Annotated in this window: 105 protein-coding genes (1 of these 105 running past the window's edge); 36 read left to right on the top strand and 69 right to left on the bottom strand. The window is 55.7% G+C overall.

Annotation, left to right across the window (positions count from 1 at the left end):
- The 9 genes from F3J28_RS17845 to fkpA form a co-directional block, all read right to left on the bottom strand.
- A partial coding sequence (locus F3J28_RS17845) for a GTP-binding protein (RefSeq protein WP_021242225.1) occupies window positions 1–208 on the bottom strand: 208 nt, incomplete at its 3' end.
- Between the two features lie 71 nt (window positions 209–279).
- Window positions 280–2,394, bottom strand: coding sequence for an elongation factor G (fusA, locus tag F3J28_RS17850; protein WP_008457107.1), 2,115 nt, complete (start codon window positions 2,392–2,394; stop codon window positions 280–282).
- 93 nt (window positions 2,395–2,487) lie between these two features.
- Entirely contained in the window at window positions 2,488–2,958 is a 471-nt protein-coding gene (rpsG, locus tag F3J28_RS17855; protein WP_008457106.1) for a 30S ribosomal protein S7, read from the bottom strand.
- Between the two features lie 95 nt (window positions 2,959–3,053).
- Entirely contained in the window at window positions 3,054–3,428 is a 375-nt protein-coding gene (gene rpsL / locus F3J28_RS17860) for a 30S ribosomal protein S12 (RefSeq protein ID WP_008457105.1), read from the bottom strand.
- A 124-nt stretch (window positions 3,429–3,552) separates the two neighbouring features.
- Window positions 3,553–3,840, bottom strand: a complete 288-nt coding sequence (gene tusB, locus F3J28_RS17865; protein WP_166878376.1) for a sulfurtransferase complex subunit TusB — start codon at window positions 3,838–3,840, stop codon at window positions 3,553–3,555.
- 7 nt (window positions 3,841–3,847) lie between these two features.
- A complete protein-coding gene (tusC, locus tag F3J28_RS17870) occupies window positions 3,848–4,207 on the bottom strand; it encodes a sulfurtransferase complex subunit TusC (RefSeq protein WP_166878378.1) in 360 nt (119 codons plus the stop codon).
- Window positions 4,207–4,593, bottom strand: coding sequence for a sulfurtransferase complex subunit TusD (gene tusD, locus F3J28_RS17875; RefSeq protein ID WP_166878380.1), 387 nt, complete (start codon window positions 4,591–4,593; stop codon window positions 4,207–4,209). The genes tusC and tusD overlap by 1 nt, the downstream gene beginning before the upstream one ends.
- Window positions 4,593–5,321, bottom strand: a complete 729-nt coding sequence (locus F3J28_RS17880) for a helix-turn-helix transcriptional regulator (protein WP_008457101.1) — start codon at window positions 5,319–5,321, stop codon at window positions 4,593–4,595. Before F3J28_RS17880 ends, tusD begins: the two co-directional genes overlap by 1 nt.
- Before the next feature lie 339 nt (window positions 5,322–5,660).
- Complete coding sequence (gene fkpA, locus F3J28_RS17885; RefSeq protein ID WP_166878382.1) at window positions 5,661–6,488, bottom strand: FKBP-type peptidyl-prolyl cis-trans isomerase; 828 nt, start codon at window positions 6,486–6,488, stop codon at window positions 5,661–5,663.
- A 230-nt stretch (window positions 6,489–6,718) separates the two neighbouring features.
- On the opposite strand from fkpA, the gene F3J28_RS17890 reads away from it, so the two are divergent.
- Entirely contained in the window at window positions 6,719–6,937 is a 219-nt protein-coding gene (locus F3J28_RS17890) for a protein SlyX (protein ID WP_008457099.1), read from the top strand.
- A gap of 51 nt (window positions 6,938–6,988) precedes the next feature.
- Here F3J28_RS17890 and slyD read toward each other — a convergent pair whose 3' ends face one another.
- The 4 genes from slyD to kefG form a co-directional block, all read right to left on the bottom strand.
- A complete protein-coding gene (gene slyD / locus F3J28_RS17895; RefSeq protein ID WP_039288330.1) occupies window positions 6,989–7,573 on the bottom strand; it encodes a peptidylprolyl isomerase in 585 nt (194 codons plus the stop codon).
- A gap of 98 nt (window positions 7,574–7,671) precedes the next feature.
- Window positions 7,672–7,872: a YheV family putative zinc ribbon protein gene (locus tag F3J28_RS17900; RefSeq protein ID WP_016538480.1), complete on the bottom strand. Its 201-nt coding sequence runs from the start codon at window positions 7,870–7,872 to the stop codon at window positions 7,672–7,674.
- An 11-nt stretch (window positions 7,873–7,883) separates the two neighbouring features.
- The gene (gene kefB / locus F3J28_RS17905; RefSeq protein ID WP_008457096.1) at window positions 7,884–9,689 is read right to left on the bottom strand and encodes a glutathione-regulated potassium-efflux system protein KefB; all 1,806 of its coding nucleotides are present in this window, start codon (window positions 9,687–9,689) and stop codon (window positions 7,884–7,886) included.
- Window positions 9,689–10,240, bottom strand: coding sequence for a glutathione-regulated potassium-efflux system ancillary protein KefG (kefG, locus tag F3J28_RS17910; RefSeq protein WP_205247250.1), 552 nt, complete (start codon window positions 10,238–10,240; stop codon window positions 9,689–9,691). Before kefG ends, kefB begins: the two co-directional genes overlap by 1 nt.
- 124 nt (window positions 10,241–10,364) lie before the next feature.
- On the opposite strand from kefG, the gene F3J28_RS17915 reads away from it, so the two are divergent.
- Entirely contained in the window at window positions 10,365–12,269 is a 1,905-nt protein-coding gene (locus F3J28_RS17915; RefSeq protein ID WP_166878386.1) for an ABC transporter ATP-binding protein, read from the top strand.
- A 41-nt stretch (window positions 12,270–12,310) separates the two neighbouring features.
- Here F3J28_RS17915 and F3J28_RS17920 read toward each other — a convergent pair whose 3' ends face one another.
- Entirely contained in the window at window positions 12,311–12,913 is a 603-nt protein-coding gene (locus tag F3J28_RS17920; protein WP_166878388.1) for a LysE family translocator, read from the bottom strand.
- Window positions 12,914–12,973: 60 nt separating this feature from the next.
- Between F3J28_RS17920 and F3J28_RS17925 the strand changes: the two genes are divergently transcribed.
- The 3 genes from F3J28_RS17925 (at window position 12,974) to F3J28_RS17935 (ending at window position 15,170) form a co-directional block, all read left to right on the top strand.
- Complete coding sequence (locus F3J28_RS17925) at window positions 12,974–13,990, top strand: hydrolase (RefSeq protein WP_008457087.1); 1,017 nt, start codon at window positions 12,974–12,976, stop codon at window positions 13,988–13,990.
- 1 nt (window position 13,991) lies between these two features.
- Entirely contained in the window at window positions 13,992–14,210 is a 219-nt protein-coding gene (locus F3J28_RS17930) for a YheU family protein (protein ID WP_008457083.1), read from the top strand.
- 90 nt (window positions 14,211–14,300) lie between these two features.
- Window positions 14,301–15,170 (top strand): phosphoribulokinase, encoded by an 870-nt coding sequence (locus F3J28_RS17935; protein ID WP_008457077.1) that lies wholly within the window; start codon window positions 14,301–14,303, stop codon window positions 15,168–15,170.
- A 36-nt stretch (window positions 15,171–15,206) separates the two neighbouring features.
- Here F3J28_RS17935 and F3J28_RS17940 read toward each other — a convergent pair whose 3' ends face one another.
- Entirely contained in the window at window positions 15,207–15,611 is a 405-nt protein-coding gene (locus tag F3J28_RS17940; RefSeq protein WP_166868079.1) for an OsmC family protein, read from the bottom strand.
- Window positions 15,612–15,923: 312 nt separating this feature from the next.
- Between F3J28_RS17940 and crp the strand changes: the two genes are divergently transcribed.
- Window positions 15,924–16,556 (top strand): cAMP-activated global transcriptional regulator CRP, encoded by a 633-nt coding sequence (gene crp, locus F3J28_RS17945; protein ID WP_003852956.1) that lies wholly within the window; start codon window positions 15,924–15,926, stop codon window positions 16,554–16,556.
- Between the two features lie 62 nt (window positions 16,557–16,618).
- Window positions 16,619–18,703: a YccS/YhfK family putative transporter gene (locus F3J28_RS17950; protein ID WP_166878390.1), complete on the top strand. Its 2,085-nt coding sequence runs from the start codon at window positions 16,619–16,621 to the stop codon at window positions 18,701–18,703.
- 2 nt (window positions 18,704–18,705) lie between these two features.
- Here the strand turns inward: F3J28_RS17950 and argD are convergent, their stop codons facing one another.
- From argD to ppiA, 3 genes are all read right to left on the bottom strand, one after another.
- Window positions 18,706–19,926: a bifunctional acetylornithine/succinyldiaminopimelate transaminase gene (argD, locus tag F3J28_RS17955; RefSeq protein ID WP_166878393.1), complete on the bottom strand. Its 1,221-nt coding sequence runs from the start codon at window positions 19,924–19,926 to the stop codon at window positions 18,706–18,708.
- A gap of 89 nt (window positions 19,927–20,015) precedes the next feature.
- Window positions 20,016–20,579 (bottom strand): aminodeoxychorismate synthase component 2, encoded by a 564-nt coding sequence (gene pabA / locus F3J28_RS17960; RefSeq protein WP_166878396.1) that lies wholly within the window; start codon window positions 20,577–20,579, stop codon window positions 20,016–20,018.
- Window positions 20,580–20,704: 125 nt separating this feature from the next.
- Window positions 20,705–21,277, bottom strand: coding sequence for a peptidylprolyl isomerase A (ppiA, locus tag F3J28_RS17965; protein WP_008457067.1), 573 nt, complete (start codon window positions 21,275–21,277; stop codon window positions 20,705–20,707).
- Window positions 21,278–21,557: 280 nt separating this feature from the next.
- Here ppiA and tsgA point away from each other — a divergent pair, with 280 nt between their 5' ends.
- The 8 genes from tsgA (at window position 21,558) to cysG (ending at window position 31,988) form a co-directional block, all read left to right on the top strand.
- Complete coding sequence (tsgA, locus tag F3J28_RS17970) at window positions 21,558–22,742, top strand: MFS transporter TsgA (RefSeq protein WP_166868074.1); 1,185 nt, start codon at window positions 21,558–21,560, stop codon at window positions 22,740–22,742.
- A 175-nt stretch (window positions 22,743–22,917) separates the two neighbouring features.
- Window positions 22,918–23,535, top strand: a complete 618-nt coding sequence (locus F3J28_RS17975; RefSeq protein ID WP_166868072.1) for a glutathione S-transferase family protein — start codon at window positions 22,918–22,920, stop codon at window positions 23,533–23,535.
- Between the two features lie 27 nt (window positions 23,536–23,562).
- Window positions 23,563–25,629: a 2Fe-2S iron-sulfur cluster-binding protein gene (locus tag F3J28_RS17980; RefSeq protein ID WP_166878399.1), complete on the top strand. Its 2,067-nt coding sequence runs from the start codon at window positions 23,563–23,565 to the stop codon at window positions 25,627–25,629.
- 71 nt (window positions 25,630–25,700) lie between these two features.
- Window positions 25,701–26,591 carry a LysR family transcriptional regulator gene (locus F3J28_RS17985; protein ID WP_166878402.1) on the top strand — a complete coding sequence of 297 codons (891 nt, stop codon included), beginning with the start codon at window positions 25,701–25,703 and terminating at the stop codon, window positions 26,589–26,591.
- Between the two features lie 177 nt (window positions 26,592–26,768).
- Window positions 26,769–29,318 (top strand): nitrite reductase large subunit NirB, encoded by a 2,550-nt coding sequence (gene nirB / locus F3J28_RS17990; RefSeq protein WP_166878404.1) that lies wholly within the window; start codon window positions 26,769–26,771, stop codon window positions 29,316–29,318.
- A complete protein-coding gene (gene nirD, locus F3J28_RS17995; protein ID WP_008457053.1) occupies window positions 29,315–29,641 on the top strand; it encodes a nitrite reductase small subunit NirD in 327 nt (108 codons plus the stop codon). Before nirB ends, nirD begins: the two co-directional genes overlap by 4 nt.
- 153 nt (window positions 29,642–29,794) lie before the next feature.
- On the top strand, window positions 29,795–30,601 hold the full coding sequence (gene nirC, locus F3J28_RS18000; protein WP_166878407.1) for a nitrite transporter NirC: 807 nt from the start codon (window positions 29,795–29,797) through the stop codon (window positions 30,599–30,601).
- 13 nt (window positions 30,602–30,614) lie between these two features.
- The gene (gene cysG, locus F3J28_RS18005) at window positions 30,615–31,988 is read left to right on the top strand and encodes a siroheme synthase CysG (RefSeq protein ID WP_085540146.1); all 1,374 of its coding nucleotides are present in this window, start codon (window positions 30,615–30,617) and stop codon (window positions 31,986–31,988) included.
- Window positions 31,989–32,015: 27 nt separating this feature from the next.
- Here cysG and F3J28_RS18010 read toward each other — a convergent pair whose 3' ends face one another.
- From F3J28_RS18010 to F3J28_RS18105, 20 genes are all read right to left on the bottom strand, one after another.
- Window positions 32,016–33,107 (bottom strand): PLP-dependent transferase, encoded by a 1,092-nt coding sequence (locus F3J28_RS18010; protein WP_166878410.1) that lies wholly within the window; start codon window positions 33,105–33,107, stop codon window positions 32,016–32,018.
- Window positions 33,108–33,116: 9 nt separating this feature from the next.
- Window positions 33,117–34,421 carry a YhfT family protein gene (locus F3J28_RS18015; RefSeq protein ID WP_166868062.1) on the bottom strand — a complete coding sequence of 435 codons (1,305 nt, stop codon included), beginning with the start codon at window positions 34,419–34,421 and terminating at the stop codon, window positions 33,117–33,119.
- A gap of 10 nt (window positions 34,422–34,431) precedes the next feature.
- Window positions 34,432–34,785, bottom strand: coding sequence for a DUF2620 domain-containing protein (locus F3J28_RS18020; RefSeq protein ID WP_038478118.1), 354 nt, complete (start codon window positions 34,783–34,785; stop codon window positions 34,432–34,434).
- A 9-nt stretch (window positions 34,786–34,794) separates the two neighbouring features.
- Window positions 34,795–35,685 carry a phosphotriesterase-related protein gene (locus F3J28_RS18025; protein WP_166878413.1) on the bottom strand — a complete coding sequence of 297 codons (891 nt, stop codon included), beginning with the start codon at window positions 35,683–35,685 and terminating at the stop codon, window positions 34,795–34,797.
- A complete protein-coding gene (locus tag F3J28_RS18030) occupies window positions 35,672–36,916 on the bottom strand; it encodes a phosphopentomutase (protein WP_166878416.1) in 1,245 nt (414 codons plus the stop codon). Before F3J28_RS18030 ends, F3J28_RS18025 begins: the two co-directional genes overlap by 14 nt.
- Window positions 36,909–38,081 carry a YhfX family PLP-dependent enzyme gene (locus F3J28_RS18035; protein WP_166878419.1) on the bottom strand — a complete coding sequence of 391 codons (1,173 nt, stop codon included), beginning with the start codon at window positions 38,079–38,081 and terminating at the stop codon, window positions 36,909–36,911. The genes F3J28_RS18030 and F3J28_RS18035 overlap by 8 nt, the downstream gene beginning before the upstream one ends.
- An 88-nt stretch (window positions 38,082–38,169) precedes the next feature.
- On the bottom strand, window positions 38,170–38,526 hold the full coding sequence (locus tag F3J28_RS18040) for a hypothetical protein (RefSeq protein WP_039298371.1): 357 nt from the start codon (window positions 38,524–38,526) through the stop codon (window positions 38,170–38,172).
- A gap of 14 nt (window positions 38,527–38,540) precedes the next feature.
- On the bottom strand, window positions 38,541–39,446 hold the full coding sequence (gene yhfZ, locus F3J28_RS18045) for a GntR family transcriptional regulator YhfZ (RefSeq protein ID WP_166878422.1): 906 nt from the start codon (window positions 39,444–39,446) through the stop codon (window positions 38,541–38,543).
- 136 nt (window positions 39,447–39,582) lie between these two features.
- Window positions 39,583–40,587 carry a tryptophan--tRNA ligase gene (gene trpS / locus F3J28_RS18050; protein ID WP_008457824.1) on the bottom strand — a complete coding sequence of 335 codons (1,005 nt, stop codon included), beginning with the start codon at window positions 40,585–40,587 and terminating at the stop codon, window positions 39,583–39,585.
- Complete coding sequence (locus F3J28_RS18055) at window positions 40,580–41,293, bottom strand: phosphoglycolate phosphatase (RefSeq protein ID WP_008457827.1); 714 nt, start codon at window positions 41,291–41,293, stop codon at window positions 40,580–40,582. The genes trpS and F3J28_RS18055 overlap by 8 nt, the downstream gene beginning before the upstream one ends.
- A complete protein-coding gene (rpe, locus tag F3J28_RS18060; protein ID WP_039288419.1) occupies window positions 41,286–41,963 on the bottom strand; it encodes a ribulose-phosphate 3-epimerase in 678 nt (225 codons plus the stop codon). Before rpe ends, F3J28_RS18055 begins: the two co-directional genes overlap by 8 nt.
- A 46-nt stretch (window positions 41,964–42,009) precedes the next feature.
- On the bottom strand, window positions 42,010–42,834 hold the full coding sequence (gene dam, locus F3J28_RS18065; RefSeq protein ID WP_166878425.1) for an adenine-specific DNA-methyltransferase: 825 nt from the start codon (window positions 42,832–42,834) through the stop codon (window positions 42,010–42,012).
- Window positions 42,835–42,897: 63 nt separating this feature from the next.
- Window positions 42,898–44,175 (bottom strand): cell division protein DamX, encoded by a 1,278-nt coding sequence (gene damX / locus F3J28_RS18070; RefSeq protein ID WP_166878428.1) that lies wholly within the window; start codon window positions 44,173–44,175, stop codon window positions 42,898–42,900.
- A gap of 74 nt (window positions 44,176–44,249) precedes the next feature.
- Window positions 44,250–45,338 (bottom strand): 3-dehydroquinate synthase, encoded by a 1,089-nt coding sequence (gene aroB / locus F3J28_RS18075; protein ID WP_166878431.1) that lies wholly within the window; start codon window positions 45,336–45,338, stop codon window positions 44,250–44,252.
- Between the two features lie 58 nt (window positions 45,339–45,396).
- Complete coding sequence (gene aroK / locus F3J28_RS18080; RefSeq protein ID WP_008457837.1) at window positions 45,397–45,918, bottom strand: shikimate kinase AroK; 522 nt, start codon at window positions 45,916–45,918, stop codon at window positions 45,397–45,399.
- A gap of 319 nt (window positions 45,919–46,237) precedes the next feature.
- The gene (gene pilQ, locus F3J28_RS18085; protein WP_166878434.1) at window positions 46,238–47,485 is read right to left on the bottom strand and encodes a type IV pilus secretin PilQ; all 1,248 of its coding nucleotides are present in this window, start codon (window positions 47,483–47,485) and stop codon (window positions 46,238–46,240) included.
- The gene (locus F3J28_RS18090; RefSeq protein ID WP_166878437.1) at window positions 47,424–47,816 is read right to left on the bottom strand and encodes a HofP DNA utilization family protein; all 393 of its coding nucleotides are present in this window, start codon (window positions 47,814–47,816) and stop codon (window positions 47,424–47,426) included. Before F3J28_RS18090 ends, pilQ begins: the two co-directional genes overlap by 62 nt.
- Complete coding sequence (locus F3J28_RS18095) at window positions 47,803–48,273, bottom strand: HofO family protein (protein ID WP_166878440.1); 471 nt, start codon at window positions 48,271–48,273, stop codon at window positions 47,803–47,805. Before F3J28_RS18095 ends, F3J28_RS18090 begins: the two co-directional genes overlap by 14 nt.
- The gene (locus F3J28_RS18100) at window positions 48,263–48,703 is read right to left on the bottom strand and encodes a PilN domain-containing protein (RefSeq protein WP_166878443.1); all 441 of its coding nucleotides are present in this window, start codon (window positions 48,701–48,703) and stop codon (window positions 48,263–48,265) included. Before F3J28_RS18100 ends, F3J28_RS18095 begins: the two co-directional genes overlap by 11 nt.
- 107 nt (window positions 48,704–48,810) lie before the next feature.
- Window positions 48,811–49,626, bottom strand: coding sequence for a type IV pilus biogenesis protein PilM (locus tag F3J28_RS18105; protein ID WP_166878446.1), 816 nt, complete (start codon window positions 49,624–49,626; stop codon window positions 48,811–48,813).
- Window positions 49,627–49,765: 139 nt separating this feature from the next.
- Here F3J28_RS18105 and mrcA point away from each other — a divergent pair, with 139 nt between their 5' ends.
- Window positions 49,766–52,318 (top strand): peptidoglycan glycosyltransferase/peptidoglycan DD-transpeptidase MrcA, encoded by a 2,553-nt coding sequence (gene mrcA / locus F3J28_RS18110; RefSeq protein ID WP_166878449.1) that lies wholly within the window; start codon window positions 49,766–49,768, stop codon window positions 52,316–52,318.
- A gap of 54 nt (window positions 52,319–52,372) precedes the next feature.
- On the opposite strand, the gene nudE is transcribed toward mrcA, so the two are convergent.
- Complete coding sequence (gene nudE / locus F3J28_RS18115; RefSeq protein WP_166878454.1) at window positions 52,373–52,939, bottom strand: ADP compounds hydrolase NudE; 567 nt, start codon at window positions 52,937–52,939, stop codon at window positions 52,373–52,375.
- A 335-nt stretch (window positions 52,940–53,274) separates the two neighbouring features.
- On the opposite strand from nudE, the gene F3J28_RS18120 reads away from it, so the two are divergent.
- From F3J28_RS18120 to hslO, 4 genes are all read left to right on the top strand, one after another.
- Complete coding sequence (locus F3J28_RS18120; RefSeq protein WP_166878457.1) at window positions 53,275–55,410, top strand: intracellular growth attenuator family protein; 2,136 nt, start codon at window positions 53,275–53,277, stop codon at window positions 55,408–55,410.
- A gap of 74 nt (window positions 55,411–55,484) precedes the next feature.
- Entirely contained in the window at window positions 55,485–56,156 is a 672-nt protein-coding gene (yrfG, locus tag F3J28_RS18125) for a GMP/IMP nucleotidase (protein ID WP_166878460.1), read from the top strand.
- A gap of 9 nt (window positions 56,157–56,165) precedes the next feature.
- The gene (gene hslR / locus F3J28_RS18130) at window positions 56,166–56,567 is read left to right on the top strand and encodes a ribosome-associated heat shock protein Hsp15 (protein ID WP_039298413.1); all 402 of its coding nucleotides are present in this window, start codon (window positions 56,166–56,168) and stop codon (window positions 56,565–56,567) included.
- A gap of 27 nt (window positions 56,568–56,594) precedes the next feature.
- A complete protein-coding gene (gene hslO / locus F3J28_RS18135) occupies window positions 56,595–57,473 on the top strand; it encodes an Hsp33 family molecular chaperone HslO (protein WP_008457859.1) in 879 nt (292 codons plus the stop codon).
- Window positions 57,474–57,508: 35 nt separating this feature from the next.
- Here hslO and F3J28_RS18140 read toward each other — a convergent pair whose 3' ends face one another.
- On the bottom strand, window positions 57,509–59,257 hold the full coding sequence (locus F3J28_RS18140; RefSeq protein WP_166878463.1) for a DUF4153 domain-containing protein: 1,749 nt from the start codon (window positions 59,255–59,257) through the stop codon (window positions 57,509–57,511).
- Window positions 59,258–59,582: 325 nt separating this feature from the next.
- Between F3J28_RS18140 and pckA the strand changes: the two genes are divergently transcribed.
- Window positions 59,583–61,202 (top strand): phosphoenolpyruvate carboxykinase (ATP), encoded by a 1,620-nt coding sequence (pckA, locus tag F3J28_RS18145; protein ID WP_008457863.1) that lies wholly within the window; start codon window positions 59,583–59,585, stop codon window positions 61,200–61,202.
- Between the two features lie 66 nt (window positions 61,203–61,268).
- Here the strand turns inward: pckA and envZ are convergent, their stop codons facing one another.
- Together envZ and ompR are read right to left on the bottom strand one after the other, a co-directional pair.
- Window positions 61,269–62,618, bottom strand: a complete 1,350-nt coding sequence (gene envZ, locus F3J28_RS18150) for a two-component system sensor histidine kinase EnvZ (RefSeq protein WP_008457865.1) — start codon at window positions 62,616–62,618, stop codon at window positions 61,269–61,271.
- Window positions 62,615–63,334 (bottom strand): osmolarity response regulator transcription factor OmpR, encoded by a 720-nt coding sequence (gene ompR / locus F3J28_RS18155; protein WP_006177890.1) that lies wholly within the window; start codon window positions 63,332–63,334, stop codon window positions 62,615–62,617. The genes envZ and ompR overlap by 4 nt, the downstream gene beginning before the upstream one ends.
- A 238-nt stretch (window positions 63,335–63,572) precedes the next feature.
- On the opposite strand from ompR, the gene greB reads away from it, so the two are divergent.
- The 5 genes from greB to feoC all read left to right on the top strand — a co-directional run bounded on the left by greB (window position 63,573) and on the right by feoC (window position 69,794).
- Window positions 63,573–64,052 carry a transcription elongation factor GreB gene (greB, locus tag F3J28_RS18160; protein ID WP_166878466.1) on the top strand — a complete coding sequence of 160 codons (480 nt, stop codon included), beginning with the start codon at window positions 63,573–63,575 and terminating at the stop codon, window positions 64,050–64,052.
- A 111-nt stretch (window positions 64,053–64,163) separates the two neighbouring features.
- Window positions 64,164–66,500, top strand: a complete 2,337-nt coding sequence (locus tag F3J28_RS18165) for a Tex family protein (protein WP_166878468.1) — start codon at window positions 64,164–64,166, stop codon at window positions 66,498–66,500.
- Window positions 66,501–66,951: 451 nt separating this feature from the next.
- Complete coding sequence (feoA, locus tag F3J28_RS18170; protein WP_008457875.1) at window positions 66,952–67,176, top strand: ferrous iron transporter A; 225 nt, start codon at window positions 66,952–66,954, stop codon at window positions 67,174–67,176.
- Window positions 67,177–67,229: 53 nt separating this feature from the next.
- Window positions 67,230–69,548 (top strand): Fe(2+) transporter permease subunit FeoB, encoded by a 2,319-nt coding sequence (gene feoB / locus F3J28_RS18175; protein ID WP_008457876.1) that lies wholly within the window; start codon window positions 67,230–67,232, stop codon window positions 69,546–69,548.
- A 9-nt stretch (window positions 69,549–69,557) separates the two neighbouring features.
- Window positions 69,558–69,794, top strand: a complete 237-nt coding sequence (gene feoC, locus F3J28_RS18180) for a [Fe-S]-dependent transcriptional repressor FeoC (protein WP_166878984.1) — start codon at window positions 69,558–69,560, stop codon at window positions 69,792–69,794.
- 44 nt (window positions 69,795–69,838) lie between these two features.
- On the opposite strand, the gene bioH is transcribed toward feoC, so the two are convergent.
- Entirely contained in the window at window positions 69,839–70,615 is a 777-nt protein-coding gene (bioH, locus tag F3J28_RS18185) for a pimeloyl-ACP methyl ester esterase BioH (RefSeq protein WP_166878471.1), read from the bottom strand.
- 38 nt (window positions 70,616–70,653) lie between these two features.
- On the opposite strand from bioH, the gene gntX reads away from it, so the two are divergent.
- The gene (gene gntX / locus F3J28_RS18190; protein WP_166878474.1) at window positions 70,654–71,337 is read left to right on the top strand and encodes a DNA utilization protein GntX; all 684 of its coding nucleotides are present in this window, start codon (window positions 70,654–70,656) and stop codon (window positions 71,335–71,337) included.
- Window positions 71,338–71,395: 58 nt separating this feature from the next.
- On the top strand, window positions 71,396–71,971 hold the full coding sequence (gene nfuA, locus F3J28_RS18195; protein WP_008457887.1) for a Fe-S biogenesis protein NfuA: 576 nt from the start codon (window positions 71,396–71,398) through the stop codon (window positions 71,969–71,971).
- A gap of 178 nt (window positions 71,972–72,149) precedes the next feature.
- Here nfuA and malQ read toward each other — a convergent pair whose 3' ends face one another.
- Both malQ and malP read right to left on the bottom strand, forming a co-directional pair.
- Window positions 72,150–74,228, bottom strand: coding sequence for a 4-alpha-glucanotransferase (malQ, locus tag F3J28_RS18200; RefSeq protein WP_166878477.1), 2,079 nt, complete (start codon window positions 74,226–74,228; stop codon window positions 72,150–72,152).
- A gap of 9 nt (window positions 74,229–74,237) precedes the next feature.
- Window positions 74,238–76,640, bottom strand: a complete 2,403-nt coding sequence (gene malP, locus F3J28_RS18205; RefSeq protein ID WP_166878480.1) for a maltodextrin phosphorylase — start codon at window positions 76,638–76,640, stop codon at window positions 74,238–74,240.
- A gap of 421 nt (window positions 76,641–77,061) precedes the next feature.
- Between malP and malT the strand changes: the two genes are divergently transcribed.
- Window positions 77,062–79,767 carry an HTH-type transcriptional regulator MalT gene (gene malT, locus F3J28_RS18210; RefSeq protein WP_166878483.1) on the top strand — a complete coding sequence of 902 codons (2,706 nt, stop codon included), beginning with the start codon at window positions 77,062–77,064 and terminating at the stop codon, window positions 79,765–79,767.
- 128 nt (window positions 79,768–79,895) lie between these two features.
- Here malT and glpD read toward each other — a convergent pair whose 3' ends face one another.
- Complete coding sequence (glpD, locus tag F3J28_RS18215; RefSeq protein WP_166878486.1) at window positions 79,896–81,404, bottom strand: glycerol-3-phosphate dehydrogenase; 1,509 nt, start codon at window positions 81,402–81,404, stop codon at window positions 79,896–79,898.
- A 195-nt stretch (window positions 81,405–81,599) separates the two neighbouring features.
- Here glpD and glpE point away from each other — a divergent pair, with 195 nt between their 5' ends.
- From glpE to F3J28_RS18230, 3 genes are all read left to right on the top strand, one after another.
- Window positions 81,600–81,926: a thiosulfate sulfurtransferase GlpE gene (gene glpE, locus F3J28_RS18220; RefSeq protein ID WP_008457894.1), complete on the top strand. Its 327-nt coding sequence runs from the start codon at window positions 81,600–81,602 to the stop codon at window positions 81,924–81,926.
- Window positions 81,927–82,128: 202 nt separating this feature from the next.
- Window positions 82,129–82,950: a rhomboid family intramembrane serine protease GlpG gene (gene glpG / locus F3J28_RS18225; protein ID WP_166878489.1), complete on the top strand. Its 822-nt coding sequence runs from the start codon at window positions 82,129–82,131 to the stop codon at window positions 82,948–82,950.
- 17 nt (window positions 82,951–82,967) lie between these two features.
- Entirely contained in the window at window positions 82,968–83,726 is a 759-nt protein-coding gene (locus F3J28_RS18230; RefSeq protein ID WP_008457897.1) for a DeoR/GlpR family transcriptional regulator, read from the top strand.
- Between the two features lie 153 nt (window positions 83,727–83,879).
- Here the strand turns inward: F3J28_RS18230 and glgP are convergent, their stop codons facing one another.
- The 6 genes from glgP to asd form a co-directional block, all read right to left on the bottom strand.
- Window positions 83,880–86,327: a glycogen phosphorylase gene (gene glgP / locus F3J28_RS18235; RefSeq protein ID WP_008457899.1), complete on the bottom strand. Its 2,448-nt coding sequence runs from the start codon at window positions 86,325–86,327 to the stop codon at window positions 83,880–83,882.
- A gap of 26 nt (window positions 86,328–86,353) precedes the next feature.
- On the bottom strand, window positions 86,354–87,787 hold the full coding sequence (glgA, locus tag F3J28_RS18240) for a glycogen synthase GlgA (RefSeq protein WP_166878493.1): 1,434 nt from the start codon (window positions 87,785–87,787) through the stop codon (window positions 86,354–86,356).
- Between the two features lie 111 nt (window positions 87,788–87,898).
- Entirely contained in the window at window positions 87,899–89,182 is a 1,284-nt protein-coding gene (gene glgC, locus F3J28_RS18245; RefSeq protein WP_166878495.1) for a glucose-1-phosphate adenylyltransferase, read from the bottom strand.
- 14 nt (window positions 89,183–89,196) lie between these two features.
- Entirely contained in the window at window positions 89,197–91,179 is a 1,983-nt protein-coding gene (glgX, locus tag F3J28_RS18250; RefSeq protein WP_166878498.1) for a glycogen debranching protein GlgX, read from the bottom strand.
- Window positions 91,176–93,365 (bottom strand): 1,4-alpha-glucan branching enzyme, encoded by a 2,190-nt coding sequence (glgB, locus tag F3J28_RS18255; RefSeq protein WP_166878501.1) that lies wholly within the window; start codon window positions 93,363–93,365, stop codon window positions 91,176–91,178. Before glgB ends, glgX begins: the two co-directional genes overlap by 4 nt.
- Window positions 93,366–93,626: 261 nt before the next feature.
- A complete protein-coding gene (gene asd, locus F3J28_RS18260; protein ID WP_166878504.1) occupies window positions 93,627–94,733 on the bottom strand; it encodes an aspartate-semialdehyde dehydrogenase in 1,107 nt (368 codons plus the stop codon).
- Between the two features lie 174 nt (window positions 94,734–94,907).
- Here asd and F3J28_RS18265 point away from each other — a divergent pair, with 174 nt between their 5' ends.
- On the top strand, window positions 94,908–95,501 hold the full coding sequence (locus F3J28_RS18265; RefSeq protein WP_008457909.1) for a YhgN family NAAT transporter: 594 nt from the start codon (window positions 94,908–94,910) through the stop codon (window positions 95,499–95,501).
- A gap of 89 nt (window positions 95,502–95,590) precedes the next feature.
- Here F3J28_RS18265 and gntU read toward each other — a convergent pair whose 3' ends face one another.
- The 5 genes from gntU to F3J28_RS18290 form a co-directional block, all read right to left on the bottom strand.
- Complete coding sequence (gene gntU, locus F3J28_RS18270) at window positions 95,591–96,931, bottom strand: gluconate transporter (protein WP_008457911.1); 1,341 nt, start codon at window positions 96,929–96,931, stop codon at window positions 95,591–95,593.
- Window positions 96,928–97,461 carry a gluconokinase gene (gntK, locus tag F3J28_RS18275; protein WP_008457913.1) on the bottom strand — a complete coding sequence of 178 codons (534 nt, stop codon included), beginning with the start codon at window positions 97,459–97,461 and terminating at the stop codon, window positions 96,928–96,930. Before gntK ends, gntU begins: the two co-directional genes overlap by 4 nt.
- A 150-nt stretch (window positions 97,462–97,611) precedes the next feature.
- Window positions 97,612–98,607 carry a gluconate operon transcriptional repressor GntR gene (gene gntR, locus F3J28_RS18280; RefSeq protein WP_008457915.1) on the bottom strand — a complete coding sequence of 332 codons (996 nt, stop codon included), beginning with the start codon at window positions 98,605–98,607 and terminating at the stop codon, window positions 97,612–97,614.
- Between the two features lie 94 nt (window positions 98,608–98,701).
- Window positions 98,702–99,397, bottom strand: a complete 696-nt coding sequence (locus F3J28_RS18285; RefSeq protein ID WP_166867980.1) for a pirin family protein — start codon at window positions 99,395–99,397, stop codon at window positions 98,702–98,704.
- Between the two features lie 123 nt (window positions 99,398–99,520).
- Entirely contained in the window at window positions 99,521–100,558 is a 1,038-nt protein-coding gene (locus F3J28_RS18290) for an oxidoreductase (protein ID WP_166878507.1), read from the bottom strand.
- Between the two features lie 557 nt (window positions 100,559–101,115).
- Between F3J28_RS18290 and F3J28_RS18295 the strand changes: the two genes are divergently transcribed.
- Complete coding sequence (locus tag F3J28_RS18295; protein ID WP_166878509.1) at window positions 101,116–101,613, top strand: GNAT family N-acetyltransferase; 498 nt, start codon at window positions 101,116–101,118, stop codon at window positions 101,611–101,613.
- A gap of 85 nt (window positions 101,614–101,698) precedes the next feature.
- Here the strand turns inward: F3J28_RS18295 and ggt are convergent, their stop codons facing one another.
- Complete coding sequence (gene ggt / locus F3J28_RS18300) at window positions 101,699–103,441, bottom strand: gamma-glutamyltransferase (protein WP_166878512.1); 1,743 nt, start codon at window positions 103,439–103,441, stop codon at window positions 101,699–101,701.
- Window positions 103,442–103,562: 121 nt separating this feature from the next.
- Between ggt and F3J28_RS18305 the strand changes: the two genes are divergently transcribed.
- A complete protein-coding gene (locus tag F3J28_RS18305; protein WP_008457926.1) occupies window positions 103,563–103,922 on the top strand; it encodes a DUF2756 family protein in 360 nt (119 codons plus the stop codon).
- 4 nt (window positions 103,923–103,926) lie between these two features.
- Here F3J28_RS18305 and ugpQ read toward each other — a convergent pair whose 3' ends face one another.
- From ugpQ to livK, 10 genes are all read right to left on the bottom strand, one after another.
- Complete coding sequence (gene ugpQ, locus F3J28_RS18310) at window positions 103,927–104,667, bottom strand: glycerophosphodiester phosphodiesterase (protein WP_166878514.1); 741 nt, start codon at window positions 104,665–104,667, stop codon at window positions 103,927–103,929.
- Window positions 104,664–105,734 carry a sn-glycerol-3-phosphate import ATP-binding protein UgpC gene (locus F3J28_RS18315; protein WP_008457931.1) on the bottom strand — a complete coding sequence of 357 codons (1,071 nt, stop codon included), beginning with the start codon at window positions 105,732–105,734 and terminating at the stop codon, window positions 104,664–104,666. Before F3J28_RS18315 ends, ugpQ begins: the two co-directional genes overlap by 4 nt.
- Before the next feature lie 9 nt (window positions 105,735–105,743).
- Window positions 105,744–106,589 (bottom strand): sn-glycerol-3-phosphate ABC transporter permease UgpE, encoded by an 846-nt coding sequence (gene ugpE / locus F3J28_RS18320; protein WP_008457932.1) that lies wholly within the window; start codon window positions 106,587–106,589, stop codon window positions 105,744–105,746.
- The gene (gene ugpA / locus F3J28_RS18325; RefSeq protein WP_008457934.1) at window positions 106,586–107,473 is read right to left on the bottom strand and encodes a sn-glycerol-3-phosphate ABC transporter permease UgpA; all 888 of its coding nucleotides are present in this window, start codon (window positions 107,471–107,473) and stop codon (window positions 106,586–106,588) included. The genes ugpE and ugpA overlap by 4 nt, the downstream gene beginning before the upstream one ends.
- Window positions 107,474–107,589: 116 nt before the next feature.
- Window positions 107,590–108,906 carry a sn-glycerol-3-phosphate ABC transporter substrate-binding protein UgpB gene (gene ugpB / locus F3J28_RS18330; RefSeq protein ID WP_008457936.1) on the bottom strand — a complete coding sequence of 439 codons (1,317 nt, stop codon included), beginning with the start codon at window positions 108,904–108,906 and terminating at the stop codon, window positions 107,590–107,592.
- 284 nt (window positions 108,907–109,190) lie between these two features.
- Window positions 109,191–109,904, bottom strand: a complete 714-nt coding sequence (gene livF / locus F3J28_RS18335; protein WP_085938903.1) for a high-affinity branched-chain amino acid ABC transporter ATP-binding protein LivF — start codon at window positions 109,902–109,904, stop codon at window positions 109,191–109,193.
- A gap of 1 nt (window position 109,905) precedes the next feature.
- Window positions 109,906–110,673, bottom strand: a complete 768-nt coding sequence (gene livG / locus F3J28_RS18340; protein WP_008457941.1) for a high-affinity branched-chain amino acid ABC transporter ATP-binding protein LivG — start codon at window positions 110,671–110,673, stop codon at window positions 109,906–109,908.
- Window positions 110,670–111,947: a high-affinity branched-chain amino acid ABC transporter permease LivM gene (locus tag F3J28_RS18345; protein ID WP_166878517.1), complete on the bottom strand. Its 1,278-nt coding sequence runs from the start codon at window positions 111,945–111,947 to the stop codon at window positions 110,670–110,672. The genes livG and F3J28_RS18345 overlap by 4 nt, the downstream gene beginning before the upstream one ends.
- Window positions 111,944–112,870, bottom strand: coding sequence for a high-affinity branched-chain amino acid ABC transporter permease LivH (gene livH, locus F3J28_RS18350; protein WP_008457946.1), 927 nt, complete (start codon window positions 112,868–112,870; stop codon window positions 111,944–111,946). Before livH ends, F3J28_RS18345 begins: the two co-directional genes overlap by 4 nt.
- Window positions 112,871–112,932: 62 nt before the next feature.
- Entirely contained in the window at window positions 112,933–114,042 is a 1,110-nt protein-coding gene (gene livK / locus F3J28_RS18355; RefSeq protein WP_166878519.1) for a high-affinity branched-chain amino acid ABC transporter substrate-binding protein LivK, read from the bottom strand.
- Between the two features lie 398 nt (window positions 114,043–114,440).
- On the opposite strand from livK, the gene panM reads away from it, so the two are divergent.
- Window positions 114,441–114,821, top strand: coding sequence for an aspartate 1-decarboxylase autocleavage activator PanM (gene panM / locus F3J28_RS18360; RefSeq protein WP_166878522.1), 381 nt, complete (start codon window positions 114,441–114,443; stop codon window positions 114,819–114,821).
- Between the two features lie 306 nt (window positions 114,822–115,127).
- Here panM and F3J28_RS18365 read toward each other — a convergent pair whose 3' ends face one another.
- Window positions 115,128–115,343 carry the 3' end of a branched-chain amino acid ABC transporter substrate-binding protein gene (locus tag F3J28_RS18365; protein WP_166878525.1) on the bottom strand. 888 nt of this gene lie beyond the right edge of the window, so only the last 216 of its 1,104 coding nucleotides appear in the window; its start codon lies off the right edge, out of view — the gene reads right to left on this strand; it ends in the stop codon at window positions 115,128–115,130.

Consider the following 115,343-nt stretch of genomic DNA (forward strand, 5'->3'; position numbering starts at 1 on the left):
ACTCAACGTGGGAGGTGTTGATGGTGATACCACGAGCTTTTTCTTCTGGTGCGTTATCGATCTGGTCGAATGCACGAGCAGAACCACCGTAGGTTTTAGCCAGAACGGTAGTGATTGCAGCGGTCAGAGTGGTTTTACCGTGGTCAACGTGGCCGATAGTACCAACGTTAACGTGCGGTTTTGTACGTTCAAATTTTTCTTTAGACACGGCTATATTCCTTACTATTGTGCCCTCCCCTTGTGGAGAGAGCACGGGATCATTGTGTTAAAAGCGTTGGCTTATTTGCCACGAGCTTCGATTACGGCCTGAGCAACGTTGTTAGGTGCGTCATCATACTTCAGGAATTCCATGGAGTAAGATGCACGACCTTTGGTCAGAGAACGCAGCTGAGTTGCGTACCCGAACATTTCAGACAACGGAACTTCAGCATGAATCTGTACGCCAGTAGCGTTAGATTCCTGGCCTTTCAGCTGACCACGACGACGGCTAAGGTCACCGATAACGTCACCGGTGTTCTCTTCCGGAGTTTCAACTTCAACCTTCATGATAGGCTCAAGCAGAACTGGTTTAGCTTTCTTAAAGCCATCTTTGAAGGCAATAGAAGCGGCCAGTTTAAACGCCAGTTCGGAGGAGTCAACGTCATGGTAAGAACCGAAGTGCAGACGCACGCCGAGATCTACAACCGGGTAACCCGCCAGTGGACCAGATTTCAGCTGCTCCTGGATGCCTTTATCAACGGCAGGGACGTATTCGCCAGGAATTACGCCGCCTTTGATGTCGTTGATGAACTCGTAACCTTTAGGGTTAGAGCCCGGCTCCAGTGGGTACATGTCGATAACAACATGACCGTACTGACCACGACCACCAGACTGCTTGGCGTGTTTACCTTCGATATCGGTAACTTTAGCGCGAATCGCTTCGCGGTAAGCAACCTGAGGTTTACCGACGTTCGCTTCAACGTTGAATTCACGCTTCATACGGTCAACGATGATGTCGAGGTGCAGTTCACCCATACCGGCGATGATGGTCTGGTTAGATTCTTCATCAGTCCATACGCGGAATGATGGGTCTTCTTTAGCCAGACGGCCCAGAGCCAGACCCATTTTTTCCTGGTCAGCTTTGGTTTTTGGTTCAACGGCGATGGAGATTACCGGCTCTGGGAATTCCATACGCTCCAGAATGATAGGCGAATCTGGATCACACAGGGTGTCACCAGTAGTTACGTCTTTCAGACCGATAGCAGCCGCGATGTCGCCCGCGCGAACTTCTTTGATCTCTTCACGTTTGTTAGCGTGCATCTGAACGATACGGCCAAAGCGCTCACGAGCAGCTTTAACGGAGTTCAGCACGGTATCACCGGAGTTAACAACGCCGGAGTAAACGCGGAAGAAGGTCAGGTTACCAACGAACGGGTCAGTTGCGATTTTGAATGCCAGAGCAGCAAACGGCTCGTCGTCAGTTGCGTGACGCTCAGCCGGCGTGTCTTTACCGTCATCCAGAATACCGTTGATTGCCGGTACGTCGGTTGGTGCTGGCAGGTAATCGATTACCGCATCCAGCATCGCCTGAACACCTTTGTTCTTAAATGCAGAACCACAGGTAACCAGGATGATTTCGTTGTTCAGAACGCGCTGACGCAGAGCTTTCTTGATTTCTTCCTCGGACAGCTCTTCGCCGCCCAGGTATTTTTCCATCAGCTCTTCAGAGGCTTCTGCAGCGGACTCGATCAGGTTCTGGTGCCATTCGTCAGCCAGGTCCTGCATGTCAGCTGGGATATCTTCGTATTCGAAGGTAACGCCCTGATCTGCATCGTTCCAGTTGATGGCTTTCATTTTCACCAGGTCAATAACGCCGGTGAAACCTTCTTCAGCACCAATCGCCAGCTGAAGCGGAACAGGGTTCGCGCCCAGACGGGATTTGATCTGGCCTACAACTTTCAGGAAGTTTGCACCCATACGGTCCATTTTGTTAACGAACGCGATGCGTGGAACTTTGTATTTGTTAGCCTGACGCCATACGGTTTCAGACTGTGGCTGAACACCACCAACTGCGCAGTAAACCATTACTGCACCGTCAAGAACACGCATGGAACGTTCTACTTCGATGGTGAAGTCAACGTGCCCTGGGGTGTCGATGATGTTTACGCGGTGCGGTTCATACTGCTTAGCCATACCAGACCAGAATGCAGTAGTTGCAGCGGAGGTAATGGTGATACCACGCTCCTGCTCCTGCTCCATCCAGTCCATGGTTGCAGCGCCGTCATGAACTTCACCGATTTTGTGGTTTACACCGGTGTAGAACAGAATACGTTCGGTAGTCGTGGTTTTACCGGCGTCGATGTGTGCACTGATACCGATGTTACGGTAGCGTGCAATGGGTGTTGTACGAGCCATTTGATTCCTCTATATCCTGGGACGTTCAAGTTAAGTAACCCAAAGCGGGCAGCTTCATGAAGCGCCCGCTTGGGTAACACTACGAAGGATTTATTACCAACGGTAGTGAGCGAACGCCTTGTTGGCTTCAGCCATACGGTGAACGTCTTCACGTTTCTTCACTGCAGTGCCTTTGTTTTCTGCAGCATCAGACAGTTCATTCGCCAGGCGAAGAGCCATGGATTTATCACCGCGTTTACGAGCAGCTTCAACGATCCAACGCATTGCCAGAGCATTACGACGAACCGGACGAACTTCAACTGGAACCTGATAAGTAGAACCACCTACACGGCGGGACTTAACTTCGACGGTCGGACGGACGTTGTCCAGAGCGACTTCGAAAGCTTCCAGCTCGTTTTTACCAGAACGCTGAGCCAGGGTTTCCAGCGCGGTATAAACGATAGATTCTGCAGTAGATTTTTTACCATCTACCATCAGGATATTTACAAATTTAGCCAGCAGCTCTGATCCGAACTTAGGATCCGGCAGAATTTTACGCTGACCAATCACGCGACGACGTGGCATAGGAATACTCCGTTGTTAATTCAGGATTGTCCAAAACTCAAAGAGTTTATTTTGACATTAATTTAAAACGTTTGGCCTTACTTAACGGAGAACCATTAAGCCTTAGGACGCTTCACGCCATACTTGGAGCGAGATTGCTTACGGTCTTTAACGCCGGAGCAGTCAAGCGCACCACGAACGGTGTGGTAGCGAACACCTGGCAGGTCTTTAACACGACCACCACGGATCAGGATCACGGAGTGTTCCTGCAGGTTGTGACCTTCACCGCCGATGTAGGAGGTGACTTCAAAACCGTTAGTCAAACGCACACGGCAAACTTTACGCAGTGCGGAGTTTGGTTTTTTAGGAGTGGTGGTATATACACGGGTACATACACCACGTTTTTGCGGGCAAGCTTCCAGCGCAGGCACGTTGCTTTTTGCAACTTTGCGTACGCGTGGTTTGCGAACCAGCTGGTTAACTGTTGCCATTAAATAGCTCCTGGTTTTAGCTTTTGCTTCGTAAACACGTAATAAAACGGCCTCATATAATATGAGGACGCAGAATTTTAGGGCTGAGCCGAAAAGGTGTCAAGAAATATACAGCGATCCGCCCTCACCAGGCGAACTGCTGGCTATGTTTTATCGTTAATCTGACGAAGTCAGTATAGCCGACACGCTCAATTTTGGACGAAATTTGAGCAGAGAGGCCACGAGCCTCAACATCTTCTTGCAGAGCGCTAACAGTAATGGGGGCGGAAAGCAGTAATTCAAGCGCCCGGCTGCCATTCAGCGCGGCAATCACGCCGTCTTCAATCAGCAGTAAATCGTCACCAGGCTCGGCATAACGCAGAATCTCGGTGATATCACACTGGAAGGGCGACTGACGTAAGGTATGCAGCATAGGAGCCTCAGAAGGTAAGTACCACATCGTACTGATTCAGTTTTTCCCGAAGCGCATCAGGCTCAAGCGCTTTCGCATCAATAACCCAGGATGCCTGACCCGAAAGCCCTCTTTCCCTTACTGAGGCAGCGCAAAGGAAACACTGCTCAATATCGTACAGCGGCAAAATGCGGAAAGTGGCAATGTAGTCCCTGCCCAACACTTTGGCAGGCTGCTGCCCCGGCAGCAGCTGTAGAACGCCATCGCCAACAAAGAACACGCCGATATCTTCTGACAGGGCCGACGTCGCCAATAATGCATCCAGCCCTTCCCGGCCAGCCGTGCAGCCGTGCGGCGCCGATCGAAAAACAAAAGCGACACGTTTCATTAGAACTGCACCATTCTTTCGCAGGTAAGCGCGGATTCTGCCAGCGCCCCGAGGCCACTAAGCGTAAAGCCTGGCTGGAGATTACTCACCTTGAGCCCCAAAGATTTGGCCTGCTCTTCATCGGTCACACCGCGACGCAATGCCGCAGCCACGCAAATATGCAGTGCCACACCGTGCTGCACGCTCAGGCTCTGCCACTCGCGGACAAGATCAACTTCGTCGCTTGCCGGGGCGGTCAGCTGATTGGCGTTATAAATCCCTTCACGGTAGAAAAAAACGCTCTCCAGCGAATGTCCTTCCGCCAGCAACGCCCGGGCAAACAGCAATGCACTGCTTGCCTGCTGCGTCCCATAAGCCGGGCCAGTAACCATCAAGGCAAAACGCATTACTTATCCTGACCGAGGAAGTCGCCGTTTTTGAACTGGCGAATGTAGAGATAAACGGTATGTTTGGAAATGTTCAGCCGATCGGCAACCTGGTTGATGGCATCTTTGATGTCGAAGATCCCTTTTTCATAGAGGTTGAGCACTATCTGGCGGTTCTTGGCGTTATTTGAGACGTTACGGTCGGCATTCACTTCTTCAATCGTGAATTCCAGCGTTTGCATCACCAGATCCTCCACGGAGGACGCAAAGTTTACCGAAGACGGCACTTCCTGATCCTGAGTTTCCGGTGGAATAAAGGTCGACATGATCTGGGAGAACGGCACGTCGAGGTTCATGTTAATGCAAAGCAAACCAATCACACGCTGGTCGCGGTTGCGAATCGCGATTGTCACCGACTTCATCAGAACACCGCTTTTTGCGCGAGTGAAGTAGCATTTAGAGACGCTGCTGTCAGCACCGGTCATATCGTGCAGCATGCGCAAGGCCAGATCGGTAATTGGCGAGCCTATTTTTCGCCCGGTATGCTCACCATTAGCGATACGAATAGCTGAACATTTCAGGTCCTGCAGGGAGTGCAGAACGATTTCGCAATGGGAGCCAATCAGCATCGCTAACCCGTCCACGACCGCTTCATAGGATTTTAATATTTCGAAGTCGGTTTGTTCAAAAGGACGCTGGTCCAGCAAATCAAGTTCACTGGTTTCGTTGGTTAAAAGCGAATTGGACATGAAAAAATACCACCCTCTCAGATTGATGACAAACGTCCGGACAACGGGGTTCTCGGGCGTTTGGGGTAAATCAGCAGACTTCGTCCATTATTTTTATTGCTGCAAATTGAGCGTGTTATGGATAAAAGACGTTGCCAGCAATTTACTCTAAAGAGAGCCTGTCGCGCTTTGATGGTGTCAGGGCAGACTCATACTCGGTTGAAACGCTGCCCGCTAAGGTAATACAACGTAAGATGTGCTTTCCAGTCTTTATTCTCCTCATTACGCGTGGGGGGAATAAACGCTGGTGCCAAAAACAAAACCGCCGCCCGGTGGGCGGCGGCTCAAACGACCTGCTAATTACTTGCTTTTGGCTGCGTCAGCGGCTTTAGCATCTGCAGCAGCGGCTGGCTTAGCGTCAGCTTTTGGCGCTTGTTTAATGTCCAGCAGCTCAACTTCAAACACCAGCGTAGAGTTAGCAGGGATCCCCGGCACGCCGGTTTTGCCATAAGCCAGCTCTGGTGGAATAACCAGCTTGATCTTGCCGCCTTTCTTGATGTTTTTCAGGCCTTCGGTCCAGCCTGGGATCACGCCATCAAGGCGGAAGGACAGTGGCTCACCGCGGGTATAGGAGTTATCAAACTCTTTACCGTCGATCAGCGTACCTTTGTAGTTAACCACAACGGTATCGGTATCCTTCGGCGCATCACCGGTACCGTCTTTCTCAACTTTATACATCAGGCCGGTAGAAGACGTTTTAACGCCTTTCTCTTTGGCGAAAGCATCACGGAAGGCTTTGCCTTTGTCCGCGTTCTCTTTAGCGTCTTTCTCCATTTTCTCCTGAGCGGAGGCTTTTACGCGAGTCTCGAACGCCTGCAGAGTTTGTTCGATTTCCTGGTCAGACAGTTTGCTCTTATCCGCAAACGCATCCTGTACGCCCGCGATCAGTTGAGCCTTGTCCAGGGTGATCCCCAGTTTCTCTTGCTCTTTCAGGGAGTTTTCCATGTAACGCCCGAGCGATGCGCCTAGTGCATAGGCAGCTTTCTGGTCGTCGTTCTTAAAGACCGCTTTGCTGTCAGCCTGAGCCGCAGGTGCATCTTTCGCTGCAGCAGGCGCCGCAAAAGCAGGGGCATTAAGGGCAACGGCCATTGTGGTCGCCAGAAGCGTTACTTTAAATAATGATTTCATCCATTTCTCCAAGGGCCGGGGCCTCTCACCCCAGGGTTTCAAATAAGCTAAGTGACGTACTATAACGTCGTGAAAGAAATCTACACAATCTCTCAGCGAGTTATCGAGTCAAATTGAGATTCTTTTTGTTTAAAGAAGTTTCCTTCAACGTGCTTCTGCGCTGTAAAGCTGGGTCATTTTCAGTAAAATCACCGCATATTGTCCATCGCGCAGGCAAAAGAGGAACCGCCATGCACACTAAATCCACCGAACAACGGCTGGAAGATCTCGAGAGTCGTCTCGCCTTTCAGGAGATTACGATTGAAGAGCTGAACCAGACCGTGACGGCGCACGAGCTTGAGATGGTCAAACTTCGCGAGCATTTCCGCCTGCTGGTTGAAAAGCTCAAGGCCAGCCAGCCGTCGATGATCGCTTCAGAGTCCGAAGAGACGCCACCGCCGCATTACTGAATAACAGACGTAAAAAAGGCCGCTAATGCGGCCTTTTCTCTTTCACAGCGATCAGTGGCAACCACAGCCGCCGTTACCGCAACCACCTTTACCATGCTCGTGACCATGGTCGTGATCGTGGCCGTGACCACCGCAGCAACCATCGTGATCGTGGTCGTGATGATGGTCGTGCTCACCGTGAACGTGGCCATGGGCCAGCTCTTCAGCGGTCGCTTCGCGGATAGCAACAACTTCCACGTTGAATTTCAGGTTCTGGCCGGCCAGCATGTGGTTACCGTCAACCACAACGTGCTCGTCTTCCACTTCGGTAATTTCGACCGGCACTGGACCCTGATCGGTTTCCGCCATAAAGCGCATACCAACCTGCAGCTCGTCAACGCCCATGAAGACGTCTTTCGGTACGCGCTGCACCAGGTTTTCGTCGTACTGACCGTAAGCGTCGTTCGCGCCCACTTCAACGTCAAACTTGTCGCCAACTTCGTGACCATCCAGCGCCGTTTCCAGGCCAGAAATCAGGGAGCCGTGACCGTGCAGGTAGTCCAGCGGCGCGCTCACCGGAGACTCATCGACCAACACACCGTCTTCTGTACGTACCTGATAGGCCAGGCTGACCACCAGGTCTTTTGCTACTTTCATGATATCTCCTGAACGAGCGTAGGGAAAAAACTGGCGCCGATTGTAGCGGAAATCTGCGCCGCTGTACCCTCTAGCTTAAAAAAAGCTGCTCCATCTCGCTAGTCGGGATGAAAAATCCCTATCACTTGCTCCTGCTCGCGAACGTGCTCGCGAACCTGCTTGTCGGCCTCTCGCATCTGATGGCCACACTTTACGCACTCAACGATATCAACGTTGTTCTCGCGCCACAGCGCGAGAGAATCCTTAGCCTGGCATTTGGGACAAACGGCCCCGGCAATAAAACGCTTACGCACTGACATTGGCTTCACCCTTATTCAAATTCGTCCCAGCCGTCCAGCTGCCGACGCTCTTGCTGCATTTCACGTTCAAAAATATCTTCCAGCTCACGCCGGGCTTCCCGCACCCTGGAAATCTGCGCACTGTCCGTGTGAATTGGCATCAGTTCACGCAGCATACGCATATCCAGTCGGCGGAAATGTAATTGAGCCCGGTGCGCCTGATGAGGATGCATACCCAGCGTGAGCAAGGCCTTACGCCCAAGTTCAAGGGCGCTGGAGAAGGTTTCACGCGAAAAGAGTTTAACCCCGGCCTGCAACAATTCATGTGCCTCAACGCGGCCGCGAGCACGCGCCAGTATGGCAAGATGTGGAAAGTGTTGTTGACAGAGGTGAACTATCCGCATCGTATCTTCCGGCTCATTGCAGGTGATAACAATGGATTTGGCCTCTTCCGCCCCCGCCGAACGCAACAGTTCCACTTCCGTCGCATCGCCGTAATACACTTTATAACCGTATTTTCTCATCAGGCTTACGGCGCTGATATCCCGTTCAAGAACGGTGATACGCATCTTATTCGCCATCAACAGGCGGCCTATCACCTGACCAAAACGCCCAAATCCGACGATGATAACCTGCGGATGATCGTCCTCAACGTAAGGCGTCTCCTCTGTTTCCTCGCCCGGATTAAAGCGCCGGGCAAGAATCGCATCCACACCTTTCATCAGCAGCGGCGTGGTCATCATCGACAGCGTAACCGTCACCAGCAGCAGCGGCATTTGATCGCCCTGGAACAGCTTCTGTGAGGCCGCCGCGGAAAACAGCACGAAGGCAAACTCGCCGCCCTGGCTTAGCACGCCGGCAAACTGCAGCCGCTCAGAGCTGCGCAAACCATACACCCGCGACAGGCCATACAAAATGGTGGCTTTCACCGCCACCAGCGCAACCACGCTCACTGCAATCCACAGCAAATGGGTGAACAAAACGCCCAGGTTCAGTGCCATGCCAACAGAGATAAAGAACAGCCCCAGCAGCAGGCCTTTGAACGGATCGATAGCAATCTCAAGCTCGTGGCGATATTCACTTTCCGCCAGCAGCACGCCAGCCAGGAACGTCCCCAGGGCCATAGAAAACCCAAGCGCATCCATAAACAGCGCCGAGCCAAGGACCAGCAACAACGAAGCCGCGGTAAAGACTTCACGCACCCCGGACCCGGCAATAAAGCGGAAAACCGGGCGAAGCAGATAGCGCCCGCCCAATAGCATGCCGATAAACGCCAGCGCCTTCAGGCCGACTTTAATCCAGTCGGTATGATCGTCGCCGTTCCCGGCCAGCAGCGGCACCAGCGCCAGCGCCGGGATCACCGCCAGATCCTGGAACAGAAGGACCGAGAAGCCTAGCTGACCGGATTCGCTGCGGTTCATGCTTTTATCGCGCATCAGCTGCAGCGCCATCGCCGTGGAGGACATTGCAAGGCCGATGCCGCCCACCACTGCCGCCTGCCAGGAAAAATTCGTCAGCATCAGCAGGCCCGCAAGCACCACCGCGCTGAGAATCACCTGCGCCGCCCCAACGCCAAAGATAGAGCGCCTCAGTTGCCACAGCTTCGATGGATTCAGCTCCAGGCCGATGATAAACATCAGGAACACCACGCCCAGTTCGGAGAAATGCAGGATTTCATCAACATCGCTGATAAACCCTAAGCCCCAGGGGCCAATGGCGATACCTGCCAGCAAATAGCCCAGCACGGCGCCAATACCTAAACGTGCGGCAACCGGGACAGCAACAACCGCCGCGAAGAGAAACAACACCCCCGCCAACAGTAAATCAGAACCTTCCATCAGCGGCCTCCCATCGACAGCGGATTCGCCAGCCACTCACCATAGGCTTTCGCATGGCTTTGCAGCTCCAGCTTAGACTGGCGGCGAGCCCAGTAAACGATAATCGGCATCAGCCAGTGCATCTTGCACATCGCCGCAGTGAGCTCAAAAGGTCGTAAAATTTCGGTTAAGGGGAAGCGGTTATAGCCGTCATAGCGATAGGCCCCTTCCGGCTCGCCGGTGGTGATCACGCTGCGCCAGTACTTTCCCGCCAGCGCGTTGCCTCCGATGCCGCTGGCAAAGTCCCGGCTAAGGACGCGATCCATCCACTCTTTCAGCAACGCAGGGCAGCTGTAGGTATAGAGAGGGTGTTGAAAAACAATGACATCGTGCTCCAGCAGCAATGACTGTTCGTGATAAATATCGATAAAGAAATCGGGATAGTGCGCGTAGAGATCGTGCACGGTCACATTTTCAAGCTGCAGAGCCGGCTGAAGCAAAACCCGGTTAGCCACCGAGTCCTGGGATTCCGGATGGGCATACAGCAGCAAAACTTTCGGCGGCTGCGACATCATTACCCTCCAGGGCGTCGTCATAGTCATTATTTTGGGCTACCATGCAGCCCGACCTGTTGCCCAGGCGACATGTTAACGAATTACAATGACAATTTAACATACTCTGAACATACGGCGCTTTATGATTGTTTTCTCCTCGTTACAAATTCGTCGCGGCACTCGCGTTCTGCTGGATAACGCCGCCGCCACCATCAACCCCGGGCAAAAAGTCGGCCTGGTGGGTAAAAACGGCTGTGGAAAATCCACGCTGCTGGCGTTGCTTAAAAACGAGATAAGCGCCGACGGCGGGAGCGCAAACTTTCCCGGCAACTGGCAGCTTGCCTGGGTGAATCAGGAAACGCCCGCCCTTGCGATGCCGGCGATAGAGTATGTGATCGACGGCGACCGTGAATTCCGCAAGCTGGAAGCCGAGCTAAACGTCGCCAACGAACGCAACGACGGTCACGCCATTGCGCTGGTTCACGGCAAGCTGGACGCGGTAGATGCGTGGACCATTCGCTCACGCGCCTCCAGCCTGCTGCACGGTCTGGGCTTCAGCAATGAACAGCTGGAACGCCCGGTAAGCGATTTCTCGGGCGGCTGGCGCATGCGTCTTAACCTTGCCCAGGCGCTGATTTGCCGTTCCGACCTGCTGCTGCTCGATGAACCAACCAACCACCTCGATCTGGACGCGGTCATCTGGCTGGAGCGCTGGCTGAAAAGCTACCAGGGTACCCTGATTCTTATCTCTCACGACCGGGACTTCCTCGATCCGGTGGTCGATAAAATTATCCACATCGAACAGGAAAATATGTTCGAGTACACCGGCAACTATTCGTCGTTTGAGATCCAGCGCGCAACTCGCCTGTCTCAACAGCAGTCGATGTACGAAAGCCAGCAGCAAAAAGTGGCCCACCTGCAAAGCTTTATCGATCGCTTTAAAGCTAAAGCGTCCAAAGCTAAACAGGCGCAGAGCCGCGTGAAAATGTTGGAGCGCATGGAGCTGATTGCCCCGGCTCACGTCGATAACCCGTTTCACTTTAGCTTCCGTGCGCCAGAAAACCTTCCCAACCCGTTGCTGAGGATGGAAAAGGTCAGCGCAGGCTACGGCGAGCGAGTGATCCTCAACTCCATCAAGCTGAACCTTGTTCCTGGCTCGCGTATTGGCCTGCTGGGCCGAAACGGGGCGGGTAAATCCACGTTAATCAAACTGCTGGCCGGTGAATTACTGCCGCTGCAGGGCGATATTGGCCTCGCCAAAGGCATCAAGCTCGGCTACTTCGCCCAGCATCAGTTGGAATACCTGCGCGCCGATGAATCGCCGCTTCAGCATCTGGCTCGTATTGCCCCACGCGAGCTGGAACAGCAATTGCGTGACTATCTGGGCGGCTTTGGTTTCCAGGGCGATAAAGTCACGGAACAAACGGCGCGTTTCTCCGGCGGTGAAAAAGCCCGGCTGGTGCTGGCGCTGATTGTCTGGCAGCGCCCTAACCTGCTGCTGCTCGATGAGCCGACGAACCATCTCGATCTCGACATGCGCCAGGCGCTGACCGAAGCGCTAATCGACTTTGAGGGCGCGCTGGTTGTGGTTTCGCACGACCGCCACCTGCTGCGCTCCACCACGGACGATCTCTACCTGGTGCACGACGGCAAAGTGGAAGCTTTCGATGGCGACCTCGAGGATTACCAACAGTGGCTGAGCGACCTGCAAAAACAGGAGAATCAGCCCGCTGAATCAGCGAAGGATAACGCCAACAGCGCCCAGGCCCGCAAGGACCAGAAACGCCGTGAGGCCGAACTTCGTACCCAAACTCAGCCGCTGCGCAAGCAAATTACCCAGCTTGAAAAGCAGATGGAAAAGCTGAACGCTCAGCTTGCAGAAGTAGAAGAGAAGCTGGCAGACAGCGCTATCTACGACCAGAGCCGTAAAGCCGAGATGAACGAATGCCTGCAAACGCAGGTAAAAGTGAAGTCGGCGCTGGAAGAGTGCGAGATGGAATGGCTGGATATTCAGGAACAGCTTGAACAGATGCTGCAGGGCGACTAAACGCTAACGCTTCCCTCTCCTCGCGGGGAGAGGGTTTGCCCTCAACGCCAGATAAGCAGCACGCAGGCGGCGGTTAACACGCCCATGCTGACGTTGAAAATAGCCCAGGAGCGACGGCTGCGCAGGAACAGGCCAATCAGGCTGCCAAAGGCTATCCAGATAACCCCGGCCACAATGTTCACCAGCGCAATCCCTACGCTAATCATCGCCACGGAATGCAGGTAGGCTGCGCCCGCCAGGCTGAAACTGGCTACCGCGCCCAGCGCCATCAGCCACGCTTTAGGGTTAATCACCTGCAGCAGGCCACCTTGCCAGAAAGGTACCGGAGACGGCGGGGCCGCATCCGTTTCCAGGCGCTCGTATTTCGCGGTGCCAATTTTCCAGGCCAGCCACAAAAGGTAAACGCTCCCGGCAATCTTCAGGATAAGGTGCAGAGCGGGGTAAAGCAGGATTAAGCTGCCTACGCCGAAGGCAACAAGCACTAAAATGCACTGCATCCCGAGCATGATGCCAATCATCAGCGGCAGGCTGCGGAAGAAACCGTAATTCGCCCCGGATGCGGTAAGTAGCGTATTATTAGGGCCAGGTGTGATGGCGGCGACCCAGAGAAAGCCCAGCATCGAAAGAAAAGGCGTTAAGTCCATGAATTGGGTGCTCCACACCCGAAGAATAATTAGCGAACTAAACGAAACTAACAGTGTGATATGGCCAGTACAAGTCCTTTAGAATTGAATATTCATCATGATGAAGGTGACGATTTCCGCCCGATGCGCGGACTCAGTAACCCGCATCTGCAAACCATGATCCCACGTTTGATTCGTCGTCGAATCAATTTCAAACCCCACTGGCAGCGGCTGGATATGCCGGACGGGGATTTTGTCGATCTTGCGTGGAGCGAAGATCCGCAAACCGCTATGCACAAACCTCGCCTGGTCGTGTTTCACGGACTCGAAGGCAGCCTCCACAGCCCGTATGCTCACGGCATGATAGAAGCGGCGAAAAAACGCGGCTGGCTGGGCGTGGTGATGCATTTTCGCGGCTGCAGCGGTGTGCCGAACCGTAAAGAACGCATTTATCACTCCGGCGAAACCGAAGACGGCACTTACTTCCTCGAATGGTTAAATCAGCGCTACGGTGAAGTTCCCACCGCCGCAGTTGGTTTTTCTCTGGGTGGTAACATGCTCGCCTGCCTGATGGCAAAACAGGGCGCTGCCTGCACGCTGAAAGCCGGCGTGATTGTTTCCGCCCCGCTGATGCTTGAGCAGTGTTGTTACCACATGGAGCAGGGCTTCTCGCGCGTCTATCAGCATTACCTGCTGAATCTGCTGAAGAAAAATGCCGCCCGTAAGCTGAAGAGCTACCCTGGCTCGCTGCCAATCGACCTCCGCAAGCTGAAAAGCCTGCGCCGCATTCGCGAGTTCGATGACTTAATTACCTCGAAGATCCATGGCTTTGCCGACGCGCTGGACTACTATCGCCAGTGCAGCGCCATGCCGCTTTTACCGGAAATTGCCGCTCCGACGCTGATTATTCACGCCAAAGACGACCCGTTTATGGATCACCACGTCATCCCGGATCGCGAAACGCTGCCGCCCAATATCCACTACCAGCTCACGACTTACGGCGGCCACGTTGGCTTTGTCGGCGGGACTCTGCTGCGCCCACAGATGTGGCTTGAGCAGCGCATTCCCGACTGGCTAACCCGCTTCCTGGACCACTGAAATGATCATTCCCTGGCAAGATCTCGACCCTGAAACGCTCGACAATTTGATTGAATCTTTTGTATTACGGGAAGGCACCGATTATGGTGAGCAGGAGCGCTCGCTGACGCAAAAAGTCGCCGACGTGAAGCGCCAGTTACAAAGCGGCGAGGCCGTGCTGGTTTGGTCTGAACTCCATGAAACGGTGAACATTATGCCGCGCGGGCAGTTTCGCGGCTGACCGCTGACTGGCAGGGTGATCTATACTGGCTGAAAAGTATAACAAGCAGATACAGATCTCTTTTCCGATCCCTCACGGAGTTTTCACCCTATGTCAGCCAAACACCCGGTTATTGCGGTTACAGGTTCCAGCGGCGCCGGCACCACGACCACCAGCCTCGCTTTCCGCAAGATTTTCCAGCAGCTCAACCTGCGCGCCGCTGAAGTTGAAGGCGACAGTTTCCACCGCTATACCCGCCCGGAAATGGACATGGCTATCCGCAAAGCACGCGATGCTGGCCGCCATATTAGTTACTTTGGGCCGGACGCCAACGACTTCGGGTTACTGGAACGAACCTTTATCGAATACGGCCAGACCGGCAAAGGGCAAGCACGTAAATACCTGCATACCTACGATGAAGCGGTGCCGTGGAACCAGGTGCCGGGCACTTTTACGCCCTGGCAGCCGCTCCCGGAGCCCACTGACGTCCTGTTTTACGAAGGCCTGCACGGCGGTGTAGTCACCCCTCAACATAACGTCGCCGACTGCGTCGATTTACTGGTAGGCGTGGTGCCCATCGTTAACCTGGAATGGATTCAGAAACTGGTGCGCGATACCAGCGAACGCGGCCATTCACGGGAAGCGGTAATGGATTCCGTAGTGCGCTCCATGGACGATTACATCAACTTCATTACGCCGCAGTTCTCACGTACCCATATCAACTTCCAGCGCGTTCCGACGGTAGACACCTCTAACCCGTTTGCCGCGCGAGCCATTCCGTCGCTGGACGAAAGCTTCGTGGTGATTCACTTCCGTGGGCTGGACGACATCGACTTCCCTTATCTGCTGGCGATGTTGCAGGGGTCGTTTATCTCCCACATCAATACATTGGTGGTACCGGGCGGGAAAATGGGGCTGGCGATGGAGCTGATCATGGCCCCGCTGGTGCAGCGGCTGGCGGAAGGCAGGAAAATTGCCTGATGGCGTAAAGGCGGTCTGTATACCGCCCTTTTCTACCTAGGCTTCAATAATTTCGTAGCTGTGGCTAATCTCTGCGGCTTTCTCCAGCATCAATGTCACCGAGCAATATTTCTCTGCGGTCAGCTCAACGGCGCGGGCAACCGCACTTTCTTTCAGCTCTTTCCCGGTCACAACAAAATGCAGATGGATACGGGTAAACAGACGAGGTGCTTCTTCACGACGTTCGGAAGTCAGTTTCACCTCACAATCCGTCACATCATGGCGGCCTTTTTGCAGAATCGACACCACGTCAATTGAGCTACAACCGCCCGCGGCCATCAGCAGCATTTCCATCGGGCTTGGTGCTTTATCCCCGGAGTTACCGTCCATCAGAACTTGGTGGCCAGAAGCGGATTCGCCGAGGAAGGTCATGCCTTCCACCCATTTAACACGTGCCTGCATTTTACCTACTCCCGTAATAAAAATTTCTTTCAGATTACGCGTCTACGTGAAAACTGGCAACGTAAGGCGATCCAGGTCATGCTGAAACGAGACAATACAAGACACTAACCAAAAGCTATGCTAAAACAATCCGGATGCTGCTGCGATACAGAGACGTTTATGCCGTAAGCAGAGGAAACGACTAATTACAGGCCGCAGGGTTAACCTGCCCGCCAGCTCCCAGGGCTTGGGAAAATTTCACGATTGCAACGCCAGACAAGAGGTTCCGCGTCTTGTCTTTGGTAGCCAGTTTATAACAGAGGATAACCGCGCATGGTGCTTGGCAAACCGCAAACAGACCCGACTCTCGAATGGTTCTTGTCTCATTGCCACATTCATAAGTATCCGTCGAAGAGCACGCTGATTCACCAGGGTGAAAAGGCGGAGACGCTGTACTACATCGTCAAAGGCTCCGTAGCTGTTCTGATTAAAGATGAAGAAGGCAAGGAGATGATCCTTTCTTATCTGAATCAGGGTGATTTCATTGGTGAATTAGGTTTGTTCGAAGAAGGCCAGGAGCGTAGCGCCTGGGTTCGCGCCAAGTCAGCCTGTGAAGTAGCTGAAATTTCCTATAAAAAATTCCGTCAGCTGATTCAGGTCAACCCGGACATCCTGATGCGCCTTTCTTCCCAGATGGCGCGCCGCCTGCAGGTAACTTCTGAGAAAGTTGGCAACCTCGCCTTCCTCGACGTGACCGGCCGCATTGCTCAGACGCTGTTAAACCTGGCTAAACAGCCGGATGCCATGACCCACCCGGACGGGATGCAAATCAAAATCACCCGCCAGGAAATCGGTCAGATCGTGGGCTGCTCCCGCGAAACCGTTGGCCGTATTCTGAAAATGCTGGAAGATCAGAACCTCATTTCCGCCCACGGTAAAACGATTGTCGTTTACGGCACCCGTTAATTAGCCCTTATAAAGGCGTGTCGCTTCGGTAACACGCCTTTTTTGTCTCTACAATTCAGGCTATGTGGAAGAGATTAATTTACCACCCGGAAGTTAACTACGCGCTGCGGCAAACGCTGGTGCTGTGTCTTCCCGTGGCTATCGGCCTGCTGCTTGGCAGCCTGCAAAACGGTCTGCTCTTCTCGTTGGTTCCCGCCTGCTGCAACATTGCCGGGCTGGACACGCCGCACAAACGCTTCTTCAAACGATTGATCATCGGCGGCAGCCTGTTCGCTCTCAGCAGCCTTATCCTGCAGCTTCTGCTGCTTTACACCCACATCCCGCTCCCGGCGATATTGATCGTCATGGCTCTGCTGCTCGGCGTGACGGCAGAAATCAGCTCACTTCACGCCCGCCTGCTGCCCGCATCGCTGATCGCCGCTATTTTTACGCTCAGCATGGCCGGGAATATGCCGATCTGGAAACCCATGGTGCTCTATATCTTCGGCACCATCTGGTACGGCGCCTTCAACTGGTTCTGGTTCCGGCTATGGCGTGAACAACCGCTCAGGGAGTCGCTCAGCCTGCTGTACCGCCAGTTGGCAGATTACTGCGAAGCAAAGTACAGCCTGCTGACCCAGCATACCGACCCGGAAAAAGCGCTGCCGCCGCTGCTGGCCCGCCAGCAAAAAGCCGTCGACCTGATCACTACCTGCTACCAGCAGCTGCATATGCTATCGGCCAATCAGCAAAACGGCTACAAGCGTCTGTTACGCGCTTTCCAGGTTGCGCTGGATCTGCAGGAACACATTTCGGTAAGCCTGCACCAGCCTGAAGAGGTGCAAAAACTGGTCGAGCAAAGCCATGCGGAAGCCGTGATCCGCTGGAATGCCCAAACCATCGCCGCGCGCCTGCGCGCGCTGGCAGACGATATTCTTTACCACCGCTATCCAACGCGCTTTACCATGGATAAGCAAATCGACGCGCTGGAAAAAATCGCCCGCCAGAATCCGGACAATCCAGTGGGGCAGTTCTGCCATTACCACTTCAGCCGCATTGCCCGGGTACTGAAAACCCAGCGGCCGCTGTACGTGAGGGATTTAATGGAGGACAGGGAACGCCGTTTACCGTTTTTCCCGGCCCTGAAAAGCTATCTCTCGTTTAAATCCTCCGCTTTGCGCAGCTCCGCGCGCTTAGGTGTGATGCTGACCATTGCCAGCCTGCTGGGCTCCTTCTTACACCTGCCAAAGCCGTATTGGATCCTGATGACGGTGATGTTCGTGACGCAAAACGGCTACGGTGCAACGCGGGTGCGCATTGTTCACAGGGCGGCAGGTACCATGGCAGGGCTGTGTATCGCGGGTATCACCCTGCACTTCCACGTCCCGGACAGCTACACCCTGCTGGCGATGTTAATGATTACGCTGGTGAGTTACCTGTTCATCCGTAAAAGCTACGGCTGGGCCACTATTGGTTTTACCGTCACGGCGGTATATACCCTGCAGCTCATAACCCTCAGCGCCGAGAGTTACATTATTCCCCGGCTAATAGACACTCTGCTCGGCTGCCTGATCGCCTTTGGCGGCATGATCTGGCTGTGGCCACAGTGGCAAACCGGCCTGCTGCGTCAGAACGCCCACGACGCGCTGGAGGCGGACCAGGACGCTATTCGGCTGATATTGAGCAACGATCCAGAGCCCACGCCGCTGGCCTGGCAGCGTATGCGGGTCAACCAGGCGCACAATGCGCTGTTCAACTCGCTCAATCAGGCAATGCAGGAGCCAGGCTTTAACTCCCACTACCTGGCAGACATGAAACTTTGGGTGACGCACAGCCAGTTCATCGTCGAGCATATCAACGCCATGACCACGCTGGCGCGCGAACACAACATGCTGACGCCGGACCTGGCGCAGAAGTATCTACAGTCTTGTGAGATTGGGTTACAGCGATGCCAGCAAAGGCTGGAGTATGACGGGCCTGGCGGGTCGAACGACACGAATATCCTGGAATCGGACACGCTGCCCACGGGGCCGTTAAGCACCATGGAGCAGCATTTACAGCGGATTATTGGCCACCTGAACACCATGCATACCATCTCCTCGGTTGCCTGGCGCCAGCGGCCTCATCATGGGATCTGGCTCAACCGCCGTCTGCGACGCTCGGGTTAGCCTTAGCTGGCTACCACGCTGGCAACCGCTTTGGCGAAGCGCTGCATCCCTTCCAGGATATCCGCGTCCTCGACAATAAGCGAAGGCGCGAAGCGCATAACGTCCGGCCCGGCGTTCAATACCATCACACCTTCTGCCGCGCCAGCGTAGAGAAACTCGCGGGCACGCCCTTTGTACTTCTCGTTAAGCTCTGCGCCAATCAACAGCCCCATGCCACGAATGTCGCTGAACAGATCGAACTGTGCGTTTATCTTTTGCAGTTGTTCAACGAAAAGCTGACGTTTGTCCGCCACACCTTTGAGGACTTCCGGCGTGTTGATGATATCGAAAGCCGCCCCGGCCACCGCACAGGCCAATGGGTTGCCGCCGTAGGTAGAACCGTGGCTGCCGACGTGGAACGCGGAGGCAATTTCATGGGTGGTCAGCATAGCGCTTACCGGGAAACCACCGCCAAGCGCTTTGGCGCTGGTCAGAATATCTGGCGTGACGCCGTAGTTGATGTAAGCGAAAAGCTCGCCCGTGCGGCCCATGCCGGACTGCACTTCATCAAAGACCAGCAGCGCCTGGTGCTCATCACACAAATCGCGCAGCCCCTGCAGGAATTCCGGCGTCGCGGCGGTCACGCCACCCTCGCCCTGAATCGGCTCCACTACCACCGCGCAGGTATGGTCGTCCATCACCGCTTTCACCGCCGCGAGGTCGTTATACGGCACATGAATAATATCGGCAGGTTTCGGGCCGAAGCCGTCGGAGTATTTAGCCTGTCCCCCCACGGAAACGGTGAACAGCGAACGCCCGTGAAACGCATTGTAGAAGGCGATGATTTTGCTTTTGTACGGGCTATGGCGGGTCGAAGCATAGTAGCGAGCCAGCTTGAAAGCCGTCTCGTTCGCTTCCGTACCGGAGTTCATGAAGACGACGCGCTCGGCGAAGGTGGCATCAATCAGCTTACGGGCAAGTTTCAGGGCGGGCTCATTAGTAAAAACGTTGCTGGTGTGCCACAGGGTTTCACCCTGGGTTTTCAGCGCCTCCACCAGCGCAGGGTGGCAATGCCCCAGTGCGGTCACGGCGATGCCTCCGGCAAAATCCACGTACTCCTTCCCGGCGGTGTCCCACACGCGGCTGCCTTTCCCTTTCACTGGAATAAATTCTGCTGGTGCATAAATCGGCAGAATCACTTCATCGAAGGTTGCCCGCGTAACCGCTGATTGTTCAGTTGTCATTTATTCCCCACCCGTTTTTATGCGTTAGACACCAATGAAAATATAATCACGAAATATGCATAAAAAACCAAAAACAGGCAAGTGACAATTCATCTCTGGAGGAAATTCGCCAGCAGCGCATGTCCCTGCTCGCTGAGAATACTTTCCGGGTGGAACTGCACGCCCTCAAGATCCAGCGAGCGGTGACGGATGCCCATAATTTCCTGCTTATCCGTCCACGCCGTAACCTCGAAACAGTCAGGCAGGGTATCGGGATCAATGAGTAGCGAATGATAGCGCGTCACGGTCAGCGGATTATTCAGCCCACGGAATACGCCGCCGCCGTTATGGCTGATGGCAGAGGTTTTGCCATGCATCACCTGTTCGGCCCGTACGATAGTCGCCCCAAACACCTGCGCAATAGCCTGATGTCCGAGACAAACGCCAAGAATAGGTAGCTGCCCGGCAAAGTGATGAATGGCGGCAAGTGAGATACCCGCCTCGGTCGGGGTACAAGGGCCTGGAGAGATCACCAACTTGTCCGGGGTCAGGCGCTCAATATCGTCCAGCCCAATTTCATCGTTACGCTTAACCAACACCTCCTCACCCAGTTCGCAAAAATACTGGTAGAGGTTCCAGGTGAAGGAATCATAGTTGTCGATAAGCAGTAACATGGCAGCTCCAGGGCAAAAAAGAACGCGCTATTCTAGTCGCTTTCCAACGCCAGGCTCACCACTTATTGAAATTCTCTGCTTCAGGGAAGGTGAAGCGCGGGCGATTGAGGCCCGCGCAGAAATACTTAAGGCAGGACCTTCGCGGAAAGAATCACGATAGGTTTAGTCGGCACATTCTGGTACGGGCCGACGTCATGGCTTGGCGCCTGGGAAATTTTATCGGCAACGTCCAGACCTTTGACCACTTTACCGAATACGGCGTAGCCAAAGTCACGCTGGCCGTGGTCCAGGAAGGCATTATCGGCCACATTGATAAAGAACTGGCTGGTGGCGCTGTCTTTGTCTGCGGTACGCGCCATAGAAATGGTGCCGCGGGTGTTACGCAAGCCATTGTCCGCTTCGTTTTTGATAGGCGGGTTAGGCTGCTTCTGATTCATATCTTCGGTGAAACCGCCGCCCTGAATCATAAAGCCCGGGATTACGCGGTGGAATGTGGTGTTGTTATAAAAACCGCTGTTAACGTAATCCACGAAGTTTTTGACCGAAACCGGCGCTTTTTGGCTATTTAACTCAAGCTCAATATTGCCAGCCGAGGTGGTCAACAGGACGTGCGGATCGCCTTTTGCAGCCAGCGCCGCAGGTGAAAGCGCAGAGAGGGCGAATACAGCTGCAACAGCCGCCAGTGTCGATTTGAGCATGAACAATTCCTTACGAAGGCAGTGAGTGAAGCAAGTGGCTTGATTGTAAAGAGGCACCGCAGCCGACGCCAGCCATTTACGGTTTTTTACTTACACGCAAATCAACGAGTTGCCGCGCCAACACGCTGAAATAGATTGAAATATGTGACACACCTCATGATTCAATCAGTTTATTTCAGCAATAAATTCATAATTCATTTAAATAGATCACGCAAATGACTAAAATCTGCCCGTCCGCCGCGCTGTCAATGCGCTTTACATTTCCTTGCACAGGCTCGTTATGACTAACAGCAACCGAACCAAGCTCTTATGGATTAGCTTCTTCTCCTACGCCCTGACTGGCGCGTTGGTGATCGTCACCGGGATGGTGATGGGAAACATCGCAGAGTACTTTAATCTGCCGGTGTCCAGTATGAGTAATACCTTTACGTTCCTTAATGCCGGTATTTTAATCTCTATCTTCCTGAACGCCTGGCTGATGGAAATCGTGCCGCTGAAAACCCAGCTGCGCTTTGGTTTCCTGCTGATGGTGCTGGCCGTCGCTGGCCTGATCTTCGGTCATAACCTGGCTATCTTCTCCGCATCCATGTTCGTACTGGGCCTTGTGAGCGGGATAACCATGTCGATTGGTACCTTCCTGATCACCCATATGTATGAAGGGCGTCAGCGCGGTTCCCGCCTGCTGTTTACCGACTCCTTCTTCAGCATGGCCGGGATGATTTTCCCGATGGTCGCCGCTATTCTGCTGGCTCGCAGCATCAACTGGTACTGGGTCTACGTATGTATCGGCCTGGTCTATGTCGCTATCTTCCTGCTGACCCTGGGCTGTGAATTCCCGGCGCTGGGCAAACATGCGAAGAAAGACGACCAGCCCGTCACCAAAGAAAAATGGGGCATCGGCGTGCTGTTCCTGTCCATCGCGGCGCTATGCTACATCCTCGGCCAGCTGGGCTTTATTTCCTGGGTTCCGGAATATGCCAAAGGCCTGGGCATGAGCATCAACGATGCCGGTAAGCTGGTGAGTGACTTCTGGATGTCTTACATGTTCGGCATGTGGGCGTTCAGCTTCATCCTGCGTTTCTTCGACCTGCAGCGCATTCTGACCGTGCTCGCCGGGGCAGCCACCGTGCTGATGTACCTGTTCAACCACGGTGACCCGGCTCACCTGGCGTGGTTTATTCTGTCGCTTGGTTTCTTCTCCAGCGCCATTTACACCACGATCATCACCCTGGGTTCACAGCAGACCAAAGTCTCTTCCCCGAAACTGGTTAACTTCGTGCTGACCTGCGGCACCGTGGGCACCATGCTGACCTTCATCGTCACTGGCCCAATCGTGGCGCAGAGCGGCCCTCTGGCTGCTCTGCACACCGCCAATGGCCTGTACGCTGTGGTGTTCGTTATGTGCCTGCTGTTAGGTTTCGTGACCAAACACCGCCGCCATGGCACAGAGGCTGCCGCGCACTAATTGCCCTGCAATTTATCCTCTCCCAAACGGGAGAGGATACCTTCACCCTCCCGCAACTATTACGTTTTCCGCAATAATGAATTGCCGATAAGGCTTATTCCTGCCAATTATTGTCTGTGGCAACCTGTTTGCATCGTTCGGGGATCTTCCCGCTCAGCCAATCAGGACTCTAAGCATGAAACTCTATAGCTTCCCTCTCTCAGGCCATGCCCACCGCGCACGCTTATTCATTTCCCTGCTCGGTCTCCCCCATGAAGTTGTTGAACTGGATCTGAAAGCGGGTGCCAACAAACAGCCGGAATACCTGGCGCTTAACCCGTTTGGACAGGTGCCACTGCTGGATGACGAAGGCACGCTGATCCCTGACTCCAATGCCATTCTTGTCTACCTGGCGAAAAAAAGCGGCCAAAGTGCATGGTTACCGGAAGACCCGCAGGGTGCGGCAGCCGTTCAACGCTGGCTTTCCGTCGCCGCCGGAGACCTCGCCTTTGGTCCGGCAGCTGCGCGTCTGGTGACGGTTTTCGGCGCAAAATTTAACCCCGATGAGGTGATTGCCCGGGCACACGTAGTCCTGGGGCGGCTTGAGCAACATCTTGCCGGCCGTGAATGGCTGGTCGGCGACCACCCCACCATCGCCGACGTTGCCATTTACAGCTACACCTCCAGCGCACCTGAGGGGAATGTTGATCTTTCTGCTTACCCGGCCGTTAACGCCTTCCTGCGCCGTATCGAAGCACTGCCGGGATTTGTGCCTTTCGTGAAAACGGCCGCCGGTCTGAACGCCGTCGCCTGATCTCGAGCTTCCGGGGAGAGCAAATAAATGAGCGATAAGCTGGCGAAGAAGTCCGTCTGGCATGAAGGTGAAATATTCCTTCAGGACAAGGTCGGCGTAACCGAACGCATGGCGGAGGTAGGCCAGCGAGTGATACGCGATCACATGCCCGAGCAGCATCGTGACTTCTACGCTCAGCTGCCTTTTATCGTCATCGGCAGCGTCTCCCCAACGGGTGAAGCGTGGGCAACATTTCTGGAAGGCGATCCCGGTTTTATCACATCTCCGACGTCGACCCGTCTGACAATTGCGGCGTCGTTGACAACGGAAGATCCGGCCGCCGAAGGAATGCGGGATCGCGCCTCCATTGGCCTGCTGGGAATTGAGCTTCATACCCGGCGGCGTAACCGGATGAACGGCACGCTCCTGCAAACGGACAACGCTTTTCAGGTCGAGGTCGACCAAAGCTTTGGCAACTGCCCACGCTATATTCAGCTCCGCGAGTTCACTTTTAGCCGCAAACCCGGCAGCCCGGCAAGGGGTGAGGTTGAGACGTTGGCCGAACCTGATGCTGAAGCCAGGACAGTTATTGAGTCGGCCGACGCTTTTTTTGTCGCCTCCTGGGCCGAAAGAGAAGGTAAGCGACAGGCCGACGTTTCCCACCGCGGCGGCAAACCGGGCTTCATCCGGGTCGGCGACGACGGCACGCTGACCATTCCCGATTTCAACGGCAATCTCTTTTTTGCCACGCTCGGTAACATCCTGCTTAACGGCCAGGCTGGCCTGCTGTTCGTGGACTTTAACACAGGCGACATGCTGCAAATGACCGGCGAAGCAAAAGTCATTCTGGACTCACCGGAAATCGCCGCCTTCCAGGGCGCAGAACGGCTATGGACGTTTAAAGCCCGTCGGGTTGTGCGCCGCCGCAACGCGCTGGCGCTGCGCTGGAAGTTTGAAGCCGAGGGGCTTTCTCCTCATTCGCTGATGACCGGAGACTGGCAGGCAGCCAGCAACCGCCTGAAAGCGACGGAACTCGCCACCCGCTGGCGACCTTTTCGCGTGGCGAAGATTGAGGATGAGAGCCGCTCGATTCGCTCTTTCTATCTTCAACCTGACGACGATGCTGGCCTGCTGCCTCATCTCGCCGGGCAGCATTTACCCATTCGCGTGAAGCCTGATGGCGCAGAGGCGCCGGTTATCCGCACTTACACACTTTCCTCGGCTCCCTCAGATGCTTTTTACCGCATCAGCGTTAAGCGGGACGGAAGTGTCTCCCGGCACTTGCACGACAGCGTTTCCATTGGCGATAGCATTGACGTCCGTGCTCCGGCGGGTGATTTCACCCTGAATGCCCACGAGCCACGTCCGGCCGTCCTGTTGGCGGGCGGCGTCGGCATTACCCCGATGCTCGCCATGCTGCGGCACATTGTCTATGAAGGGTTACGCAAACAACGTATTCGACAAACCTTTTTGTTCCAGGCATCAAGACAGCTGGAAGATTTACCTTTTACTCACGAGATTGGCGAACTGGTCGCGGCGGCTAAAGGCGCCGTGCAGGCGATTCGCGTCCTCAGCCAGCCAGGCGATGCCTGGCCAGATAAAGACTATGACGTGCATGGTCATATTGATATGTCGCTGCTCACGAGCCGTCTGCCGTTTAACGACTACGATTTCTATGTTTGCGGCCCGGCGGCGTTCACCCAGTCTCTCTATGACGGACTGCGGAAATACAACATCGGCGATGACAGAATCCATGCCGAAGCCTTTGGTCCCTCGGCGTTGGTTCGCACCACAGCCAGCCAAACGTCAAAATCTGACGCCCTGCCTCCGGCCACCAGCCCCGTGCCAGTTGCTTTTATGCAATCGCTAAAAGAGGCTCGCTGGATGCCAGATTCAGGTTCGCTTTTAGAGCTGGCCGAAGCTCGGGGATTAACCCCGGAATTCAGCTGCCGGGAAGGCCACTGCGGAACCTGCCGGACTAAACTCCTCAAAGGCTCAGTCACCTACCCGAAAATACCGTCCGCAAGCACGGCAGATGATGAGGTCCTGATTTGCTGCGCAGTTCCGGCACAGCTGCCTGCGGGAGAAGAAAACCGCATTCAGCTTGAGCTGTAATACCGGGATTGCGCCATACCCGGCGAATACCCGATACTGAAATTCCTTTCAGGCAGGTGATGAGGTTGCGCATGGATCGTTGGCAGGCGATGAAAATTTTCGTCAAAGTCGCAGAAACAGAGAGTTTTGCCGCTGCGGCACGCCAGCTCCATATCAGTGCGCCAGTGGTCACGCGCGCGATTGCCGCGCTGGAAGAGGCCATCGGCACACGTCTCTTCATCCGCACTACCCGAACCGTTAAGCTGACAGAGCCTGGCCTGAGGTATCTCGCCGACTGCCGTACAATCCTCGCCAGCATAGAGGAGGCCGAAGCCGCAGCGGCGGGCTCTTACGCCACGCCGTCCGGGATTCTGACGATCACCGCCTCCGTGCTCTTTGGGCAGAAATTCGTCCTGCCGGTTATTACCGATTATCTTGATGCCTGGCCAACCATGCGCGCCAGGTCGCTGTTCGTTGATCGTCAAGTGAACATCATCGAAGAAGGCATTGATGTCGCCGTCCGCATTGGACATTTGCCCGATTCAGGGCTGACGGCAACCAAAGTCGGCACCGTGCGCAGGGTTGTTTGCGCGTCGCCAGATTATCTGGAGAAACACGGCACACCGCTGACGCCTGCGGACCTTAAAAACCATCGTATTGCCTCTTCGGCCAGCGCCTGGGCCTCACCGGAGTGGCGCTTTGCGGGAGACCAGCGGGTGATGATCAACGCTGCACTCCAGTGCAACAACAACGAGTCATCCATTGCCACCGCAAAAGCAGGCTGGGGGCTGACGCGGGTCCTGGATTATCAGATAGCGCCAGCCCTGCACGAGGGGGAACTGCAAATCGTACTGAGCGAATACGAGCTTGAGCCACTCCCCATACATGTGGTGCATACCGAGGGCCGCCACGCTTCCGCCAAAGTACGCACTTTTGTTGACTTGATTGTTGCCCGGCTCCGCGCGAACCCTTTGCTGAACTGAATATCCTCTAGCGTCTGCTACTGGCGGAAAACCAGACAATTCCATAACTTACAAAAGCACATCAAAATCAATGATATACCTCTTAATGGGTATATAAAGGCGCATTTGATTTGCATCAATAATCACCACAGCTGAATCGTTAAGGTAGGCGGTAATAGAAAAGAAATTGAGGCAATTATGAGCAAAGTCAGAATCGCAGTTATCGGTAATGGCATGGTTGGCCATCGCTTTATCGAAGACTTACTTGATAAGGCCCCGCCGGACCAGTTCGACATCACCGTATTTTGTGAAGAGCCGCGTAAAGCCTACGATCGCGTACACCTTTCTTCTTATTTCTCCCATCATACCGCTGAAGAACTCTCCCTTGTCCGCGACGGCTACTACGAAAAACATGGCGTAAAAGTGCTGGTTGGCGAACGTGCCATCACCATCAATCGCCAGGAAAAAGTGATCCATTCCAATACCGGCCGCACCGTTTATTACGACAAACTGGTGATGGCGACAGGTTCTTACCCGTGGATCCCGCCGATTAAAGGCTCTGAAACCCAGGACTGCTTCGTTTACCGCACCATCGAAGACCTTAATGCCATTGAGTCCTGCGCCCGCCGCAGCAAACGCGGGGCCGTCGTCGGCGGTGGCCTGCTGGGGCTGGAAGCGGCTGGGGCGCTGAAAAACCTTGGCGTGGAAACCCACGTTATCGAATTCGCGCCAATGTTGATGGCCGAGCAGCTTGACCGCATGGGCGGCGAACAGCTGCGCAGCAAAATCGAGCGCATGGGCGTGCGTGTGCATACCGGCAAAAACACCCAGGAAATCGTCCAGCAGGGCACTGAAGCCCGTAAAACAATGCGTTTTGCTGACGGCAGCGAGCTGGAAGTGGATTTCATCGTCTTCTCCACCGGTATTCGTCCGCAGGACAAGCTGGCTACGCAATGCGGGCTCGAAACGGCCCAGCGCGGCGGGATCACCATCAACGATAAGTGCCAGACTTCCGATCCGGATATTTATGCCATCGGGGAGTGTGCCAGCTGGAATAACCGCGTTTTTGGGCTAGTTGCGCCGGGTTATAAAATGGCTCAGGTCACGGCCGACCACCTGCTCGGCACGGAAAACACCTTTGAAGGCGCCGACATGAGCGCCAAGCTGAAACTGCTCGGCGTTGATGTCGGCGGCATTGGCGATGCGCACGCCCGCACGCCTAACGCCCGCAGCTACGTTTACCTCGATGAAAGCAAAGAGGTTTACAAGCGCCTGGTGGTTAGCGAAGACAATAAAACCCTGCTTGGTGCCGTGCTGGTGGGTGACACCAGCGACTACGGCAACCTGCTGCAGCTGGTGCTGAACGCAATTGAGCTGCCGGAAAACCCGGATGCGCTGATCCTGCCGGCACACGCCAGCAGCGGCAAACCGTCTATCGGCGTCGATAAGCTGCCGGAAAGCGCGCAGATCTGCTCCTGCTTTGACGTTACCAAAGGCGACCTGATCAAAGCCATCAACAAAGGCTGCCACACCGTGGCGGCGCTGAAGGCCGAAACCAAGGCAGGGACCGGCTGCGGTGGCTGTATTCCGCTGGTGACTCAGGTGCTGAACGCCGAGCTGGCCAAAGCCGGTATCGAAGTGAACAACAACCTGTGCGAACACTTCGCCTTCTCGCGCCAGGAGCTGTACCACCTGATCCGCGTGGAAGGAATCAAATCCTTCGACCAGCTGCTGCACAAATACGGCAAGGGTTACGGCTGCGAAGTGTGTAAACCCACCGTGGGTTCACTGCTGGCTTCCTGCTGGAACGACTACGTCCTGCAGCCTGAGCTGACGCCGCTGCAGGACACCAACGATAACTTCCTCGGCAACATTCAGAAAGACGGCACCTACTCGGTGATCCCGCGCTCGGCAGGCGGCGAAATCACGCCTGAAGGGCTGATGGAAGTGGGTCGTATCGCCCGCGAATACAACCTGTATACCAAAATCACTGGCTCTCAGCGCATCGGCCTGTTCGGCGCACAAAAGGACGATTTGCCAGAAATCTGGCGTCAGCTGATTGAAGCCGGGTTAGAAACCGGCCACGCCTATGCCAAAGCGTTGCGTATGGCGAAAACTTGCGTCGGCAGCACCTGGTGCCGCTACGGTGTAGGCGACAGCGTAGGCTTTGGCGTCGAGCTGGAAAACCGCTACAAAGGCATCCGCACCCCACACAAAATGAAGTTTGGCGTCTCCGGCTGTACCCGCGAATGTGCGGAAGCGCAGGGCAAAGACGTGGGTATTATCGCCACGGAGAAGGGCTGGAACCTGTATGTGTGTGGTAACGGCGGCATGAAACCGCGCCATGCGGACCTGCTGGCGGCGGACCTCGACCGCGACACCATCATCAAGTATCTCGACCGCTTCATGATGTTCTACATCCGCACCGCCGACAAACTTACCCGTACTTCCGTCTGGCTGGAAAACCTGGAAGGCGGCATTGATTACCTGCGTAGCGTGATTGTCGATGACAAGCTGGGCCTGAACGATCAGCTTGAAACGGAGCTTAACCGCCTGCGCGAGAAAGTAATCTGCGAGTGGACGGAGACCGTGAACACTCCGCAGGCGCAGGTTCGCTTCAAACACTTTATCAACAGCCCGCAGCGCGACCCGAATGTGCAAATTGTTAGCGAGCGCGATCAACACCGTCCGGCCACGCCGCATGAGCGTATTCCGGTCACCCTGGTAGAAGTGGAGGAACACGCATGAGCCAGTGGACAACCGTTTGTCAGCTAGACGATATCCTGCCAGCAACCGGCGTTTGCGCCCTGGTCGGTTCGGCGCAGGTGGCTATTTTCCGCCCCCGTAAAGACGAGCAGGTTTACGCCATCAGTAATATCGACCCGTTCTTTGAAGCCAGCGTGCTTTCCCGCGGACTGATTGCAGAACATCAGGCCGAACTGTGGGTTGCCAGCCCGCTGAAAAAGCAGCACTTCCGCCTGCGGGACGGCCTGTGCCTGGAAGATGAAAGCCGTTCCGTACCGCACTATGAAGCGCGCGTGCAGGACGGGCTGGTGCAGATAAAAGCGTAATTCATTCGCCCTCACCCCGGCCCTCTCCCTCCAGGAGAGGGAGAAAGTCACAAAGGCTTCTCCGGCGATCCCCTCTCCACTGGGAGAGGGTTAGGGTGAGGGGAAATCAGTTCTTTTTTTAATTTTTATTTTTAACTTCATTGGGATAGCAAAATGTTCACCGACACCATCAATAAGTGTGCAGCGAATGCCGCGCGCATTAACCGTCTCTCGCAGACAAATCCTCTGGGCTTCTGGGTCAGTTCCGCCATGGCTGGGGCCTACGTTGGCCTTGGCATCATCCTGATTTTCACCCTCGGTAATTTACTCGATCCGGCCATTCGTCCGCTGGTGATGGGGGCGACATTCGGGATCGCCCTGACGCTGGTGATTATCGCCGGTTCCGAGCTGTTCACCGGGCACACCATGTTCCTGACCTTCGGCGTGAAAGCCGGCACCATCTCTCACGGCCAAATGTGGGCGATTCTGCCGCAAACCTGGCTGGGCAACCTGGTCGGCTCGGTATTTGTCGCGCTGTTGTATAGCTGGGGCGGCGGTAGTCTGCTGCCGGTAGATACCAGTATCGTGCACGCCGTCGCGCTGGCAAAAACCACTGCACCAGCGATGGGGCTGTTCTTTAAAGGGGCGCTGTGTAACTGGCTGGTTTGCCTGGCAATCTGGATGGCAATTCGCACCGAAGGGGCGGCGAAGTTCATCGCAATCTGGTGGTGCCTGCTGGCATTTATTGCCTCCGGCTACGAGCACTCCATCGCCAACATGACGCTGTTTGCCCTGTCCTGGTTTGGTCATCATAGCGAGGCTTATACGCTGTCCGGCATCGGCCATAACCTGCTGTGGGTCACGCTGGGGAACACCCTTTCCGGCGTGGTATTCATGGGTCTGGGTTATTGGTATGCTACGCCGAAAGCCGAACGCCCGCAGCCTGCCGCCGCAGGCGCAGCGGAAACCGCCCGTAATTAATTGAGGATTGACCGTGGATCACCTGCCGATATTTTGTCAGTTACGTGGCCGCGCTTGCCTGCTGGTAGGCGGTGGCGATGTCGCTGAACGCAAAGCGCGTTTATTGCTGGAGGCAGGTGCGCGCATCACCGTTAACGCCCTCGAATTCAGCCCACAGTTTAAGGTGTGGGCTGAGCAAAATATGCTGACGCTGGCCGAAGGGGCGTTCTCTGAAACGCTGCTGGACGAAAGCTGGCTGGCAATTGCCGCCACCGACGACGATGAGGTGAATCAGCAGGTTAGCGACGCCGCTGAATCCCGCCGGATCTTCTGCAACGTGGTGGATGCGCCGAAACAGGCGAGCTTCATTATGCCGTCGATTATCGACCGCTCCCCGCTGATGGTCGCCGTCTCTTCCGGCGGCACGTCCCCTGTTCTGGCCCGACTGCTGCGCGAAAAGCTGGAAGCCAGCCTGCCGCTGCATCTGGGTAAAATCGCCGCTTTTGCAGGTACTCTGCGTGGCCGAGTGAAACAAACTTTTGCCACTATGGGCGAGCGTCGCCGCTTCTGGGAGAAGTTTTTCACTAACGATCGCCTGGCGCAGTATCTGGCCAACGAAGACCAGCTTGCCGTTGAAAAAGAGACGGAATCGCTGTTCTCCACCCCGCTCGATCACCGCGGTGAAGTGGTGCTGGTTGGCGCTGGCCCCGGCGATGCTGGCCTGCTGACGCTGAAAGGCCTGCAGCAAATTCAGCAGGCCGATGTTGTAGTTTATGACCGCCTGGTGTCGGACGACATCATGAATCTGGTCCGCCGCGATGCAGACCGCGTGTTTGTCGGCAAGCGGGCGGGCTACCACTGCGTGCCGCAGGAAGAGATTAACCAAATCCTGCTGCGGGAGGCGCAAAAAGGCAAACGCGTGGTTCGCCTGAAAGGCGGCGATCCGTTTATCTTCGGGCGCGGCGGTGAAGAGCTGGAAACGCTGTGCAACGGCGGAATTCCGTTCTCTGTCGTGCCAGGGATCACCGCAGCTTCCGGCTGTTCCGCCTACTCAGGCATTCCGCTTACTCACCGGGATTACGCCCAAAGCGTGCGCCTGGTCACCGGCCATTTGAAAACCGGGGGCGAACTCGACTGGGCTAACCTGGCGGCAGAGAAACAAACGCTGGTGTTTTACATGGGGCTTAATCAGGCCTCGGCTATTCAGCAGCAGCTGATCGCCCACGGGATGGAAGAGAGCATGCCGGTTGCGCTGGTAGAAAACGGCACGGCGGTGAATCAGCGCGTCGTGGACGGTACCCTAAACCAATTAGGCGAGCTGGCCACCCAGGTTGGCAGCCCGGCGCTGATTATTGTAGGCCGAGTGGTGGGCCTTCGTGACAGGCTAAACTGGTTCTCAAACCATTAAATACCAAGGGAGGCACCAGCCTCCCTTTTACTTTTCTGCCTCTGCACAGCTTTCCTGCAAAATTCTTAACACGGTTTCTGCGCCGCTGCGGTTCGGGTTGATGCGGATCATCCGCTTTTCCAGCTCCGGCTCAGACTGTCTAAAGGTCCCGGAAAGCCGATAAAAAAGCGGCGGGATTTCATACTTAGATTCTGCGCCTACCGGATAAGGTAATGCACCCAGCTTTTGTGCGGCGGCCAACACTTTTTCGGCAATCGGTCGATGAAACTCCACCAGCAACACCTTTGACTGCGCATTGGCGATAAATGTACTTTTAACCTGAGGCACAGCGCCCTGAGACAATAACGCAACCAGCTCATCGTTCACCTGCGCCTGAACGGCATGCATCACCGGGGCGAAGACTAACCCGCGCAGCACCTCCATAGCCTGGAAACCCTGTACCTGACTGCCACCGGAGTACATGCTCTGACGCACAGCCTGAACGGCTGATTTATCACCGACCACAACGCCAACGCCCACCGGGCCGAATAGCTTAAAGCATGAGAAGGTCGACAGCGTGGCTCCGCACTCGCAGCCGATGTTGTCGACCTTCATCACCGCATAATTATCGTCGGCCAGCGACGGCAAAGCGTGGCGATTAAAACAGGCCACCACATCAGCCAATGAATAGGCGTCATCCAATGTCTGGCGGGAATGCTGAATCAAAGCTGCAGCCGGACGATGAGCCGCAATAGCGGCTTCCACATCATTTAACTTATTGAAATCTGACCGAATCAGCTCCAGCCCCATCTGTTCGGCGATAACCGCCGTGGTTGGGTACAGCGGAGCCTGATGAATCAGCAGCTTATCGCCAGCGTTTAGCAATGCCGCCAGCCCGCTACGAATAGCCCCGGTGCCGGCTCCCTGCACCAGCGCGGCGGCTGGCGCAGAGAAGAAATCAGCCAGAACGGCCTCAACCCGCTGCGTGGTGTTGGGCTGATTCAGACCGGGCACCAGGCCGACATCCCCCAGGCTCAGAAAATCAGCCCCAGGAAAATGCCGGCAGATGATATCCACCAGGGCGAACTGCTTCTGCTGGGCCTGAGCCAGGCTCAGGCTTTGCAATGGCCAGCTTTCCACATAACCCCCTTAGGCCGGGATAAACAGGCCGCAGAAGAACAGAATATTCAACACAATGCCGGTTATCATCACCGCCACAACCGGCGCGGCCATTTTCTGCACCGGGCGACCCAGCGATTCGTTCAGGAAGTACAGCGCTGTCGCAATGGTGAAGCCGGTATAACCCGCCATTTTGATGGCGGCAAAGATAGAGCCAATCAGCAGCGCCATCTCCATCAGCATGTTCATCGCGTTGCGGATGTTGTCCGAGGCGTTACGCACCGAAGGATAGCGGCCCAGCCATTTCCCGATAGAGCGCAGCAGCAGGACTTCAGCCGAAATCACCAGCGCCCCGACCACAAAAGCGAGTAGCGGGTTAGCAATCAGGTAGCCGACGGCGAATACAAAGGTGAACCCGGCCACGGCATAAACGCCGGTCGCCAGCGCCGTCGTGGCAATCATCGGCACAAAACCCAGGCCACGCATAAACTCAGCCAGTGCGGCCTGATCAATCAGGCTTTGAGACTGTGTCGGATCCAGCCCAATTTTGTAGGCTTTTTCCAGCGTAAAGATGGAGACCTCGCTGCCCGCAAACAGCTTCATGCTGGCAACGGTGGCGATCAGCCCGCCAACGATGGCAATATACGGCAAATTCTTGATAATCCTGGACGTCCGTTCTTCAAACACCGACTGCCCGTGAGCATCGTGTTCATGTTTATCCCGGGAGCGCAGATCCTGAAAAATCGCGATCGCCAGCAGCATAATCATACCCACGAAAATCTCGATCGACTCCGGGTTAAGCTGCGGGAAGAAACGCACCACCAGCACGCGGGTCAGCAGTACAACCACCGCCGCGAACAGGCTGTTCTTCCAGCCAAACTGGTAGAAAATCGCAACCAACGGGAACAACGCAAAGGCAGATACCACCGGAGAACTCAGCTCACCCAACGAGCCGAGAACATCTACCGGCAGCGCGGTCAGCAGGTGGTTCACCGGCACAAGGCAGGTGAGGATCAGAATCCCCCAGACGGCACCCAGCCCAAACGCCAGCACGCTGTTAGCCGCCAGCACGCCGAGAATGTCGGTCGGCAGGAACAGCAGCCAGCTGTTGAGCAGGCCGGTTTTCAGGGTGAAGGAGATCCCGACGGAGGCCACAAAGCCAATGCTCAGGCCAAAGGCGATACTCCCCGCTTCACGGCGGTTCATATTGCCTTCAATAAGCTGCGGCAGAATAGGTCGAATCCCGTCATGGAACACCGCCGCGGAGCGGTGCGCCAGCAAAGCCGTCATCCCGGTCAGCAAGGCAACAACAACAAGGTGAAGGTAAAATTCCATACGGATGCCTTTATTTTAAATGGTTAACCAGCAGCGGGATGGCGTGCTCGATATGCTCAACGGAGAGACCAAACGCCACTTTGCCTTCTGAAACCAGACGGGCAATTTGCTCTTCTTTCGCTTTAATGCCGGGCTTAGCGATGGTGCAGCTGCGGTTGTAGCCAATCACCGCGATGGCGATAGACAATGCCGCACCTGCCCCGGTATTACAGGCCCCAATGTAGTAATCAAGCTGGCCGGATTTCACCTTCAGCGCGGCGTCCATGTCGTTATAGATAAACACTTCGAAGCTGCCCGGCGCGGCGGTTTCGATGGTTTGTTTGATGAGTTCGCGCTGTAGGCCAGCGACACCGATCTTTTTCATGGGAAATCCTTACTTATAAAAGACAGAGGGGTTGTCACGTAACATCAAATCGACGTCTGGCTGGCTGAAACCGGCCTCCAGCAGCATCGGCACAAACGTGGTAAGCAAATAGTCAAAACCTGGCCCGCCGTTCGCTTTCAAATGGGAGCGACGAGTAATGTCCATCGACAGCATAACGTGGTCGAGCAGCCCGCGATCTCTAAGCGCGCTCAGCATCGCAATGCGTTTTTCGTCCGGGTAATAGCTGTTTTTGCCGATGGTATCGAACTGGACGTAGGCGCCCTGATCGATCATCCGCAGGATGTTGTCCAGATTGTCTTTCAGGTCGCAGTGCCCGACGGTGACGCGGGAAAGATCCACGCACCATGACTTCAGAAGCGCCAGTTGCTCAAGGCCCATGGTGCTGAATGACGTATGGGTTGAAATCGGCCTGCCGGTTTCATGATGCGCGATGGCTGCCGCCTGGAAAACTCGCTTCTCCACCGGGGTGATAACGTCCACGCTGGAGCCTATTTCCGCGATGATTCCCGCTTTTAACGCCGTGCCGTCGATGCCAATTTCTATTTCATCGATCATCTCCTGCGCCAGCACTTTAACCGGCGTGGTGGCCACGTGCGGCGGGAAGAAATCGTGCTGGTAGTAACCGGTGCAGGCCATCACGTTCATTCCGGTATCACGGATGATATCCAGCAGGAACTGGGGGTTGCGCCCCATGTAGCGGTTGGTCATTTCAATGATATTGCGCACACCCTGCGCGTAGAGTGACTTCATTTCACCGCAAATCAGCTCGTACTGATCCAGTCGGCAATCGATGTTGTCCTTGAAGCTGGAAAGATCGATATGAAGATGCTCGTGGGCATAGGTATAGCCCGATGGATCGATATGCTTATACCCCGTCATGATTCACTCCACCTGTTGAAGAGACATTCAGCAGCGGCAGGAACGACGTTCCGTTCTGCGGCGCGGCTGCCCTAAAAAAGTCACAAACCGTGGCGCCGACATCAGAAAGCGTAGCGCGTGCGCCCAGATAAGTGCCTGTTATACCGGGCTGCCAAACCAGCAACGGCACGTTTTCACGAGTGTGCTTGCTGTGGCCAATCGTCGGGTCGTTCCCGTGATCCGCCATGACGACCAGGCAATCCCCGACCTGCATATCGGCCATCAGCAGAGCCAGGTTTTTGTCTACCAGCTCAAGCCGCTCGGCATAGCGCGCAACGTCTTCAGCGTGGCCCGCCAGATCGGTTTCCTGAATGTTGGTACAAATAAAGGCGCTGCCAGGTTTATTCAGCTCATCCCGGGTGATATCAAGAATGCGCTGCGAGTCGACCAGATTCTGGTAGCTGATGCCGTGCGGGTTAATCGCAATATCAGCCACTTTACCCACCAGCACGGTTTTAACGCCGACCTGATGCAGCTGCTGTGGAGCCTGAACGCTGGCATCCACGCCGTAGCCCATATGCACCACCTGGAACCCACTTTTGTATACCCCGGAACGCGGGGCGTTAATGCCGACATAAAGCCCCTGTTTCTCTTCCGCGGCGTTAATCAGCTGCTCGCTGCTCTCAAGCAAGCCACCAAAGGCAATGACCCGACCCACTTTGACGCAGCGGCGCACGACTTCGCCAATGGCGCGTACCTGCTCAAACGGTATGGTGCTGAGATTGGCGCTGATGTTAAACACCTGTCCAAGATCGGCCTCAAGGTTATCTCCCACGGCGACAGCCTGGTTTACCCACAGAAACTGCAGCTCGCCACCTCTGCGTTCAACCTGCCAGCCAGCGTCAGCCAGTTCACGTTCTACGTCGTCGATCACTGCAGAAAACGGCATACGGAGTGGCGTTTGTGGCCTTGTGCCCAAAATTTCCTGGTGCCCCATAAAAGTGTCCCCGCCTTCATGCTGCAGTGCGGCTGTGCCATACGCGGCATCGGCGTTCGGCAGCATCACATTGGCCGTAAAGCCCAGCGCGTTAATCAGGCCCAGTTTCTCCAACGCAGGCAAACGCAGGTCGGGAAAATGCTGCAGGATATGTCCGCAGGTGTTCGCGCCTATGTCCTGCGGCCTGACTTCCGGTACATCATCCATCGCGCCCACGCCGAAGCTGTCTATGACCAGCACCAGAAACTTACTCATGTTGACCTCCTGGAATCGGATGCCCAAGGCTGTCGTACAGCGCCTCGAGCACCGGGTTCCCGCTCTGGATGCCGGACACCAGCGCCACATCGCTGCGGGTGACAAAAATCTGCGTGCGGAAGCACATTACCACCGGGCTGCCAACGGGATAGCTGCCCTCCAGAGCCAGGTGATAATCAATGCTGGTGTTGTCTGGCGGCAGCAATCGCGCCTGCTCAGGCTGCACATCGCGGCTGAACACCAGCGCATTCTGCGCATGGCCGCGACGATAATATCCCCCGCCGAAGCAATAGCTTTTGCCCTGAAACTGATGGGAAACTTCTGTCAGATAGAGCATGGCAATCGCCTCGGGCTGATCGCCATGCTGGTTCGCCGGAATGGTGCCGGTCAGCGCGTGGCCCGGTTCGGCATGAGTTACCCCGTGCTCGGCCAGAATGGAGAAAGTGCTGCAGCTTGAGGCCGACGGCGCGTTGATTTGCTCGATCTCAATCCCCTGTTCGTGCAGCAAGTCCCGCGCCTTCAGCAGCGTGATCAAGTTGCGGGTTGGCTGCGTCTGTTGCTGCTCTTCGTTCCAGAGCAGACAGGGGAAATGCGTCAGCCCGGCAAGCCGAATGCCCGGCATTGCGCGAATGGCACGTACCACGTCGTCCAGCTCATCGAGCGGAAAACCGGCTTCCTGGCCCGGGTAAAGTCGGTCGTACTCGGCGAATACCTTCAGCATTACAGCCTGAACACGCCCGCTCGCCAGCGCGGCATCGGACACTTCGCGGGCTTTTTCCAGCGAGAAAAGCGTGATGATTTCCGTCTCGCCGTTAACATTCTCTTCGACCAGGGCCACCGGCACCTGCACCAGATGGCCCACATGTGAGACGGGCACATTGGCTTCACGCAGCGTGCGGGCTTCTTTAAAATCAACGGCCACGGCGCCTTTAAAGCCCAACTCAATCAGCCTGTTGGCAAGCCAGGGATTACGCCCGATTTGCTTGGTCATAAAGTAGAGCGTGATGCCGTGCTTCTGCGCGGCCGCGAGCAGTTTCCGGCCGTTCTCCAGAACCTGATCGACATCGATAATCCAGGTATCGGGAAGTACCGCGCCCTGCCGCCAAAGCGTTCTGGCCGCATCAATCAACGCCGGGTTCTGTGCCTTGAGTGCCTCAATAAACATGCCTTGCCTCGCGACCTGATAAATAAACCTCTTAAATAATCATTTTTTTGAATATTTAAGCTAAGAAAAAACGCTGCAAATAAATCCGTTAGCTCTTATGAATCAGCCACAGGCTGAAGAGGTTAGCCAGCAGATACCCTTCTTCGTTCGGATGCAGCTGCACGTTGAACGGCGCCAGCAATGCGTGGTGGGCTTGCTCAACATCACCAAAGACGCTGTCGGTTTTAATCTCCGCCAGCAGCTCTTCATCCAGTGGGTTTACCTCTTCCCCACGACGGCTGCGCATCAGCGCGTTAGCCATGTGGGTGATCGCCATTGCCCCCTGATCGTTCTGCAGCGGAATAGCCCAGTGGGTCTCCAGCTGCGTCACAACCACTTTCATGCCATCACAAATATCCCGGTCGATGACGCCTGCCTCGCAGAGCAGATTGAGCCGGTCTTCCATACTGATTACCTCTGTCAATAGCTTGGTTCCTGTTCACCGTTCAGCACGCTTTGCTGATGCGCCAGCAGGGCATTCTTATCCACCACCGTTCTCAGCAATTGCTGAATAGGGATATCTTCACTTCGCGTCAGCACCACCGCTTCCGACGCCGTCAGGAAGCATTTGTCCCCGCTTAACGGGAGGGCGGTCAGCCCCAGTGCCGTCAAATCGGCTTCGTTGCTGACGTTCCAAATCACCGCATCCACGCTGCCCTTCGCGATTCTGTGCAGACACTCGTGGTACGACACATCAAGCAATTCCACATCCTGCCCGGAGAAATAAACATCCGTCATGATGCGCTGATCCGCCGAACGAGGATCAATCCCAATACGGCGGATGCTCTCCTGCTGCCCGGCGCGGCAAATCAGCTTGTGCTCGCCCACGTAAGTGTGCGGCCCCAGCGCCAGCGCGATAAAAAGATCCGGGTTGCTGAGGTAGCTGTCCGCTGCCAGCCTGGACACGACGGCCAGGTCATAAACGCCATTCAGCAGACATTCCACGCGAACATCCGACCCACGCATATGGGCATAATAAAACGGGATCCCGTCAAACTGCGCCTTCAGACCGCTGGCAAGCCCTTCATAAAGCCGGGTGTACGGCAGCGGCATAGCACACACTACATTGCCGATGTCCGCGAACGCCAATAGGGCTTTGTTATCCATGCTCAGCAGGTAGCTGCCGTTGCGGCCACGGCGCTCAACGCTCACGGCCCCGGCCTTCTCCAGCGTCTTCAAAGCGGCCTGCGTCAGGCCAACGGAAAAGCCGCATTCACCAGCTAATTCATCTATGGTTTTCAGCCTGTTACCACATTTCTCACCCAGTAAATAACGGGCCAGGCTGGACTGGGCAACGCCCTCTTTTTTAATAAAGCTGCGGCTCATCGGTTATCTTCAATTTATTGAATGAATATATCTTCATAAAATTGAATATAGATGGCAAAGGGGAAAATGACAAAAGGAGAATGCAGTCACAAAAAAGAAATAACCCGCCAGGCGGCGGGTTATTCATAGGGAAAGATTATGGATGAGCGACGAAACCGATCGCTTCGTAGACCTTTTTCAGCGTCTCACCGGCGCGGGCGCGGGCTTTTTCAGCGCCCTCTTTCATGACCTGCTGCAGGAAAGCTTCGTCGTTACGGTAACGGTGATAGCGCTCCTGAAGCTCGGTCAGCATACCGGACACGGCTTCCGCCACTTCGCCCTTCAGATGACCATACATCTTGCCTTCAAAGCTGGCTTCCAGCTCAGGAATTGCTTTGCCGGTGACGCCGGAAAGAATGTCCAGCAGGTTAGAAACACCCGCTTTCTCTTTCACGTCGTAGCGCACCACAGGCGGCTCTTCGGAGTCGGTTACCGCACGCTTGATCTTCTTCACCACGGATTTCGGATCTTCCAGCAGGCCGATGACGTTATTGCGGTTATCGTCAGACTTGGACATCTTCTTGGTCGGCTCCAGCAGGGACATCACGCGGGCACCGGACTTAGGAATAAATGGCTCAGGCACTTTGAAGATGTCGCCGTACAGCGCGTTGAAGCGGCTGGCCACGTCGCGGCTCAGCTCCAGATGCTGTTTCTGGTCTTCACCCACCGGGACCTGGTTGGTCTGATACAGCAGAATGTCTGCGGCCATCAGCACCGGGTAGTCAAACAGGCCGGCGTTGATGTTTTCTTCATAGCGGGCAGATTTGTCCTTGAACTGCGTCATGCGGCTCAGCTCGCCGAAATAGGTGTAGCAGTTCAGCACCCAGCCCAGCTGCGCGTGCTCCGGCACGTGGGACTGAACAAAGATGGTGCTTTTTTTCGGGTCAATGCCACAGGCCAGATACAGCGCCAGAGTGTCCAGCGTCGCTTTGCGCAGCGCGGTCGGGTCCTGACGAACGGTGATCGCATGCTGGTCAACGATGCAGTAAATGCAATGGTAATCATCCTGCATGTTTACCCACTGACGCAGCGCACCCATGTAGTTACCGATAGTTAATTCGCCTGACGGCTGGGCGCCGCTAAATACGATGGGCTTACTCATGTTCTGCTTCCTGATTTGCTAAAGGTGGTAGCCCGAAAGCGGGCAATAAGTCTTCGAAACGATCGAACACAACGTCCGGGTTGCTCAACCCAATCGCTTCGCCATAGTTATAGCCCCAGGTCAGGCCGACGCTTGGGCAGCCGGCCGCCTGTGCAGCCTGAATGTCATTACGGGAATCGCCGACAAAAAGCAGCTCATCCGCCGCCAGCCCCAGGGTTTCCATGACTTTGTACAGCGCTTCCGGGTGTGGCTTTTTCTCTTTCACATCGTCCCCGCCGATGATGGTCTGGAAATAATGGGCAATGCCCAGATCTTCCAGCAGCGGCGTGACAAAAGGCGTGGGTTTGTTTGTGACGACGGCGAGCGGCAGGCCTTTTTCTTTCAGCGCAGCAAGCGTTGCGGCTACGCCCGGGAACAAGAAGCTCCCCTCTTCCACCGTTTCAGCATAGAAGCGATCGAACAGTTTGCGCGCCATATTCAGCTGGGCGAGGTCGGGTTCTTTATCTTTAAGCGACCACTTAAGCGCCCGCTGCATCATAATATCTGCGCCGTTGCCGATCCAGGTGACAACGCGATCTTCGCCGGCCACAGGCAGTTCAAGCGCATAAAGCGCCAGATCAACGGCCTGACTCAGGCCAAGCGCCGTGTCGATGAGCGTGCCGTCGAGATCGAAGGCAACACCCCGAATTTTTTGAAACTTATCCATGACTTACCTTAGCCAGTTCAGAACGCATGCGGTCAACCACCGCTTTATAATCAGGCTGGCCGAAAATAGCGGAACCTGCAACGAACATATCCGCACCCGCGGCGGCGATTTCCGCAATGTTGTCGGCTTTGACGCCGCCATCCACTTCAAGGCGAATATCATAGCCGGAGGCATCAATACGTTCGCGAACCTGGCGCAGTTTTTCCAGCGTGTGTGGAATAAACGACTGGCCGCCAAAACCAGGGTTGACGGACATCAGCAAAATGACATCCAGTTTGTCCATGACGTGATCCAGCCAGGAAAGCGAGGTCGCCGGGTTCAGCACCAGGCCCGCTTTACAGCCGTGTTCTTTGATCAGTTGCAGAGAGCGATCGACATGTTCAGAGGCTTCAGGATGGAAGGTAATAATGCTGGCACCGGCCGCGGCGAAATCAGGAATGATGCGGTCAACGGGTTTCACCATCAGGTGAACGTCGATAGGCGCAGTGATACCGTAATCGCGCAGCGCCTTAAGCACCATTGGCCCCATCGTCAGGTTAGGGACGTAGTGGTTGTCCATAACATCAAAATGGACGACGTCACCACCTGCGGCGAGTGCTTTAGCCGTATCCTCGCCCAGTCGGGCGAAGTCGGCAGAGAGGATTGAGGGGGCAATCAAATACTGTTTCATCCGCTTCTCCAGGAGTCATTCATCTTTCGGCGGCGGGCGAAACGGCTCAGGCAACCTTCGCTTTATAAAGGGCCAGAAGTTCGTCCACCTTGTTACGTTTACCACCGTTTCGGCTGATGCTGCGGCGAACCTGCAGCTTATGGAAATCGGTGGCGTTCTGATACCACTGGCGAGTCAGCTCGGTGTCATGATTAGAAATCAGCACCGGAATACTCTGCTCCCGCAGCCTTTCAGCCAGCTCGGCCAGGTGCTGCTGCTGCACCATACTGAAGCTGTCCGTGTGATAAGCGGTAAAGTTGGCGGTGGCGGAAAGCGGCGCATAGGGCGGATCGCAATACACTACGGAACCCGCAGCAACGTTTACCATGCTGACATCATAAGACTGGCAGACAAAAGTGGCATTTTTAGCCCGTTCGGCAAAGTTGTACAGTTCCTCTTCAGGGAAGTAAGGTTTGCTGTAGCGGCCAAACGGCACGTTAAATTCACCGCGCAGATTATAACGGCACAGGCCGTTGTAACAATGGCGGTTGAGGTACAAAAACAACACCGCGCGCCGGAATTTGTCAGTGCTTTGGTTAAACTCAGTGCGGCAAGCGTAATAAATCGCTTCCTCGTTTTGCGCTTTGGTAAAGAGCGAACGAGACTCCCGCACGTACTCATCTGCACGGTTTTTGACAATGTCGTAGAGGTTAATCAGATCGCTATTGATATCGGCGAGGACGTAGCGTGAGTAGTCGGTATTAAGAAATACCGACCCCGCGCCAACAAAGGGCTCAATCAGACAGTCGCCTTCCGGCAGATGCTTTTTTATGTCGTCCAGCAGGGGGAATTTCCCCCCTGCCCATTTCAGAAAAGCGCGATTTTTTTTCATGCTGTCTTACTATTTACACCTTATCCAGCTGTGGAAAGGCTCCGACAGCGACTGCGCTTATTTTCACTTGAGGTCAGACTGCACCTGATGAATAGGTTTTGCCCACGGATTCTTAGCCTGAACGTCTGCCGGCAGGCTTGTCACCGCGCGTTTTGCATCGTCTTTCGTGGCATAAACACCGCTCACCAGCACGAACCATGGCTGGCCGTTACGCTGAGTCTGGTAAACCATATAGTGCTGCAGATTCTCTTTTTTCGCCCACGCATTCAGGTTTGCGGAGTTTGAAGAAGAGCTCAGCTGCAGCGTGTAGTGGCTGCCTGGCGCACTCTTAATGGCGCTAGCATCCCCCGTTACCGTGCTGCCAGTGCTGGCCGTCGCTGCAGCTTGCGGTGCTGCTTTTGGCGCAGTAGATGCTGTCGCTTTCGGTGCCGGGGTTGAAGTAGCTGCGCTGGTTGATGGTGCAGTGACCGGAGCAGAAACCACCGGGGCAGGTTCGCTACGTTTCACCGTTGCCACTGGTTTGCTTTCAGCTTTCACCTGCGGTTTAGGCTCGGCTTTACGCACAGGCTCAATGACCGTTTTCTTGCGCTCAGGACGAGATTCAACGGTGCGGGTTGGCTCCTGGGTACCGGCCAGCTTACGCGGTTCGGTTTTGCTGCCAGCGATTGGCGCGACGGTAGCGGGTTCAGTTGGCAGCATGGAATTGCTCACCACGTTGTCAATCTGGCCCTGTTGCTGAGGCTGAGTCAGGGCGTTATTCAGGTTTCCAGGAACCTCAACGCGCTGCTGCCCTTCCGGCTGCGGCTGCGTCTGAGCCTGGGTTGGTGTAGAAGAAATAGGTGGCAGGGAAACATCCTGCGGATTCTGCTGGCCAGCCGCTGGGGTATTCCCTGACTGTGGTTGATCGGCAGGTGCCGCACCGTTCGAACCGGAGAGATCGATGCTCTTCTCCGCGCCTGGTTTTTGCTCGGCAGTATCTGGGGTAGATGAAGGTGCTTTCAGGGCTGAACCGATGCCGATGATAAGCAGCAGCAGGACCAGAATCCCGACGCCCATCATGATGTGCTGACGAGAAGCAGGTGCTTTCTGTTTTGCTGCCTTTTTACGCCCACGCGCCGGACGAGACTCTGCGGCCAGGCCGTCATCACCTTCGTACTCTTCCTCAACCTCTTCTTCACGCTCACGGCGTGAACGAGAAGGACGACGATCGTCCGCATCAAGATCGACGTCATCAACGTTGATCTGCGGTTCTTTATCGAACTCGTCAGATTTGCGGGAACGCCCAGGACGACGATCGCTTGGATCGGGTTTCAGCTCGTCTTCTGGTTTAAACTCATCCATTTAACACCCCACTCAAAGGCGTATGCTCATCTCTGCATCACGCCCGAAGTTAAATACTATAAAAATTCTAGTTGTTAAGCCTGCTGGCAATCAGCAATGGCTGACAGAACGACATCGTGCGGTACTCCACCGCGCACTTCACTCTTCCCTATCGCCAGCGGCAGAATCAAACGCAGCTCGCCGGCTAATACTTTTTTGTCACGCATCATGTGGGGCATATACGCGTCAGGGGACATTTCCTGCGGCCCGCTAACCGGTAACCCGGCTCGCACCAGCAGCGCAATCACGCGCTGAACTTCTGCCTCACTGAATTGACCCAGGCGCTGAGCGGTTCGCGCCGCCATCACCATCCCGGCCGCCACGGCTTCGCCATGCAGCCAGTTGCCATAGCCCATTTCAGCTTCAATGGCATGGCCAAACGTATGACCCAGATTCAGTAAAGCACGTAAGCCGCTTTCTCGCTCGTCTGCGGCAACAACTTCGGCTTTCAGCTCACAACAACGACGAATGCAGTACGCCATTGCCTTGCCGTCCAGCTTTAACAATGCGTCGATGTTCTCTTCCAGCCAGTCAAAGAACTCGCCGTCCAGAATGATGCCGTATTTAATGACTTCCGCCAGGCCCGAAGCCAGCTCACGAGCAGGTAAAGTCGACAGGCAGTCGAGATCCACCACCACCGAAGCGGGCTGGTAGAACGCGCCAATCATGTTTTTGCCGAGGGGATGGTTAACGGCAGTTTTACCGCCAACGGAGGAGTCCACCTGCGAAAGCAGTGTGGTAGGGACCTGGATAAAACGCACCCCGCGCTGATAGCTCGCTGCGGCAAAACCGGTTAAATCGCCCACAACGCCACCGCCTAAAGCAATCAAGGTGGTGTCGCGGCCGTGAGGTTTTTCCAACAGCGCCGTAAAGACGGTATCAAGCACCGCGAGGCTTTTAAACTGCTCGCCATCCGGAAGAATGACGGTATCCACTTTAACGCCTGCCTGTTCCAGAAGGCCACGAACCTTGTCCAGATAGAGCGGTGCAAGGGTTTCATTGGTAACCAGCATGGTCTGGTCGCCAGCCTTCAGCGGCCAAAAGGAAGCCGGGTCATTGAATAACCCGGCGGCAATGGTAATAGGGTAACTACGTTCCCCGAGAGTGACTGTCAGCCTCTCCATTACGCGGAGCCCACCTTATTGTTGCTTTGCCCGCAGGCGTTTCTTGATTAAGCCAGAATCAGTTGCTTTCCAGCATATGAATGATCTGGTTTGCGACCACTTTGGCGCTTTGATCATCAGTGCGAATTGTGACATCAGCAATCTCTTCATACAGCGGATTGCGTTCACCTGCCAGCGCTTCCAGAACTTCACGAGGTGGAGTCTCAACCTGCAGCAGCGGACGTTTTTTATCGCGCTGAGTACGTGCAAGCTGTTTCTCAATCGTGGTTTCAAGGTAAACCACTACGCCACGGGCGGAAAGACGATTGCGGGTTTCACGAGATTTCACAGAACCGCCACCGGTAGCCAGCACGATGCCCTGTTTTTCAGTGAGTTCGTTGATGATTTTTTCTTCGCGATCGCGGAAGCCTTCTTCGCCTTCAACGTCGAATACCCAGCCCACATCAGCTCCGGTACGTTTCTCAATCTCTTGATCAGAATCGAAAAATTCCATATTGAGTTGCTGAGCTAACTGACGCCCAATAGTGCTTTTGCCGGCACCCATAGGCCCAACCAGAAAGATATTGCGTTTCTCTGCCATTTTTTCGGTACTACTAAGACAATTCGTTGATGATAAACCCGCCCGGTAACAACTTGCTGCGGCGGGACATGAACTGAAACCTCATAAGCGTGAGTTCGAGAATCAGACTAAAAATTATCTCAACACTCAAGGGGGTTTGGCAACCGAATAAATCACCTGGCGCCCAGCTTGGGACGAAAACCGTGCGCCAGCTTTACCGGCCGCAGGCTCTCAATACCCAGCCTCCCGAAACGGTACACCTTGTAAGCTAATTCCTCTCTGCCGTCAAACACCTGGGTGCTGTTTGGCAGAAAAACCCGCAGGCGGAAGAGGAAACACGCTAAGGTAATGCAATCAACCTGGGCGTAATGAACACGACCAATTCCCGACGTTGGTGCTTTTTCCCGTCGTGCCGAAACAATTGGCCGATAAAAGGAATATTTCCCAGCAAAGGAACGCTATCCCTGGTGTGGTTGTTCTGCTGCTGGAAGATTCCGCCTAACGCCAGCGTCTCACCGTCCTTCACCTCGACCTGCGTTTCAATCTCTTGCTTATCAATGGCAAGTGCTTCCCCATCTGCGTGCTGGATGCTGCGTCCTGGCATATTTTGGCTGATGCGAAGCTGCAGGCGAATGGTTCCGTGGTGACTTATCGTCGGCATGACCTCCATACCCAACACAGCCTCCTTAAATTCCACCGACGTGGCTTCATTTTTGCCATTAGAGACTTGATAGGGAATTTCAGTACCCTGCTTGATGCTGGCAGACTGTTGGTGTGCGACCAGCAAGCGTGGGCTGGCGATGATTTCCAGCTGTTGCTGCTGCTCCAGCGCGCTGAGCTCAAGCTCAAGCATACGGCCGTTGATCCGGCCAATATTAAACCCGACCGTTGTGGTTGCCGCGTTTACGGCTAACTCACTTGAGACAGTTGTGGTTTGGTATAACCCGGATGCCGTCTCACCTACCGGGGCGCTCCACTTCACGCCAAGCTCTCGCAGCTTATCCTGGTTGATGGTGACAATATGCGCGGACAGCTCGACCTGCCCCATAGAAACATCCATATCTTTAATCCAGGCCGCAACACGCTTTTGCGCCTGCTGGCTGTCGCGCACCACCAGCCGGTTTGTGCGTTTATCCACGGTAATGCCGCCCCTGGGCCCAAGCAGTTTTTCTTCGTTAGCTTTGATCCCCGCGGCAAGGTCGGCAACTTCAGCATATCGCGGCGTATAAACCGCTTGTACCAGCGGCTGCTCAAGCGCTTTTTGCTTACGAGCGGCCTCTTGCTGAGCGCGCCGTTGCGCCGGATCCTGTTTCTGCTGGATTTGAAGAATATTGCCCGTCTTCGACGAAGTCAGGTTTGCTAATCTGAGTACCTGTTGGAAAGCCTGCTCCCAAGACACATCGGCCAAACGTAGCGAGAGATTCCCCGTCACCTCAGGCGCAATCATCACGTTAAAGTTTTGCTGCTCGGCCAGCGCCTGCAACACCTGTACGACAGGCGTTTCATCTAGCGTCAGAGTGACGCGATTATTCGTCCACGCCGTCAGGGGCATCAGCATCAGTACGCCTGCCACGATGTACTTTATCATTGACTCTTCCCTCTATTTTCCAGTGGTAGTAGCGTCCTTCGCAGGCGCCGTTGAGCGAAACTCTCATCTGCCGCTCAAGAAGCGTGGTCACCTGTACACCAGGCTCCAGAAACAAACCTTCTTTTACCCTTTGCCAGCGTTTCCCCGAGAATTGCATTAAGGCAATACTTTCTGCAGAGCCAGTCGGGTAAAACACGCCGCGTAACTGCCAGCCATCAAGCCGCTTAAGCAGCGCTTCACAGGGTGATACGGGTAAAAGAAAAGGATTACGCGGTGACGACTGCAGAGGCGGGCTGAGTGCGGCCAGTAACATCCAACTAGCGGCTTTCATCGATAAACTCCAGAGTAAGCAAAACCCGCACTTTTTCCCCGGCCTCACTCAAGATAAACGCCGGTATCTTCAGGCTTGAATAGCTGGTCAGTTCCTTAAAAAGGGGCGGCACGTTGGGCCAGGGAAGCAGCATTTCCAACACGGAATGTCGCGGTTCAGGCCGCCACGTCACCAGTCTCCCGCCGGACCGTTTTACCGCAGCCATGGCAGAAAACGTCTCCAGAGGCACCGCATCAGGCAGCGGCTCTGGTTTCGGCAAAACTGCAATTTTCCGCTGCTGCGAGAGCACATGCTGCCAGCGCTGCTGGTTGTGCTGTTCCTTCAACTGCAATTCCTGTCGCAGGGGCCAAACCAGCAGCCATAAGCAGGCTAAAGCGGTTAATAACAGACACACCAACAGGCTCAACACCCGATATGCGACATGCCCGTCAATGAGGCGATCCAGGTTACTGAGCATGTTCGCCATCCGGGGTGTTTAAGGTGAAGGTAAAGACCAGACCTTTGTGTTTTTCATCGCGCAACTCACCGGGCTTGACCTTAAACGCCCCGGGTAAATCAGCCAGAACTGCCTCAACCTGCTCCAGTTCCCGTGCATCTCCCGCTATGCCAGAGATGGTTGCGCTTTCATTTTGCCAGCTAACACTCTGCAGCAAGCTGTTTTCGGGCAAGCGTGAGGCCAGCATATTCAGCACGCTTTCCCAACGTGAAATGTTGCCTTTCCGCATCACCTCCGCCTGCAATATTGCCCACCGCTGCTGGTTATCTTTCAGCTCTGTTAGCTGACGTGATAACAGCGCCTTCAGGGCGGATTCCTGCACCTCATATTGGGTTGTCTGGGCCTGTTGCCAGCGCACTTTCATGGCGAGAAACTGAGTCCAGAGCAGCATCAGCCCCATCATTAAAAGCACGCCACATATGAGAAGGCTGCCCCAAAGTTTTAGCCGATGCCGGCGCCTTAACGGCCGCCACGGCAAGAGGTTAATCAGCGGCATCATTAGCGTTCGGCTCCCAGAGCAAGCCCTAAAGCGAGCGTATAAAGCCCACCGTGACGCGGCAACGGCGGCTGCTGGCGGACAAGGGGTTGCCAGGCATTCAGCCTTTCTGCTCCGGCAGGCCAGGCCCCCTCAACATCGGCATGGCTAAAGGCAATTTCGTCGGTGCTGGCCTCCAACTGCTGACATAGAGCCGGGAAATCCACTGTCTGCCGTTTATCCAGCCAGCCAGAGCGTTCGAGGTTATTGACTGATGCCCACAGCCAGTAGCCCGGCTCTTCATGAACCAGAAAACGACAATGCGCTGGATAGCAATTCTGAGGCAAGGCGCCCAGAATTTTGTCTCCCGACGTTATCGTCCGGGGAAAGAGATTCATGCTGGCAAAAATGGCCTGCAATGCAGCAATATCCGCCTGTTTCGCCGCCGTCACGGAAAATGACGAATCATCCTCCAGGTAGTCGTAGCAAAGTTGTTCCGAGGGCATTTGCAACTGGCGAGCCGTTGCACCCGAGATATACTTCTCTTGAGCCGATTCCTGTAACCGCTGGGGAGGCCTGGGAACCTGGCGTTGCAAAGCCCTCTGTGCAGGAAACCCAACCCGCAGATGATGACGCACGGGGATTTCTTTACGCCATGCGGCAAGTACCTCGCGCAGTGTGTCCGGTTCGGGTAACATGCCGTCCGCAAGTGTTTGTTTCGGGAAAGGTAAATGCCACCAATGGCGCAGCTGCCACCCTTGTCGGTGCCACTGTACGGCTGCGGCACGTATGCCCTCCGCCTGAATATCCAGGCCAATCCGCCAACCAGGAAACATCATGGTTTCGATCTCCTTATCAGGATGATAAACAGCCCTGACCCCGAAACAGTAACGGGTATATCAAAGCTCCTGGCTTGCCTTTATACTACCGCGCGGTTGTTTAGAAACTGCCCAATTGAAACCTGATGGGAAATTTAAGGTGAAGTTCGTAAAGTATTTATTAATCCTTGCAGTCTGTTGCGTTCTGCTGGGAGCTGGCTCGATTTACGGTTTATACAAATACATCGAGCCCCAGCTGCCCGACGTGGCGACATTGAGAGATGTGCGGCTGCAGATTCCAATGCAGGTTTACAGCGCTGACGGCGAGCTTATCGCTCAGTACGGCGAAAAACGCCGTATTCCACTGACCCTGAACCAGATTCCTCCGGTGATGGTAAAAGCGTTTATCGCAACAGAAGACAGCCGCTTTTATGAGCACCACGGCGTTGACCCGGTGGGCATCTTCCGTGCTGCAAGCGTAGCGCTGTTCTCAGGCCATGCTTCTCAGGGCGCAAGTACCATTACGCAGCAGTTGGCGCGTAACTTCTTCCTGAGCCCCGAACGCACCCTGATGCGTAAAATTAAGGAAGCGTTTCTTGCGGTTCGCATTGAACAGATGCTGAACAAAGACGAGATCCTTGAGCTCTACCTGAACAAAATCTACCTCGGTTACCGCGCCTATGGCGTCGGCGCTGCCGCTCAGGTTTACTTCGGCAAAACGGTCGATCAGCTGACCCTGAGCGAGATGGCAGTGATTGCCGGGCTGCCTAAAGCGCCGTCAACGTTTAACCCGCTGTACTCCATGGATCGTTCAACGGCACGCCGTAACGTGGTGCTGTCGCGCATGCTGAGCGAAGGTTACATCAGCCAAAGCCAATACGATGAAGCACGTAGTCAGCCGATTGACGCCAGCTATCACACGCCTGAAATCGCCTTCTCCGCGCCATATCTTTCAGAGCTGGTGCGTCAGGACATGGTCGCCCGCTACGGCGACAAAGCCTACGAAGATGGCTACAAGGTTTACACCACGCTGAGCCGTAAAATTCAGCAGGGTGCCCAGGATGCCGTTCGCAACAACGTCATGGCCTACGACATGCGCCATGGCTACCGCGGCCCATCTAATGTGCTGTGGAAAGTGGGGGAAAGCGCCTGGGATAAGAAAAAAATCACCGATTCGCTGAAAAGCCTCCCGGTTTATGGCCCGCTCTTCCCGGCGGTTATCACCCGCGCCGTACCTGATGAAGCCACGGCCATGCTGGCCGACGGCAGCTCTGTTTCACTGAGTATGGAAGGCATGCGCTGGGCGCGTCCGTATCGTTCCGACACCGCTCAAGGCGCTACGCCACGCAAAGTAACGGACGTGGTACAGGCCGGACAGCAGATTTGGGTACGTAAGGTGGACGATTCCTGGTGGCTTAGCCAGGTGCCCGACGTTAACTCGGCGCTGGTTTCACTCAATCCACACGATGGCGCCGTGCTGGCGCTGGTCGGCGGTTTTGACTTTAACCAAAGCAAGTTCAACCGTGCGACCCAGGCGCTGCGTCAGGTAGGGTCAAACATCAAACCTTTCCTGTATACCGCAGCAATGGACAAAGGCCTGACGCTGGCAAGCATCCTTAATGACGTGCCTATTTCACGCTGGGATGCCGGGGCGGGCTCCGACTGGCGGCCGAAGAACTCTCCGGCCCAATACGCCGGGCCGATTCGTCTGCGTCAGGGGCTGGGCGAGTCCAAGAACGTGGTGATGGTACGTGCGATGCGGGCGATGGGCGTCGATTATGCCGCAGAATATCTGCAGCGCTTTGGCTTCCCTGCAGCAAATATTGTGCATACCGAATCGCTGGCCCTGGGCTCCGCCTCATTTACGCCAATGCAGGTTGCCCGCGGTTACTCCGTCATGGCCAATGGCGGCTTCCTGGTGGATCCTTACTACATCACCAAAATTGTCGACGACACGGGTAATACCGTGTTTGAGACCAAGCCTAAGGTTGCCTGTGCCAGCTGCGATATTCCGGTTATCTATGGCGATACGCCAAAATCAACGGTACTGGAAAACCAGGACGTAGAAGACGTTGCCGTTTCGCAAACGCCACAAAACAGCAGCGTACCGATGCCTCAGCTGGAGCAAGCTAACCGCGGTCTGGTGGCAAAAGCACAGGGCGAGGAGTATGCGCCACACGTGATCAACACGCCGCTGTCTTTCCTGATCAAAAGCGCGCTTAACAGCAACATTTATGGTGAGCCGGGCTGGCAGGGAACCGGCTGGCGAGCAGGCCGTGATTTGAAGCGTAAGGATATCGGCGGCAAAACCGGGACAACCAACAGTTCGAAGGATGCCTGGTTCTCCGGCTACGGCCCGGGCGTGGTCACGTCAGTCTGGATTGGCTTTGACGACCATCGCCGCGACCTTGGCCGAACCACGGCTTCAGGCGCGATTAAAGATCAGATCTCCGGCTACGAAGGCGGCGCGAAGAGCGCCCAGCCAGCCTGGGATGATTTCATGAAAATCGCGCTGGCGGGTGTGCCAGAAGAGCCGATGACGCCACCACCGGGTATCGTCACCGTCAATATTGATCGCAGTACCGGGCAGTTAGCCAACGGCGGCAACAGTCGTGAAGAGTATTTCATCGAAGGTACGCAGCCCACGCAGCAAGCCGTGCATGAAGTAGGCACGACGCTTATCGATAACGGGGAAGAGCACGAGCTGTTCTAACCCAGCCCAAAATAGTAAAGGGCCGCTTAGCGGCCCTTTTTCATTCTTTAGCGGTCAGGCTTTCAGCCTGCCCTGCTGCCTTAACCATTCCCGGACAAGGAACAAAGCGCTGACGTTACGCGCCTCGCTGAAATCATCTTCATTGAGCAAATCCATCATGTTCGCCAGCGGCCACCGTACTTGCGGCAGTTCTTCCGGCTCATCCCCTTCCAGGGATTCGGGATACAGATCTTCCGCAATCACAATGTTCATTTTGCTCGAGAAATAGGACGGGGCCATCGTCAGCTTTTTCAGAAACGTTAGCCGGTTCGCACCAAAGCCCACTTCTTCTTTCAGCTCACGGTTAGCGGCCTCAAATACCGTTTCGCCCGGGTCGATCAGCCCTTTAGAGAACCCAAGTTCATAGGATTCTGTGCCAACCGCGTATTCACGGATTAAGATCAAGTGGTCATCAACAACAGGCACTATCATTACCGCCTCGCGGGAAGACGGTTTCATGCGTTCGTAGACGCGGCGAACGCCATTGCTAAATTCCAGATCCACCGTTTCGACATTAAACAGCCGCGAACGCGCCACGGTTTCGACATTTAAAATCGTTGGTTTTATTAGTGATTTGCTCATGTGGCCGGGTTCAACAGTGAAAGAGGTAAGTTATTGTGCGGTATGCCGCACATATCGTGCAACGAGCATTGGCTATTATTTACATTTTTGTAACGTTTGGCGCGCTAAAACACGTAATTTTACCCGCTGTCAAGGCAGGTACTATTGAATAGGAATTTACTTGTATTTCGGACGAAGTCGCTTTGCTAACATTGTGTTACTGTAAGTCGGTCGCCTTAAAAATAGCTCAAGTTTGCAGCTTTACCTGCCGATAATGACTTCTGACTCCTTAACCATTTGAAAGGCCGATCTTTTGCCGAGTTTGATGAAAAAGACGATTGTTTGATGGGGAAAGCATGAGCACCTTATTATTTCTGTTAGCTGCTATGCTGGCCTGCGCACTGATTGCCGGATGGCTGATTTGGCGAAGCCTGAAGCTACGTGCCCAGGTTTCGCACGATCGTTCCTTCTCCGGTGCCACCACGCGCAAACTAACCCCAGAAGAGCGCGTTGCCGTCGAAAATTATCTCGAGCGTTATTCCCGTTCCCAGGAGCTGATTGGCCCCTCCGGCGCGAGCAATCCACCGCCAAGACTAACGCTCACCGCGCAAAGCAGTACAGTTTTCTCCCTGACCCGGTCGATCACTCGCTACGGCCTCTCTGCCGATGACGCCAATAAATGGCGTTATTACCTTGATTCCGTTGAAGTTCACCTCCCGCCGCTCTGGGAACAGTACATCACCAACGATAACGACGTAGAGCTGATTCGGACGAGCAGCATCCCGCTGGTGATTTCGCTCAATGGCAATACGCTGCAAAACGATACGCTGGATGTGCAGCAGTACGCCCTGGAAGGCTACTCAGGCACTCAGGCCTCCATTCGCGGCGAAGAAAGCGAGCAAATCGAGCTGCTAAACATTCGCCAGGAAACTCAGGAGGAGTATTCCCTGAGCCGCCCCGACGGTGTGCGCGAAGCCGCGCTTATTTGCATCGCTTTTATCATGCTGTTCCTGAGTCTCGTGACGCCGTCGGTGTTCCTGCCCTGGTTAATTGGCGGCGCCGTCCTGCTGATTGCCGCCGGTTTGTGGGGCCTGTTTGCCCCGCCAGCGAAAACGGCATTGCGCGAGATCCACTGCCTGCGCGGCACACCTAAACGCTGGGGGCTGTTCGGCGAGTCTGACCAGGACCAGATGAACAACATCTCCCTGGGCATTATCGACCTGGTTTATCCGCCGCACTGGCAGCCTTTTGTGGCTCAGGATCTGGGGCAGAAAACCAATATTGATATCTACCTTGATCGCCATGTGGTGCGTCAGGGGCGTTTCCTTTCGCTCCATGATGAAGTGCGTAACTTCCCGCTACAGCACTGGGTGCGTAACCTGCTGATTGCCGCCGGCGCGCTGCTAGTCCTGCTGATGATGACTATTTGGGTGCCGCTGGAAATGCCTATCAAGCTTAGCGCCTCATGGCTGAAGGGCGCTCAGTCCATTGAAGCCACCAGCGTTGAGGAGCTCGCTAAATACAAGCTGCAGGTAGGCGATACGCTGAGAGTTAACGGGACGGGGATGTGTAATATTCAAACGCCAGGCGGCTATCATTCGCGCCAAAACTTCCCATTCACGCCATTCGACTGCTCGCAGATTATATGGAATACCGCCCGCCCTCTGCCCTTGCCGGAGTCCGAGATCATGGATAAAGCGGTCGCTTTGACCAAAGCCGTCAGCGGGCAAATTCATCCTCAGGGTGGAGAAGGTGACAGCAAAGTTAACCCCCAGCTCGCGGACGCCATTCAGAAATCAGGCATGGTCCTGCTGGATGATTTTGCCGGGATTGTGAAAAAAACCCAGGCACTGTGTACTGCAGAAGAAGAGTGCGTACGTTTGAAGAATGCGCTTGTGAACCTGGGTAACACCAAAGACTGGGATTCGCTGATCAAGCGCGCGGACTCAGGAAAACTGACCGGGGTGAATGTTTTGCTGCGGCCAGTTAGCGCCGAGTCGCTGGATAATCTGGTGACCACCTCAACCGCCCCCTTCTTTATTCGTGAAACGGCGCGGGCCGCACAGGCATTAAATAGCCCTGCTCCTGGCGGCTATATTATCATCAACGACGAAGGTGGTGATTTTGTGGACCAGCCGCTGCCGCCAATGTCGCTGTATGACTTCCCGGCCCAGGAACAATGGACCGAATTCCAGCGACTGGCGGAAATGCTGCTGCACACGCCGTTCCACGCCGAAGGGATCATTACCGGCATCTATACGGATGCCAACGGCACGCAGCACGTCACCCTGCATCGGATCTCCGACACGCATAGCCTCTGGAGCTACATCGGTATTTCTCTGATGCTGATCGCGATGCTGGCCTGCGCAGCCATAAACGGCGTTCTGGCGGTGTCTCGCTATCGCCGTGCCAGTACGCGACTGGCTGAAATACAGCGCTATTATGATAGCTGCCTCAACCCCACACTGACCCCACCCGCGCCGCTGAAGTAGCCGCTACGGGTAAACTTTGCGTACCGGGTTATGCTACCCTGGTACGCTATTTTCCCTCAATCGAGACTAAAGCTATGTCTGGTGCTATTGCCTGGCAGGACGTGGACACCCTGCTGCTGGATATGGACGGGACCCTGTTGGACCTGGCCTTTGATAACCATTTCTGGAAAAAGCTGGTGCCGGAAACCCTTAGCCTGCAGCGCGGCATTCCGTTGCAGGACGCGTATGAATTAATTTCCAGCGAATACCACGCCGTGCAGCATACGCTAAACTGGTACTGTCTCGACTACTGGAGCGAACGCCTCGGGCTGGATATCTGTGGCATGACTACCGAACAAGGGCCAAAGGCCGCGCTGCGTGAAGATACCGTGCCGTTTCTTGAAGCGGCGAAAGCCAGCGGCAAGCGCCGCATTCTGCTCACCAACGCGCACCCGCACAACCTGGCGGTGAAGCTTGAGCACACGGGTTTGAACGAGCACCTTGATTTATTACTTTCCACCCACACATTTGGGTATCCGAAAGAAGATCAGCGTTTATGGCAGGCGGTAGCCGGGCATACCGGATTCGATGCGGCCAGAACCGTCTTTATCGACGACAGCGAAGCGATTCTTGATGCAGCCGCAACGTTTGGGATTCGCTACTGCTTTGGCGTCCTCAACCCGGACTCAGGTGAAGCAGAAAAAACGTTTGAGCGCCACCCAGGCCTAAGCGATTACCGTAGCCTGATCCCGTCGCTTTCCGCTTAAGGAGGCGCAATGAAAGAAAAAACTGCCGAGGGCGTACGCCTGGATAAATGGCTGTGGGCCGCACGCTTTTACAAAACCCGTGCCGTGGCGCGGGAAATGGTTGAAGGCGGGAAAGTGCACTACAACGGCCAACGCAGCAAGCCGAGTAAACTGGTTGAGCTTCATGCGGTACTCACGCTGCGCCAGGGAAACGACGAGCGCACCGTAACCGTCCTGGGTATTACCGAACAGCGCAGGCCAGCCGCAGAAGCCACTCAGCTTTATGAAGAGACGGCGGAAAGCATAGCCAAACGGGAAAAAGTGGCGCTGGCGCGCAAAATGAACGCGCTGACCATGCCGCATCCCGATCGCCGCCCGGATAAAAAAGAGCGGCGAGATTTGATGAAATTTAAACACGGTGGCGAAGCGTAAATTCGCCGACCAGTAAGAGAGATGACGATGACTCAACACGACCAACTACACCGCTATCTGTTTGAAAACCACGCCGTGCGCGGCGAGCTGGTGACGGTTTCCGAAACCTGGCAGCAGATCATGGAAAACCATGATTACCCGCAGCCGGTTAAAAAAATTCTGGGCGAACTGCTGGTCGCCACCAGCCTGCTGACCGCCACGCTGAAGTTTGACGGAGATATCACCGTTCAGCTTCAGGGCGATGGCCCGATGACGCTGGCCGTGATTAACGGCAACAACAAACAGCAAATGCGCGGCGTAGCGCGTGTACAGGGTGATATCCCGGCGGATGCTGCATTAAAAGATCTGGTGGGTAACGGTTATCTGGTGATCACCATCTCCCCAAGCGAAGGCGAGCGCTATCAGGGCGTGGTCGGTCTGGAAGGGGATACGCTGGCCGCCTGCCTGGAAGATTATTTCATGCGTTCCGAGCAGCTGCCAACTCGTCTGTTTATTCGTACCGGTGAAGTAGACGGTAAAGCGGCGGCGGGCGGTATGTTGCTGCAGGTTCTGCCGGCGCAAAACGCGGAAACCGACGACTTCAACCACCTCGCGACGCTGACCGAAACCATCAAGGCCGAAGAGCTGCTGACGCTACCAGCGAACGATGTGCTATGGCGCCTGTATCACGAAGAAGAAGTCACGCTGTACGATCCTCAGGACGTAGAGTTCAAATGCACCTGCTCACGCGAGCGCTGTGCTGACGCGCTACGCACGCTGCCGGATGAAGAAGTCGACAGTATTCTGGCCGAAGATGGCGAAATCGACATGAACTGTGATTACTGTGGCAGCCGCTATGTGTTTGACTCCATGGACATCACGGCGATCCGCAACAATGCCTCTCCGGCGGATCCGCAGGTTCACTAAGTTTGCAAAACGCCTCCAATCGGAGGCGTTTTTTTTCAGCGGTAATAGTCGATTTTAACCCGCTGCCCCTGCACCATCACGTCCTGCCAGACCTTCGGCGCCGCCGTCAGTTTTCCTTCAGAAGCGGCCTGCTTCAGCGCTGACATCATCTGGTTTTTATCCAGATCCCGGGCCTGACCGATATCCTTCCAGCTCCCGTCTATCTTGCCGTACACTTTGCAGTAGCTCATTTCCGGCTGGCACAGCAGCCATTCATCCTGCCCATCGCCGTTCAGATCCATCCCAACCAGCAAACACTTATCCTCGTCATCCAGACACTCGCGAGCCTGGTAACTTTCATCTTTTACCATGGCCTGCCACCACGCGTTTTCCGGCACGCGATTTTTATCCGCCAGCACGATACGCTGACGCAGAGATTCAACCGTCAGCTTCGCCACCGCCACACCGCCCGCTTTGCCGTTGCTCAACAGCATCGCCAATTGCCTTCTGCGATCGGGGCTGGCGACAAACACAGGGTCTTTTTGCAGCTCGCTGAGCGCATCGTAGCCCCGCCGCCCGGCGGATTGCAGCATGGTCATACTCACCTTCTCGGGCTTCAGGACGCCGCTGTGGTAACGCGCCATTTGGTTATTAACGCTGATCCGGTAAGGGTCCAGAAGCGGGGAATTCACCGCAACCAGCAAGGCCAGCGCCAGCAAAAGCACCGCGCGGTTAATCCCTCCCGGCTGTAGAACAGTCTCCCGACGCTGGCGAACGAGCGTGACGACATAGCCAAAGGCCCACACCAATACGGTGAAGGTTATCAGCGCCGCATATACCCTTGTTGGCGTCCAGCCGTATGACGAAACGCGCAACCACAGCGCATAGCTTGCCAGCAAGGCATAAACCGGCGACAGCAATAACGTCAGCTTTATCGCACCATCAAGCAGAGCAGGATAAGGTCGGGTTTCTCTTTCCGGATGATAAGCCACTGCGGCAGTGCCCATCACCATCAGCGTCAGCGTGTTGAGCAGCGCATTACAGGAAAAGTGCAGTGAGATAGACCCCAGGCCAACCACCGGCAGCGTCGCCAAAAACATCAGAGAAATCAGCGACAGCAGCGGTAAAAGCCCCGTGGCAAAAACGCTGAAGAAATGTTTTACCGCGTTAATAGCCCGAACCTGGTCACGGCAAAGCGTTACCGCCAGTGCCGCTGCCGTACAGGTAGCAATCCAGGCAAACGCCGAGGAACTGAAAAACAGGCGATCAAAGAAGGCGATATCCACCAGCTTAAACAACCCGGCCCAAAGCGCCAGCACGCCCCAGAAAAAGAGTACCAGCAGCCCGGTCAGCAGCAGAGTAATACCGTTCCGCCAGAGCTGGCCGTAGAATACCTGCCAGCCTCCCCAACCGCGATTCGAGTGCAGCCGCCCCTGCAGCCAGGGCAAGGCCAGAAACAGCATCACCGCCAGCGAACAGAGATACCCCAGCACAATATCGTGCCGGCTCCAGCTTTCCAGCCCCTGAGTCGTCCAGTTCACCCAGCCGCTCATCAACGCCACAATCGGCAAGGGGAGCAACGCCAGGCCCCAAAATCGTAGGCCATTGAAACGCACGGTGATAAGCGCCAGCGTCGCCGCCAGCACTACGGACAGGGAGCGCAGATACAGGGCTTGATTATCCCCTCGCAGCCAGATGCTACTCACCCTGTCTCCTTCGGTGAGGTACAGCACCACGCCTAAAAGAAACCCCACCAGCAAAATCCCCCAGCGGGTCGCCTTAGGCAACGGTTCAGACATGAACATAGTTGTCATCCCTTATTAGCTCATTTTTGACTTAGTGTAGCGACCTGCTGCGACTTGCAAATGACGCTCTTGTTTCATTGCGTTGCGCATGAGAGCGCGTTCATTCACAAAGTTCTTCGTTATTATCCTAATTATTAACATATCTGCCATATTTTCCCCGAAAGCCAGCGAATTCCTGCCATACTCTGCCCCCGTTGCGGCATCCCCTGTGCATTTCCCCTGTTAAATTTAAGCAGGCGCGTAAATTTATGATAGTGGTCGCGGTTAACATCCCCTAAACAACCCTACAATATTCGGCAGTATAAATTGGCTAAGGAGCAGTGAAATGCGAGTTAAAGGCATAACCCCGCAAGATCTCAAGGCTTATGGCATTCATGACGTCAGCGAAGTCGTCTATAACCCCGATTACGACACCCTTTACCGCGAAGAACTCGACCCTAACCTGCAGGGTTTTGAGCGCGGTGTGGTCACTAACTTAGGCGCCGTCTCCGTAGATACCGGGATCTTTACCGGTCGCTCTCCAAAAGATAAATACATCGTCCGCGATGACACCACCCGCGACACCTTATGGTGGGCCGACAACGGTAAAGGCAAAAACGATAACAAACCGCTTTCCGAAGAAACCTGGCACCAGCTCAAAGGGCTCGTCACTCATCAACTGTCGGGCAAGCGCCTGTTTATTATTGACGCTTTCTGCGGGGCCAACGCCGATACCCGCCTGTCAGTGCGTTTTATCACCGAGGTTGCCTGGCAGGCACACTTCGTGAAAAACATGTTTATTCGCCCAACGGACGAAGAGCTGGCAACGTTTGAGCCTGATTTTGTGGTGATGAATGGGGCTAAATGTACCAATCCAAACTGGAAAGAACAGGGCCTGAACTCCGAAAACTTTGTGGCGTTTAATCTGACTGAACGCATGCAGCTTATCGGCGGCACCTGGTACGGTGGCGAGATGAAGAAAGGGATGTTCTCTATCATGAACTACCTGCTGCCGCTGAAGGGCATCGCCTCCATGCACTGCTCGGCAAACGTCGGTGAAAAAGGGGATGTGGCGGTGTTCTTCGGCCTGTCCGGCACCGGTAAAACGACGCTGTCTACCGACCCGAAACGCCGCCTGATTGGCGACGATGAGCACGGCTGGGACGACGACGGTGTGTTTAACTTTGAAGGCGGCTGTTACGCGAAAACTATTCGCCTGTCAGAAGAAGCAGAGCCGGATATTTATCACGCTATTCGCCGCGATGCACTACTGGAAAACGTGACCGTACGTGCCGACGGCACAATCGACTTCGACGATGCGTCCAAAACGGAAAACACCCGCGTTTCTTACCCGATTTATCACATCGACAACATCGTTAAGCCGGTGTCGAAAGCGGGTCACGCCACCAAAGTTATCTTCCTGACTGCGGATGCCTTCGGCGTACTGCCACCGGTTTCCCGCCTCACCGCGAACCAGACTCAGTACCACTTCCTGTCCGGTTTTACCGCCAAACTGGCGGGTACCGAACGCGGCGTGACTGAGCCAACGCCAACCTTCTCCGCCTGCTTCGGCGCGGCATTCCTGTCGCTGCACCCAACGCAGTATGCTGAAGTGCTGGTGAAACGCATGCAGGCATCCGGTGCCCAGGCGTACCTGGTGAATACCGGCTGGAACGGTACCGGCAAACGCATTTCTATCAAAGACACCCGCGCGATCATCGACGCTATTCTCGACGGCTCGCTGGACGACGCAGAAACCTTTACGCTGCCGATGTTTAACCTCGCCATTCCAACCTCGCTCGCGGGCGTTGATACCCAAATTCTGGACCCGCGTAATACCTACGCATCCCCGGAGCAGTGGCAGGAAAAAGCAGAGCAACTGGCGAAGCTGTTTGTCGAAAACTTCGAGAAATACACCGATACTCCTGCCGGTGCGGCCCTGGTCGAAGCCGGTCCGAAGCTGTAAATCTGAAGCATAAGACGAAAAAAAACGAACCCTTCGGGGTTCGTTTTTTATTGGGCCACAGGCCAGCTAGCTTTCCCGATGAGTCACCACCCGGGTTATCGGCAGCGGGAGATAAGCCCTGATTCGCAGCCCTCCCCGCTCGCTCTTCCCGAGATCCAACATCCCGTTATGGTTGTCGATGATGCGCTGCACGATGGCTAAACCCAGCCCGGTGCCGCTGGTACTGCGGGCGCTATCGCCGCGAACAAACGGCTGGAACAGATGCTGAAGCTGGTCTGGCTCAATGCCTGGGCCATCATCTTCCACCTGGAACCAGGCGCGGTTTAATTCGCTGCCGCTGCTGACTTTGATCCAGCCATTGCCGTAGCGCGCCGCATTCACCACCATATTAGCCACCGCGCGCTTGATAGACAGCGGATGGATATTCAGGCGGATTTCGCCGGCCTGCAGATCGGTATCGATTTCACGCTCGTAACCGCTTTCTGCCGCAATAACTTCCCCGAGCACGCCGTTGAGATCCGCCATCTCCAGCGGCATCTCCTGCCCGGTGCGTAGGTAGTCGATAAACTGTTCGATAATCGCATTACACTCTTCGATATCTTTGTTAATCGACTCGGCCAGATAGCCATCCTCCTGCCCCATCATTTCAGTCGCCAGGCGGATACGCGTCAGCGGCGTGCGCAGATCATGGCTAACGCCCGCCATCAGCAGCGTGCGGTCATCGGCCAACTGTTTAACGCCCGCGGCCATATGGTTAAACGCCCTCGTCACCGATCGCACTTCCGAAGCGCCATATTCGCGCAAAGGAGGAGGAATAATCCCTTTACCGACCTGCAGCGCAGCGTGCTCCAGGTCGACCAGCGGTCGGTTCTGTATTCGAATAAACAGCCATGCGCCGCCTATCGCCAACAGCATGATCGCCAGCGTGTAGCGGAACAGCGGGGAGAAATCGCCCTGATGGATTTCGGTCAGCGGAACGCGGACCCAGATATTCGGCGACAGCCAGGTTTTCAGCCAGACAACCGGGGAGCTTTTGTTCACCTCAACGCGCACTTCGGTCGGGCCGCCAAGCTGCTGGGCCATTTGCTGGCTCAGAAACTCGTAGTGCTGCGCCCAGCGCAGGCCAGCGTCTTCCGCCGCCTCGTTGGAGTAAAGTGAAATGCCCAGCTCGCGGTAGATCTCACGACGAAACGCAGGCGGCACCACAAGTTGGGTGCCGTCTTCAAGCTGCAGTTTGTCGGTCATTAGCATTCTGACTTCGTACGCCAGCACCTTATTAAACTGCTGCAGGCTCGGCAAAATCGCGAAGTTCAGAACGACAAGATAAGTCGTCACCAGGCTGACAAACAGCAAGGTGACGATCAGCAACAGCGTACGGGCAAACGAGCTTCTGGGGGAGAAGCGAACTCGCCTCATGCCTTAGCGCCGTCCGGGACAAAGACGTAGCCAAGACCCCAAACGGTCTGGATATAACGCGGATGCGCCGGGTCCTCTTCCACCATCCGGCGCAGGCGGGAGATTTGCACGTCAATGGAACGCTCCATCGCGGAGTATTCGCGGCCACGGGCCAGGTTCATCAGTTTGTCGCGGGAAAGCGGCTCGCGCGGGTGGCTGACCAGCGCTTTCAGTACAGCAAACTCACCGCTGGTCAGCGGCATTGGCTCGTCTTCGCGGAACATTTCACGAGTGCCTAGATTCAGCTTGAACTTACCGAAAGCGATAACTGCTTCTTCCTGAGAAGGCGCACCCGGCAGTTCGTTCGCCTGACGGCGCAGGACCGCACGAATACGGGCCAGCAGTTCACGCGGGTTAAACGGCTTTGGAATATAGTCATCAGCGCCGATTTCCAGGCCGACGATACGGTCAACTTCTTCGCCTTTCGCGGTCACCATGATGATCGGCATTGGGTTACTCTGACTGCGCAGACGGCGGCAGATAGAAAGACCATCCTCGCCCGGCAGCATGAGATCCAGCACCATCAGGTGGAAGGATTCACGGGTCAGCAGGCGATCCATTTGTTCGGCGTTGGCGACGCTGCGAACCTGGAAGCCCTGCTCGGTGAGATAACGCTCTAACAGCGCGCGCAGACGCATGTCGTCATCGACCACCAGAATTTTATAGTTCTCTTGCATCGTTTGTACTCCCAAAGGCTCGAACAGTTGAGTGTGTATTCTTAAAAAACTGCGCTAATACAACCAGTCAATTCTGGTATACATTCTAGTCGAAATTGTTACAAAGCATATTAAACAGTCGGTTATCAACGTTTTAAATCAAAATTTGGTGACTTGCTTCCCAAAATGCGCCGGTTGCATTCCTTATTGAGCATCGGTTTAAATCACACTCTGATTTTACAGGCTGTAGGGCAGAAAGATGAAAACGCCGTTAATCACCCGTGAAGGCTACGAAAAGCTCAAAAAAGAGCTGGATTATCTGTGGCGTGAAGAGCGCCCCGAAGTGACCAAGAAAGTGACCTGGGCCGCCAGCCTCGGCGATCGCAGCGAAAACGCCGACTATCAGTACAACAAAAAACGCCTGCGTGAAATTGACCGCCGGGTTCGCTACATCACCAAATCTCTGGAGCGCCTGAAAATCGTCGATTACTCACCGCAGCAGGAAGGCAAAGTCTTCTTCGGCGCGTGGGTCGAAATTGAAAACGACGACGGCGACATGCTGCGTTTTCGCATCGTCGGTTACGACGAGATTTTTGGCCGCAAGGACTACATTTCTATTGATTCGCCGATGGCGCGCGCGCTGCTCAAAAAAGAAGTGGGCGATTTAGCCGTGGTGCAAACGCCGGCGGGAGAAGCGCAGTGGTACGTCAATGAAATTGAGTACCCTAAACTCGAGTAATGTGCACAGAACTGTCTGAAACCCAATATCCGTGGGTCGTCGGCTGGCATTTTCGCGCCCCGATCCGTATAACTGTTTGCTGAATTTTCCGTACTACACAGATGAAAAGCCATGATGAATGATTCGCTTTGCCGCATTATTGCGGGTGAGCTTCAGGCCAGAAACGAACAGGTGGAAGCCGCCGTTCGCCTGCTGGATGAAGGGAATACCGTGCCGTTTATTGCACGTTATCGTAAGGAAGTCACCGGCGGTCTGGATGACACGCAACTGCGTCAACTGGAGACTCGTCTTAGCTACCTGCGCGAGCTGGAAGAGCGCCGTCAGTCCATCCTCAAGTCTATTGCCGAGCAGGGTAAACTGAGTGACGAACTTGCCGGGGCCATCAACGGCACGCTGAGCAAAACCGAACTCGAAGACCTTTACCTGCCGTATAAACCCAAGCGCCGAACCCGCGGGCAAATCGCCATCGAAGCCGGCCTTGAGCCGCTGGCGGATTTGCTGTGGAACGAACCTTCACACGACCCGGAGCAGGAAGCCGCTCGCTTTGTGGATGCCGACAAAGGCGTCGCCGACACCAAAGCCGCGCTGGACGGCGCACGCTACATCCTGATGGAACGCTTCGCCGAAGATGCCGCTCTGCTGGCAAAAGTGCGCGACTATTTGTGGAAAAATGCGCATCTGGTTTCCGCCGTGGTAAGCGGTAAAGAGGAAGAAGGCGCGAAATTCCGCGACTACTTCGCCCACCACGAAGCCATTGCCACCGTTCCCTCTCACCGTGCGCTGGCGATGTTCCGCGGGCGTAACGAAGGTATTTTACAGCTGTCGCTGAATGCCGACCCGCAGTTTGATGAGCCGCCGCGCGAGAGCTACTGCGAGCAGTTGATCATCTCTCATCTGAATCTGCGCCTGAACAATGCCCCGGCCGACAGCTGGCGTAAGGCCGTGGTGAGCTGGACCTGGCGCATCAAGGTGTTAATGCACCTTGAAACCGAGCTGATGGGCACCGTGCGCGAACGCGCCGAAGATGAAGCCATCAATGTTTTCGCCCGCAACCTTCACGATCTGCTGATGGCGGCCCCGGCTGGCCTGCGCGCCACCATGGGCCTCGATCCGGGCCTGCGTACCGGCGTTAAAGTCGCGGTGGTTGACGCCACCGGCAAGCTGGTAGCGACCGATACTATTTATCCGCATACCGGTCAGGCTGCGAAAGCCGCCGTGGCCGTGGCTGCCCTTTGTGAAAAACATAACGTCGAGCTGGTCGCTATCGGCAACGGTACCGCATCCCGTGAAACCGAGCGCTTCTTCCTGGATGTGCAAAAACAGTTCCCGAAAGTCACCGCCCAGAAGGTGATCGTCAGCGAGGCGGGCGCTTCCGTTTACTCAGCTTCCGAGCTGGCGGCGCTGGAATTCCCGGATCTGGACGTGTCTATTCGCGGCGCGGTCTCGATTGCCCGCCGTCTGCAGGATCCGCTGGCCGAGCTGGTGAAAATCGACCCGAAATCTATCGGTGTGGGCCAGTACCAGCATGATGTCAGCCAGACTCAGCTGGCGAAAAAACTGGATGCGGTCGTCGAAGACTGCGTGAACGCCGTTGGCGTGGATCTCAACACCGCTTCCGTGCCGCTGCTGACCCGCGTGGCTGGCCTGACCCGCATGATGGCGCAGAACATCGTCAACTGGCGCGACGAAAATGGCCGCTTCCAGAACCGCCAGCAGTTGCTGAAAGTCAGCCGCCTGGGGCCCAAAGCTTTTGAGCAGTGTGCGGGCTTCCTGCGTATCAACCACGGCGATAACCCGCTGGATGCCTCTACCGTACACCCGGAAGCCTATCCGGTGGTCGAACGTATTCTGGCCGCCACTCAGCAGGCGCTGCAGGACCTGATGGGCAACAGCAACGAATTACGCGATCTGAAGGCCAGCCAGTTTACCGATGAGCGTTTCGGCGTCCCTACCGTGACGGACATTATTAAAGAGCTGGAAAAACCGGGCCGCGACCCGCGCCCTGAGTTTAAGACCGCACAGTTTGCCGAAGGCGTGGAAACCATGAACGACCTGACGCCGGGCATGGTGCTGGAAGGCGCGGTGACCAACGTCACCAACTTCGGCGCATTTGTCGACATCGGCGTGCATCAGGACGGCCTGGTGCATATCTCCTCCCTGTCGGACAAATTCATCGACGATCCGCACAAAGTGGTGAAAGCGGGCGATATCGTTAAAGTCAAAGTCCTGGAAGTGGATCTGCAGCGGAAACGCATCGCCCTGACCATGCGCCTTGATGAACAGCCTGGCGAAGGTGGCAGCCGTCGCGGTAATGGGGGTAGCAACGCACCTCGCGAGCAAAAAGGCAGGCCAACAGCACAACAAAAACCGCGCGGGCGCGAAAACGCCGCCGGTGGGAATAGCGCGATGATGGATGCGCTGGCTGCTGCGATGGGCAAGAAGCGTTAATTGTCTGACCTCTCCCTTCGGGGAGAGGTCTTATTTTTTCCATCACCGACAAAAAGCAGAAAAATAACGTACTCTTGATCTAAATCAATTTTCAATATCTACCCCACCATGAAACCAGCAATTATCATCCCTGTAACATCGGCAATAACGAAATAACATTCATCGTTCACCAAAGAGAAGCTATTACTCTATTTTTCATACAATTAAGAAACCACTTTCTTTCGCTCGTTAAAAGCAACCCCACTAAATCAGCCAGAAAAATACCTATTTTGGTTAAATTCACTCAGAAAAATAAATATTGTCGACAGTAACCATTCTCATTATCATTGCATTGAACGATATTTCTTCTCTTTCTTCCGATAGCTTAATTCGTTTTTATTACACGCATCGCTCGTGAATAAAACGATCATTCAGTCAGCGTCAATGCAGAGCCCAGCTCTAAGTAGGTCTTATGCAATTCATACCGAATAGCGCGTGGAAAATTACCGGCTTCGCCAGTGAAATCAGTCCGGCTTATCGCCAAAAATTATTGTCCCTCGGCATGCTGCCGGGTTCCTCATTCAACGTCGTCCGCGTGGCACCTCTCGGCGACCCTATTCATATCGAAACGCGCCGCGTAAGCCTGGTGCTGCGCAAAAAAGATCTCGCGCTGGTCAATATCGAAGCCGTGGCGTAACGGCGGGGAAACGTTCGCGTTATTTTGCACATCCAACGAAGTTTATTAATAAAATGAAAAACTTAACCATAGGTTTAATCGGCAATCCTAACTCGGGTAAAACCACGTTATTTAATCAGTTGACGGGTGCCCGCCAGCGCGTGGGGAACTGGGCGGGTGTCACCGTAGAACGCAAAGAAGGTCAGTTTTCCACCCTTGAGCACCAGGTCACGCTGGTTGATTTACCCGGCACCTACTCACTCACCACCATTTCGTCACAAACTTCGCTTGATGAGCAAATCGCCTGCCACTACATTCTGAGCGGCGATGCCGATCTGTTAATCAACGTAGTGGATGCTTCTAACCTTGAGCGTAATCTCTATCTGACGCTCCAGTTACTCGAGCTGGGCATCCCGTGTGTGGTGGCGCTCAATATGTTGGATATTGCCGAGAAACAGGCGATTCGCATCGACATCGACGCGCTGGCCGCCCGCCTCGGCTGCCCCGTCGTGCCGCTGGTGTCTACTCGCGGGCGCGGTATTGAAAGTCTGAAACTCGCCATTGACCGCAAGCAGCCCAACGAGAAAAACGAGCTGGTGCACTATCCGCAGATTTTGCTGCAAGAGGCAAAAAAGCTGGCCGAGGATATGCCGCAGGAAATGCCGGTGACACAGCGTCGTTGGCTGGCGCTGCAGATGCTGGAAGGGGATATCTACAGCCTCGCGTATGCGGGCAATGCCACAGACAAACTTGACTCAGCGCGCGCGCGCCTGGCTGAGACCATTGACGATCCCGCGCTGCTGATCGCAGATGCTCGTTACCAAAGCATCGCTTCCATTTGCGACGCGGTTAGCAATAGCCTGACAGCCGAACCCAACCGGCTGACGGTGGCGATGGATAAAATCATCCTCAATCGTTACCTCGGCCTGCCGATCTTCATGCTGGTGATGTATCTGATGTTCCTGCTGGCGATTAACATCGGCGGCGCGCTGCAGCCTATTTTTGATGGCGGTTCGGTGGCGATATTCATTCACGGCATCCAGTGGCTCGGTTATACGCTGCACTTCCCGGAATGGCTGACGATTTTCCTGGCCCAGGGGATTGGCGGCGGGATCAATACCGTGCTGCCGCTGGTGCCGCAAATCGGCATGATGTACCTGTTCCTTTCCTTCCTCGAAGATTCCGGCTATATGGCGCGCGCAGCCTTCGTGATGGATCGCCTGATGCAGTCGCTGGGTTTACCGGGTAAATCCTTTGTGCCGCTGATTGTCGGCTTCGGCTGTAACGTGCCTTCGGTCATGGGTGCCCGTACCCTTGATGCGCCGCGCGAAAGGCTGATGACCATCATGATGGCCCCGTTTATGTCCTGCGGTGCGCGCCTGGCGATTTTCGCGGTGTTTGCCGCCGCATTCTTCGGCCAGCAGGGCGCGCTGGTGGTGTTCTCACTTTACATTCTCGGCATTGTCATGGCTATTCTCACCGGCCTGATGCTGAAGCACACCATCATGCGTGGCGAAGCTTCGCCGTTTGTCATGGAGCTGCCGGTTTACCACGTCCCTCACCTCAAGAGCCTGATTTTACAAACCTGGCAGCGCCTGAAAGGCTTCGTGCTTCGCGCCGGGAAGGTCATCGTGATCGTCAGTATTTTCATCGGCGCCCTGAACAGCTTCTCCTTTAGCGGCAAGCCAGTAGATAGCATCAATGATTCCGCCCTTGCCTCCGTCAGCCGCGTATTGACGCCGCTGCTGAAGCCGATCGGTGTCCATGATGACAACTGGCAGGCTACCGTTGGGCTGTTTACCGGTGCGATGGCCAAAGAAGTTGTGGTCGGCACGTTAAATACCCTCTATACCGCCGAAGATATTCATAATGAAGAGTTTGATGCCGCAAGCTTTAACCTGCTTGATGAACTGGGCGCTGCCGCCGATGAAACCTGGCAGGGGCTGAAAAACACCTTCAGCCTGAGCGTGCTGGCGAACCCGATTGAGGCAAGCAAAGGCGACGGTGAAATGTCCTCCGGGCCGATGGGCGTGATGAGCACGAAATTCGGCAGCGAAGCCGCCGCCTACAGCTATCTGATTTTCGTTCTGCTCTATATTCCGTGCATCTCGGTGATGGGGGCCATCGCCCGTGAATCGAGCCGGGGCTGGATGACATTTTCCGTGCTGTGGGGGCTGAACATTGCCTATTCGCTCTCCACGCTTTACTACCAGAGCGTTACCTTCAGCGAGCACCCGCAGTTCAGCCTGATTTGCATCCTCGCGGTGGTATTGTTCAACGTCCTGCTGCTTGGCGGGCTGCGCCGGGCAAGAAGTCGCGTGGATGTATCGCTGCTCGCCACCAGAAAAACGCCGTCGTCCTGCTGCCAAAGCAGCACCGGCGACTGTCACTAAGGAGCGATGATGGCAAGCCTGATTGATATCCGTAACGCCCTGGCGCTTCAGGGCCGCCTGGAAGCGAAGCAGATAAGCCAGCAGCTTGTCACGCCTCTGCCGCTGGTTGCCGCCATGCTCGATCGACTGGAAGCGATGGGCAAAGCCAGACGCATCAGCGAAGATCCGGGCAGTTGCCTGACGGGAAGCTGCAAAAGCTGTCCAGAAGGGAAAAAATGCGCCCGGGAACTTTGGGCGCTGCGTTAAGTTAATCTGATGAAAGGCGGGCTACCCCGCCTTTTTACTGCCCGTCAGCTAAGCCGTTGTTGCCCCCAGGCCAGCAGAGCCTGGCAGAATTCAGCCGGATGAGAGATAAACGGCGCGTGGGCGGCCTTGTCGAAGATAACCGAGCTGGACTGCGGCCACAGGGCGTCCAGCAGGGGAACCACTTTCCGTGGCACAAGCCCGTCCAGTCGGCCATACAGACGTAAATGTGGTATTGCAGAATGCGAAAGCTCCTGGCGCAGATCGGCGGTTCTCAGGATCTCAAGCCCGCCGTTAAGGACCTGAACGTCCGGCATCGGCTGTTCCAGAACAACGGTTTTCAGCAGGCGAGCATCCTGGCGCGCGGTTTCTGTGCCCAGGGTTTGCAACGCCAGAAAACGCTCCACGGTACGCTGAAAATCTTCGCTTAGCTGCTGCTGGAACCCGGCCAGCACGTCAGGTTTAATGCCCGGCCAGTCTTCTGCCGCGGTAAAACAGGGTGAGGAAGCCACCGTCACCAGCGCATTCACACGTTCGGGCCTGGCGAGCGCAGCCTGGCTTGCTACCAGCCCACCCAGGCTCCAGCCAAGCCATGTGGCACATTCAGGCGCTTTAGCCAGCACAATGTCAGCCATTTCCTCCAGCGTTAGCGCACCAAACCCCCTGCTCCGGCCATACCCTGGTAAGTCGACCAGATGCAGCCGAAATTGCGAGCCGAGTTCGGATTCTATGTTGTGCCAAACCTCCGCATTCAGTCCCCATCCGTGCAGCAGCACAAGATCGCTTTTTCCTTCACCTTTTGTTTGCCACCACAGCTCACTCATCAGTTACCGTTCTCATTTTCATCAGCAAGGAGAACGCTATGCTAGCAATCCCTGGCCGCTGTTGGCTATGCCGGTTACCGCTTGCCCGTCCGACATGGGGCATTTGCTCATGCTGCGCCGCCTCGCTGCTTCAGCCCCTGGCCTGCTGTTTACAGTGTGGTTTACCGGCGCTGAGCGGGCATTTGCCCTGCGGACGCTGTCTGCAAAGAGCGCCTGAGTGGGACGCAATAGCCTATGTGACAGACTACCTGCCGCCGTTAAGCACGCTGATTCATCACCTGAAATTTACCGGAACGCCCTCGCTTGCACCGGCCTTAGCCCGCCTTTTGCTACTGCGTATTCAGGCAGCCAGGCGAGAGGGCAGGCTTCATTTGCCTGATGTTATTTTGAGTGTACCGCTGCACCATACCCGAGCGTGGCGGCGCGGCTATAACCAAAGCGCACTTATTGCTACTCCGCTGTCTCGCTGGTTAGGGCTGGAGCATTATCCCTCTGCAATCAAACGCATACGCGCCTCGCCAGCCCAACATACGTTGACAGCAAAGGAAAGAAAGAGGAATTTGAAAGGCATCTTTAGGGTTGAAATTCCCGTTGCGGGTCGCCATATGGCGATTGTGGATGATGTCGTGACGACGGGTAGTACTGTTGCGGAGATAGCGCGATTGCTGAAAAGGCAGGGCGCGGCGACTGTCCAGGTATGGTGCCTGTGTCGAACCTTGTAGACCCTCGATGATGGGCGTATTATAACCGACTAAAATAGTCAACTATTGAGCAATCGTTATGATCCGTATTTCCGATGCTGCACAATCCCACTTTGCCAAACTGCTGGCAAATCAGGAAGAAGGGACGCAAATCCGCGTATTCGTAATCAATCCTGGCACCCCGAATGCGGAGTGTGGTGTGTCTTATTGTCCGCCGGATGCGGTTGAAGCGACCGACACGGCGCTGCCGTTCGAGCAGCTAACGGCTTATGTCGATGAGCTGAGCGCGCCTTATCTGGAAGATGCCGAAATCGACTTCGTCACCGACCAGCTCGGTTCCCAGCTGACGCTGAAAGCCCCTAACGCAAAAATGCGTAAGGTGTCTGACGACGCGCCGCTGATGGAGCGCGTTGAGTATATGCTGCAGGCGACCGTTAACCCGCAGCTGGCGGGCCACGGTGGTCGCGTCACGCTGATGGAAATTACCGACGAAGGCTATGCCATTCTGCAGTTTGGCGGCGGCTGTAACGGCTGTTCTATGGTGGATGTGACGCTGAAAGAAGGGATCGAGAAACAGCTTCTGGCTGAGTTCCCTGAGCTGAAAGGCGTACGTGACCTGACAGAACACCAGCGCGGTGAGCACTCTTACTACTAATTATATAAGCCCCTCACCCCGACCCTCTCCCCAAAGGGGAGAGGGAGGAAAAAAGCGCCCAAGTTTCACCGTTCGGTCCCCTCTCCCTTCCAGGGATAGGGAGGAAAGAAAGCTCCCGGGTTTCACCGTTCGGTTCCTTCTCCCTTCCAGGGAGAGGGCCAGGGTGAGGGTCACCAAATCACTGCTTCTTACGCCGCTTATCCAAATCCTTCAGCAACTTATTCACCCGTTCATCGACAAACATCGCTTCCAGAGAGACGGTTAGCTTGCGCCGCCAGTTCTTATACTGGGAGCTGGTGCCAGGAATATTCACCGGCTCGGCCATATCCAGCCAGTCCTCCGGCTGCAGCCCCAGCAGCGCGCTATGGCTGTCGGCGATATAACGCTGCATTCCACGGTTGAGCGTGTCGGTCATCGTCATTAACGCGGCCTTATGCCCCGCCCGCTTCGGCAAGCAGCCGTATTTATGCAGCCCGTCCAGCAGACCTTGTTTAGCCCTTTCGCGGTCTTCATACAGCGCCGCCAGCACCTCTTCATCAGGGTAAAGTCCCAGCGTTTTGCCCAGCGTTAAATCACCGCTATTCCAGTAGCCACGCAGCGTGGGCAAGTCGTGCGTTGTGGCAACCGCCATCGACTGCTTAGGCCATGTGGCCGGAGCCCGGAATTGCTTCTCTCCGTCGTGTTCGAAGTACAGCACTTTGTAAGAATAAACGCCGCTGTCGCGAAGCTTGCCGACGATTTCAACCGGCACGGTACCGAGGTCCTCGCCAATCACCATGCAGCGGTGGCGCTGGCTTTCCAGGGCCAGAATAGAAAGCAGATCGTCCACCGGGTACTGCACATAGGCGCCTTTATCCGCCGTCTCGCCGTAAGGGATCCACCACAGCCGCAGCATCGACATAACGTGGTCAATGCGCAGGGCGCCACAGTGGGTCATATTGGCGCGCAGCAGTTCGATAAACGGCTGATAGCCGCGAGCGACCATGACGTGGGGATCCATCGGTGGCAGCCCCCAGTTTTGGCCTAATGGGCCGAGGATATCCGGCGGCGCGCCTACGGAGGCTTTCAGGCAGTAAAGCTCACGGTCACACCAGGTTTCAGAGCCGCCTTCCGCCACGCCCACCGCCAGGTCGCGATAAAGGCCAATCGGCATCCCGTCATGCTGGCTGGCATCCCAGCAGGCCTTAAACTGACGCCAGGCGAGATACTGCAGCCAAAGCCAGAAGTTGACCTCATCGCAATGCTGCTCACAGAACTGCTTCACTTCCGGGCTATGGGCGTCGCGATAGCCTTCCGGCCACACCGGCCAGCCCCAGCGCAGAGGATCTTCGTTAACCTGGCTGGCATGAAGCGCATCGTAGGCAGCCTGGTAGAACAGACCTTCTCCTCCTTCCGCAACGAATCTGCCAAACGCGACGACTTGTTCATCGCTGGCTGTACGCAACGAGAACTGCTGCCACGCTAAACGCAGTCCCGCAACTTTGAGGGCCGTAACGGCGGAATAATCCACCCACTCGGCATCTCTCGCGGCCTGAAGCTGTTTCTGCACTGTGGATGTTTTCCACCACGTCTGCGCCGCTTTGCTGTTCTGGAAATCTTCTACCGCATTGACGTCGATATAGATGACATTCAGCCAGCGGCGTGACGAAGGGCTGTATGGGCTGGCGCTCTCCGGGTTAGCCGGGTAAAGTGAATGAATCGGGTTGAGGCCGATAAACGCCCCGCCCCGCCTCGCCACATCCCCCAGCATCTGCTTCAGATCGCCAAAGTCGCCGATGCCCCAGTTAGCCGCCGAGCGCAGCGTATAAAGCTGCACGCACGCCCCCCACAGCTTTTTGCCCTGCAGTAACGCGTCAGGCTCATAGCAGCGCGGCGGGGCGACGATAATTCGGCTCGTCCAGCTCTGCTTTTGCCGACTTACCACCAGCGAATGGTAGCCCTCGGGTAGCTTTGTCGGCAGCGATAACTTCTTCCCACCGGATACTTGCCCGCGGTGGGTATGACCTTCCTCAGTGGTCAGCGTCCAGCTAAATTCACCCCCGCCTTCCAGCGTCAGCTGCATTCGCTGCCCGGCAGTGAAAACCTGAACCGCTGGCACAGGATCGGTCGACTTTTTTGCAACAGCGGTGCGGTTCATGGCCTCGAGCAGACGCAGTTTTGTCTCCGCAGGAATAGCCTGCGGTTTGCCGTGGGCGTTGATGTAGTTCGGGCTGATACCCGCCGCCAGAGCGGCGCTATCAAGACGTTTGCTCTCCATGGCGCTCCCTTAGCGTTTTGCCTGCCAGATACGTTGTTGATAATCGCGGATCGAGCGATCGGAGCTGAACATGCCGCAACGGGCGCTGTTCAAAATGGCGGCGCGCGTCCAGGCTTCCTGGTCCAGATAAAGTTTGTCGGCAAGCTTTTGCGCCTCGGTATAAGCAGTGAAGTCCGCCATCAACAGGTAAGGATCGCCGCCCTCTTTGCCGATGCTGTGTAGCATCTGATCAAAGGCGTGTTTATCTCCTGCGCTGTATTTGCCCTGCTCCAGTTCTTTAAGCACGGCATCCAGCACTTTATCTTTTTTGCGCCATTTCACCGGATCATAGCCTTTGGCTTTCAGTGCCTTAACCTGCTCGACGGTGTGGCCGAAAATAAAGATATTCTCTTCACCCACCTTCTCTGCAATTTCAACGTTGGCACCGTCCAGCGTCCCCACCGTCAGCGCGCCGTTCAGCGCCAGCTTCATGTTGCCGGTGCCGGATGCCTCTTTACCGGCAGTCGAAATCTGTTCGGAAATATCAGCCGCGGGGATCATGATCTCCGCCGCAGATACGCAATAGTCCGGCAGGAAAACGACCTTCAGTTTGTCGCCCACCAGCGGATCGTTGTTGATCGCCTCAGCCACTTTGTTGATAGCAAAAATAATATTTTTGGCCAGGTAATAACCCGGAGCCGCCTTCGCGCCAAACAGGTAAACGCGCGGCACACGGTCTGCTTTCGGGTTCTCGCGGATCTCTTTGTACTGCGCCAGGATATGCAGCAGGTTCAAGTGCTGACGTTTATATTCGTGCAGACGTTTGATTTGCACGTCGAACAACGCATCCGGGCTAATCACGATGCCGGTACGAGCCTTCACAAATGCAGCCAGTTTTACTTTGTTCTGATGCTTGATTTCGCGCCAGGTCTGGCGGAATTTGGCGTCATCAGCGTGCTTTTCCAGTCCTTCCAGCACGTCGAGGTTATTCGCCCACTCTTTCTTCAGCGTCTTGTCGAACAGCGTGGCAAGCGCCGGGTTGCACTGCTTAATCCAGCGGCGCGGCGTAATACCGTTCGTCACGTTATGGAATTTGTTCGGCCACAGCTGGTGGTATTCCGGGAACAGATCTTTCACCACCAGCTCAGAATGAAGCGCTGCAACGCCGTTCACCGCAAAGCCGCCGACCACGCACAGGTTAGCCATACGTACCTGCTTGCTATGCACCACGGCAAGCTTCGCCCAGACGGCTTCATCCCCCGGCCAGGTTTTGTCGACCAGCAGCTTAAAGCGTTTGTTAATCTCATTGATGATTTGCATATGGCGAGGCAGCAGCGCTTTCACCAGCTTCTCGTCCCAGCATTCCAGAGCTTCAGGCATCAGGGTGTGGTTAGTGTAGGCGAACGTTTTACTGGTAATCGCCCAGGCGTCGTCCCAGCTAAGCTGATGTTCATCAATCAGAACGCGAAGCAGCTCAGGGATAGCGATGGTTGGGTGGGTATCGTTCAGTTGAATCACTTCGTAGGCCGGCAGCTCGGCGAGCTTGCGGCCTGCCAGATGATGGCGGCGCAGAATGTCAGCCACCGAACAGGCACACTGGAAATACTGCTGCATCAGGCGCAGCTTTTTACCGTTCAGGTGATTATCATTCGGATAGAGCACCTTGGTGAGCTTGTCAGCGTCAATGCCCTGCTGCTCGGCTTTAAGAAACTCACCGTCATTAAATTTCGTCAAATCAAATGGATGAGCATGTTTTGCCTGCCACAGACGCAGCGGCTGCGCCACGCCGTTTCGGTAGCCCAGCACCGGTAAATCCCACGCCTCGCCCTGGAAAATAAAGGCTGGCGCCCAGCGGGAATGCTTACCGTCCTTCACGAGTTTCCCGCCAATGCCCACCTGCACATCCAGCGCGCTGTTGTGGCGGAACCAAGGGTAGCTCCCGCGCTGCCAGTCATCCGGGGCTTCCATCTGTTTGCCGTCCTTAAAGGACTGGCGGAACAATCCGTACTGATAGTTAAGGCCATAGCCGATGGCCGATTGCCCGACCGTGGCCATTGAGTCCAGGAAGCAGGCCGCAAGCCGTCCCAACCCGCCGTTGCCTAAGGCCGGATCCGTCTCTTCTTCCAGTAAATCGGTGAGGTTTATCTGGTAATCCTTCAGCACATCGCCCACTTCAGTGAACCAGCCAAGATTAAGCAGGTTATTCCCCGTCAGACGGCCTATCAGAAACTCCATCGAGATATAGTTTACGTGGCGCTGTCTGGCTTCAGGTTTTGCCGCTGGCTGAGCCGCTAAAAGCTCTGCAAGCGCACCGCTAACCGCCTGCCACCACTGATGCTGAGTCATTTCGCTGGCATCATGGAGGCCGTAACGCTGCCACTGGCGCGTCAGAGCGGACTGGAACTGTTCTTTACTGAAAATCGGCTGTGACATAGGAAATCGGTCCTGTAATGTTCGAAAATCATTACCCGCTAGTGTGCCGGGCAGCCTGGGGGACTTCCTCCTCCCGGCGCGGATTACGCGGGGAGGAGTAGCGAGGATGAGTGAAAAATGTGATCTCTGCCACTCGATGCGGCGATGTAACAGGTTTCAGCCGTGTTGCCATAGGGAGTGAGCAAACGTATTCATGAAAAAAATGGAACTGTGACAGGGTGCAACTTACCGAGCACGGAAAGTTCAACAACCTTGCAATAAAAAGCATTCTGGCAGACCTTATCCGTAAGCATTAATTACGAAGCGTAAAAAAAATCGCATCCTTGAACTTTTCCCTCCATTATTTTCTCTGCAGTCCGGCAGCCCCGCCCTGCAGCGCGAAAAATGCCGGGGAAATTTATACACAGTGAAGTGATCAACTATGTTAATCCCATCCAAATTAAGCCGCCCCGCTCGGCTGGAAAACACTGTGGTTCGCGATCGCCTGTTGGTGAAGCTTTCAACTGCCGCCAACTATCGCTTAGCGCTGATCGCCAGCCCGGCCGGTTATGGTAAAACGACCCTCGTGTCGCAGTGGGCGGCGGGGCGAAAAGAGCTGGGCTGGTATTCCCTTGATGAGGGAGATAACCAGCAGGAGCGCTTTGCCAGCTACCTGATTGCCGCCGTGCAGCACGCCACCGGCGGCCACTGCGCCAGTAGCGAAATCATGGCGCAAAAGCGGCAATACGCCAGCCTGTCTTCGCTCTTTTCTCAGCTGTTCATTGAGCTAGCGGGATGGGACAAACCGCTGTACCTGGTGATTGATGATTATCATCTGATTGCCAACCCGGTTATTCATGAAGCCATGCGTTTTTTCATTCGCCACCAGCCGGAAAACCTGACGCTGGTGATCCTGTCACGCAATCTCCCGCAGCTTGGCATTGCCAACCTTCGCGTGCGCGATCAGCTCCTGGAAATTGGTAGCCAGCAGCTCGCCTTTACGCATCAGGAAGCCAAACAGTTCTTCGACAACCGCCTGGCAACGCCGATTGAACAAGCGGACAGCAGCCGCCTGTGTGATGACGTTGCTGGCTGGGTAACGGCACTCCAGTTAATCGCCTTGTCTGCACGCCAGAGCAATACGCCAGCTCAACATTCCGCACGCCGTCTGTCGGGCATTAACGCCAGCCATCTTTCAGATTATCTGGTGGATGAAGTCCTGAACAACGTTGATGCCGATACCCGCAACTTCCTGCTGAGAAGCTCCATCCTGCGCTCAATGAATGACGCATTGATCATCCAGGTAACGGGTGAAGAAAATGGCCAGATGCGGCTGGAGGAGATTGAGCGCCAGGGCTTGTTCCTGCAGCGCATGGACGATTCCGGCGAATGGTTCTGCTTCCACCCGCTGTTTGGCAGTTTCCTTCGCCAGCGCTGCCAGTGGGAGCTGGCCGCAGAGCTGCCGGATATTCACCGGGCGGCCGCCGAAAGCTGGATGGCGCAAGGCTTCCCAAGCGAGGCTATTCACCACGCGCTGGCGGCAGGTGACGCCAATATGCTGCGCGATATTCTGCTGGGCCACGCCTGGGCGCTGTTTAACCACAGCGAACTGACGCTGCTCGAGGAGTCACTGAAGGCGCTGCCGTGGGAAAGTCTGCTGGAAAACCCAAAACTTGTGCTGCTGCAGGCCTGGCTGATGCAAAGCCAGCACCGCTACGGCGAAGTGAATACCCTGCTGGCAAGGGCCGAGCAGGAAATGGACCTGGTCATCGACGACACGTTGCACGGTGAATTTAACGCCCTGAGAGCCCAGGTTGCCATCAACGCGGGCGATCCGGCGGAAGCCGAGCGCCTGGCCATGGTCGCGCTGGAAATGCTGCCGCTGGCCAATTTTTACAGCCGCATAGTAGCGACTTCGGTTCACGGCGAAGTGCTGCACTGCAAGGGCGATCTGACGAAATCTCTTTCCGTTATGCAGCAGACCGAGCAAATGGCCCGCCGCCACGATGTGTGGCACTACGCGCTGTGGAGCCTCATTCAGCAAAGCGAAATCCTGCTGGCTCAGGGGTTCTTACAGGCCGCCTGGGAAACCCAGGAGAAAGCCTTTGTGCTGATCCGCGAGCAGCACCTCGAACAATTGCCACTGCATGAGTTTCTACAGCGTATCCGCGCCCAGCTGCTTTGGGCCTGGGCCCGGCTGGATGAAGCCGAAGCGGCAGCCCGCAGCGGAATGGAGGTCCTTTCCAGCTTCCAGCCGCAGCAACAGCTCCAGTGTCTGGCGCTGCTGGTGCAATGCTCGCTGGCGCGCGGTGACCTGGATAATGCTCGTAATCACCTTAATCGCCTTGAAAATTTGCTTGGGAACGGTCCCTGGCACAGCGACTGGGTCTCAAACGCCGACAAGGTGCGGGTGATTTACTGGCAAATGATTGGCGATAAAAAGTCGGCAGCCAACTGGCTGCGCCTGACGCCGAAGCCTGAATTTGCCAATAACCACTTCCTGCAAAGCCAGTGGCGGAATATCGCCCGCGTACAAATCCTGCTGGGTGAGTACGATCCGGCGGAAATGGTGCTGGAAGAACTTAACGAAAACGCCCGCAGCCTGCGTCTGATGAGCGACCTTAACCGCAACCTGCTGCTGCTCAACCAGCTTTACTGGCAGGCGGGCAGAAAAAGTGACGCTCAGCGCGTGCTGCTGGAAGCTCTGGCGCTGGCAAACCGCACCGGGTTTATCAGTCACTTTGTTATCGAAGGGGAAGCGATGGCGCAGCAGCTGCGCCAGCTTATTCAGCTCAACACGCTGCCGGAGCTGGATCAGCACCGCGCTCAACGCATCCTGCGTGAGATAAACCAGCACCACCGCCATAAGTTTGCGCACTTTGATGAAAGCTTTGTGAACCGTCTGCTGAATCACCCGGAAGTGCCGGAGCTTATCCGCACCAGCCCGCTGACGCAGCGAGAATGGCAGGTGTTGGGGCTGATTTATTCCGGCTATAGCAACGAGCAGATCGCCGGAGAGTTAGATGTTGCGGCCACCACCATCAAAACGCATATCCGAAATCTTTACCAGAAGCTGGGCGTGGCGCACCGTCAGGACGCGGTACAGCATGCACAGAAATTACTGAAGATGATGGGGTATGGGGTTTAGCTGGAGATATTCTGAAGGCTAGTTTCAGCCCCTCACCCCGGCCCTCTCCCCATAGGGGAGAGGGGGGATAAAAATCTGAAGATGAGCGAAACCTGCCAACACTCGGACTGAAAAGGGTTCAACTCTCTTTAAGACGCCAGCGACAGTCCCGCTTTAGCCGCCTGCTTTACCAGCCACTGCGCCACCCGCGCCTGCTGCTCTTCGTTCAGCCACATGCCCAGTTTGGTGCGGCGCCACAGCGCATCTTCCGCACATCTGACCCATTCATGCTCAACCAGGTAGCGAAGCTCGGCTTCATAAAACTCATGGCCAAAATCTTCGCCCAAATCGCCCAGGGTTTTGGCATCGCCCAGCACCAGGTCGCTGTTGCTGCCATAGGTGCGCGCCAGGTGGCGGGCGAGACTTTCGGTCAGGAAACCGTAGCGACGGCGCAGTTTGGCCGCATAATCATCGCGATCGCCGCCGATGTCACCGCCAGGCAGGCGGCACTCTTTGGTCCAGGCCGGGCCGATATTCGGGTAGTAACGCTCCAGCTTATCCAGCGCATGTTCAGCCAGCTTACGGTAGGTCGTCAGTTTCCCGCCGAAGACCGACAGCAGCGGTGCCTGACCATTTTCGTCATGAATATCGAGAGTGTAATCGCGGGTCACCGCCTGCGGAGAATCAGACTCGTCATCACACAGCGGGCGCACGCCAGAATAGGTCCAGACGATATCATCTTTGGTCAGCGTCTTTTTGAAATGCGCGTTGTAAACGTTTAGCAGATAGCTCACTTCTTTGTCATCAATCTGCACCGCTTTCGGGTCACCGTGGTATTCCACGTCGGTGGTGCCGATGATGGAGAATTCGTCCATCCACGGGATCACAAACACAATACGTTTATCTTCGTTTTGCAGGATGTAAGCCTGCTTCTGGGTATGCACGCGAGGCACCACAATGTGGCTGCCTTTGATCAGGCGGATACCGTAAGGCGAAGGCAGATGCAGCCCTTCGTCAAAGAAAGTTTTCACCCACGGGCCGGTGGCGTTCACCAGGCCTTTCGCGCGCCAGGTAAAGGTTTCGCCGGTATCAATATCCTGCGCTTCGACGACCCACAGCCCATTTTCGCGGGTTGCTTTGGTGGCGCGAGTACGGGTTTTCACCTCTCCGCCCTTGCGGGTCACCATTTGGGCGTTAGCCAGCACCAGGCGAGCATCATCCACCCAGCAATCGGAATATTCGAAACCGCGCACGATCTCAGGCTTCAGCACTGAATCTGCGCCAAAACGCAAGCCGGTCGAGGCCGGCAAACTGGTGCGTTTCCCCAGATGATCGTACATGAACAGGCCAGTCCGAATCATCCACGCCGGACGAAGGTGCGGCCGGTGCGGTAAACGGAAGCGCATCGGGAAAGCAATGTGCGGCGCCATTTTCAACAGCACTTCACGCTCCGCCAGCGCCTCACTCACCAGGCGAAACTCGTAATGCTCCAGGTAGCGCAGGCCGCCGTGAATCAGCTTCGAGCTGGCGGAAGAGGTCGCGCAGGCCAGATCCTGTCCCTCCAGCATCAACACGGATAACCCGCGGCCAGCGGCGTCCGCCGCAATACCGGCGCCGTTGATTCCACCGCCAATAACAATCAGATCTTTGGTTTCCATGTTGCCCTCACGCACTTTCGTTAAAGCTCAAAAATGTTCGATATCGCTCATAATAGCAAGTGTTCGCCCGCTTTGGTAACGAAATAAAAACATTTCTACGTGATATGGATAACATATTGGCGTTAATATCAGCGCCAGCGGGGCGCGATGCCTTAACATGCCCCTTGTTTCCTTTCTTTCTCGACGAGTAAAACCATGGATCAATTTGAATGTATTGGTGTGGAAGAAGCACACCAGAAACTCCAGCAGCAGCAGGCGGTATTGGTGGATATCCGCGATCCGCAGAGCTTTGCCATGGGACACACGCCGGGGGCTTACCACCTTACCAACGACACGCTGGTGAATTTTATGCAGCAAACCGACTTCGACACGCCGGTCATGGTGATGTGCTACCACGGCAACAGCAGCAAAGGCGCCGCCCAATATCTGCTGCAGCAAGGCTATGACCAGGTCTACAGCATCGACGGGGGCTTTGATGCCTGGCACCGCCATTTCCCGGCTGAAGTCGCTCACGGCGCGTAAAGTTCAGCCCTTGTCGCTCCCTGCAGGTATACTGCTTGCCTTAATAAAAGCTTTACCCTAAATAATTTGAGTCGTAGGAAGACGGCAAGTGAGCTCATCCTCAGGCGCTTACATAAAGTAAGTAACTGAGGTGAGGGAGTGCAGACGGTGTACCTACGGCTCGAAGTATGACGGGTAAATAGACGAAGTTGGTTAAACTTTCATGATCATGATTACCTCTTTCGCCAACCCGCGCGTGGCGCAGGCTTTTGTAGATTACATGGCAACTCAGAGCGTTATTCTTACGATTCAGCAACATACGCAAAGCGATGTCTGGCTGGCGGATGAGAACCAGGTACAGTATGTCCGCGCCGAGCTGGAAAAGTTCGTCGCGAACCCTGGCGACCCGCGCTACCAGGCCGCCAGCTGGAGCACCGGCCACAGCGGCGTGGGTTTCAGCTATAAACGCTATCCGTTTTTCGCCACCATCAAAGAGCGCGCCGGCCCGCTGACGCTTATCGTCATCGGCGTGTGTATCGCGCTGTTTGTCCTGCTCAATATCGTGGGCTTCGGTCCGGTGATCTCCGTGCTTGGCTGGCCGCTCGTGCCCGAGCAGCGCTTTGAGTTTTGGCGTTATTTCACGCACGGATTACTGCATTTCTCCTTGCTGCATATCCTCTTTAACCTACTATGGTGGTGGTATTTAGGCGGCGCGCTCGAAAAACGCCTCGGCACCGGCAAACTGCTGACGCTGACGCTTATCTCCACCCTGCTGAGCGGTTTTATGCAGGCTAAATTTACCGGCCCACTGTTTGGCGGTCTGTCAGGCACGGTGTTTGCGCTGATGGGTTATGTCTGGCTGCGCGGAGAGCGAGATCCCGACAGCGGCATTCAGATGCAGCGCGGGCTGCTGGCGTTTGCGGTAATTTGGTTGGTTATTGAGGTCTTTACTCAGTCCGCTGTCATTCCAGCGCACCTGACCGGCATGCTGGTTGGCCTGGCGATGGCGCTGGTAGATACCCTGAATGCGCGAAAACGAACATAACAATGCTGGAGTAGCTTGTGAAGCAGACACAACGTCATGACGCGATTATTGAGCTGGTTAAGCAGCAGGGATACGTCAGTACCGAAGAGTTGGTGGAACAGTTTGCCGTCAGCCCGCAAACCATCCGCCGGGATTTAAACGACCTGGCCGATCAGAATATGATCCTGCGCCACCACGGCGGAGCGGCCCTGCCCTCCAGCTCGGTTAACACCCCGTGGCATGACCGAAAAGCAACGCAAACCGCAGAAAAAGAGCGTATTGCGCAGAAGGTTGCCAGCCAAATTCCTAACGGCGCCACGCTGTTTATCGACATCGGCACGACGCCGGAAGCCGTGGCGCATGCGCTGCTTAATCACAGCAATCTGCGCATTGTGACCAACAACCTCAACGTGGCGAACACGCTGATGGCTAAAGAAGATTTCCGTATCATTCTGGCCGGCGGAGAGTTGCGCAGCCGCGATGGCGGCATTATCGGCGAAGCCACGCTGGACTTCATTTCCCAGTTCCGTCTCGACTTCGGCATTCTCGGCATCAGCGGGATCGACAGCGACGGCTCGCTGCTTGAGTTCGACTACCACGAGGTTCGCACCAAGCGCGCGATTATCGAAAACTCTCGTAGCGTGTTGCTGGTCGTGGACCATTCGAAGTTTGGCCGTAATGCGATGGTGAATCTGGGCAGTATTAGCCTGGTGGATACCGTGTATACCGACGTGGTGCCGCCAGCAGGAGTGATGCAGGTGATTAAAGAGAATAACGTGCAGCTGGAGCTGTGCTGAGTTTTACCCTCACCCCGGCCCTCTCCCTAAAAGGGAGAGGGAGAAAAGAATCTGGCCCTTTTCTCCCGACTAAGCAGGGGGAGGAAGAAGCACCGCTATTCTGATCCCCTCTCCTCCGTGGGGAGAGGGTTAGGATGAGGGCGAGGGGAAAAGTTACAATCTCACCGGCTTAATATGCCAAATCTCGTCGGCATACTCCTGAATCGTCCTGTCTGACGAGAAATAGCCCATATTGGCAATATTGTGCATCGTGCGGATAGTCCACTCCTCCGGCTGCTGGTAAACCTCATCCACCTTGTCCTGACAGTCCACATAGCTGCGGTAATCCGCCAGCACCTGGTAGTGATCGCCAAAGTTAATCAGCGAGTCAACTAAGTCCCGATAGCGCCCCGGCTCTCCGGGGCTGAATGCCCCCGTCGCGATTTGCGTCAGTACCTGGCGCAGCTCTTCATCCTTCTCGTAATACTCCCGAGGGTTGTAGCCTTTACTGCGGAGTGTCTCCACCTCTTCTGCGGTGTTGCCGAAGATAAAGATGTTGTCCTTGCCGACGTGGTCGAGCATCTCCACGTTGGCGCCGTCCAGCGTCCCGATGGTCAACGCCCCGTTAAGCGCAAACTTCATGTTACTGGTCCCCGAAGCTTCGGTTCCCGCCAGTGAAATTTGCTCGGAGAGATCTGCCGCCGGAATAATCAACTGGGCGAGGCTGACGCTGTAGTTGGGGATAAACACCACCTTCAGCTTATCTTTAACCTGCAGGTCGTTGTTGATGACCTCCGCAACGTCGTTGATAAGATGAATAATATGCTTCGCCATGTAATAGGCCGACGCCGCTTTACCCGCGAAAATATTCACGCGTGGCACCCATTCCGCCTCAGGATCGGCCTTGATGCGGTTATAGCGGGCGATCACATGCAGGACGTTCATTAGCTGGCGCTTATATTCATGAATGCGCTTAATCTGCACGTCGAATAAGGCGTCCGGGCTCACCACGACGTTCAGTTGCTGCCCTATGTACGTCGCCAGCCGTTTTTTATTCGCCAGCTTGGCCTTACGCACCGCCTGATGCACCGTCGGGTAGTCAATGTGCTGCTTCAGGTCGTTCAGTTGGCTTAAATCCGTCCGCCAGGTCTGCCCGATATTCTCATCCAGCACTTCAGACAGCGCCGGGTTGGCAAGCGCCAGCCAGCGGCGCGGCGTGACGCCGTTCGTTTTGTTGCTAAAGCGCATCGGGAAGATACTGGCGAAGTCGGCAAACAGGGACTGCACCATCAGATTGGAGTGCAGCTCAGACACGCCGTTCACCTTATGGCTGACCACCACCGCGAGCCAGGCCATCCGCACTCGCCTGCCGTTGGATTCGTCGATGATCGATGCCCTGCCCAGCAGCCCCGTGTCGTTCGGGTACTGCTCCTGCAGGGTTTTCAGGAAGTAGTCGTTAATCTCAAAGATTATCTGCAGATGGCGCGGCAGGATCTTGCCAAGCATGTCCACCGGCCAGGTTTCCAGGGCTTCGCTCATCAGCGTGTGGTTGGTGTACGAGAAGACCTGGCAGGTCACTTCGAACGCTTCCTCCCATTCAAACTTATGCTCGTCAATCAGCAGCCGCATCAACTCCGGAATCGACAGCACCGGGTGAGTGTCATTCAGGTGAATCGCAATTTTATCCGCAAGGTTGGCGTAGGTTTTATGCAGCTGATAATGGCGGCTCAGAATGTCCTGCATGGTCGCAGAAACCAGGAAATACTCCTGACGCAGGCGAAGCTCACGCCCCGAATAGGTAGAGTCATCGGGATAAAGCACGCGGGACACGTTTTCGGAGTGATTTTTGTCTTCCACCGCCGCGAAGTAATCGCCCTGGTTAAACTTACCGAGGTTGATCTCGCTGCTCGCCTGAGCGTTCCATAGCCGCAGCGTGTTGGTCGCGTCGGTGTCGTAGCCCGGAATAATCTGGTCATAGGCAACCGCGAGGATCTCTTCGGTTTCGACCCAACGAGACTTTTTCCCTTCCTGCTGAATACGCCCGCCGAAACGCACCTTGTAGCGCGTATTGTGGCGCTTAAACTCCCACGGGTTGCCGTACTCAAGCCAGTAGTCCGGCGACTCTTTCTGGCGGCCATCGACGATGTTCTGCTTGAACATCCCGTAGTCGTAACGAATGCCGTAGCCACGCCCAGGCAGCCCCAGGGTCGCCAGCGAATCGAGGAAACAGGCGGCGAGACGCCCCAAACCGCCGTTGCCAAGGCCGGGGTCGTTCTCCTCGTCAATCAACTCTTCGAGGTCGAGGCCCATCTCTTCGAGGGCATTTTTCACATCTTCATAGATGCCGAGGGAAAGCAGCGCGTTCGACAGCGTGCGTCCGATCAGAAACTCCATCGACAGGTAGTAAACCTGGCGGACTTCCTGGGAAAGCTGGGCACGGTTGGAACGCAGCCAGCGCTCCACCAGCCTGTCGCGCACGGCAAACAGCGTCGCGTTAAGCCACTCGTGTTTATTGGCGATGGCAGGGTCTTTCCCCACCGTAAACATCAGCTTATAGGCAATCGAGTGTTTAAGCGCCTCGACGCTCAGCGTGGGTGATGCATAGGAAAAGGGTGCGTTCATATCAGTGATTCCTGGTGTATGGGTAATTACATCAAGCGTTGATAAAGGTCGCGGTATGACTGCGCCGCTACCTGCCAGCTAAAATCCATATTCATTGCCTGCCGCTGCACAAAACGCCACAGCGACGGGCGGGACCACAGCACGAAAGCACGCCGGATCGCGCGGAGCAGCGACCAGGCATTACTGTCTTCAAACACAAAACCGGTAGCCACACCGTCAGCCAGATTCTCGAGAGAAGTATCAGACACGGTGTCAGCCAGGCCGCCGGTTCGCCGCACCAGCGGCAAGGTGCCATATTTCAAACCGTAGAGCTGCGTTAAGCCGCAGGGCTCAAAGCGGCTCGGGACTAAAATCACGTCGGCACCGCCCATGATGCGGTGGGAAAATGCCTCGTGATAGCCAATCTGGACGCCTACCTGGCCCGGATGCTCGGCCGCCGCCGCCAGGAACCCTTCCTGCAGCACGGAGTCCCCGGCGCCCAGCAGCGCCAGCTGCCCGCCCTGCTCCAGCAACCCAGGCAGAGCCTCAAGCACCAGATCCAGCCCTTTTTGGTTGGTTAACCGACTGACCACCGCGAACAGCGGGACTTTGTCGTTCACCTTCAGCCCCATCGCCACCTGCAGCTGGCGTTTGTTTTCGGCTTTCTCCTCCAGCGAATCGCGGTTATACCGCGAGGCCAGCAGCAGGTCGCTTTCCGGGTTCCAGATCTTGTCGTCCACGCCGTTTAAAATGCCCGACAGGCGCCCTTCACGCTGGCGCTGGCGAAGCAGCCCTTCCATGCCATAGGCAAAATGCGGGTCGGTAATCTCCCGGGCATAGGTTGGGCTGACGGCGGTGATGTGGTCGGCATAGTAAAGCCCGGCCTTCAGGTACGAAATCTGGCCGTGGAATTCCAGCCCGTTCATGTCGTAGACCCACCACGGCAAATCAATTTCACTTAAGTGATGAGCATAGAACATTCCCTGATAGGCGAGGTTATGGACGGTAAATACCGACCTGGCTGGCCGCCCGCGAACCTCGAGATAGGCCGGCGTCAGCCCGGCGTGCCAGTCGTGGGCATGCACCACATCGGGATGCCAGAAAGGATCCAGGCCGCAGGCTATTTCCGCCCCAACCCAGCCAAGCAGCGCGAAGCGCAGTACGTTGTCCTGGTAAGCAAACTGGTTCGTGTCGTGGTATGGGCTACCCGGGCGTTCATAAAGATGGGGGGCATCAATCAGATAAATACTAACGCCGTTGTAGTGACCGTAGAGCAGACGCATTGGGCCTGCGAACGTCTGTCGGTGGGCAACCACCTGAATATCTTCGATTCCTCGCCGCACATCAGGAAAGGCGGGCAGCAGGACGCGCGTATCAACGCCGCCGGCAATTTGTGCCGCAGGCAAAGCGCCCAGCACATCCGCAAGGCCGCCCGTTTTCAGCAAAGGAAACATCTCGGAACAGACATGTAAGACCTGCATTATCGCTCCCATATGGAAAGTCGCGGCGCTGTGTCTTAATCATCAGGCAACGCCGAACGATAAAATAACCGCGCACGGCATCATCGTGCGCAGGCCAATCTTCTACGCGTTTCAGCCCTGCAGCTTCGCCAGCATCTCACGCGTGACCAGTACAATGCCCTCTTCAGAGCGATAAAAACGGCGCGCATCCTCTTCGGCATTTTCGCCAACCACCATGCCTTCGGGGATCACGCAGGCGCGGTCGATAATGCAGCGGCGTAATCGGCAGGAGCGCCCGACAATAACGTCCGGCAGCAGGACGGATGAATCGATGTTGCAGAACGAGTTGATACGCACGCGAGGAAACAGCACCGACTGCACAACGACTGAACCAGAAATAATGCAGCCGCCGGACACCAGCGAATTCAGCGTCATGCCGTGGCTGCCGGAGCGATCCTGAACGAATTTAGCGGGCGGCAGCGGCTCCATATGGGTGCGGATCGGCCAGGCCTGGTCATACATATCCAGTTCCGGCATCACCGAGGCCAGGTCAAGGTTTGCCTTCCAGTAGGCTTCTAACGTGCCTACATCGCGCCAGTAAGGTTCGGCGTTAGGGTCGGACTGCACGCAGGAGAGCGGGAACGGATGGGCGTAGGCTTCTCCCGCATGAGTGATTTTCGGGATAATGTCTTTGCCAAAATCGTGGCTGGAGTTTTCATCCCGGTCATCTTCTTCCAGCAGCTTGAACAGGTAATCCGCATCAAAAACGTAAATGCCCATGCTGGCCAGAGACTTACTGCTGTCGTTGGGCATCGTCGGCGGGTTTTCCGGCTTCTCCACGAAATCGATAATTTTTTCGTCCGCGTCCACCGCCATAACGCCAAACGCTGATGCTTCATGCACCGGCACCGGCATGCAGGCCACGGTGCAGCGTGCGCCCTTTTCGACGTGATCGATCAGCATGCGCGAGTAGTCCTGCTTGTAGATGTGGTCCCCGGCCAGGATGACCACATACTCTGCGTCGTAACGGCGAATAATGTCGAGGTTCTGGGTCACGGCGTCCGCCGTGCCGCGATACCAGTTCTCACCGTGTACGCGCTGCTGGGCGGGCAGCAAATCCACAAACTCGTTCATCTCTTCGCTGAAAAAAGACCAGCCGCGCTGAATATGCTGCACCAGAGTGTGCGATTGATATTGAGTAATCACCCCAATGCGGCGAATTCCTGAGTTAATGCAGTTGGATAGCGCAAAATCAATAATGCGGAACTTGCCGCCAAAATGGACCGCAGGCTTGGCGCGGGTCGACGTGAGATCCTTCAGTCGAGTCCCGCGGCCACCGGCCAGAATTAATGCAACGGATTTGATGGGCAGCTGGCGGGCCAACATCAGCGGATCGTTTTTCTCAAACCTAACCATGACGAACTCCTTTTTCATGACTTTTGGAACACGCAAACTCCGTGCGCGGGACCATGCCATACAACCATCACGACCGGGTTGTCCTCTCCGGCAAACGGAGGAACAGCGTGCCATTCCCCCTCAGGTAGAACGATGTCCGCAACTTCTTCGGTCGCGTTAATTGCGATAAGCCAGCGGTCAGACAGCTGGATTTGCAGGCGGTGTACGCCGTTTTGCCACTCATCGACGTTCAGGGGTTGCGCGTCTTTATTCAGCCAACGGACGTTGCCATCACCCTCTTCCCACCAGCGGTTGGCGGTCAGCGCCGGGATAGCCTGTCGAAGCTGGAGGAGCGCCGCCGTAAAGGCCGTCAGGCCGTCATTGCCCTCAGCCCAGTCAAGCCAGGTCAGCACGTTGTCCTGGCAGTAGGCATTGTTGTTGCCGTGCTGGCTGTGGCCGTGTTCATCCCCGGCAAGCAGCATCGGCGTGCCCTGCGAGAGCAGCAGCGTGGTGAGCAGGGCATGCACGCTGTCGCGCCGCCGTTCCTTGGTAATCAAGCTGGCTTCAAGCCCTTCAAACCCATAGTTGTTACTAAAATTGCTGTTGGTGCCGTCGCGGTTATCTTCGCCGTTGGCTTCGTTATGCTTCTGGTTAAAACTTACGCAATCCCGCAGCGTAAAACCATCATGGGCGGTGATTAAATTAATACTGGTGGAAGGCAGCCTTTCGCCGTGGCGATAAACGTCGCTCGAGCCAGCAAAGCGGCAGGCGAAGCCGCCCAAAGAGAGATCCTGCTGGAGCCAGAAGCGGCGCATCCCGTCCCTGAAATGATCGTTCCATTCGGCAAACAGCGGAGGGAAATTACCGACCTGATAACCGCCCTGGCCGATGTCCCAGGGCTCCGCAATCAGCTTCACCTGCGACAGGTGAGGATCGTTTTTAATTGCCTCAAACAGCGGGGCGTCCTGCCGAAATTCGGGCGTGCGCCCCATTACCGAAGCCAAATCGAACCGGAAACCGTCCACGTGAAAACTGTCGACCCAGTAGCGCAGGCAGTCGATCATCTGGGCAACCACGCCCGGCGTGCTGAGATTCAGGGTGTTCCCGCAGCCGGTCCAGTTCTGGTAATCGCCATTGTCCATTAACCAATAATAGCTACGGTTGTCGATTCCGCTCAGCGACAGGGTTGGGCCGTCCTTGTCCAGCTCCGCGCTGTGGTTCAACACAATGTCGAGGATCACTTCTACACCGGCCTGATGCAGCGCTTTGATGGCGCCACGCAGCTCGTTGGCAGCGTTGTGGGGGTTCTGGTCTATCGCGTAGTAGCTTTCAACGGCATAGAAAGCGCGAGGGTTGTAACCCCAATAGTTACTCAGCCCAAGCTGGGAAATCCGTGGCTCGGTAACAAAATGCGCCACGGGCAGCAGCTCAAGCGCCGTGATGCCCAGGCGCTTGAAGTAGTCGATCATCACCGGATGCCCCAGCGCCGCATAAGTCCCACGCAGCTCTTCCGGGATGCCGGGGTGGAGCAACGTCAGCCCGCGAACATGAGCTTCATAGATAACCGTGTTGCCCCACGGCGTTCGGAGCGGCAGGTCGTCTTCCCAGTCAAATGTCTCTCTGACCACTACGCACTTCGCCATGTGCGGGGCGCTGTCTTCAAGGTTGGGCTCATCGTAGCCGCAGTGAAAATGCGGGTGATCTTCTGCCCCGCCGACGACCACGCGAGCACAGGGATCGAGCAGCAGCTTCGCCGGGTTGAAACGGTGGCCCTGCTCAGGCGCCCAGGGGCCATGAACCCGGTAGCCGTACAGCTGCCCCGGCTTGCCATCCGGCAAATAGCCATGCCAGATATCCCCGGAGCGCGCAGGCATGTCGTAGCGGCGCTCGTGGCCATACTCGTCGAACAAGCACAGCTCGACCTTTTCCGCATGCACGGAATAGAGCGTGAAGTTAACGCCTTTGCCGTCGAAATACGCCCCAAAAGGAGCCGGGCTGCCTTGGGTAAGCTGCGTCATGCGTCCCCCTCGCGGATTAACCAGAGCGTGGACAGCGGCGGTAGCGTAATACACAGCGAATGGTCGCGACCGTGGCTAGGCACCGCCTCACTGCGCACCGTGCCGCTGTTACCAGAGTTGCTGCCGTGATAGTGCATGGAGTCGGTATTCAGCTCTTCACGCCAGCGCCCTGGCTGGTTGATGCCGAAGCGATAGTGGTAACGCGGCACCGGCGTAAAGTTGCTGGCGACAATCACCTCATTGCCCTCGGCATCACGCCGCACGAAAATAAAGACTGAATTGACCTTATCTTCCACCACCAGCCATTCAAAGCCATAGCCGTCAAAATCCAGCTGATGCAAGGCCGCATGACGCCGATAGGTATGATTCAGGTCGCGTACGAGGCGCTGCACGCCGTGGTGCCAGTTATCGCCGCCCTGCAGCAGGTGCCAGTCGAGGCTGCTGTCGTGGTTCCACTCTCGCCCCTGGGCAAATTCGTTGCCCATAAACAGCAGCTTTTTGCCTGGAAATGCCCACATCCAGCCGTAGTAGGCGCGAAGATTGGCAAACTTCTGCCAGGCATCCCCCGGCATACGATCAAGAATGGATTTTTTGCCGTGCACAACTTCATCGTGAGACAGCGGCAGCACAAAGTTTTCGGTGCCGTTGTACAGCATGCCGAAGGTCATTTTGTCGTGGTGGTACTGGCGGTAAACCGGGTCGAGCTTCATGTAATCGAGCGTGTCGTGCATCCAGCCCAGATTCCACTTAAACCAGAACCCCAGGCCGTCCATACTTGGTGGGCGAGAGACACCGGCAAAATCGGTGGACTCTTCCGCCATCGTCACCGCGCCCGGCGTTTGTTCGCCGATGATGCGGTTAGTGCTACGCAAAAACGCAATCGCTTCGAGGTTCTCACGCCCGCCGTGCTCATTCGGCACCCATTGGCCGCTTTCCCGGCTATAGTCGCGATAAATCATCGACGCCACGGCATCCACACGCAGGCCGTCAATGCCAAACCGCTCAATCCAGTAGAGCGCGTTGCCCACCAGATAGTTGCTGACTTCCCGGCGGCCATAGTTGTAAATCAGCGTGTTCCAGTCCTGGTGGTAGCCCTCTTGCGGATTGCAGTGCTCATACAGCGCGGTGCCGTCGAACTTCGCCAGCCCGGCGTCATCCGTCGGGAAATGGCCCGGAACCCAGTCCAGCAGAACATTAAGCCCGGCTTCGTGGGCGGTTCTGATGAAATAGAGGAAGTCGTCGCGAGTGCCGAAACGACGCGTCGGCGCGTAAAGCCCCTGCGGCTGATAGCCCCAGCTGCCGTCAAACGGATGCTCGTTAACCGGCAGCAGTTCAAGATGGGTAAAGCCCATCTCTTTGACGTAGGGAATGAGCTGATCCGCCAGTTCGCGGTAGCTGAGCCAGAAATTATTGTCGGTGTGGCGACGCCAGGAGCCGAGGTGCACCTCATAGATGGAGATGGGTTGATCAAAACCGTTAGCTTTCTGCCGCTCGGGGCTGAGCGTGGTTTTCTCCGGCAGGCCGCAAATCAGCGAGGCCGTTTCCGGGCGCATTTGCGCTTCAAAAGCATAAGGATCGGCTTTAATACGCAGCCGCCCTTCGGCGTCCAACAGTTCAAATTTATAAAGCTGACCGTTGTGCGCGCCGGGGATAAACAGCTCCCAAATGCCGCTTTCGCGCCGCAGCCGCATCGGATGGCGGCGGCCATCCCAATAGTTAAACTGCCCCACCACGGAAACGCGACGGGCGTTGGGGGCCCAAAGCGAGAAACGCGTTCCGGTCACGCCGTCCATTGTTTCAGCGTGCGCGCCCAGCGTTTCATAAGGGCGTAAATGCGTGCCTTCTGAGAGCAGCCAGCTATCCAGCTCCTGAGTCAAAGGACCAAAACGGTAGGGATCGTCGATCTGGTTTTCCTGGCCGTGCCAGACAACGGCAAGCTGGTAGCGAAAAGCATTTTTACGGCGAGGGATCAGCCCGCAGAAGAAGCCGCGGGAATCGAGGCAGTCGAGCTGGGCGACTTTACGCCCTGTTTTAGGCTCAATAACCCACACTTCGGTGGCGTCAGGCAACAGCGCCCGAACTTCAAGCCCGGCGTCGGTTTGGTGCATTCCCAGCAGGGAAAACGGATCGGCAAAATGACCCGCAATTAGCGCATTAATCACGTCTCTTTCCGGCAGAACAGACATGGCATTTTCCTTTTTTATGTGTCACCGATGACCCGCCCTACGCCTGCGTGCGGATACGACACTTATCATTGACCCCGACGAACGGTGCGCAACTCCTGTAAGCCAGTTCGCCCAATACTCGCCAAAACGCTTGCGCGTGCTGACTTAAGCATAGCCAACGCTTTATTAACTCCTCGTGAAATTAATTAATGAATTCCGTTGTACCTTAAATTACGGGCAAAAAAAGAGGGGCCACAAAGCCCCTCAGGTAAATAAGTGTAATTATGCGAGTGACCGCAGCATTCTGCGCAGCGGTTCGGCGGCACCCCACAGCAGCTGGTCGCCGACGGTGAAGGCGGAAAGGTACTCCGGCCCCATGTTCAGCTTGCGCAGACGGCCAACCGGCGTCGACAGTGTGCCGGTTACCGCGGCAGGCGTCAGTTCACGCATGGTGATATCGCGGTCGTTTGGCACCACTTTCGCCCACGGGTTGTGTGCGGCCAGCAGCTCTTCCACGGTAGGAATAGACACGTCTTTTTTCAGCTTGATGGTGAACGCCTGGCTGTGGCAGCGCAGCGCGCCAACGCGCACGCACAGACCGTCAACCGGGATAGCAGCAGAGGTCGCAAGAATTTTGTTGGTTTCGGCCTGGCCTTTCCACTCTTCACGGCTCTGGCCGTTGTCGAGCTGCTTGTCGATCCACGGGATCAGGCTGCCGGCCAGCGGCACGCCGAAGTTATCCACCGGCAGCTTGCCGCTGCGGCCAAGTTCGGTGACCTTACGTTCGATATCAAGAATAGCGGAAGCCGGATTTGCCAGTTCGGTAGAAACTTCGCCGTACAGCTGGCCCATTTGGTTCAGCAGCTCGCGCATATGACGCGCGCCGCCGCCGGATGCCGCCTGGTAAGTCGCCACGGAAACCCAGTCAACCAGGTCGTGGGCAAACAGGCCGCCGAGGGACATCAGCATCAGACTGACGGTGCAGTTACCGCCGACGAAGGTTTTCACGCCTTTGTTCAGGCCTTCCTGAATAACGTGCTGGTTTACCGGGTCGAGGATAATAATCGCGTCATCTTTCATGCGTAGAGAAGAAGCTGCGTCGATCCAGTAACCCTGCCAGCCGCTTTCACGGAGCTTTGGATAGATTTCGTTGGTATAATCGCCGCCCTGGCAGGTCACGATGATATCCAGCGCCTTCAGCGCTTCCAGATCAAATGCGTCCTGCAGTGTACCGCCGGTGGTGCCGGCAAACGTAGGGGCTGCCTGCCCAAGCTGGGAAGTGGAGAAGAAAACCGGACGAATGGCGTCAAAATCGCGCTCTTCCACCATGCGTTGCATGAGTACAGAGCCGACCATACCGCGCCAGCCAATAAAACCAACATTTTTCATAGCGACTTAATCCTGCAGAGATGATTGCGTGTGTAAGCGCTGGCCGTGGGCCAGAACATCACTCCACCTTACAAAATGCAGCCAAAGTCGCAAGTGAAATTAATCAATGATATCCACCGAGTCAGAAACAAAGCTTATTACCAGAAACAACTTGCCAGATTTTGGGGAAAACAGATGACTGAAATCATATCCGCCGCGGTACTCCTGATCCTGATTATGGACCCGCTGGGTAACCTGCCGATCTTTATGTCGGTCCTAAAACACACGGAGCCAAAGCGCCGCCGGGCCATTATGATCCGCGAACTGCTTATTGCTCTGCTGCTGATGCTTATCTTCCTGTTTGCCGGGGAAAAAATTCTTGGTTTCCTGAATTTACGCGCTGAAACCGTGTCGATTTCAGGCGGCATTATTCTGTTCCTGATTGCCATTAAGATGATTTTCCCAGGCCAGGAAGGCAGTTCATCCGGCCTGCCTGCGGGTGAAGAGCCGTTTATCGTACCGCTGGCGATCCCGCTGGTTGCTGGCCCTTCTTTGCTGGCGACGCTGATGCTGCTTTCGCACCAGTATCCAAATCAGATGGGGCATTTAGTGGCCGCGCTGATGCTGGCCTGGGGCGGTACCGTGGCAATTCTGCTGCAGTCTTCCCTGTTCCTGCGCCTGTTGGGTGAGAAAGGAGTTAACGCCCTGGAGCGCCTGATGGGGCTGGTGCTGGTGATGATTTCCACCCAGATGTTTCTGGACGGCATCCGCGCCTGGATGCGGGGGTAGCACATCCCTCCCCCTGGGAGAGGACCTGTTCAGGAGTAATAAAAAAGGCAGCCTCCGAAGAGCGCTGCCTTTTTCCTGGTCAGAAGACTTTAGCTCAGCAGGCTGAACGCAATCATCCCGACAATCGCCCCGGTGGTGCCGAGAATGGTTTCCATCATCGTCCAGGTCTTCAGCGTCTGCGCTTCGGTTGCGCCGGTAAACTTACCGAACAGCCAGAAGCCCGCGTCGTTCACGTGGCTCACCACAATAGAACCGCCGGCGATACAAATCGACAGAGCCGCCATCTGAGCGCCGTTATAATTCAGCTGCTCGATAACCGGCATCACCAGGCCAACCGCCGTCAGACAGGCCACGGTAGCAGAACCCTGAATGATACGCACCGCCGCCGCCAGCACGAAGCAGGTAATCGCGATAGGCAGGCCCATCCCGGTCAGCGCTTCGCCCAGTGCCGGGCCCACGCCGGAGTCAACCAGCACCTGTTTGAACACGCCACCGGCACCGATAACCAGCAGGATAATGCCCGCCGGCTGCAGCGCCTGGCCGCAAATCGCCATCACTTTTTCTTTATCCATGCCCTGACGATACGCCAGGCCATAAATAGCCACCAGGCAGGCGACCAGAATCGCAGTAAACGGATGGCCTATGAATTCGAGCCATTCGTACAGCGAAGAACCCGGCGCGGTAAAGCGAGCGGCGATGGTTTTCAGGCCAACCAGCACCAGCGGCAGCAGGATCAGCGACAGGCTGAAACCGAAGGACGGCAGCTTGCCTTCACCCAGATGCGGCTCGGAAATATCTTCCGGAATTTCCAGCGAAACAAATTTGCTGATGAAATTCCCGAACAGCGGCCCGGCAATAATCATGCCCGGGATCGCGGCGCACAGGCCAATCAGGATCATCCAGCCAAAGTCAGCGTGCATCTGGGAGGCCAGCAGCATTGGTGCAGGCCCCGGCAGCAGGAACGCCGCAGCGGCAGCGACGCCAGCAAACAAAGGAATCACCAGTTTCACCAGATTCGTTCCGGTGTGACGCGCCATTGAAAATGCCACGCTAATCAGCAGCACGATAGCCACTTCAAAGAACAGCGGCAGCGCGCAAATCAGGCCGGCCAGGCCAATCGCATAGTGCGCACGGCTGTGGCCGAAGGATTTCAGCATTTTGACGGCAATCTGATCCACCGCGCCGGTTTCATGCAGGATTTTACCGAACATGGCACCCAGGGCGACCACAATCGCCAGGAAGCCCAGCGTCCCGCCCATGCCTTTCTGCATGGTGTCGGCGATTTTGTCGAGCGGCATGCCGGAGAAAAGCCCGGCACCAATAGAAACCACCATCAAAGCCACGAAGGCGTGCATACGTGCCTTCATCACTAAAAACAGCAGGAGCAGCACGGAGCCGACCGCGGTTAAAACAAGCGTTAATGTACTCACTCTGCGCTGCCTTGGTTGATCAATGCGAGGGTGCTGGCGACGACGCCGTCCAGCGGCTGGTCGATATCGACGATCAGCACGTCTTTTTCATCCGCCTGCGGTTCTTGCAGGGTTTCGAATTGGGTCACCAGCATCTGGGTTTTAAAGAAGTGGCCTTTCCGCGCCTTCAGACGGTTTTCGATCACTTCAAAATCACCTTTCATATAGATGAAGGAGAGGTTCGGGTTACCGTCACGCAGCAGGTCGCGATAGTGCTTTTTCAGCGCCGAGCAGACGATCAGCGAAACCTTGTTGGTGCGCTGCATCGCAAACGCGGCATCGTTCAACGCTTTCAGCCACGGGGTACGGTCGTCGTCGTTCAGCGGCTCGCCGGAGGCCATTTTCAGGATGTTGCTGCGGGGGTGCAGGAAGTCGCCGTCAAGAAACGCGGCGTTCAGCTGATGGGCAACTTCGCTGGCAACGGCGGATTTACCGCTGCCGGAGACGCCCATCAGGACGTAAATGTGGTGGTCGTGGTTAGTAGTGCTCATGATGGCTCCGACTCTGACACAAAGCAATGCGCCTGGTTTTGTTACGGGTAACTGTTACCGATAACATTTTCCAGTCTGGCTGAGCAATAAGCAATAACCATTAGCTTGCAAAGTGTATAAGTGTGAGCTGCATCAAATAAAAATTTTGGCCTAGATCGAGCCACCAGGCGACAGCGTAAAACCTAAATCCAGCATTTTCGGGGTAATGATTTCACCGCGAATACGCGCCAGCAAACGCTCTGCGCCGATACGCCCCATGCGCTCTCGCGGGGTCAGCACGCTCGCCAGACGCGGCTCCATCACCTGCCCGATATCGTGGCCGTGGAAGCCGGCAATCGCCATATCTTCCGGAATACGCAGCCCCTGGCGCTGGCATTCAAAGGCCGCACCAATCGCCAAGTCATCGTTGGTGCAGAAGATGCTGTCGAGCTGCGGATATTCGCGTTTTGCCTGACGCAGCAGTTCAATACCGGTGGAATAAGACGAGGAGTTTTCAATCATCACGCTGTACGGCGTCAGCCCGGCGTCGAGCATCGCCTGCTCGTAGCCTTTTTGCTTGATGAGGGTACGTTCGTCGAGGCGCGCACCCAGGTAGGCCACATGTTTATGACCACGGGCAATAATGCTGGCCGTCATTTGACGAGCCGCCTCGAAGTTATCAAAGCCTACGGCGATATCCAGGCAAGGAGAAACGCTGTCCATCAGCTCCACCACCGGAATACCGGCAACTTCAATCATTTTCAGCGTTCTGGGCGTGTGGTTGCGCTCGGTCAGGATCAGGCCGTCGATATTCCAGGACAGCATGGATTCCAGACGCTCCTGCTCCAGTTCCGGCTTATAGCCGTAGTGAGCCAGCATGGTCTGGTAACCGTGGGCATCAATGACGTTTTCAATGCCGCGCAGCACTTCGGCGAACACCTGGTTGGTCAGGGAAGGCAGCAAAACGCCAATGGCCCGGCTGGTTGAATTAGAAAGGATATCCGGCGCACGGTTCGGGATATAGCCCAGTTCATCTAACGCGGCGGCAATTTTAACCTGCAGCGCGGCAGACACCTGATCCGGGTTGCGTAAGAAACGGCTGACCGTCATTTTGGTCACCCCAACGCGATCTGCAACATCCTGTAGTACCGGTCTTTTCTTTTTCATTGTCCTGCGCGACTTGTGAAGTTTCGACAGCCGAGTTTAGCACGGACAAAAGAAAACCCGCCCCTTTTTCAGGGGCGGGCTGTGCCGGGTAACGTTATACCGGTGGCAGGTCGAACAGCAGGATCTCGCTCGCTTCGTTGGCGTGAACGGAAATCGCCTGTTCATCCCAGACCGCGATCGCGTCGCTGGTTTTTGCCTGCGTACCGTTAATGGACACATCGCCTTTTACGACCTGGATCCAGACGCGGCGGTCGGCCGGAATTTGATAAACCGACTGCTCGTCTTTAGCCAGCGCCCAGCGGGACAGTTCCATATCCTGGTAAACCTTCAGCGAACCGTCGCGTGCATCCGGGGAAAGCACCAGCTGGCGCCCCTGAGGTGCATCAAAACGGCGCTGATCGTAGCGCGGCGTAATCCCGGTTTTTTCTGGAATGATCCAAATCTGGTACAGACGCAGCGGTTCGGTCTGGCTGGCGTTGTACTCAGAGTGGCGGATCCCGGTCCCGGCGCTCATGATCTGGAACTCACCCGCAGGCACACGTTCTTTGTTGCCCATGCTGTCCTGGTGCTCAACCGCACCTTCCAGCACATAGGTCAGAATTTCCATGTCTTTGTGCGGATGGGTCCCAAAACCCTGGCCCGCGTCGATCACGTCTTCGTTAATGACCCGCAGCGCCGAGAAGCCCATAAAGTTGGCGTCATAATAGTCGGCAAAAGAGAAGGTATGCCAGCTGTCCAGCCAGCCGTGGTTCGCATGGCCGCGGTCCTGTGCTTTTCTTAAGTAGATCATGGTATGTCCTCCGCAATTCGTTTGATGGGATAAGTGTGGACCCATTTCGCGGAGGATCATAGAGGGTGAGAATTGACTCCTCTGTTCAAAAAAAATGAACGAGTCAGAGGAGCCAAAATGCCATCAGCCGAGGCTTATTGTCGCAGGAGAAGGCTGTTCGAAACCGCGCTCCAGGATTTCCAGATTGGTGAGAGCTTCAATTTCTCTGACGTAATTAGGCTTGCCGACGATCAGCGTGTCGTACAGCGCATCATAGACGCGGCCATAGTCGCCCACTTCCGGTTTCCACTCTTCACGCACCGTTTCCCCGGCTTCGTTAACGTACTCCAGCGTCGCTACGCTGCTGTCGGCCCCGAACCCTGGCTCACCCGGCATGATGTACGCTTTGAGGCTGGTTTCCTGCTGATCGATGCCGTACTTCACGAACGAGCCTTTGGTACCGTGCACGATAAATTTCGGGTAATCGATTTTCACCAGATGGCTGGTTTTCACGATCGCTTTCAGGTCGCCGTAGAACAGCTGGGCTTCAAAGGTATCGTCCGGATTAGCTTTGTTGCGCAGGCTGCGGATGTCATAGGCGACATGGTCCGGGCGACCAAACAGGGAGATGATTTGGTCCATGGTGTGCACGCCCAGGCCGTAGAAAGCGCCGTCCGCCGGTTTACCAGGATTCGCAGGCGCATCCGAGCGATACATATCGAAGTGGCTTTCAATTTCCACAATCTTGCCGAGCTTGCCGCTCTCGATGGCTTTTTTCATCGTCAGGAAGCAGGCGTCAAAGCGACGGTTCTGGTAAGGCGTCACAACCAGGCCCTTCTCTTTTGCCAGCGCAAACAGCTCGCGCGCTTCGGCAAGCGTCGGAGTGAATGGCTTTTCCACCAGCACGTTTTTACCGGCTTCGAGCGCTTTTTTCGCGTACTCAAAATGGCTGTCAACGTGGGTGCAAATCACCACCAGTTTGACCAACGGGTCATTGAGAATGTCATCGAGTTGACTGGTGAAGTGAATGCCCGCGTACTGCGGCTGTTGTTCCAGCTCCGGCTTTTCGCTGCGGCGGAAGATATGAGCCACGTTGAGTTTGTCTTTACGAACCAGAACGAACGGCAGGTGATAGCGGGTGGTACTTTTACCAAAGCCGATGAAGGCACAGTGCAGAGTCATTTCATTATCCTTTTTGATTTGAGCTGCCTGTACCTTACTGCAAAGCCGCGCCACGTTATAGCCGTAGACTTATTTTAAAGGTCGGGCGTAGCCGTCGCAGGCAGTTTGTTCACGGCCTGCGCGCAGGAACCGGAGCGTATATAGATACGTGAGGATTTCGAGCACAGCCCGGGGACAAAATGGCAAGTAAGGTAGCCCGAATCGGATCGAAGTTTCCCCAAAGGAGTTGGCGCTGTAGCAAGGCGGCAAGGGAGGACATCCCGATGAGCTTACTTCGGTAAGTGATTCGGGTAACTGAGTGCAGCCAACGCGGCTAAGGCTTCAAATAATATGGGCAAAAAAAAAGCCAGCACCCGGCTGGCTAAAGTAATACTGGAAGCAATGTGAGCAATGTCGTGCTTTCAGGATGTCTCCGTAGGGGTCTCCCCTGAACGCATGGCAATAATAATCATTATCATTCGCACTTGTAAAGCGTTTTTTGAAAAAAATAGCGTTGACTTATTGTTCAAAGTCAATGATGTTTAAAAGGTTTTCTATAACTCATTGAGGAGAAAAGGATGAAATCAGTTGTTGTGCGTCACGCCGAACCTGGCGATGCGGAAGCTTTACAGAAAATGTATGCCCATCCGGCGCTTTACCGCGACACGCTGCAGCTACCTCATCCTTCTCTAAAAGCCTGGCATGACCGAATTACCGACCCCAGACCGGGGAGCCGACATCTGGTGGCATGCATCGACGATGAGATTGTGGGGCAGCTAACGCTGACGGTGGAGCAGTCTCCGCGCCGCAGCCACGTCGCCACTTTCGGTATGGGAGTGCATTACGATCATCAGGGGAAAGGCATCGCTTCGGCGTTGCTTAAGGAAATGGTTAGCCTGTGCGATAAGTGGCTGCGCATCGAGCGCATCGAGCTGACGGTATATACCGATAACGCGTCTGCGCTGGCGGTGTACCGCAAGTTTGGCTTCGAGGTGGAAGGCACCGGGAAGCGCTTTGCGCTGCGCGACGGCGAGTATGTGGATGCGTATTTTATGGCGCGTTTTAAGCCGGAGTGAGTTTTACCCTCACCCCGACCCTCTCCCTAAAAGGGAGAGGGGGAAAACAAGCGTGCTTCTTGCCGCCCTCTCGGTGAGGGGGCAATCAATACCCCGCGGTTAAATCATCCACCGAACGTGGATCAGACGCGCCATACAGCTTGCCGTCCGGCGCAATCATAATACTTTGCGTGCTGCCCATCGCAGCCTTCACCTGGACGTTTTGCCCCTTCTCTTTCAGCAACCTGAGCGTATCCGGGCTAAAGCCTTTCTCCACCCGCAGCTCGTCCGGCAGCCACTGGTGATGGAAGCGCGGCGCGTTGGTCGCTTCTGCCACATTCATGCCAAAATCGATGCTGTTGACCACCATTTGCAGCACGGTGGTGATAATTCGGCTCCCGCCTGGGCTGCCCGTGACCAGCCAGGTTTTCCCGTCCTTCACCACGATGGTTGGCGACATAGAAGATAGCGGGCGCTTGTGCGGCCCCACGGCGTTGGCTTCCCCACCGACCAGACCGTACACGTTCGGCACGCCCGGTTTAGCGGAAAAATCATCCATCTGGTTGTTCATCAGAATGCCGGTATTCCCGGCCACGATCCCGGTGCCGAAGGTAGTATTCAGCGTATAAGTCACCGCCACGGCGTTACCGTCTTTATCCACCACGGAGAAATGCGTGGTCTGGTTACTTTCATACGGGGCCAGGTTACCCGGCTTGATTTCGCTCGACGGCCGAGCCTTGTTGATATCAATTTTCTCCGCCAGCGATTTCGCATAAGCCTTGCTGGTCAGCGCCTGCCACGGCACTTTCACAAAGTCCGGATCGCCGAGGTATTCAGAGCGGTCGGCGTAGGCGTATTTTTCCGCCTCGGCCATGATTTGCAGGGTGTCCGCGCTGCCAAAGCCGTATTTCGCCAGATCGAAGTTTTCGAGAATATTGAGGATCTGCACGATGTGGATCCCCCCGGAAGACGGCGGCGGCATGGAATAGACTTCGTAGCCACGGTATTCCCCGCTGACGGGCTGACGCTCAATGGCTTTGTAATTGGCCAAATCCGCCTTGCTTATCAGCCCGCCGTTCTTCGCCATCTCTTCGCTAATCTGGTCGGCAATCACCCCCTTGTAGAAGGCATCTGGCCCCTGCTCGGCAATCATCTCCAGGCTTTTCGCCAGGTTGGCCTGCACCAGCCTGTCACCTTTTTGCAGCGGCTCTCCGTCCGCTTTCCAGAAGATAGCCTTGCTGTTGGCGTGATTCGGGATCACTTCCGCCCCGTACTGCTCCAGGTCGTCCGCCAGCGCATCGTTCACAATGATGCCGTCTCGTGCCAGTTTGATAGCCGGTTGCACGACTTTATTCAGCGGCATAGTGCCGTACTTTTCCAGCGCCAGGCTAAAGCCTGCCACTGTACCCGGGGTGCCGGAAGCCAGGTGCGAGGTCAGCGACTTCTTGCTGTCCGCATTGCCTTTATCGTCGAGGAACATATCCCGGCTGGCTTTTTCCGGCGCCATTTCCCGGAAGTCTATGGCGGTTGTTTTGCCGTCTTTGGTGCGCAGCATCATAAAACCACCGCCGCCGATATTGCCCGCCTGCGGGTGCGTGACCGCAAGGGCATAACCCACGGCGACCGCGGCATCTACCGCATTACCGCCCTGCTTTAAAATATCGACGCCCACCTGAGTCGCCGCTGCGTCCACCGAAGCCACCATGCCGTGCTCCGCGCGCACCGGATGGTAAACGTCCATTTCCACGCCATAAGAAACCGGCGGAGGAGCGGCTATAACCGTCAAACACAGCCCGATTGTCAGGGCTGGAATCGCTACCCAGCGTAAAGTTTTCCACTGCTTTATCATCGTTATATCCTCATTTACCCGGGGAAAGTCCCCGCTTAAGCCTGGTTCACAAATCCGAAATAATCACCGTGATAAAGGAAACGGAGTAAACTTAAGCAACCCCTGATGGGAGGAGATAACGATGAAAAAGGTATGGCTTCTGGCAGCCTTGCTGCCGCTAACCGCGCTCGCACAGCCGCTCAACACGACCAACAACCCTAACCTGCCGGTCTATCAGAACCCGAGCCAGCAGCGGATGCTGACGCAGATGCAAACGCAGCAGTCTCAGCAGCAGGGGATGTTAAAGCAGCAGATACAATCGCAAAATCAGCTTCAACAACAGCAGCTTCAGACGCAGTTGAACAATAATCAGCAGCGTGTCCTGCAGTCGCAGCCGGGCATGAACCCGCTGCCGAACACCAATGGTGGGATGCTAAGAGGAAATAACGGCGGCATGTTGAAGCCAAACAGTTCAACGCTGCCGCCGCCAGTCACGCCGTAAGGCGTTATGCGGAGAAGTCCGGGCCTATCTCGTCGATGCGGTCGGTACAGATGGCATCGACGCCCCACTGCAGCAGCACGGCCGCGCGGTGGGGAACGTTCACGGTATAAACCAGAATATACAGTCCAGCGGCTTTCAATGCCTTCACCCGAGCCTCATCAAGCAGTTGATGATTCAGGTGAATAGACACGCACTGTAACCGGGTCGTCAGTTCCTGCCAGTCATCACGCCATTCATCCAGCAGCAGACCGCGAGGCAGTTCAGGGGCCGCAAGCTGTGCGGCTTCCAGAGCTTCAATCTCAAAAGAAGAAAGCAGCGGTGCGGTTTGCCCGGCCCACAGCTCACGGGCAGCCAGCGCAACCACTTTGCCGGTTTCGGTTTCCAGGCCGGTGGTTGGCTTGATCTCAATGTTGGCCATCATGCCGTGCTGTTTACAGCGTTCAGCCACCTGAGAAAGCAGCGGCAGCGGCTCGCCCGCATATTCACGGCTGAACCAGCTTCCCGCGTCAACTTTCAGCAGATTGTCCCAGGTCAGTTCGCCGGCAACACCCCAGCCGTTGCTGGTACGCTCGAGCGTGTCGTCGTGGAGCAGGAAGATTTGCCCGTCGCGCGAGAGCTTGGCGTCAAACTCAATCATGGTGTGGCCGTAACGCGCTCCGACGTCAATTGCCGCGAGGGTGTTTTCCGGCGCAAGTTTACCGCCGCCACGGTGGGCGACGATTTTTGGGTAAGGCCAGTTGCTCATAAACGTTGTCCGTTTTTGCCATCAAAGAAGTGCAGATGTTCTTCTGGCAGATGCACCCAAAGTGTGGTGCCCGGCTGCGGGCGTTCCTGATGCCCAAGGCGAATCACCACTTTTTGACCGCCCCAGCGGCCGTGAACCAGGTTATCAGCCCCCAGCATTTCAAGGGTTTCCACCACAATCGGGATGCCACCTGCAGCCTGTGAGCTTAGCGCAATATGTTCCGGACGGATACCCAGCGTCATTGGCCGGCCAACCCACTGCAGACGCTGGCTGCCGGTCGGCAACGCATCGCCGCCGTCCAGCTCAAAGCGTGAGCCGTCGATACTGATGTTGCCATCCAGCAGGTTCATCGCCGGAGAGCCAATAAAACTTGCCACAAAGCGGCTCGCCGGGCGCTCGTAAACCTCGACTGGCGTACCAATCTGCTCCGCCACGCCTTTGTTCATCACCATCACGCGTTGGGCGAGGGTCATGGCCTCAACCTGGTCGTGCGTCACGTACAGGCTGGTGGTTTTCAGGCGGCGATGAAGCTGTTGAAGCTCAAGACGCATCTGCACGCGCAGCTTGGCATCAAGGTTGGATAGCGGTTCGTCAAACAGGAATACCGCCGGATCGCGCACGATGGCGCGGCCCATGGCAACGCGCTGGCGCTGGCCGCCAGAAAGTTCGCGCGGGCGGCGAGTTAACAGCGCGTCCAGCTCCAGAATACGGGCGGCTTCCAGCACTTTCTGGCGGATCTGTTCTTTGCCCAGACCGCGAATTTTCAGGCCCCAGGCCATGTTCTCTTCCACCGTCATGTGCGGATAGAGCGCATAGTTCTGGAACACCATGGCGATGCCACGCTCTTTGGGCTCCATGTCGGTGACGCGCTGGCTGTCGATCCAGATATCCCCGCTGGTCACCTGCTCCAGCCCGGCGACCATACGCAGCAGCGTAGATTTCCCGCAGCCAGAAGGCCCGACCATCACGATGAATTCGCCATCCGCTACGTCCACGGTCAGCGGCTGAATCACCTGGGTTTTACCGTCCCAGCTCTTGGTTACTGCCTGTAATTTTAAACCAGCCATGAAAGGTTCCTACTTCTCGCTATCAACCAGACCACGCACAAAGGCGCGCTGCATAACTAAAACAATAACAACCGGTGGGACGAGCGTGAGCAGCATCGCTGCCATCACCTGGTTCCACTGCGTCACGCCATCACCGCTGGCAATCATGCTTTTGATACCCGCCACGGCGGTGCCCAAATCGGCATCGGTGATTATCAGCAGCGGCCAGAGATACTGGTTCCAGCCATAGATAAAGGTGATCACGAACAGCGCCGCCAGGTTGGTTTTGGACAGCGGCAGCACGATGTCAAAGAAAAAGCGCATCGGCGAGGCGCCGTCGATGCGGGCCGCTTCCATCAGCTCGTCTGGCAGCGTCATGAAAAACTGGCGAAACAGGAACGTGGCCGTGGCCGACGCCATCAGCGGCAGCGTCAGGCCGGTGTAGCTGTCGAGCATTTTCAGGTTAGAGATAACCTCAACCGTCGGGAAAATACGCACTTCGACCGGCAGCATCAGGGTGATAAAAATCATCCAGAAGAACAGGTTACGCAGCGGGAAACGGAACCAGACGATGGCGAAAGCCGACAGCATCGACACGGCGATTTTGCCGATGGTGATCACCAGCGCCATCACCGTGCTGTTAAACAGCATCCGGCCGAACGGGGCGCTGTTGACCGCCACGCCGTTGGTCCAGATGTAGCTGATGTTTTCCCACAGGTGAGTACCGGGGATCAGCGTCATCGGCGTATCGAAGACGGCTTTGTTGTCCAGCGTCGCGGCAACAAACGCCACGTACAGTGGGAACAGAATGACGATGATGCCCAGAATCAGCATGGTGTGGCTGAAGATAGTCAGCCCGCGACGGTTCTCAATCATTGGTAGCGCACCTTACGTTCAACGAAGCGGAACTGAACCACCGTCAGGACAATCACCAGCAGCATTAGCACCACGGATTGCGCCGCCGAGGAAGAGAGATCCAACCCGGTAAACCCTTCGCGATAAATCTTGTAGATAAGCGTGGTGGTTGCCTGCACCGGGCCACCGCCGGTTGCCGCGTCGATCACCGGGAAGGTGTCGAAGAAGGCATAAACCAGGTTCACCACCAGCAGGAAGAAGCTCACCGGGGCAATCAGCGGCAGCGAGATAAAGAAGAAGCGGCGCACGGGGCCAGCTCCGTCAATGGCTGCGGCTTCCACCAGCGAACGCGGAATCGACTGCAAAGCGGCAAAGAAGAACAGGAAGTTGTAGCTAATCTGTTTCCACACGGACGCGAACACGACCAGGAACATGGCCTGCCCGCTGTTCTGCGCGTGGTTCCAGTTGTAGCCAAACTCTTCCAGCGTGTGGGTAATCAGCCCGCGCCCTGGGTTGAACAGGAAGATCCACAGCACCGCGGCAATGGCGGGTGCGACGGCATAAGGCAGCAGCATCAGCGTTTGATAAAAACGGCTGCCGCGCACCACATAATCCACCAGCGCGGCGAAGAACAGCGAAGCCAGAAGCCCGCAGCCTGCAACCAGCCCGCTGAAGATCATGGTGGTGTAGAAAGAGTCCAGATAGTAGCTATCGTGGAAGAGCTGCACGAAGTTATCCAGGCCAACGAAATGGCTGGACAGACCAAACGGGTCAAGGTTTTGCAGCGAGTACCAGAGGGCTTCGCCCGCCGGCCAGATAAAGAAAATGACGGTGATGATCAGCTGCGGCAGAACCAGCGCATAAGGTAGCCAACTTGAACGGAACACCGGGCGAGATGATGACATAGGGTTACTCGGTTAATGTTAGAACAGGCGATGCTTGCCCCTTAGCACAACGCTCTCCTGTGACAGAGAGCGCGGTACTCTGTCCCCTCCCTTTCGGGAGGGGGCGAGGGTAGAACTTAAGACTTGGTAGACTGCTCGAAGCGGCGCAGCAGCTGGTTACCACGCTCAACGGAAGCGTCCAGCGCCTGCTGTGGCGTTTTCTTACCGGTCCAAACGGATTCCAGCTCTTCGTCAACCACGGTACGAATCTGCGGCATGTTGCCCAGACGCAGGCCTTTGGTGAACGGCAACGGTGGCTTGTTCAGCATCTGGCGAGTTGCGGTGTCCGCACCCGGGTTCTTGTCGTAGAAGCCTTCTTTACGAGTCAGCTCGTAAGCGGCGGTGGTGATTGGCAGGTAGCCGGTTTTCTGGTGCCATTCAGCGGCGATTTCTGGTTTAGCCAGGAACTGCATGAACTCGGCCACGCCTTTATAGGTTGGCTTGTCTTTGCCCTGCATTACCCACAGGCTTGCCCCACCGATGATGGCGTTCTGTGGCGCGCCTTTCACGTCTGCGTCGTAAGGCATCATGCCTACGCCGTAGTTGAATTTCGCGTACTGACGAATATCAGCCAGAGAGCCGGAAGACGCGGTAGTGATCGCGCAGTCACCGTTGTAGAACTTCTCGGTGGACTCATCTTTACGGCCGAAATAGGTGAAGTCGCCCTTCTTGTTCATTTCTTCCAGCAGGGCAATGTGTTTCACCTGCTCAGGTTTGTTGAACTCCAGCACGGCATCAGTGCCGTCAAAGCCGTTGTTTTTGGTGGCGAACGGCAGGCCGTGCCAGGCGCTGAAGTTCTCCAACTGGATCCAGCCCTGCCAGCCGCTGGCGTAGCCACACTTCATGCCCGCTGCGCGCAGTTTGGCGCTGTATGCCGCCACGTCCTGCCAGGTTTTAGGTGGCTGATCCGGGTTCAGACCGGCTTTCTTGAAAGCGTCTTTGTTGTAGTACAGCACCGGGGTGGAGCTGTTGAAAGGCTGGGACAGCAGGTGGCCCGTTTTAGAGTCGGTGTAGTAACCGGCCACGGTCGGGACAAACTGAGATTCGTCGAAGTTGATGCCAGCGTCTTTAAACACTTCGTAGACCGGTTTGATAGCCTTGGAAGCCATCATGGTCGCGGTGCCAACTTCATATACCTGCAGGATGGCCGGGGCGTTACCGGAACGGTATGCCGCGATACCCGCCGCCAGGCTTTGATCGTAGTTGCCTTTATAAACCGGCACAATTTTGTAATCAGGGTGCGTTTCATTGAAACGGTTTGCCAGAGAATCCACTTCTTTACCCAGTTCCCCGTCCATTGAATGCCAGAAAGGAATCGTGGTAACGGCCATCGCCTGGGAGGCAAATGCCAGACCAAGCGTCAGCGCTAAAGCTGTGTGTCGTAACGATGTCATTCGGTTATCTCTCTTGTTGTGCCGGATGCGCGAAATCACGCGTTTTATGCTCGCGAGGTAACATGACACGCTCGAATGACAGAAAAATAACGGCTGGATGACAGAATAGTTACAGCGGAGTGAATGAAATGTTTCTTTGTCGACGGGAGATATATTTTTCTTTCCCCCGGCTGGCTGGGGGTGCAAACACAGCGGAGTGGCCTGATGCCCTCACCCCGTCCCTCTCCCACGGGGAGAGGGTGCAAACAAAAAAAACGGCAACCGAGGTTGCCGTTTTGCTTTTATTACCCGCCTAAATAAGCGCTGCGCACCGCTTCGTTTGCCAGCAGCGCATCGCCGGTATCTTCCAGCACGACGTGGCCGTTTTCCAGCACGTAGCCCCGGTCAGCCAGCTTCAGCGCCTGGTTGGCGTTCTGCTCCACGAGGAAGATGGTCATCCCTTCGCTGCGCAGCTGCTCAATGGTGTCGAAGATTTGCTGGATGATAATAGGCGCTAACCCCAGCGACGGTTCATCTAACAGTAACAGACGAGGCTGGCTCATGAGTGCGCGGCCAATCGCCAGCATCTGCTGCTCACCGCCGGACATGGTGCCCGCCCGCTGGATGCGGCGTTCGTGCAGACGCGGGAACAGATCGTAGACGCGCTTAATACGCGACTGGAACTGGTCACGTTCGGCAAAAAAGCCGCCCATCGCCAGGTTCTCTTCCACCGTCATGCGGGAGAAAACACGGCGCCCTTCCGGCACAATCGCCACGGCCTCACGCATGATGCGGGCGGTGTGCCAGTCTGTAATATCTTTGCCATCAAACACGATGCGGCCGCTGGTCGCGCGCGGGTCGCCGCAAAGCGTGCCAAGCAGCGTCGTTTTACCTGCGCCGTTAGCGCCGATGAGCGTAACAATTTCGCCCTGTTTAATATGCAGACTGACGTCGTGCAGCGCCTGGATTTTGCCGTAGTGGGCGCTCACCTTGTCAAACGACAGCATTACATTTTCCATCTTAAGCCTCACCCAGATAGGCGCGAATGACATCAGGGTTGTTGCGGATTTGCTCCGGCGTGCCGTTGGCTAACGGCGTTCCCTGGTTCACCACGTAGATACGGTCAGAAATGCCCATGACCAGCTTCATGTCGTGCTCAATCAGCAACACCGTGGTGTTGTGGTGATTGCGCAGCTCCATGATCAGCTCATCCAGCTCATGGGTTTCTTTCGGGTTAAGGCCGGCGGCAGGTTCATCCAGCATCAGGATTTCCGGCTGGGTCACCATGCAGCGAGCGATTTCAAGGCGACGCTGATCGCCATAGGCCAGGTTGCTTGCCTGGCGGTTAGCGTGCTCCAGCAGCCCGATACGCTCGAGCCAGGTGGCCGCTCTGTCCAGCGCTTCGCTCTGGGCGCGACGGAAGCCTGGGGTTTTCAGCAAGCCCGAGAAAATACCGGTTTTCAGCTGTTGATGTTGCGCCACCAGCAGGTTCTCAATCACCGTCATTTCACGGAACAGGCGAACGTGCTGGAAGGTACGCACCACGCCCATGCGCGCAATCTGCTGGCCCGGTAAGCCTTCCAGGTGTTGGTCGCGCAGCAAAATGGTGCCGCCGGTCGGCTTGTAAAAGCCGGTCAGGCAGTTAAACACCGTGGTTTTACCGGCGCCGTTCGGGCCGATAAGCGAAACAATTTCCTGTGGATGCAGCTCGAGCGAGACATTGTTGACGGCCAGCAGGCCGCCGAAACGCATCATCAGACCGCTTACGGATAACAATGGCTGACTCATGCCTGCTCTCCTTTCACTTGCTCTTTCTTCAGCTTCAGATGCGGACGCGTCATCGGCAGTAACCCTTGTGGACGCCAAATCATCATCAGCACCATCAGGCCACCGAGCACCAGCATGCTGTACTCGTTCAGGTCACGCATCAGCTCGCGGGAAACCACCAGCAGAACAGCGGCCAGAATCACCGCGAACTGCGAGCCCATCCCGCCTAGCACCACAATCGCCAGCACAAACGCCGACTCGGCGAAGGTGAAGGATTCCGGGCTGACAAAGCCCTGGCGTGCGGCGAACAACGTCCCGGCAAAGCCCGCAAAAGCTGCGCTGATGGTGAACGCAGTCAGCTTGATACGGGTTGGGTTCAGGCCCAGTGAACGGCAGGCGATTTCATCTTCGCGCAGCGCTTCCCAGGCGCGGCCAAGCGGCATACGCAGCAGGCGGTTAATCACGAACAGCGAGAGCACCACCAGCAGCAACGCTACCAGGTACAGGAAAATAATCCTGTCGCTCGGGTCGTAGGCCACGTTAAAGAAATTACTGAAGGTATCCCAGCCGCCTTCGCGAGCGGTACGGCTAAACTCCAGGCCGAAGAAGGTCGGTTTTGGGATCTGGCTGATGCCGTTCGGGCCGCCGGTAATATCGGTGTTGTTCAGCAGCAGGATACGGACGATTTCCCCGAAGCCCAGCGTCACGATCGCCAGGTAGTCCCCACGCAGGCGCAGTACCGGGAAGCCGAGCAGGAAGCCTGCGGCAGCAGCCACCAGGCCCGCCAGCGGCAGGCAGGTCCAGAAGCCCAGGCCGTAATAGTGATTCAGCAACGCAAAGGTGTAAGCGCCGATAGCGTAGAAGCCGCCGTAGCCCAGAACCAGCAGGCCAGACAGCCCCACCACCACGTTCAGCCCCAGGCCGAGGATGATGTAAATCATGGTTAATGTAGCAATGTCTACGGTGCCGCGTGAAACAAGGAACGGCCACGCCACAGCGGCAACCAGCAGCGCCACCAGGAACAGCTTCTGCTTAGCCGTGGAACCATCCAGCGCCGGCAGCACAAACTTCGGCCCGGACACTTTCTTCACGCCCTTCAGGAACAGCGGGCGCAGCAGTTGGAACACCAGTACCGCAGCGGTGCCGATGTAGACCCATTCCCAGCGCACGGAAGGCGCGCTGTTCACCACCAGTTTGGTGCCGTCCAGGCTAAGCTGAACGCCCATAAATACCGATGCTAAAACAAAGAACATGGCTGCGGAGAGCAGCGAAAAAACAATATGCATCGGTTTCATACTTTCTCAACCTCCGGACGACCCAGGATCCCGGTAGGCATCACCAGCAGCACCACAATCAGCAGCGCAAAGGAGACGACGTCTTTATATTCCGTGCTCAGGTAGGCTGAAGTCAGCGCTTCGGCCACGCCGAGGATCAGGCCGCCAATCATTGCGCCAGGAATACTGCCGATGCCGCCAAGTACCGCCGCGGTAAAGGCTTTCATCCCTGCCATAAAGCCGATGTACGGGTTGATTACGCCGTAGAACTGGCCCAACAGTACGCCAGCTACTGCCGCCATCGCGGCACCGATGACGAAGGTGAGCGAGATAACGCGGTCGGTATTAATCCCGAGCAGGCTGGCCATTTTCAGGTCTTCAGCACAGGCGCGGCAGGCGCGGCCCATGCGGGAATAACGGATGAACAGCGTCAGCGCCAGCATAGCCAAGAAGGTCACAACCCAGATAACCAGCTGCATGGTGGTGATGGTGGCGGTGAAGTTATCGCTCGCCCCCACAATCCACTGCCCGTTAAACAGGCTTGGCAGCGCGATGTCGCGCGAACCTTCCGTCAGGCTGACGTAGTTTTGCAGGAAGATGGACATCCCGATGGCGGAAATCAGCGCGATCAGGCGCTTGGAGTTACGCACCGGCTTGTAGGCGACGCGCTCAATGCTCCAGCCGTAGGCGCTGGCGATGATAATGGCGCCAATAAAGCCTGCGCCTACCAGCATCCAGCCCACATCAATTCCGAGCATCATTAGCGCGGCGATGATCATGAAAGAGACGTAGCTGCCGATCATATACACTTCGCCGTGGGCGAAGTTGATCATGCCAATAATGCCGTACACCATCGTGTAACCGATGGCGATCAGCGCGTAGGTACTGCCCAGCGTGACGCCGTTAAACATCTGCTGCAGGAAGTAGAGAAACTGCTCGGACATAACTTAACCTTTTAAAAACCCCCGACATAGGCCGGGGGTGGGATGACTGTGCAGCCTTCGCCTTACTTCGCCACGGAGGACGAACCATCGGCGTGCCACTGGAAGATACCGAATTCAAATCCTTTCAAATCGCCTTTCTCATCCCAGTTCAGCGGCCCAATCACGGTGTTCGCACCGTGTGCTTTTAAATCTTTCACCAGCGCAGCAGGATCTTTGCTGCCGGTACGGTCCATGGCAGTTGCCAGAGACTGAACTGCCGCGTAGGTGATCCACACATACGGGCCGCTCGGGTCTTTCTTCGCCGCTTTCAGCTCATCAACGATAGCTTTGTTGGCCGGATCCTGGTCATAGCGCTTAGGCATGGTGACCAGCATCCCTTCGCCCGCAGGGCCAGCGATGTTGGACAGAGAAGCGTTACCCACGCCTTCCGGCCCCATAAACTGAGTTTTCAGGCCAACGGCGCGTGCCTGGCGCAGGATCTGCCCCATTTCCGGGTAGTAGCCGCCGTAGTAAACGAAATCGATATTTTCTTTTTGCAGACGCGCCACCAGGGTGGAGAAATCTTTGTCGCCGGCGGTGATCCCGTCGAAGAACACGATGTTAGCGCCGCCTTTTTTCAGGCCATCCTGCACAGAGCGCGCCAGACCTTCGCCGTACTGCTGCTTATCGTGGATGATCGCGATGCGCTGCGGCTTAACGTGTTCCAGAATATATTTGGACGCCGTTGGGCCCTGGGAAGAGTCGAGGCCAGCGGTACGCATGATCATGCCGTAGCCGCGCTGGGTCAGCTCAGGGTTGGTCGCGCCCGGAGTGATCATCAGGATGCCTTCATCTTCATAGATGTCAGAAGCTGGCTGGGTGGAAGAGGAGCACAAGTGGCCGATAACGTACTTCACGCCGTCGTTAACGATTTTGTTGGCAACCGCCACGGCCTGTTTTGGATCGCAGGCATCGTCATATTCAACGCCAACCAGCTTGTCGCCTTTGATCCCGCCTTTGGCGTTGATGTCTTTGATAGCCTGGCGAGCGCCGTTAAATTCCATGTCGCCCCACTGCGCGACCGGGCCTGACATTGCCCCGACAACAGCCACTTTGATATCACCCGCGGTTGCCGCGTGAGACACGGCCAACGCCACCAGCCCGGCCAGTAATGTCTTCGCGTTCATCTTCATTCGTTCCATCCCCATAACTTGGTTAAAAAGCACTCAGTACCTTTTATAATCAATGACCATTTTTATCAGTGCCGTTAAGGAGTTAGCGGTAAATTTTACAATTTATCAGACTAAACTCTCTATTTTTCAGGCGATTAAGTAGAGATAATATTCTGTATTTCGCCATAGTTAAACAAAAAAAAGCACCAAAATCAGCATAAAATAGCGGTACAAAGAGCCGAACAATTCACTGGATTTTAGTGCTTTATCCTGGTCAGGATTCAATCTGCCGCGTTAAAGGCTGGCTTATCTTTTCGCTAAAAAGTAATCAACTGCTGAACGGCATAAAAAAGATAAAGCGTCTGAGGCAAATAAATTGGTTACACTCGGGGTTTTCCCGCTTTTTGGTTAGGTCACTTATGAAACTCACTATCATTCGTCTGTTTGAGTTTAGCGCTCAGGATAAAATTGACCTCGGCAAGATCTGGCCGGAATACTCAAGCGGTTCGCTGACCCTTAGCGACAATGAAAGGATCTACGCCGCAAAATTTAACGAACGCCTGCTCGGCGCGGTGCGCGTCACGCTCACAGGGGATGCCGGAGCGCTGGATTCTCTGCGCGTTCGTGAAATTACCCGCCGCCGGGGCGTGGGTCAGTATTTGCTGGAAGAGGTCATGCGGGATAACCCGGCGATTAAACACTGGTGGCTGGCGGATGTTGGCGTTGAGGATCATGCCGTGATGACGGCGTTTATGCAGGCTTCCGGGTTCCGCGAGCAGAGCGGCGGTTGGGGGAGGTAAGCGGCTTTCCCACCTGCATCCTTGCAGCAAATAAGTCGCTCTATGAAGGTACGGCTTTTCCCTCATCCACAACGTCGCTGCTTGTTTACCCTCACCCTAACCCTCTCCCTACAAGGGAGAGGGAATAAACAATATTCCCGTCGGCCGTTTTCCCCTCTCCCTCTGGGACAGGGAATAAACAATGTTCCCCGTCGCCGTTTTCCCCCTCTCCCTCTGGGAGAGGGCCGGGGTGAGGGTTGAATTGTAACCCGGCGCTCATCGCCCGCGAAAACACTAAAACGGCAACCCTTTGGTTGCCGTTTGCTTTTATTTTGCGTCAGTGGCTGTGCCGTTGGCATGCCAGGTGAACACGCCGAACTCAAAGCCTTTCAGGTCGCCTTTCTCATCCCACGACAGCGGCCCCATCACGGTATCCACGGTCGCCCCTTTCAGGTATTTGGAGATTGCCGCCGGATCTGCGCTCTGGTTCAGGCCAGCAGCCAGCGACTGCAGGGCTGCGTAGGTGGTCCAGACGAATGCGCC

It is taken from the genome of Enterobacter sp. Ap-1006 (assembly GCF_011752835.1).
Taxonomy (GTDB): Bacteria; Pseudomonadota; Gammaproteobacteria; order Enterobacterales; family Enterobacteriaceae; genus Cedecea.

Excerpts from the sequence above, each read along its gene's own strand:
- fusA (WP_008457107.1), bottom strand. The coding sequence starts at position 2,394 with ATGGCTCGTACAACACCCATTGCACGCTACCGTAACATCGGTATCAGT.
- rpsG (WP_008457106.1), bottom strand. The coding sequence starts at position 2,958 with ATGCCACGTCGTCGCGTGATTGGTCAGCGTAAAATTCTGCCGGATCCT.
- rpsL (WP_008457105.1), bottom strand. The coding sequence starts at position 3,428 with ATGGCAACAGTTAACCAGCTGGTTCGCAAACCACGCGTACGCAAAGTT.
- tusB (WP_166878376.1), bottom strand. The coding sequence starts at position 3,840 with ATGCTGCATACCTTACGTCAGTCGCCCTTCCAGTGTGATATCACCGAG.
- tusC (WP_166878378.1), bottom strand. The coding sequence starts at position 4,207 with ATGAAACGTGTCGCTTTTGTTTTTCGATCGGCGCCGCACGGCTGCACG.
- tusD (WP_166878380.1), bottom strand. The coding sequence starts at position 4,593 with ATGCGTTTTGCCTTGATGGTTACTGGCCCGGCTTATGGGACGCAGCAG.
- F3J28_RS17880 (WP_008457101.1), bottom strand. The coding sequence starts at position 5,321 with ATGTCCAATTCGCTTTTAACCAACGAAACCAGTGAACTTGATTTGCTG.
- fkpA (WP_166878382.1), bottom strand. The coding sequence starts at position 6,488 with ATGAAATCATTATTTAAAGTAACGCTTCTGGCGACCACAATGGCCGTT.
- F3J28_RS17890 (WP_008457099.1), top strand. The coding sequence starts at position 6,719 with ATGCACACTAAATCCACCGAACAACGGCTGGAAGATCTCGAGAGTCGT.
- slyD (WP_039288330.1), bottom strand. The coding sequence starts at position 7,573 with ATGAAAGTAGCAAAAGACCTGGTGGTCAGCCTGGCCTATCAGGTACGT.
- F3J28_RS17900 (WP_016538480.1), bottom strand. The coding sequence starts at position 7,872 with ATGTCAGTGCGTAAGCGTTTTATTGCCGGGGCCGTTTGTCCCAAATGC.
- kefB (WP_008457096.1), bottom strand. The coding sequence starts at position 9,689 with ATGGAAGGTTCTGATTTACTGTTGGCGGGGGTGTTGTTTCTCTTCGCG.
- kefG (WP_205247250.1), bottom strand. The coding sequence starts at position 10,240 with ATGTCGCAGCCGCCGAAAGTTTTGCTGCTGTATGCCCATCCGGAATCC.
- F3J28_RS17915 (WP_166878386.1), top strand. The coding sequence starts at position 10,365 with ATGATTGTTTTCTCCTCGTTACAAATTCGTCGCGGCACTCGCGTTCTG.
- F3J28_RS17920 (WP_166878388.1), bottom strand. The coding sequence starts at position 12,913 with ATGGACTTAACGCCTTTTCTTTCGATGCTGGGCTTTCTCTGGGTCGCC.
- F3J28_RS17925 (WP_008457087.1), top strand. The coding sequence starts at position 12,974 with ATGGCCAGTACAAGTCCTTTAGAATTGAATATTCATCATGATGAAGGT.
- F3J28_RS17930 (WP_008457083.1), top strand. The coding sequence starts at position 13,992 with ATGATCATTCCCTGGCAAGATCTCGACCCTGAAACGCTCGACAATTTG.
- F3J28_RS17935 (WP_008457077.1), top strand. The coding sequence starts at position 14,301 with ATGTCAGCCAAACACCCGGTTATTGCGGTTACAGGTTCCAGCGGCGCC.
- F3J28_RS17940 (WP_166868079.1), bottom strand. The coding sequence starts at position 15,611 with ATGCAGGCACGTGTTAAATGGGTGGAAGGCATGACCTTCCTCGGCGAA.
- crp (WP_003852956.1), top strand. The coding sequence starts at position 15,924 with ATGGTGCTTGGCAAACCGCAAACAGACCCGACTCTCGAATGGTTCTTG.
- F3J28_RS17950 (WP_166878390.1), top strand. The coding sequence starts at position 16,619 with ATGTGGAAGAGATTAATTTACCACCCGGAAGTTAACTACGCGCTGCGG.
- argD (WP_166878393.1), bottom strand. The coding sequence starts at position 19,926 with ATGACAACTGAACAATCAGCGGTTACGCGGGCAACCTTCGATGAAGTG.
- pabA (WP_166878396.1), bottom strand. The coding sequence starts at position 20,579 with ATGTTACTGCTTATCGACAACTATGATTCCTTCACCTGGAACCTCTAC.
- ppiA (WP_008457067.1), bottom strand. The coding sequence starts at position 21,277 with ATGCTCAAATCGACACTGGCGGCTGTTGCAGCTGTATTCGCCCTCTCT.
- tsgA (WP_166868074.1), top strand. The coding sequence starts at position 21,558 with ATGACTAACAGCAACCGAACCAAGCTCTTATGGATTAGCTTCTTCTCC.
- F3J28_RS17975 (WP_166868072.1), top strand. The coding sequence starts at position 22,918 with ATGAAACTCTATAGCTTCCCTCTCTCAGGCCATGCCCACCGCGCACGC.
- F3J28_RS17980 (WP_166878399.1), top strand. The coding sequence starts at position 23,563 with ATGAGCGATAAGCTGGCGAAGAAGTCCGTCTGGCATGAAGGTGAAATA.
- F3J28_RS17985 (WP_166878402.1), top strand. The coding sequence starts at position 25,701 with ATGGATCGTTGGCAGGCGATGAAAATTTTCGTCAAAGTCGCAGAAACA.
- nirB (WP_166878404.1), top strand. The coding sequence starts at position 26,769 with ATGAGCAAAGTCAGAATCGCAGTTATCGGTAATGGCATGGTTGGCCAT.
- nirD (WP_008457053.1), top strand. The coding sequence starts at position 29,315 with ATGAGCCAGTGGACAACCGTTTGTCAGCTAGACGATATCCTGCCAGCA.
- nirC (WP_166878407.1), top strand. The coding sequence starts at position 29,795 with ATGTTCACCGACACCATCAATAAGTGTGCAGCGAATGCCGCGCGCATT.
- F3J28_RS18015 (WP_166868062.1), bottom strand. The coding sequence starts at position 34,421 with ATGGAATTTTACCTTCACCTTGTTGTTGTTGCCTTGCTGACCGGGATG.
- F3J28_RS18020 (WP_038478118.1), bottom strand. The coding sequence starts at position 34,785 with ATGAAAAAGATCGGTGTCGCTGGCCTACAGCGCGAACTCATCAAACAA.
- F3J28_RS18025 (WP_166878413.1), bottom strand. The coding sequence starts at position 35,685 with ATGACGGGGTATAAGCATATCGATCCATCGGGCTATACCTATGCCCAC.
- F3J28_RS18030 (WP_166878416.1), bottom strand. The coding sequence starts at position 36,916 with ATGAGTAAGTTTCTGGTGCTGGTCATAGACAGCTTCGGCGTGGGCGCG.
- F3J28_RS18035 (WP_166878419.1), bottom strand. The coding sequence starts at position 38,081 with ATGTTTATTGAGGCACTCAAGGCACAGAACCCGGCGTTGATTGATGCG.
- F3J28_RS18040 (WP_039298371.1), bottom strand. The coding sequence starts at position 38,526 with ATGGAAGACCGGCTCAATCTGCTCTGCGAGGCAGGCGTCATCGACCGG.
- yhfZ (WP_166878422.1), bottom strand. The coding sequence starts at position 39,446 with ATGAGCCGCAGCTTTATTAAAAAAGAGGGCGTTGCCCAGTCCAGCCTG.
- trpS (WP_008457824.1), bottom strand. The coding sequence starts at position 40,587 with ATGAGTAAGCCCATCGTATTTAGCGGCGCCCAGCCGTCAGGCGAATTA.
- F3J28_RS18055 (WP_008457827.1), bottom strand. The coding sequence starts at position 41,293 with ATGGATAAGTTTCAAAAAATTCGGGGTGTTGCCTTCGATCTCGACGGC.
- rpe (WP_039288419.1), bottom strand. The coding sequence starts at position 41,963 with ATGAAACAGTATTTGATTGCCCCCTCAATCCTCTCTGCCGACTTCGCC.
- dam (WP_166878425.1), bottom strand. The coding sequence starts at position 42,834 with ATGAAAAAAAATCGCGCTTTTCTGAAATGGGCAGGGGGGAAATTCCCC.
- damX (WP_166878428.1), bottom strand. The coding sequence starts at position 44,175 with ATGGATGAGTTTAAACCAGAAGACGAGCTGAAACCCGATCCAAGCGAT.
- aroB (WP_166878431.1), bottom strand. The coding sequence starts at position 45,338 with ATGGAGAGGCTGACAGTCACTCTCGGGGAACGTAGTTACCCTATTACC.
- aroK (WP_008457837.1), bottom strand. The coding sequence starts at position 45,918 with ATGGCAGAGAAACGCAATATCTTTCTGGTTGGGCCTATGGGTGCCGGC.
- pilQ (WP_166878434.1), bottom strand. The coding sequence starts at position 47,485 with ATGATAAAGTACATCGTGGCAGGCGTACTGATGCTGATGCCCCTGACG.
- F3J28_RS18090 (WP_166878437.1), bottom strand. The coding sequence starts at position 47,816 with ATGAAAGCCGCTAGTTGGATGTTACTGGCCGCACTCAGCCCGCCTCTG.
- F3J28_RS18095 (WP_166878440.1), bottom strand. The coding sequence starts at position 48,273 with ATGCTCAGTAACCTGGATCGCCTCATTGACGGGCATGTCGCATATCGG.
- F3J28_RS18100 (WP_166878443.1), bottom strand. The coding sequence starts at position 48,703 with ATGCTGCTCTGGACTCAGTTTCTCGCCATGAAAGTGCGCTGGCAACAG.
- F3J28_RS18105 (WP_166878446.1), bottom strand. The coding sequence starts at position 49,626 with ATGATGTTTCCTGGTTGGCGGATTGGCCTGGATATTCAGGCGGAGGGC.
- nudE (WP_166878454.1), bottom strand. The coding sequence starts at position 52,939 with ATGAGCAAATCACTAATAAAACCAACGATTTTAAATGTCGAAACCGTG.
- F3J28_RS18120 (WP_166878457.1), top strand. The coding sequence starts at position 53,275 with ATGAGCACCTTATTATTTCTGTTAGCTGCTATGCTGGCCTGCGCACTG.
- yrfG (WP_166878460.1), top strand. The coding sequence starts at position 55,485 with ATGTCTGGTGCTATTGCCTGGCAGGACGTGGACACCCTGCTGCTGGAT.
- hslR (WP_039298413.1), top strand. The coding sequence starts at position 56,166 with ATGAAAGAAAAAACTGCCGAGGGCGTACGCCTGGATAAATGGCTGTGG.
- hslO (WP_008457859.1), top strand. The coding sequence starts at position 56,595 with ATGACTCAACACGACCAACTACACCGCTATCTGTTTGAAAACCACGCC.
- F3J28_RS18140 (WP_166878463.1), bottom strand. The coding sequence starts at position 59,257 with ATGTTCATGTCTGAACCGTTGCCTAAGGCGACCCGCTGGGGGATTTTG.
- pckA (WP_008457863.1), top strand. The coding sequence starts at position 59,583 with ATGCGAGTTAAAGGCATAACCCCGCAAGATCTCAAGGCTTATGGCATT.
- envZ (WP_008457865.1), bottom strand. The coding sequence starts at position 62,618 with ATGAGGCGAGTTCGCTTCTCCCCCAGAAGCTCGTTTGCCCGTACGCTG.
- ompR (WP_006177890.1), bottom strand. The coding sequence starts at position 63,334 with ATGCAAGAGAACTATAAAATTCTGGTGGTCGATGACGACATGCGTCTG.
- greB (WP_166878466.1), top strand. The coding sequence starts at position 63,573 with ATGAAAACGCCGTTAATCACCCGTGAAGGCTACGAAAAGCTCAAAAAA.
- F3J28_RS18165 (WP_166878468.1), top strand. The coding sequence starts at position 64,164 with ATGATGAATGATTCGCTTTGCCGCATTATTGCGGGTGAGCTTCAGGCC.
- feoA (WP_008457875.1), top strand. The coding sequence starts at position 66,952 with ATGCAATTCATACCGAATAGCGCGTGGAAAATTACCGGCTTCGCCAGT.
- feoB (WP_008457876.1), top strand. The coding sequence starts at position 67,230 with ATGAAAAACTTAACCATAGGTTTAATCGGCAATCCTAACTCGGGTAAA.
- feoC (WP_166878984.1), top strand. The coding sequence starts at position 69,558 with ATGGCAAGCCTGATTGATATCCGTAACGCCCTGGCGCTTCAGGGCCGC.
- bioH (WP_166878471.1), bottom strand. The coding sequence starts at position 70,615 with ATGAGTGAGCTGTGGTGGCAAACAAAAGGTGAAGGAAAAAGCGATCTT.
- gntX (WP_166878474.1), top strand. The coding sequence starts at position 70,654 with ATGCTAGCAATCCCTGGCCGCTGTTGGCTATGCCGGTTACCGCTTGCC.
- nfuA (WP_008457887.1), top strand. The coding sequence starts at position 71,396 with ATGATCCGTATTTCCGATGCTGCACAATCCCACTTTGCCAAACTGCTG.
- malQ (WP_166878477.1), bottom strand. The coding sequence starts at position 74,228 with ATGGAGAGCAAACGTCTTGATAGCGCCGCTCTGGCGGCGGGTATCAGC.
- malP (WP_166878480.1), bottom strand. The coding sequence starts at position 76,640 with ATGTCACAGCCGATTTTCAGTAAAGAACAGTTCCAGTCCGCTCTGACG.
- malT (WP_166878483.1), top strand. The coding sequence starts at position 77,062 with ATGTTAATCCCATCCAAATTAAGCCGCCCCGCTCGGCTGGAAAACACT.
- glpD (WP_166878486.1), bottom strand. The coding sequence starts at position 81,404 with ATGGAAACCAAAGATCTGATTGTTATTGGCGGTGGAATCAACGGCGCC.
- glpE (WP_008457894.1), top strand. The coding sequence starts at position 81,600 with ATGGATCAATTTGAATGTATTGGTGTGGAAGAAGCACACCAGAAACTC.
- glpG (WP_166878489.1), top strand. The coding sequence starts at position 82,129 with ATGATCATGATTACCTCTTTCGCCAACCCGCGCGTGGCGCAGGCTTTT.
- glgP (WP_008457899.1), bottom strand. The coding sequence starts at position 86,327 with ATGAACGCACCCTTTTCCTATGCATCACCCACGCTGAGCGTCGAGGCG.
- glgA (WP_166878493.1), bottom strand. The coding sequence starts at position 87,787 with ATGCAGGTCTTACATGTCTGTTCCGAGATGTTTCCTTTGCTGAAAACG.
- glgC (WP_166878495.1), bottom strand. The coding sequence starts at position 89,182 with ATGGTTAGGTTTGAGAAAAACGATCCGCTGATGTTGGCCCGCCAGCTG.
- glgX (WP_166878498.1), bottom strand. The coding sequence starts at position 91,179 with ATGACGCAGCTTACCCAAGGCAGCCCGGCTCCTTTTGGGGCGTATTTC.
- glgB (WP_166878501.1), bottom strand. The coding sequence starts at position 93,365 with ATGTCTGTTCTGCCGGAAAGAGACGTGATTAATGCGCTAATTGCGGGT.
- asd (WP_166878504.1), bottom strand. The coding sequence starts at position 94,733 with ATGAAAAATGTTGGTTTTATTGGCTGGCGCGGTATGGTCGGCTCTGTA.
- F3J28_RS18265 (WP_008457909.1), top strand. The coding sequence starts at position 94,908 with ATGACTGAAATCATATCCGCCGCGGTACTCCTGATCCTGATTATGGAC.
- gntK (WP_008457913.1), bottom strand. The coding sequence starts at position 97,461 with ATGAGCACTACTAACCACGACCACCACATTTACGTCCTGATGGGCGTC.
- gntR (WP_008457915.1), bottom strand. The coding sequence starts at position 98,607 with ATGAAAAAGAAAAGACCGGTACTACAGGATGTTGCAGATCGCGTTGGG.
- F3J28_RS18285 (WP_166867980.1), bottom strand. The coding sequence starts at position 99,397 with ATGATCTACTTAAGAAAAGCACAGGACCGCGGCCATGCGAACCACGGC.
- F3J28_RS18290 (WP_166878507.1), bottom strand. The coding sequence starts at position 100,558 with ATGACTCTGCACTGTGCCTTCATCGGCTTTGGTAAAAGTACCACCCGC.
- F3J28_RS18295 (WP_166878509.1), top strand. The coding sequence starts at position 101,116 with ATGAAATCAGTTGTTGTGCGTCACGCCGAACCTGGCGATGCGGAAGCT.
- ggt (WP_166878512.1), bottom strand. The coding sequence starts at position 103,441 with ATGATAAAGCAGTGGAAAACTTTACGCTGGGTAGCGATTCCAGCCCTG.
- F3J28_RS18305 (WP_008457926.1), top strand. The coding sequence starts at position 103,563 with ATGAAAAAGGTATGGCTTCTGGCAGCCTTGCTGCCGCTAACCGCGCTC.
- ugpQ (WP_166878514.1), bottom strand. The coding sequence starts at position 104,667 with ATGAGCAACTGGCCTTACCCAAAAATCGTCGCCCACCGTGGCGGCGGT.
- F3J28_RS18315 (WP_008457931.1), bottom strand. The coding sequence starts at position 105,734 with ATGGCTGGTTTAAAATTACAGGCAGTAACCAAGAGCTGGGACGGTAAA.
- ugpE (WP_008457932.1), bottom strand. The coding sequence starts at position 106,589 with ATGATTGAGAACCGTCGCGGGCTGACTATCTTCAGCCACACCATGCTG.
- ugpA (WP_008457934.1), bottom strand. The coding sequence starts at position 107,473 with ATGTCATCATCTCGCCCGGTGTTCCGTTCAAGTTGGCTACCTTATGCG.
- ugpB (WP_008457936.1), bottom strand. The coding sequence starts at position 108,906 with ATGACATCGTTACGACACACAGCTTTAGCGCTGACGCTTGGTCTGGCA.
- livF (WP_085938903.1), bottom strand. The coding sequence starts at position 109,904 with ATGGAAAATGTAATGCTGTCGTTTGACAAGGTGAGCGCCCACTACGGC.
- livG (WP_008457941.1), bottom strand. The coding sequence starts at position 110,673 with ATGAGTCAGCCATTGTTATCCGTAAGCGGTCTGATGATGCGTTTCGGC.
- F3J28_RS18345 (WP_166878517.1), bottom strand. The coding sequence starts at position 111,947 with ATGAAACCGATGCATATTGTTTTTTCGCTGCTCTCCGCAGCCATGTTC.
- livH (WP_008457946.1), bottom strand. The coding sequence starts at position 112,870 with ATGTCCGAGCAGTTTCTCTACTTCCTGCAGCAGATGTTTAACGGCGTC.
- livK (WP_166878519.1), bottom strand. The coding sequence starts at position 114,042 with ATGAAGATGAACGCGAAGACATTACTGGCCGGGCTGGTGGCGTTGGCC.
- panM (WP_166878522.1), top strand. The coding sequence starts at position 114,441 with ATGAAACTCACTATCATTCGTCTGTTTGAGTTTAGCGCTCAGGATAAA.